This is a genomic window from Ensifer sp. ENS02 (assembly GCF_014851885.1).
Classification (GTDB): Bacteria; Pseudomonadota; Alphaproteobacteria; order Rhizobiales; family Rhizobiaceae; genus Ensifer; species Ensifer adhaerens.
Map to the genome: position 1 here is coordinate 1 of NZ_JACVAO010000009.1, position 108814 is coordinate 108814.

Below are 108814 nucleotides of genomic sequence, written 5' to 3' on the forward strand. Positions count from 1 at the left end.
GCCCCGGCCACGCCGACTACGTCAAGAACATGATCACCGGTGCAGCGCAGATGGACGGCGCGATCCTGGTTTGCTCGGCTGCTGACGGCCCGATGCCGCAGACCCGCGAGCACATCCTGCTCGCTCGCCAGGTTGGCGTTCCGGCAATCGTCGTGTTCCTCAACAAGGTCGACCAGGTTGACGACGCCGAGCTTCTCGAGCTCGTCGAACTGGAAGTTCGCGAACTTCTGTCGTCCTACGAATTCCCGGGCGACGACATTCCGATCATCAAGGGCTCGGCTCTTGCTGCTCTGGAAGATTCGGACAAGAAGATCGGCGAAGACGCGATCCGCGAGCTGATGGCAGCTGTTGACGCTTACATCCCGACGCCTGAGCGTCCGATCGACCAGCCGTTCCTGATGCCGATCGAAGACGTGTTCTCGATCTCGGGCCGTGGTACGGTTGTGACCGGTCGCGTTGAGCGCGGCATCGTCAAGGTTGGCGAAGAAGTCGAAATCGTCGGCATCCGCGACACGTCGAAGACGACGGTTACGGGCGTTGAAATGTTCCGCAAGCTGCTCGACCAGGGCCAGGCCGGCGACAACATCGGCGCGCTGATCCGTGGTGTTAACCGTGACGGCGTCGAGCGTGGCCAGATCCTGTGCAAGCCGGGTTCGGTCAAGCCGCACAAGAAGTTCATGGCTGAAGCCTACATCCTGACGAAGGAAGAAGGCGGCCGTCATACGCCGTTCTTCACCAACTACCGTCCGCAGTTCTACTTCCGCACGACGGACGTGACGGGCATCGTGACGCTGCCGGAAGGCACGGAAATGGTTATGCCGGGCGACAACGTCACCGTTGCCGTTGAGCTGATCGTTCCGATCGCGATGGAAGAAAAGCTGCGCTTCGCAATCCGCGAAGGCGGCCGTACCGTCGGCGCAGGCATCGTTGCCTCGATCGTCGAGTAATCGACTGATTTCAGATCAGTAGAGAGGCCCCGCCGGCAACGGCGGGGCCTTTTTCGTTTCGGTTGTCGCCAGGACTTCGTCGATGAAGGCGCGCTTGCCGTGGGTGTAGATATCCCAATCGCCATTGGCCTGCTCTGCGAGTTGCCGCTTCAGGGCTTCGTAGCGGCTGGCGAGTTCGGGAGCGTCACGTAGCCGATCCCTGAGCACTAGACGTGCCGCATGGGCGGCGTTGTCGTCTCCACAGAGATAGAGCCGCGTGCCATAGGCAAGCGTTGCCATAGTAAACGTCCACAGGCCGCTTGCGTGCGGGTCGCCGTGAAAGGTGTAGCCTGCGTTGCAGAGGCGAGCGCTGAGCTCCGGCAGCTCCGCTACGTCCGCTACCACCGCATCGATATCGATCTTCGGCTTCGCGGCCAGTCCGGGTATCGCTGTGCTTCCGATGTGGTGGATCTCGCGGACGAAAGGCGAGAGCAGGGCGGTGATGGAAAGCGCCCGCGCCTCAAAGAGCGACGGCCAGAGAGGATCATATTCGACCAGCGTGATGCGCGACATGCGAATCGATTCCGGTGAGGAGAGCTTCTGGCAGGATAGCGAATGCCCGCAGCGCCGCGACCATTTCTGAGTGACGAGGCAATGACTTGCCTTTTTTTTGGGGGCACTCCGGCCGGCAGGGCAGGGGATAGATGCGATTGAATGCGGATTTTTTCGGATCGGCGTTGAAAGGTGCTTGTCATCCTCCGGCAAACTGAATATGAAGCCGCTGACTTGAGGCGGCGAGACGTTGTTGAACGGGCACGCAGCCGAATAGGGGTATAGCTCAGTTGGTAGAGCGGCGGTCTCCAAAACCGCAGGTCGGGGGTTCGAGCCCCTCTGCCCCTGCCATTCCCTCCAGGCTTGCATAAGAGCTGAGGGTTCGGCAGAGTAAGTTTAAGGATCGGTTAGCCGGTCGACGAAATTCACAGAAAAGACTGATTGGCTCTTGTGGTTTTTAGAATCGGTCTTTATGTAGGGTCCAAACAGACACGCGGTGCGTGGGGCTGAATCATCGGCTTTACGCGCCGTAATGGCGTGAGCATTACATGGCATCCAAAACGAATCCGGTAACGTTTCTGCAGCAGGTTCGCTCTGAAACGTCGAAAGTGACCTGGCCCTCTCGGCGCGAGACGATGATCTCGACGCTGATGGTTTTTGTCATGGTCTTTTTTGCCGCTGCCTTCTTCTTTGCTGCGGACCAGTTGATGGGTTGGGCGATCGGCCTCATCCTCAACGTTGGCGCTTGATTGGGTGGAGGCTAGTATGGCTGCGCGCTGGTACATTGTTCACGCCTATTCGAACTTCGAAAAGAAGGTCGCTGAATCGATCGAGGAAAAGGCCAAACAGAAGGGTCTCGAGCACCTGTTCGAGAAGATTCTCGTGCCGACCGAGAAGGTTGTCGAAGTGCGTCGCGGCCGCAAGGTCGACGCCGAGCGCAAGTTCTTCCCGGGCTACGTTCTGGTTCGCGCCAACCTGACGGATGAGGCTTTCCATCTCATCAAGAACACGCCGAAGGTGACCGGTTTCCTCGGTACCGACAGCAAGCCGGTTCCGATTCCGGACCATGAAGCCGAGCGCATTCTCGGTCAGGTCCAGGATGGCGTCGAGCGTCCGAAGCCTTCGGTCTCGTTCGAGATCGGCGAGCAGGTTCGCGTCTCCGACGGTCCGTTCGCGTCGTTCAACGGCGTCGTTCAGGATGTCGACGAAGAGCGTTCGCGCCTCAAGGTCGAAGTTTCGATCTTCGGCCGCGCGACCCCGGTCGAGCTGGAATACGGTCAGGTCGAGAAGGTCTGATAAGGCCTTAAAAGGATAGGGTGGGTTTAGGCCCATTCTGGCGGAGAAATCCGCATGCGCGTGGAAGGATGCCGGCCTTAGCCGGGTCGGATGTTCCGTACCACGCAACCGCAGCCGCCGGCCATTGAGGTCGGCAAGAGCCGGGTAACTGGCATAACAGGTCCCTGGAGCGATCCGTCGCGAGGGGATTTCAGAAAGGCAGAGAGAAATGGCTAAGAAAGTTGCAGGCCAGCTCAAGCTGCAGGTGAAGGCTGGGGCGGCCAATCCGTCTCCGCCGATCGGTCCTGCGCTCGGTCAGCGTGGCATTAACATCATGGAATTCTGCAAGGCGTTCAATGCCGCCACGCAGGAAATGGAAAAGGGTATGCCGATCCCGGTCGTCATCACCTATTACCAGGACAAGTCCTTCACCTTCGTCATGAAGCAGCCGCCGGTCAGCTACTTCCTGAAGAAGGAAGCAAAGATCCAGTCCGGCTCGAAGACCCCCGGCAAGGGCGGTTCGGCTGGCAAGCTCACCAAGGCTCAGATCAAGTCGATCGCCGAAGCCAAGATGAAGGATCTCAATGCCGCCGATATCGAAGGCGCAATGGCTATGATCGAGGGCTCTGCCCGCGCTATGGGCCTGGAAGTGGTAGGCTAAGACCATGGCGAAGATTGCAAAGCGAGTACAGAAGTCCCGCGAGGGCGTTGACCCGACGAAGATCTACGGTCTCACCGAAGCCGTCTCGATGGTCAAGGAACGCGCAACTGCCAAGTTCGACGAAACCGTCGAAGTTGCGATGAACCTCGGCGTTGACCCGCGCCACGCTGACCAGATGGTCCGCGGCGTTGTCAACCTGCCGAACGGCACCGGCCGCTCGGTTCGCGTCGCCGTTTTCGCACGTGGCGCCAAGGCTGACGAAGCCAAGGCTGCTGGTGCTGACGTCGTTGGCGCAGAAGAGCTCGTCGAAATCGTCCAGGGCGGCAAGATCGATTTCGATCGCTGCATCGCCACCCCGGACATGATGCCGCTCGTCGGTCGCCTCGGTAAGGTTCTCGGCCCGCGTGGCATGATGCCGAACCCGAAGGTTGGCACGGTTACGATGGATGTCGCTGGTGCCGTCAAGGCTTCCAAGGGCGGCGCCGTTGAGTTCCGCGTCGAGAAGGCCGGTATCGTTCACGCTGGCATCGGCAAGGCGTCCTTCGACGCCAAGGCACTGGAAGAAAACATCCGTGCTTTCGCTGACGCCGTGATCAAGGCAAAGCCGACCGGCGCCAAGGGTAACTACGTCAAGCGCGTCGCGATTTCGTCGACCATGGGCCCGGGTCTCAAGATCGACCCGGCCACGCTCAGCGTCGCCTAAAGAATTTTCGGGCTTCGGCCCGGAAAAGAGTTTCCGGCCCTTCGGGGCCGGAAATCCGGATTTCGATCCGGAACTCCTGTCCGAGATTGCGGGTGGTTATACCTTAATCACTTCGGCCTGCATGAGACGGGTAAGATCTGAATTTCGCCATGACGCCGGAGGCGTCGAAATTCGGTTCGAACCTCGCTTGCCTTGTGTCAGACCCGGCTCTTCCGGGAACGCCAAGGGACAGGATCCTTAAGCGTTATCAGGGATCGAGCTCGATCTCGGGTGACAAAGGCAAACCCGATGGGGCTGCATTATTGCAACCCTGTCTACTGGAGACAGACAGTGGAAAGAGCGGAAAAACGCGAATTCGTCACGGAGCTGAACGAAGTCTTCAAGGCTTCCGGTTCGGTTGTCGTGGCCCACTATGCTGGTGTCACAGTTGCGCAGATGAACGACTTCCGTTCGAAGATGCGCGCTGCTGGCGGCACCGTCAAAGTCGCGAAAAACCGCCTGGCCAAGATCGCTCTTCAGGGCACCGAGTCGGAAGGGATGACCAATCTCTTCAAGGGTCAGACGCTGATCGCATACAGCGAAGACCCGATCACGGCTCCTAAGGTTGTCATGGATTTCGCCAAGACCAACGACAAGCTCGTTGTTCTCGGTGGCGCCATGGGCACGACCACGCTCAACGCCGAAGCAGTCAAGTCGCTTGCGACCCTGCCTTCGCTCGACGAGCTGCGCGCAAAGCTGCTGGGCCTTCTCAATGCCCCGGCAACCCGCGTCGCAACGGTTGTTCAGGCACCGGCAAGCCAGCTTGCTCGCGTGTTCTCGGCCTATGCCAAGAAGGACGAAGCCGCCTAAGGCGGATTTTCGCTGTTGTATTTAAAACCAGTTCGAACCGAACAAAAGGAAAAGTAAAATGGCTGATCTCGCAAAGATCGTTGAAGACCTCTCCTCGCTGACCGTTCTGGAAGCTGCTGAGCTTTCCAAGCTGCTCGAAGAGAAGTGGGGCGTTTCGGCTGCTGCTCCGGTAGCTGTCGCTGCTGCTGGCGGCGCTGCTGCTCCGGCTGCTGCTGAAGAAGAAAAGACCGAGTTTGACGTTATCCTCGTTGACGCTGGCGCCAACAAGATCAACGTCATCAAGGAAGTTCGCGGCATCACCGGCCTCGGCCTCAAGGAAGCCAAGGACCTGGTCGAAGGCGCTCCGAAGCCGGTTAAGGAAGCAGTTTCCAAGGCTGAAGCTGCTGACCTCAAGAAGAAGCTCGAAGACGCTGGCGCCAAGGTTGACGTCAAGTAATTCGGCTACATGCAAGGGGAGGTGGCCTTTTCAGGCCGCCTCTCTTTGACCGTTTTTAGAACATATTACCCAAAAGCCTGTCGAAAAACGGCTTTTGGGTAATGGGTTCTTCAAGAGGATGGTCTCGAACGGAAGGCAGCACAGCAATCCGCGCTGAGCGTTTTTCGTTGGTTGGACGAGATTGAACTACTCATTGATTGACGGGGTCGACTGGCCATCGGTTCCCGTCCGTTGCAGGCCCGGATGCAAGATTGACAAGGAGCGACGATGGCTCAGACCCTTTCGTTTAACGGTCGCAGGCGCGTACGCAAGTTTTTTGGTAAAATTCCAGAAGTCGCAGAAATGCCGAACCTCATCGAGGTTCAAAAGGCATCCTACGACCAGTTTCTGATGGTTGAAGAGCCCAAGGGCGGTCGCCCTGATGAAGGGCTCCAAGCTGTTTTCAAGTCCGTTTTCCCGATCAAGGACTTCTCGGGCGCATCGATGCTTGAATTCGTTTCGTACGAATTCGAGCCGCCGAAGTTCGACGTCGAAGAATGCCGTCAGCGCGATCTGACCTACGCAGCGCCGCTCAAGGTGACGCTGCGCCTCATCGTGTTCGATATCGACGAGGATACCGGCGCGAAGTCGATCAAGGACATCAAGGAACAGAACGTCTACATGGGCGACATGCCGCTCATGACCGACAACGGTACCTTCATCGTCAACGGCACCGAGCGCGTCATCGTTTCGCAGATGCACCGTTCGCCGGGCGTGTTCTTCGACCACGACAAGGGCAAGAGCCACTCGTCGGGCAAGCTGCTGTTTGCGGCCCGTGTCATTCCTTACCGCGGTTCCTGGCTCGACATCGAGTTCGATGCCAAGGATATCGTTCATGCCCGTATCGACCGTCGCCGCAAGATTCCGGTGACGTCGCTGCTGATGGCGCTCGGAATGGACGGCGAGGAAATCCTCGACACCTTCTACACGAAGTCGCTCTACCAGCGCGACGGCGAAGGCTGGCGCGTGCCGTTCCAGCCGGACGCCCTTAAGGGCCAGAAGGCCATCACCGAGATGGTCGACGCCGACACCGGCGAAGTCGTTGTCGAAGCCGGCAAGAAGCTGACCCCGCGTCTGCTGCGCCAGCTGCAGGAAAAGGGCCTGAAAGCGCTCAAGGCAACCAATGATGACCTCTACGGCAACTACCTTGCCGAAGACGTCGTCAACTACAGCACCGGCGAGATCTATCTCGAAGCCGGCGACGAAATCGACGAGAAGACCCTTCCGGTCATCCTCTCGGCTGGTTTCGACGAGATCCCGGTTCTCGACATCGACCACATCAATGTCGGCGCCTACATCCGCAACACGCTGACCGTAGACAAGAACGAGAACCGTCAGGACGCCCTGTTCGACATCTACCGCGTCATGCGTCCGGGTGAACCGCCGACCATGGATTCCGCGGAAGCCATGTTCAACACGCTGTTCTTCGATGCCGAGCGCTACGACCTTTCGGCCGTCGGTCGCGTCAAGATGAACATGCGTCTCGACCTCGAAGTTGCCGACACCGTGCGCATCCTGCGCAAGGAAGACATCCTGGCTGTCGTCAAGATGCTCGTCGAGCTGCGTGACGGCAAGGGCGAGATCGACGACATCGACAACCTCGGCAACCGCCGTGTTCGTTCGGTCGGCGAGCTCATGGAGAACCAGTACCGTCTCGGCCTGCTCCGCATGGAGCGCGCGATCAAGGAACGTATGTCTTCGATCGAAATCGACACGGTCATGCCGCAGGACCTGATCAACGCGAAGCCGGCTGCGGCCGCCGTTCGCGAGTTCTTCGGCTCCTCGCAGCTGTCGCAGTTCATGGACCAGGTGAACCCGCTTTCGGAAATCACCCACAAGCGCCGTCTTTCGGCTCTTGGCCCGGGTGGTCTGACCCGCGAGCGCGCCGGCTTCGAAGTCCGCGACGTTCACCCGACCCACTACGGCCGCATTTGCCCGATCGAAACGCCGGAAGGCCCGAACATCGGTCTGATCAACTCGCTTGCAACCTTTGCCCGCGTCAACAAGTACGGCTTCATCGAAAGCCCGTACCGCAAGATCGTTGACGGCAAGGTGACGAACGACGTCGTCTATCTCTCCGCAATGGAAGAGGCGAAGTACCACGTTGCCCAGGCAAACTCGGTTCTCGAGAACGATGGCTCGTTCGCTGAAGAGTTCGTTGTTTGCCGTCACGCCGGCGAAGTTATGCTGGCGCCGCGCGACAACATCAACCTGATGGACGTTTCGCCGAAGCAGCTCGTTTCGGTCGCAGCGGCGCTCATCCCGTTCCTCGAGAACGACGACGCCAACCGCGCACTGATGGGCTCGAACATGCAGCGTCAGGCCGTGCCGCTGCTGCGCGCCGAAGCACCGTTCGTCGGTACCGGCATGGAGCCGGTCGTTGCCCGTGACTCCGGCGCTGCTATTGCAGCCCGTCGTGGCGGTGTCGTCGACCAGGTTGACGCGACCCGTATCGTTATCCGCGCCACCGAAGACCTCGATCCGTCGAAGTCGGGCGTCGATATCTACCGTCTGCAGAAGTTCCAGCGCTCGAACCAGAACACCTGCGTCAACCAGCGCCCGCTGGTCACCGTCGGTGACATCCTGAACAAGGGCGACATCATCGCTGACGGTCCGTCGACCGACCTCGGTGACCTGGCTCTCGGCCGCAACGCGCTCGTCGCGTTCATGCCGTGGAACGGCTACAACTACGAAGACTCGATCCTGCTCTCCGAGCGGATCGTGCGCGACGACGTGTTCACCTCCATCCACATCGAAGAATTCGAAGTGATGGCGCGTGACACCAAGCTGGGTCCGGAAGAAATCACCCGCGACATTCCGAACGTTTCGGAAGAAGCGCTGCGCAACCTTGACGAAGCCGGTATCGTTTATATCGGTGCAGAGGTTCAGCCGGGTGACATCCTCGTCGGCAAGATCACGCCGAAGGGCGAAAGCCCGATGACGCCGGAAGAAAAGCTTCTGCGCGCCATCTTCGGTGAAAAGGCCTCCGACGTTCGCGACACCTCGATGCGCATGCCCCCGGGCACCTTCGGTACCGTCGTCGAAGTTCGCGTCTTCAACCGCCACGGCGTTGAGAAGGACGAGCGCGCGATGGCGATCGAGCGCGAGGAAATCGAACGCCTCGCCAAGGACCGCGACGACGAACAGGCGATCCTGGACCGCAACGTCTACGCCCGTCTCGTCGACATGCTGCGTGGCCACACGGCCGTTGCCGGTCCGAAGGGCTTCAAGAAGGGCACCGAGCTTTCGAACCTCGTCGTCAGCGAATACCCCCGCTCGCAGTGGTGGATGTTCGCCGTCGAAGACGAAAAGGCTCAGGGCGAGATCGAAGCTCTTCGCGCCCAGTACGACGAATCCAAGTCGCGCCTTGAACAGCGCTTCATGGACAAGGTCGAGAAGGTCCAGCGCGGCGACGAAATGCCTCCGGGCGTCATGAAGATGGTCAAGGTCTTCGTCGCTGTGAAGCGCAAGATCCAGCCGGGTGACAAGATGGCCGGTCGTCACGGCAACAAGGGCGTCGTGTCGCGTATCGTACCGATCGAAGACATGCCGTTCCTGGAAGACGGCACGCATGTCGACGTCGTTCTGAACCCGCTCGGCGTGCCTTCGCGCATGAACGTCGGCCAGATCCTCGAAACCCACCTTGGCTGGGCTTGCGCCGGCATGGGTCAGAAGATCGGCGCGATGCTCGACGCCTACAAGGCAGGTGCCGATATCCAGCCGCTGCGCGACACCATCGACAGCGTCATCGGGTCGGGCCCGAAGGGTGAGCCGATCAAGCAGTACGACGACGAGTCGATCGTGCGCCTGGCCGAGCAGACCCGTCGCGGCGTTTCGATCGCAACGCCGGTCTTCGACGGTGCTGTCGAAGCCGACGTCAACGAGATGCTGGAGCAGGCAGGTCTGAAGGTGACCGGTCAGTCGACGCTCTATGACGGCCGTACCGGCGATCAGTTCGACCGCCAGGTGACCGTGGGCTACATCTACATGTTGAAGCTCAACCACTTGGTCGACGACAAGATCCACGCCCGTTCGATCGGTCCGTACTCGCTCGTCACCCAGCAGCCGCTCGGTGGTAAGGCGCAGTTCGGCGGTCAGCGCTTCGGGGAAATGGAGGTCTGGGCGCTCGAAGCGTACGGCGCCGCCTACACCCTGCAGGAAATGCTGACGGTCAAGTCGGACGACGTTGCCGGTCGTACCAAGGTCTACGAAGCGATCGTCCGTGGCGACGATACCTTCGAAGCGGGCATTCCGGAGAGCTTCAACGTTCTCGTCAAGGAAATGCGCTCGCTGGGCCTTTCGGTCGAGCTCGAAAACTCGAAGGTCGACGAGGCTGGCGCGGCGCAGTTGCCCGACGCAGCCGAGTAAAGAGACCCAAGGTGCGTGCCGCTCATGCGGCGCGCACCGTTTCCGCCGGGAGACGCTGACGTCTCCGGCAGGAACGAAGCCGCAGCCAATGCGGTTTTAGCTGTTTATGGGGCAGGGGCCGGCGCCCGGGATTTGTCGGCACCCTCGCCAAGCTCAGGGCGTAAAGCCCGTAAAGGAGACAGGCATGAACCAAGAGGTCATGAATCTTTTCAATCCGCAGGTGCCTGCACAGACCTTCGATTCCATTCGGATTTCGATCGCCTCGCCGGAGAAGATTCTTTCCTGGTCTTACGGTGAGATCAAGAAGCCGGAGACGATCAACTACCGCACGTTCAAGCCGGAACGCGACGGTCTGTTCTGCGCGCGCATCTTTGGACCGATCAAGGACTACGAGTGCCTGTGCGGCAAGTACAAGCGCATGAAGTACAAGGGCATCATCTGCGAAAAGTGCGGCGTCGAAGTGACGTTGTCGCGCGTTCGCCGTGAGCGCATGGGCCACATCGAGCTAGCCGCTCCCGTTGCCCACATCTGGTTCCTGAAGTCGCTGCCGAGCCGCATTTCGACGCTGCTCGACATGACGCTGAAGGATGTCGAGCGCGTTCTGTACTTCGAAAACTACATCGTCACCGAGCCGGGTCTGACGTCGCTGAAGGAAAACCAGCTTCTCAGCGAAGAAGACTACATGCTCGCCGTCGACGAGTTCGGCGAAGACCAGTTCACCGCCATGATCGGCGCCGAAGCGATCTACGAGATGCTCGCTTCGATGAACCTGGAAAAGATCGCCGGCGACCTGCGCGCCGAGCTCGCTGAGACGACCTCGGATCTGAAGCAGAAGAAGCTGATGAAGCGGCTGAAGATCGTCGAGAACTTCATGGATTCCGGCAACCGTCCGGAATGGATGATCATGAAGGTCGTTCCGGTGATCCCCCCGGACCTGCGCCCGCTCGTGCCGCTCGACGGCGGCCGTTTCGCGACGTCGGATCTGAACGATCTCTATCGCCGCGTCATCAACCGTAACAACCGTCTGAAGCGCCTGATCGAACTGCGCGCCCCGGGCATCATCATCCGCAACGAAAAGCGCATGCTGCAGGAATCTGTCGATGCGCTGTTCGACAACGGCCGTCGTGGCCGCGTCATCACCGGCGCCAACAAGCGTCCGCTGAAGTCGCTGTCCGACATGCTCAAGGGCAAGCAGGGCCGCTTCCGTCAGAACCTGCTCGGCAAGCGCGTCGACTATTCCGGCCGTTCGGTCATCGTGACCGGCCCGGAGCTGAAGCTGCACCAGTGCGGCCTGCCGAAGAAGATGGCGCTCGAGCTGTTCAAGCCGTTCATCTACGCGCGTCTTGACGCCAAGGGCTTCTCGTCCACCGTCAAGCAGGCAAAGAAGCTCGTCGAAAAGGAAAAGCCGGAAGTCTGGGATATCCTCGACGAGGTCATCCGCGAGCACCCGGTTCTCCTGAACCGTGCGCCGACGCTGCACCGCCTGGGCATCCAGGCCTTCGAACCGACCCTGGTCGAAGGCAAGGCGATCCAGCTGCACCCGCTCGTCTGCACGGCCTTCAACGCCGACTTCGACGGTGACCAGATGGCCGTTCACGTGCCGCTGTCGCTCGAAGCTCAGCTCGAAGCCCGCGTGCTGATGATGTCGACCAACAACATTCTGCACCCGGCAAACGGCGCGCCGATCATCGTTCCGTCGCAGGACATGGTTCTCGGTCTCTATTACTTGTCGATCCTGAACCAGAACGAGCCGGGCGAAGGCATGGCGTTCTCGGACATGGGCGAGTTGCACCACGCGCTCGAAACCAAGGCCGTGACGCTGCACGCCAAGATCCGTGGCCGCTTCAAGACCGTCGACGCCGAGGGCAACCCGGTTTCGAAGATCTATGAAACCACGCCTGGCCGCATGATCATCGGCGAGCTGCTGCCGCGCAACGTCAACGTGCCGTTCGATACCTGCAACCAGGAAATGACCAAGAAGAACATCTCCAAGATGATCGACACGGTCTACCGTCATTGCGGCCAGAAGGACACGGTCATCTTCTGCGACCGCATCATGCAGCTCGGCTTCGCCCATGCCTGCCGCGCCGGCATTTCGTTCGGCAAGGACGACATGGTCATTCCGGACACCAAGGTGAAGATCGTCGGCGACACTGAAGCGCTCGTGAAGGAATACGAGCAGCAGTACAATGACGGCCTCATCACCCAGGGCGAAAAGTACAACAAGGTTGTCGACGCCTGGGGCAAGGCGACCGAAAAGGTCGCCGAAGAAATGATGGCCCGCATCAAGGCGGTCGAGTTCGACGACAATGGTCGCCAGAAGCCGATGAACTCGATCTACATGATGTCGCACTCGGGTGCTCGTGGTTCTCCGAACCAGATGCGCCAGCTGGGCGGCATGCGTGGCCTCATGGCCAAGCCGTCGGGCGAAATCATCGAGACGCCGATCATCTCGAACTTCAAGGAAGGCCTGACCGTTAACGAGTACTTCAACTCGACCCACGGTGCCCGTAAGGGTCTGGCAGACACCGCCTTGAAGACCGCGAACTCCGGTTACCTGACCCGCCGTCTCGTCGACGTCGCGCAGGATTGCATCGTCAACTCCGTCGATTGTGGCACCGACAAGGGCCTCACCATGACGGCGATCGTCGATGCCGGTCAGGTCGTGGCTTCGCTTGGCGCTCGTATTCTCGGTCGTACGGCTTTGGACGACATCGATCACCCGGTCACGGGCGCTCGCATCGTCGACGCCGGCCGGATGATCCTTGAACCGGATGTCATCGAGATCGAGAAGGCTGGTATTCAGTCGATCCGCATCCGCTCGGCGCTGACCTGCGAAATCCAGACGGGCGTTTGCGGCGTCTGCTACGGCCGCGACCTGGCTCGTGGTACGCCGGTCAACATGGGCGAAGCGGTTGGCGTTATCGCCGCACAGTCGATCGGTGAACCGGGCACCCAGCTCACCATGCGTACCTTCCACTTGGGTGGTACGGCGACCGTGGTTGACCAGTCGTTCCTGGAAGCGTCCTACGAAGGTACGGTTCAGATCAAGAACCGCAACATGCTGCGCAACTCTGACGGCGTTCTCGTCGCCATGGGTCGTAACATGGCCGTCCAGATCCTGGATGAACGTGGCGTCGAGCGGTCCTCGCAGCGCGTTGCCTACGGTTCGAAGATCCTCGTCGACGACGGCGACAAGGTGAAGCGCGGTCAGCGTCTCGCCGAATGGGACCCCTACACCCGTCCGATGATGACGGAAGTGGAAGGTACCGTTCACTTCGAAGACGTCGTCGACGGCATCTCGGTTCTGGAAGCGACCGACGAGTCCACCGGCATCACCAAGCGTCAGGTTATCGATTGGCGTTCGACGCCGCGCGGTACGGACCTGAAGCCGGCGATCGTCATCAAGGACAAGAACGGCGCAGTCATGAAGCTGTCGCGTGGTGGCGACGCCCGCTTCATGCTTTCGGTTGACGCCATTCTGTCGGTAGAACCGGGCACGAAGGTTTCGCAGGGTGACGTGCTTGCACGTTCGCCGCTCGAAAGCGCCAAGACCAAGGACATCACCGGTGGTCTGCCGCGCGTTGCCGAACTGTTCGAAGCACGTCGTCCGAAGGATCACGCCATCATCGCTGAGATCGATGGTACGATCCGATTCGGCCGCGACTACAAGAACAAGCGTCGCGTTCTGATCGAGCCGGCGGAAGACGGTGTCGAGCCGGTCGAATACCTGATCCCGAAGGGCAAGCCCTTCCATCTTCAGGATGGCGACTACATCGAAAAGGGCGACTACATCCTCGACGGCAACCCGGCGCCGCACGACATCCTGGCGATCAAGGGCGTGGAAGCACTTGCTTCCTACCTGGTCAACGAAATCCAGGAAGTCTACCGACTGCAGGGCGTTGTCATCAACGACAAGCACATCGAGGTGATCGTCCGTCAGATGCTGCAGAAGGTTGAAATCACCGACGCCGGTGACTCGACCTACATCGTCGGCGACAACGTCGACCGCATCGAGCTCGAAGACGTCAATGACGGCCTGATCGAACAGGGCAAGAAGCCGGCTTACGGCGATCCGGTCCTGCTCGGCATCACCAAGGCCTCGCTGCAGACGCCGTCGTTCATCTCGGCAGCGTCGTTCCAGGAGACCACGAAGGTCCTGACGGAAGCCGCAATCGCCGGCAAGACCGACGGCCTGCAGGGTCTGAAGGAAAACGTCATCGTCGGCCGTCTGATCCCGGCCGGTACCGGCGGCACGATGACCCAGATCCGTCGCATCGCAACCGCGCGCGACGAAATGATCCTGGAAGAGCGTCGTCGCGGCACCGGTGCAGACGTGGCAACGCCGATGCTCGCCGATCTCGCAAGCGAGAACGCGGCAGCCGAATAATGGGGGAGGGCGTGTTCGCCCTCCAACCTCACAAAAGAAGAAGCCGCCGAGAGCGATCTCGGCGGCTTCTTCTTTTGCAAATACGGTCTTGGGAGCTGGTGCGATGGGCTGTCTTGCAGCGTCTCAGCTGAAGCGGATGATTGCGACTTCGCCTTCGAGCGCACCCTGATAGGCGGACGCGTGCGGCTCTTCGCTCGGAACGTCGGTCAATGTGCCGATCTGGTCCAGGTCGGCCTCGAGAAAACCTTCTTCTGCAAGCGCGTTGAGCGCTTCGCGTACCGCGGTATCGTCGTCGGGCGCCTTCAGCATTACGTGAATGTCCACGCCGTCCTCGTCGCCGTCGGTCTCGTAGGCCTTGCCGATGATGATGAACACCATCGGCTCGTCCGGGGCATTGTCGTTGTCTGGGGTGACGGCCATTTTGTTTCCTTTCGAATGGGTTTGGTGCGACCTTAGCTTCCTTTTTGAATCAGCGCGATGGAAATGCAATGCCGCGCGGACGCTTCCGTTGAGAGCGAGTCGATCATCGTGGAAAACCCCCACAAAGTGGTTGCCGATTCCTTAATCCCGTCAGACACTCCGGGCACAGAAGGGCAGATGAGGCGGGCGCCAGGCGCCAAACCATGTGCAAAAGCCTTGTTTTTCAGGCATGCCGGGCGAACGCGTCCGGGAATATTTCTTAATTGCCCTTGACTGTTCGCCTTGAAATCAGTACACCCCGCCGCATCGGAGCCCATGTGAGGCTGGCTGGTTCGGAACGTCGCGTTCTGAAGTTCGCCTCAAACAAGGTTCGAAACGCACGCTGACGACTACAATGCTGCACGCACGACGCACGAAATAGTGCGTCCTCTGCTTTATTTGGGGCCATCTGCGGAAAAGGCGGATCGGCCCTTGTTTTGCGCATTTCATGAGGCGTTCGAAACTGCCGGCGACGGCAACGATCCGCCCGCAAGGGTAATGTGACAAGATTTTGCAAGGGATGGGTATATGCCTACCGTAAACCAGCTGATCCGTAAGCCTCGTCAGGCACAGGTAAAGCGCAACAAGGTTCCTGCTCTGCAGGAAAACCCGCAGAAGCGTGGTGTTTGCACCCGCGTTTACACGACGACCCCGAAGAAGCCGAACTCGGCTCTGCGTAAGGTTGCCAAGATTCGCCTGACGAACGGCTTCGAAGTCATCGGCTACATTCCGGGTGAAGGCCACAACCTTCAGGAACACTCGGTCGTGATGATCCGTGGCGGCCGCGTTAAGGACCTTCCGGGTGTTCGTTATCACATCATCCGCGGTGTTCTCGATACCCAGGGCGTCAAGAACCGCAAGCAGCGCCGTTCGAAGTACGGTGCGAAGCGTCCGAAGTAATTCGGTTTTGAAAATCCCGGCGCTGCGCGAGGTCCTCCGCGTGGTAGAGCGCTAAATAGTTTGAAGAGACGAGAAGTATGTCCAGACGTCATAGAGCAGAAAAGCGTGAGATCAACCCGGATCCGAAGTTCGGTGATCTGGTTGTCACGAAGTTCATGAATGCGATCATGCTGCACGGCAAGAAGTCGGTCGCTGAAACCATCGTTTACGGTGCGTTCGATGCGGTTCAGGCTAAGCTGAAGCAGGAGCCGATCGCTGTATTCCATTCCGCGCTCGACAACATCGCGCCGCACGTTGAAGTGCGTTCGCGTCGCGTTGGTGGTGCAACCTACCAGGTTCCGGTCGACGTTCGTCCGGAGCGTCGCCAGGCTCTCGCCATCCGTTGGCTGATCACGGCTGCACGCAAGCGCAACGAAACGACCATGGTTGATCGCCTCTGCGGCGAACTCATGGACGCAGCGAACAACCGTGGTAGCGCCGTGAAGAAGCGCGAAGACACGCACAAGATGGCTGATGCCAACCGTGCGTTCTCGCACTATCGCTGGTAATTCTGGCGCGAACGTCTCAAGAGGCAGTCCACTATGGCACGCGAATACAAAATCGAAGATTACCGTAACTTCGGTATCATGGCGCACATCGACGCCGGCAAGACCACGACGACCGAGCGCATTCTCTACTACACCGGCAAGTCCCACAAGATCGGCGAAGTCCACGACGGTGCCGCTACCATGGACTGGATGGAGCAGGAACAGGAACGCGGCATCACGATCACGTCTGCTGCGACGACCACCTTCTGGAAGGGTCGTGACGGCAAGGCTCGCCGCTTCAACATCATCGACACCCCCGGCCACGTTGACTTCACCATCGAAGTCGAGCGTTCGCTGCGCGTTCTCGACGGCGCCATCGCGCTGCTCGACGCCAACGCCGGTGTTGAGCCGCAGACGGAAACCGTCTGGCGTCAGGCGGAGAAGTACAACGTTCCGCGCATGATCTTCTGCAACAAGATGGACAAGACCGGCGCGGACTTCTACCGCTCGGTCGAGATGATCAAGACCCGTCTGGGCGCGATCGCCGTCGTCATGCAGCTGCCGATCGGCGCTGAAACCGAGTTCAAGGGTGTTATCGACCTGGTCGAGATGAACGCTCTCGTCTGGCGCGACGAATCGCTCGGCGCCCAGTGGGACGTCGTCGAGATTCCGGACGACATGAAGGACAAGGCCGAAGAATATCGCGAGAAGCTGATCGAGACCGTTGTCGAGATCGACGAAGCCGCGATGGAAGCCTACCTCGAAGGCAACATGCCCTCGAACGACAAGATCCGCGAACTCGTTCGCCGCGGCACCATCGACGTGAAGTTCCACCCGATGTTCTGCGGTACCGCGTTCAAGAACAAGGGCGTTCAGCCGCTTCTCGACGCGGTTGTCGACTACCTGCCGTCGCCGCTCGACATTCCGGCGATCAAGGGCATCGACGCCAAGACCGAAGCCGAGATCGAGCGTCACGCTGACGACGCCGAGCCGCTTTCGATGCTCGCGTTCAAGATCATGAACGACCCCTTCGTCGGTTCGCTGACCTTCGCACGCATCTATTCGGGCAAGCTCGAAAAGGGCTCGTCTGTCATGAACACGGTCAAGGACAAGCGCGAGCGCGTCGGCCGTATGCTGCAGATGCACTCGAACTCGCGTGAAGACATCGAAGAAGCCTTCGCAGGCGACATCGTTGCTCTTGCCGGTCTCAAGGAAACCACCACGGGTGACACGCTTTGCGATCCGCTGAAGCCGGTTATCCTCGAGCGCATGGAATTCCCGGAGCCGGTCATCCAGATCGCGATTGAGCCGAAGTCCAAGGGCGACCAGGAAAAGATGGGCCTCGCGCTCAACCGCCTGGCAGCTGAAGACCCGTCGTTCCGCGTCAAGACCGACCAGGAATCCGGCCAGACGATCATCGCTGGCATGGGCGAACTTCACCTCGACATCATCGTCGACCGTATGCGTCGCGAGTTCAAGGTTGAGGCCAACGTCGGTGCTCCGCAGGTTGCCTACCGCGAAACCATCACGCGTCAGCACGAAGAAGACTACACGCACAAGAAGCAGTCCGGTGGTACCGGTCAGTTCGCGCGCGTCAAGATCGTGTTCGAACCGAACCCGGATGGCGAAGATTTCGTCTTCGAATCCAAGATCGTCGGTGGTGCTGTTCCGAAGGAATACATCCCGGGCGTTCAGAAGGGTATCGAAAGCGTTCTGTCTTCGGGTCCGCTCGCTGGCTTCCCGATGCTCGGCGTCAAGGCGACGCTCATCGACGGTGCATTCCACGACGTCGACTCGTCGGTTCTCGCCTTCGAAATCGCATCGCGTGCTTGCTTCCGTGAAGCGGCCAAGAAGGCTGGTGCACAGCTTCTCGAGCCGATGATGAAGGTCGAAGTCGTAACGCCGGAAGACTACGTCGGCGACGTTATCGGCGACCTGAACTCCCGCCGTGGCCAGATCCAGGGCCAGGAATCGCGTGGCGTTGCCGTTGTGATCAACGCAAACGTTCCGCTGGCGAACATGTTCAAGTACGTCGACAACCTGCGCTCCATGTCTCAGGGCCGTGCGCAGTACACGATGACCTTCGATCACTACGCGCCGGTTCCGTCGAACGTCGCGCAGGAAATCCAGGCGAAGTATTCCGGTCAGAAGTGACCGGAATACCAAGACGCTGACAGAAGTTAAAAGTTTTCCCCGGTAGGGGATAGAAAACGGAGAGCCGGAAATGGCAAAGAGCAAATTTGAGCGCAACAAGCCGCACGTTAACATTGGCACGATTGGCCACGTTGACCATGGCAAGACGTCGCTGACCGCAGCGATCACGAAGTACTTCGGCGAGTTCAAGGCGTACGACCAGATCGACGCTGCTCCGGAAGAAAAGGCCCGTGGTATCACGATTTCGACGGCGCACGTTGAGTATGAGACGCCGAACCGTCACTACGCTCACGTTGACTGCCCCGGCCACGCCGACTACGTCAAGAACATGATCACCGGTGCAGCGCAGATGGACGGCGCGATCCTGGTTTGCTCGGCTGCTGACGGCCCGATGCCGCAGACCCGCGAGCACATCCTGCTCGCTCGTCAGGTTGGCGTTCCGGCAATCGTCGTGTTCCTCAACAAGGTCGACCAGGTTGACGACGCCGAGCTTCTCGAGCTCGTCGAGCTGGAAGTTCGCGAACTTCTGTCGTCCTACGAATTCCCGGGCGACGACATTCCGATCATCAAGGGCTCGGCTCTTGCTGCTCTGGAAGATTCGGACAAGAAGATTGGCGAAGACGCGATCCGCGAGCTGATGGCAGCTGTTGACGCTTACATCCCGACGCCTGAGCGTCCGATCGACCAGCCGTTCCTGATGCCGATCGAAGACGTGTTCTCGATCTCGGGCCGTGGTACGGTTGTGACCGGTCGCGTTGAGCGCGGCATCGTCAAGGTCGGCGAAGAAGTCGAAATCGTCGGCATCCGCGACACGTCGAAGACGACGGTTACGGGCGTTGAAATGTTCCGCAAGCTGCTCGACCAGGGCCAGGCCGGCGACAACATCGGCGCGCTGATCCGTGGTGTTAACCGTGACGGCGTCGAGCGTGGCCAGATCCTGTGCAAGCCGGGTTCGGTCAAGCCGCACAAGAAGTTCATGGCTGAAGCCTACATCCTGACGAAGGAAGAAGGCGGCCGTCATACGCCGTTCTTCACCAACTACCGGCCGCAGTTCTACTTCCGCACGACGGACGTGACGGGCATCGTGACGCTGCCGGAAGGCACGGAAATGGTTATGCCGGGCGACAACGTCACCGTTGCCGTTGAGCTGATCGTTCCGATCGCGATGGAAGAAAAGCTGCGCTTCGCAATCCGCGAAGGCGGCCGTACCGTCGGCGCAGGCATCGTTGCCTCGATCGTCGAGTAATCGACGAGACTGAGGGCGGGAAGACACAAGGCGCATGTGCTATGCGCCTTGGACATACCCGCCCCGAAAGATTTAGTTGGTCGCACGGCTTGCCGAAGACGACGAAATAGTGCAAATGGCGCCCACGCGTGATTTGCACGGTGCTTCGACGTTGTGCGCTCACAGAAAGACAGGCCGGCCACGGCCGCTCAAATAGGAAGGGGCAGGGGAAACCCTGTCCCTCCGATCTTTGAAAAGTTAGCGGACTGGCCGAAATTAAACGAAGTTCACTGCGTGTTTTTCCACGGAAACCGCAAGTAACCTGAACAAGGATAAGTCGTATGAACGGCCAGAACATCCGCATCCGCCTCAAGGCGTTTGATCACCGGATCCTCGACGCCTCGACGCGCGAAATCGTGTCGACTGCAAAGCGTACCGGTGCAAGCGTGCGCGGTCCCGTACCGCTGCCGACGCGCATTGAAAAGTTTACGGTCAACCGCTCGCCGCACGTCGACAAGAAGAGCCGTGAACAGTTCGAAATGCGCACCCACAAGCGCCTTCTCGATATCGTAGACCCGACCCCGCAGACCGTTGACGCGCTGATGAAGCTCGACCTGGCTGCCGGCGTCGACGTGGAAATCAAGCTTTAATAAACAAGGAAGGTACGTGGACCTCGGTCCAACGGCTTCCAAAAACGGGCGACCTCAAGATCGGATGATCTCAAGGAAACCTTAAACCAGAGATGTGAAGGGGCTTGCTCCGTCACTAACTCTCAAGAGGAATGAACCAATGCGTTCAGGTGTGATTGCACAGAAAGTGGGAATGACCCGCGTCTATAACGACGCCGGTGAGCATATCCCGGTTACAGTTTTGAAGCTGGAAAGCTGCCAGGTGGTAGCCCAGCGTACGGAAGAAAAGAACGGCTACGTTGCTGTCCAGCTCGGTGCTGGCCGCTCCAAGGTCAAGAACACGCCGAAGGCGATGCGCGGCCACTTTGCTGCTGCCAACGTCGAGCCGAAGGCGAAGCTCGTCGAGTTCCGCGTTTCCGCGGACAACCTGATCGACATCGGTGCAGAACTGACGGCGAACCATTTCGTCGCCGGTCAGCTCGTCGACGTCACCGGTACCACGATCGGTAAGGGCTTTGCCGGCGCCATCAAGCGCCACAACTTCGGCGGTCTGCGTGCAACGCACGGCGTTTCCGTATCGCACCGTTCGCATGGTTCTACCGGTTCCAACCAGGACCCGGGCCGCGTTTGGAAGGGCAAGCGCATGGCTGGTCACATGGGCCAGACGCGCGTCACCACTCAGAACCTCGAAGTCGTATCGACCGATGAAGACCGCGGTCTGATCCTGGTCAAGGGCGCTGTCCCCGGCTCCAAGGGTGCCTGGATCGTCGTTCGTGACGCCATCAAGTCGGGCACCCCGGAAGGCGCTCCGCGTCCGGCCGCTGTGCGCGCCGAAGCATCGAAGTAAGGGAGCCGAATAATGGATCTCAACGTCAAAACCCTCGAGGGCAAGGACGCAGGAAAGGTTTCTCTTTCTGACGCCATTTTCGGCCTCGAACCCCGTGAAGACATCATTGCCCGCGTCGTTCGCTGGCAGCTCGCCAAGAAGCAGCAGGGCACGCACAAGGCCAAGGGCCGCGCTGAAGTGTCCCGCACCGGCGCCAAGATGTACAAGCAGAAGGGTACGGGCCGCGCCCGCCACCACTCCGCTCGTGCTCCGCAGTTCCGCGGCGGTGGCAAGGCTCATGGCCCGGTTGTCCGCAGCCACGCCCATGACCTGCCGAAGAAGGTTCGCGCCCTCGGCCTGCGCCATGCACTCTCGGCCAAGCTGAAGGCTGAAGAGATCATCGTCATCGACGATCTCGTTGCCAAGGAAGCCAAGACGAAGGCTCTCGCCGGCGTATTCGCGTCGCTCGGCCTCACCAACGCTCTCATCATCGGCGGCGCCGAGATCGAGAACAACTTCAAGCTCGCAGCCCAGAACATCCCGAACGTGGACGTTCTGCCGGTTCAGGGCATCAACGTTTACGACATTCTGCGCCGTGGCAAGCTCGTGCTTTCCAAGGCTGCCGTGGAAGCTCTGGAGGAGCGGTTCAAATGACGGATCTTCGCCACTACGACGTGATCGTGTCCCCCTCGATCACTGAAAAGTCGACGCTGGTTTCCGAACAGAACCAGGTCGTCTTCAACGTCGCCAAGGACGCTTCGAAGCCTGAAATCAAGGCTGCAGTCGAAGCTCTGTTCGGCGTCAAGGTTACGGCCGTGAACACGCTGGTCCGCAAGGGCAAGACGAAGCGTTTCCGCGGCTTTGCCGGAAAGCAGAAGGACGTGAAGAAGGCGGTCATTACGCTCGCCGACGGTCAGTCCATCGACGTCTCCACCGGTCTCTAACGGATAGGCCCATTAGGGTAAAAACCCAAAAGGGAACAAGAAAATGGCATTGAAAAGTTTCAATCCGACGACCCCGAGCCAGCGCCAGCTGGTCATCGTTGACCGGTCCGGCCTCTACAAGGGCAAGCCGGTAAAGGCGCTGACCGAGGGCCTGTCCTCCAAGGGCGGTCGCAACAACCTCGGTCGCATCACCGTTCGCTTCCAGGGCGGCGGTCACAAGCGCACCTATCGTCTGGTGGACTTCAAGCGTCGCAAGTTCGACGTTGAAGGCACGGTCGAGCGTCTGGAATACGACCCGAACCGCACCGCGTTCATCGCGCTCGTCAACTACGCCGACGGCGAAAAGGCCTACATCCTCGCTCCGCAGCGCCTTGCTGCTGGCGACAAGGTCATCGCTTCGGAAAAGGCCGTTGACGTGAAGCCCGGCAACACGATGCCGCTGCAGTACATCCCGGTCGGCTCCATCATCCACAACGTGGAAATGAAGCCGGGCAAGGGCGGCCAGATGGCCCGCTCCGCCGGTACCTACGCACAGCTCGTTGGCCGCGACCAGGGCATGGCGATCCTTCGCCTGAACTCTGGTGAACAGCGCCTGGTGCATGGTTCCTGCCTCGCCTCGATCGGCGCCGTGTCGAACCCCGACCACGGCAACATCAATGACGGTAAGGCTGGTCGTTCGCGTTGGCGTGGCAAGAAGCCGCACGTTCGCGGTGTCGTCATGAACCCGGTTGACCACCCGCACGGCGGTGGTGAAGGCCGTACCTCGGGTGGTCGTCACCCGGTTACCCCGTGGGGCAAGCCCACGAAGGGTAAGCGTACGCGCTCGAACAAGTCGACCGACAAGTTCATCATGCGCTCGCGCCACCAGAAGAAGAAGTAAGAGAGGAAGTCTCGAATGACTCGTTCAGTATGGAAAGGTCCGTTCGTTGACGGTTATCTTCTCAAGAAGGCTGAGAAGGTCCGCGAAGGCGGTCGCAACGAAGTGATCAAGATCTGGAGCCGCCGCTCCACGATCCTTCCGCAGTTTGTCGGTCTCACCTTCGGCGTCTACAACGGCAGCAAGCACGTTCCGGTCAGCGTCAACGAAGACATGGTCGGCCACAAGTTTGGTGAATTCTCTCCGACCCGGACCTACTACGGTCACGGTGCGGACAAGAAGGCAAAGAGGAAGTAACAATGGGCAAGGCAAAAGCCGAACGCCGGCTGAAGGATAATGAGGCGCAGGCAGTTGCGCGCACGATCCGCGTCAGCCCCCAGAAGCTCAACCTGGTTGCCGCGATGATCCGCGGCAAGAAGGTCGATCGCGCTCTGGCCGAACTGGAATTCTCCCGCAAGCGCATTGCAGAGACGGTCAAGAAGACCCTTGAATCTGCCATCGCAAACGCGGAGAACAACCACGATCTCGACGTCGATTCGCTCGTCGTTGCAGAAGCTTACGTTGGCAAGTCGATTGTCATGAAGCGCTTCCACGCTCGTGGTCGCGGCCGTGCATCGCGTGTCGAAAAGCCGTTCTCGCACTTGACGATCGTCGTCCGTGAAGTGGAAGCCAAAGGGGAGGCCGCATAATGGGTCAGAAGATTAATCCGATCGGCTTCCGTCTCGGTATCAACCGGACCTGGGACAGCCGCTGGTTCGCGGACAACGCCGAGTACGGCCAGCTTCTTCACGAAGACCTGAAGATCCGCGCTTACCTGATGGAAGAACTGAAGGCTGCCGGCATCGCCAAGGTGGTAATCGAGCGTCCGCACAAGAAGTGCCGCGTCACGATCCACTCCGCTCGTCCGGGCCTGATCATCGGCAAGAAGGGCGCTGACATCGAGAAGCTCCGCAAGAAGCTTTCCGAGATGACCAGCTCCGAGACGCACCTCAACATCGTTGAAGTGCGCAAGCCGGAAGTCGACGCGACCCTCGTCGCTCAGTCGATTGCCCAGCAGCTCGAGCGCCGCGTGGCTTTCCGCCGTGCGATGAAGCGCGCTGTTCAGTCGGCCATGCGTCTTGGCGCCGAAGGCATCAAGATCACCTGCGCCGGCCGCCTCGGTGGCGCCGAAATCGCTCGTACCGAATGGTACCGCGAAGGTCGCGTTCCGCTGCACACGCTGCGTGCGGACATCGACTACGGCACGGCTGAAGCGGAAACCGCTTTCGGTATCTGCGGCATCAAGGTCTGGATCTTCAAGGGCGAAATCCTTGAGCACGATCCGATGGCTTCGGAGCGTCGCGCGATCGAAAGTGACAACCAGGGCCCGGCAGGCCGTGATCGCGACCGTGGCGATCGTGACCGCCGTCGTGAAAACGCGTAACATTCGCGTTTGGCAGCCAATATCGGAGAAGTAAAAAAATGTTGCAGCCAAAGCGTACGAAGTATCGCAAGCAGTTCAAGGGCCGCATCAAGGGCGTAGCCAAGGGCGGATCTGATCTCGCTTTCGGCGAATTCGGCCTTAAGGCTCAGGAACCCAACCGCGTGAATGCACGCGAGATCGAAGCGGCCCGCCGCGCGATCACGCGTCACATGAAGCGCGCCGGCCGCGTCTGGATCCGTGTGTTCCCTGACGTTCCGGTCACCGCCAAGCCGACGGAAGTCCGCATGGGTAAGGGTAAGGGTTCGGTCGAATACTGGGCATGCAAGGTCAAGCCCGGCCGAATGATGTTTGAGATCGATGGTGTCAGCGAAGAACTTGCCCGTGAGGCACTTCGTCTTGGCGCTGCCAAGCTCTCTGTCAAGACGCGCTTCGTGCAGCGTATCGCAGAGTAAGGAGTGAACTCATGAAAGCCGTAGATGTTCGCGCTCTCAGCGCCGATCAACTCAACGAAGAGCTCGCCAAGCTGAAGAAGGAGCAGTTCAACCTGCGCTTCCAGAAGGCAACCGGCCAGCTCGAGAAGTCTTCGCGTATCAACGAAGTCCGCAAGGACATCGCACGCGTCAAAACCATTGCCCGCCAGAAGGCGGCAGAAGCCAAGGCCTAAGGACCAGAAAATATGCCGAAACGCATTCTGCAGGGCACTGTTGTCAGCGACAAGAACGACAAGACCGTCGTCGTACGGGTCGAGCGCCGCTTTGCGCATCCGATCCTCCAGAAGACCGTCCGTCGCTCCAAGAAGTACAAGGCGCATGACGAAAACAACCAGTACAAGGTTGGTGACGTCGTTTCCATCGAGGAATGTGCGCCGATCTCGAAGGATAAGCGCTGGACGGTAGTCGCCGCCCACGCTTGATTTCAGCAGGTTTTGACGCCAAGACCCTTGCGTCTTGGGAAAATACCTGTATGAAGCACGCAATTGAAGCAGGGGAACGCTCGATTCCGGGCGTTCTTTTGCTTTGAGATGAGCACTATAAGCCGGGCGAGGGGGTTTCGACCCAACCGGCCTGGTAACAACAAGAAGGCGACCTGACATGATTCAGATGCAAACAAACCTCGACGTGGCGGATAATTCCGGCGCACGTCGTGTCATGTGCATCAAGGTGCTGGGCGGCTCCAAGCGCAAGTATGCGTCGGTCGGCGACATCATTGTCGTTTCGATCAAGGAAGCCATTCCGCGCGGCCGCGTAAAGAAGGGTGATGTCATGAAGGCTGTTGTCGTTCGCACTGCGAAGGACATCCGCCGTCCGGATGGCTCTGTCATCCGCTTTGACACCAACGCAGCCGTTCTTATCGATAACAAGAAAGAGCCGATCGGCACCCGTATCTTCGGACCGGTTCCGCGCGAACTTCGCGCCAAGAACCACATGAAGATCATCTCGCTGGCTCCAGAAGTACTCTAAGGGAGCGTTGAGAGATGCAAAAGATTCGCAAAGGCGACAAAGTCGTCGTTCTCACCGGTAAGGACAAGGGTCGTACCGGCGAAGTCGTACAGGTAATGCCGAAGGAAGACCGGGCTGTCGTGCGTGGCGTAAACATGGTGAAGCGTCACCAGCGCCAGACCCAGAGCCAGGAAGCCGGCATCATCAACAAGGAAGCCTCGATCCATCTTTCGAACATCGCGATTGCCGATCCGAAGGACGGCAAGCCGACCCGCGTCGGTTTCAAGATCGATGGCGACAAGAAGGTCCGCGTGGCCAAGCGTTCGGGAGTAGTGATCGATGGCTAAGTCCGCTTACGAGCCGCGGCTCAAGAAGGAATATGTCGAGCGTATTCGTGCGGCTATGCAGGAGAAGTTCTCCTACGCCAACGAAATGCAGATCCCGCGCCTCGACAAGATCGTCATCAACATGGGCGTTGGCGAATCGACGGGCGACTCCAAGAAGCCGACCGTTGCTGCAGCCGACCTCGCAGCGATTGCTGGTCAGAAGCCGGTAATCACCCGCGCTCGCAACTCCATCGCAGGCTTCAAGCTTCGCGAAGGTATGCCGATCGGTGCCAAGGTTACCCTGCGCGGCGTTCGGATGTTTGAGTTCCTGGATCGCCTCGTGAACATCGCGCTTCCGCGCGTTCGCGACTTCCGTGGCCTCAATCCGAAGTCCTTTGACGGACGTGGCAACTTCGCCATGGGCGTCAAGGAACACATTGTGTTCCCTGAGATCAACTACGACAAGGTTGATCAGATGTGGGGCATGGACATCATCGTTTGCACGACGGCTACTAACGACGACGAAGCTCGCGCTCTGCTCACAGAGTTCAACTTCCCGTTCCGTCAGTAATCCGTAACGACAAGCGTAAAGAAGGATAACTGTAATGGCGAAAACGAGCGCAGTTGAAAAGAACAAGCGCCGCCGCAAACTGGTTGCCTCGCAGGCTGCAAAGCGTGCCGCTCTGAAGGCGACCATCATGAACCAGTCTCTGCCGATTGAAGAGCGGTTCAAGGCAACCATCAAGCTGGCAGGCCTGCCGCGCGATGGATCCAAGACCCGCATCCGCAACCGTTGCGAAGTTACCGGCCGTCCGCGCGCCTTCTATCGTAAACTTCGTATGTCGCGTATTGCGCTTCGCGAACTGGGCAACCTCGGCAAGGTGCCGGGTATTGTCAAGTCGAGCTGGTAAGGAGACGGGCACATGGCAATGACTGATCCGCTGGGCGATATGCTCACCCGTATCCGTAACGGCGCGGCTCGCCGCAAGTCGAGCGTTTCCACGCCGGCTTCGAAGCTCCGTGCGCGTGTTCTGGATGTTCTTCAGGCTGAAGGCTACATCCGTGGTTACTCCGAAGTCGTATTCGGCAACGGCAAGGCCGAGCTGAACATCGAACTGAAGTACTACGAAGGCGCTTCCGTGATCCGTGAGATCGGACGCGTCTCCAAGCCGGGCCGCCGAGTTTATGTCTCGGTTAAGTCCATTCCGCAGGTCGCGAACGGCCTCGGCATCACCATCCTTTCGACCCCGAAGGGCGTGATGGCCGATCATCAGGCACGCGAACAGAATGTTGGTGGCGAGATCCTTTGCTCCGTCTTCTAATCGAAGACGGTAGCAAGTTCTCCATAGCGAACAGACAGGTATAAAAATGTCTCGTATCGGTAAGAAGCCCGTTCAGGTTCCGGCAGGCGTCACGGCAAGCGTTGATGGCCAGAAGGTAACGGCGAAGGGCCCGAAGGGCGAACTGTTCTTTGTTGCAAACGACGAAGTATCGGTAAAGCTCGAAGAAAATGCGGTTGTTGTACAGCCGCTCAGCCAGAGCAAGGATGCTCGTTCGAAGTGGGGCATGTCCCGCACGATGATCGAGAACATCTTCAAGGGCGTCAAGGACGGTTACGAGCGCAAGCTCGAAATCAACGGCGTTGGTTATCGTGCGTCGCTGCAGGGCAAGAACCTGCAGCTGGCGCTCGGCTTCAGCCACGACGTCGTCTACCAGACCCCGGAAGGCATCACGATTGCTGTTCCGAAGCCGACCGAAATCATCGTGTCCGGCATCAACAAGCAGCAGGTCGGCCAGGTTGCCGCGGAAATCCGCGAATACCGCGGCCCCGAGCCCTACAAGGGCAAGGGCGTCAAGTATGCCGAAGAGCGGATTGTCCGCAAAGAAGGCAAGAAGAAGTAAGGATCACGCGAAATGGCTAGCAGGAAAGATACTCTTGTGCGTCGCGCCAACCGCGTGCGCCGTCAAATCAAGGCGGTCGCCAATGGCCGTCCGCGCCTGTCGGTTCATCGCTCGTCGAAGAACATCTACGTACAGGTTATCGACGACGTGGCCGGCAAGACGCTTGCGTCTGCCTCCACGCTCGATACCGATCTGCGTTCGTCGTTGAAGACGGGCGCTGACACGGCAGCTGCTGCTGCCGTCGGCAAGCTCATCGCTGAGCGTGCCGCTAAGGCTGGCGTCAAGGACGTTGTCTTTGATCGTGGCGCCTTCATCTATCACGGCCGCATCAAGGCTTTGGCCGATGCTGCCCGTGAAGGTGGTCTGAACTTCTGATCGGTCGCCAGGCGGGCGTTGCGCCTGCCTGGCACTCTCATAGGTTTCCGGTCGCATCCGATCCATCGGACGGGGGCGACTTTTGTCAATCTGCCGATTGCACCCGGAAAAGAAAAAGGAAAAGGACAATGGCACAGGAAAGAAAGGGTTCTCGCGAAGATCGCCAGAACCGCGAAGAGCGCGACAGCGAATTTGTCGATAAGCTCGTAGCAATTAACCGCGTCGCCAAGGTGGTGAAGGGCGGTCGTCGTTTCGGTTTCGCCGCTCTCGTCGTCGTTGGCGACCAGAAGGGCCGCGTTGGCTTCGGTCATGGCAAGGCACGCGAAGTGCCGGAAGCCATCCGCAAGGCAACCGAAGCCGCAAAGCGCGACCTGATTTTCGTCCCGCTGCGTGGTGGTCGTACCCTGCATCACGACGTTCACGGCCGTCATGGCGCCGGCAAGGTGCTGCTGCGTTCGGCCAAGGCCGGTACCGGTATCATCGCTGGTGGCCCGATGCGCGCCGTCTTCGAAACGCTCGGCGTTCATGACGTCGTTGCCAAGTCGACCGGTTCGTCGAACCCCTACAACATGGTTCGCGCAACGTTCGACGCCCTCAAGAACCAGATGCACCCGAAGGACATCGCAGCTCAGCGCGGCATGAAGTACGCCACGCTCCAGGCTCGTCGTGTTTCCTCCGGCGCTGCTTCCGAAGAATAAGGGAGCTGACAGATGGCTAAGAAAGAAGTCGCAGCGAAGACCGTTACCGTCGAGCAGATCGGTAGCCCCATTCGCCGTCCGGCCGTACAGCGTCAGACGCTGATCGGTCTGGGCCTCAACAAGATGCACCGGGTTCGCACGCTGGAAGACACTCCGTCTGTCCGCGGCATGATCCGGACTGTCCAGCACCTCGTTCGCGTCGTCGACGAGAAGTGAGGGGGATAAGCTCATGAAACTGAATGAAATCAAGGACAACGAAGGCTCGACCCACAGCCGTAAGCGTCTTGGCCGTGGTATCGGCTCGGGCTCCGGCAAGACCGCCGGTCGCGGTGTGAAGGGTCAGAAGGCTCGTTCGGGCGTCGCCATCAACGGCTTCGAAGGCGGCCAGATGCCGATCTACCGTCGTCTGCCGAAGCGCGGCTTCAACAACATCTTCGCTTCGGAGTTTGTTGTCGTGTCGCTCGGCCGTATCCAGACGGCAATCGACGCCAAGAAGCTCGATGCTTCCAAGACCGTTGACGCAGCTGCCCTCAAGGCTGCCGGCGTCATCCGTCGCGAAAAGGACGGCGTCCGCGTTCTGGCCGACGGCGAACTGAAGGCGAAGGTTTCGCTCGAAGTTGCCGGTGCGTCCAAGTCGGCGATCGAGAAGATCGAAAAGGCTGGCGGCTCGATCAAGCTGCTCGCTGCGGCTGCTGAATAATATTATTGATGAACCGCCCGGGGTGCTTCACTCCGGGCGGTTTTGCTCCCATATGTGAGCCTCACGTCCGCAAGCGCGAATCGCTCGCCGCGGCGGACATAGCGGAAACCACGGTGAGGCATCCGATTGCAGACACAATCGCCTCGCGTCCGGTTTTCAAGACGAAAAGTTAGTCCTTCCGGAACGGACCGGGTGTTCCCGCTGATTCCGAGATTTGGTACGCGGAGAATTGCATGGCTTCTGCAGCGGAACAGCTCGCCTCGAACCTGAATTTCTCGACTTTCGCCAAGGCGGAAGATCTGAAGAAACGGCTCTGGTTCACGCTTGGTGCGCTTCTGGTTTACCGTCTTGGCACCTATATCCCGCTGCCCGGTCTTAACCCGGAAGCGTTTGCCCAGGCATTCCGCGGCCAGAGCGGCGGTATCCTCGGCCTCTTCAACATGTTTTCGGGCGGTGCAGTTGAGCGCATGGCGATCTTCGCGCTCGGCATCATGCCCTATATCTCTGCTTCGATTATCGTTCAGCTGATGACCTCTGTCGTTCCGGCACTGGAACAGCTGAAAAAGGAAGGCGAGCAGGGCCGCAAGATCATCAACCAGTACACCCGTTACGGCACGGTGCTTCTCGGCACGGCGCAGGCTTACGCCATCGCCGTCGGTCTCGAGAGCGGCAACGGCCTCGTCAACGATCCGGGTTGGTTCTTCCGTGTTTCGACCGTCATTTCTCTGCTTGGCGGCACCATGTTCCTGATGTGGCTCGGTGAACAGATCACCTCGCGCGGCATCGGCAACGGCATCTCGCTGATCATTTTCGCCGGTATCGTCGCACATCTGCCGACGGCTCTCGCCGGCACGCTCGAACTCGGCCGCACCGGCGCTCTGTCCACCCCGCTGATCCTCGCGATCATCGTCATGGTCGTCGGCGTCATCGCGCTCATCGTGTTCGTCGAACGTGCGCAGCGGCGGCTTCTGATCCAGTATCCGAAGCGCCAGGTCGGCAACCGCATGTTCCAGGGCGACACCTCGCACCTGCCGCTGAAGCTCAACACCGCGGGCGTCATCCCGGCGATCTTCGCCTCGTCGCTGCTGCTTCTGCCGGCAACGCTCGCAGGCTTTGCCAATACGGCGACGCTGCCGGGTTGGGCGACCACCGTGGTTGGCGCACTTGCGCACGGCAAGCCGCTCTACATGGTGCTTTACGGTGCGATGATCGCGTTCTTCGCCTTCTTCTACACCGCGATCGTGTTCAATCCGAAGGATACGGCTGACAATCTGAAGAAGCACGGCGGCTTCATTCCGGGCATTCGTCCGGGCGAGCGTACCGCGGAATATATCGATTATGTCCTGACGCGCATCACCGTGATCGGTGCGGCCTATCTGATCTTCGTCTGCATTCTGCCGGAAGTTCTGATCGCTCAGACCGGCGTGCCGTTCTACCTTGGTGGTACGTCGCTTTTGATTGTTGTCAGCGTCACCCTTGATACGGTAGCACAGATCCAGGGCCACCTCATCGCACAGCAATATGAGGGGCTGATCAAGAAGTCGAAGCTGCGCGGAGGAAAGAGGGGACGATGAGACTGATTTTTTTGGGACCGCCGGGCGCTGGCAAGGGGACACAGGCCAAGCTTCTGACGGAGAGATACGGCATTCCGCAGCTTTCCACAGGAGATATGCTGCGGGCGGCCGTCGCCCAGGCGACCGAGGTCGGCAAGCGTGCGAAGGCGGTAATGGATGCCGGTCAGCTGGTATCCGATGAGATCGTCAACGAAATCGTGTCGGATCGCATCGACCAGCCGGACTGCGCGAAGGGGTTCATCCTTGACGGTTACCCGCGCACGGTTCCGCAGGCGATTGCGCTCGGCAAGATGCTCGAGGGCAAGGGTCTGAAGCTCGATGCCGTAATCGAGCTCAAGGTCGACGAGGCAGCCCTTGTAAAGCGGATGGAGAATCGCGTAGCGGAAACCATCGCAGCCGGCGGAACCGTCCGTTCGGACGACAATCCGGAAGCCTTCAAGCGCCGGCTGACCGAGTACCGTGAAAAGACGGCGCCGCTCTCCGAGCACTACGCCGGAACGGGGCAGCTCAGAACGGTTGATGGCATGGCGGAAGTGAACACCGTCACCGCCGAGATCGAGAAGATTCTGGCTTAGACACTGGTCTTTGCCGAAAAGGAACTGCCGGGGAGTTGACTTTTCCGGCCGATTCCGCCAAAGACAGCGCCAACTCGCGACATGAGAGCGGTCGGCGCGGTCTTCAAAGAAAATGAAGTCCGGGTACGGTCGTTTTTGACGTGTCTCGAACCTCAATCAACGTGCGGCTCTTCGAGGTCGCGTAACGAAGCACCTATTGCCGGATGGCAACTGGAACGCAAGGAGAATAGACGTGGCACGTATCGCTGGCGTCAACATCCCGACGGCAAAGCGCGTAGTTATTGCGCTGACCTACATTCACGGGATCGGCCCGAAATTCGCACAGGAAATCATCGAGAAGGTCGGTATTCCGGCTGATCGTCGCGTGCATCAGCTGACGGACGCTGAAGTCCTGCAGATCCGCGAAACGATCGACCGCGACTACCAGGTCGAAGGTGACCTGCGTCGCGAGACCTCGATGAACATCAAGCGCCTGATGGACCTCGGCTGCTACCGCGGCCTGCGTCACCGTCGTGGCCTGCCGGTTCGCGGTCAGCGCACCCACACCAACGCCCGCACCCGCAAGGGTCCGGCGAAGGCGATTGCCGGTAAGAAGAAGTAATTTCCCGAAAAGGGAGATTGGGAGGCTGGTGTCAAACGCCGGCCTCCTTTTGCAGTTTGGAAGGGCGTTTGCCTGACCTTTGTTCGGCCGATCCGGCCGGGCGATATGTTCGCCGGACGATATCTCGTCCTGCGGGAAATGAAGATGCAGGGCAGGGGACGTCAAATCCTTTTCCCGGTGGAGCCGCTGGAATTACGGCGGTGCAGAGATCTAAGAAAGGGATCCTATGGCCAAGGAAGCCACCCGCGTTCGCCGTCGCGAACGCAAGAACATCACGTCTGGCGTCGCGCACGTCAATTCGTCGTTCAACAACACCATGATCACCATCACCGACGCACAGGGCAACGCGATTGCCTGGTCGTCTGCCGGTGCCAAGGGTTTCAAGGGTTCGCGTAAGTCGACCCCGTTTGCCGCACAGATCGCCGCTGAAGACTGCGCCAAGAAGGCTCAGGAACACGGCATGAAGTCGCTGGAAGTCGAAGTTTGCGGTCCGGGTTCCGGCCGTGAATCCGCACTTCGCGCGCTGCAGGCTGCGGGCTTCATGATCACCTCGATCCGCGATGTGACCCCGATCCCGCACAACGGCTGCCGCCCGCGCAAGAAGCGCCGCGTCTGATCATATGCATTCAACATGCCGGTGAGGGCGCAGACGCGCGCTCCCGGTCTTCGGGGCTCGGTTGCCACGATTGGATGGTGGCAACGAACGGAAGGCAGAAAACATGATCCAGAAGAATTGGCAGGAACTGATCAAGCCGAACAAGGTGGAGTTCGTCTCCTCCGGCCGCACCAAGGCAACGTTGGTTGCGGAACCGCTTGAACGCGGCTTCGGTCTGACGCTCGGCAACGCGCTTCGCCGCGTGCTGCTGTCGTCGCTGCGCGGTGCTGCTGTCACCGCAGTGCAGATCGACGGCGTCCTGCACGAGTTCTCCTCTATCCCGGGCGTCCGGGAAGATGTGACGGACATCGTGCTCAACATCAAGGAAATCGCCATCAAGATGGATGGCGACGACGCAAAGCGCATGGTCGTGCGCAAGCAGGGTCCGGGCGTTGTAACCGCCGGTGACATCCAGACGGTTGGCGATATCGAAATCCTCAACCCGAACCATGTGATCTGCACCCTCGACGAGGGCGCTGAGATCCGCATGGAGTTCACCGTCAACAACGGCAAGGGTTACGTGCCGGCTGATCGCAACCGTTCGGAAGATGCTCCGATCGGCCTGATCCCGGTCGACAGCCTGTACTCGCCGGTCAAGAAAGTGTCCTACAAGGTGGAAAACACCCGCGAAGGCCAGGTTCTTGACTATGACAAGCTGACGATGTCGATCGAGACGGACGGTTCCGTCACCGGTGAAGATGCGATCGCATTTGCGGCCCGCATCCTTCAGGACCAGCTGTCGGTCTTCGTCAACTTCGACGAGCCGCAGAAGGAAGCAGAGGAAGAGGCAGTTACCGAACTCGCCTTCAACCCGGCGCTTCTCAAGAAGGTCGACGAACTGGAACTTTCGGTCCGTTCGGCCAACTGCCTGAAGAACGACAACATCGTCTACATCGGCGACCTCATTCAGAAGACCGAAGCAGAAATGCTCCGCACGCCGAATTTTGGTCGCAAGTCGCTGAACGAAATCAAGGAAGTTCTCGCTTCCATGGGCCTGCACCTCGGCATGGAAGTGCCGTCCTGGCCGCCCGAGAACATCGAAGATCTCGCCAAGCGTTACGAAGACCAATACTAACCATTAGACTGCGGGCGAATGCCTGCAAGTGAAGGAGAATAGCCATGCGCCACGGTAAAGCCGGCCGCAAGCTGAATAGAACCGCCAGCCACCGCAAGGCGATGTTTGCCAACATGGCAGCTTCGCTGATCGAACACGAGCAGATCGTTACGACCCTGCCGAAGGCCAAGGAAATCCGCCCGATCGTCGAGAAGCTCGTCACGCTCGGCAAGCGCGGTGACCTGCACGCTCGCCGCCAGGCGATCTCGCAGATCCGCGACGCCGCTGTCGTTGCCAAGCTGTTCGACACGATCGCATCGCGCTACGCCACCCGCAACGGCGGCTACCTGCGCATCATGAAGGCTGGCTTCCGTCACGGCGACAACGCCGCGCTCGCCGTCATCGAATTCGTTGACCGCGACGTCTCGGCAAAGGGCGCGAAGGATCTCGCCCGCGTTGCTGCAGAAGCCGAAGCTGCTGAAGCAGCCTAAGCCGATCGAAGGCAGAAAACTGAAGCGGCCGGGTGTTCGTCACCCGGCCGCTTTTTCTTTTGGGGCTGTTGCTCAGCGTGCGTTTGACGGTGCGCTCGTTCTGTCACCGTTTCGTCGAAATGCGATCGAGGGTCGATGTCCTGGCGAGGCGAAGATGGCCTCAGGCGCTTCCGGCGGCGGTTCTGACCGGCGCATTGGCCGCCTGTCGCTTGCGCCGCAGATACGGCTTGCGCACCAGCCGCCAGACAAGCAGTGCGGCGACGAGCCCGAGATAAAGCAGCTGTTCGGCGCCGATGACCTTCACCGACATCGAAAAATGCACGGCGCCGGCGGCGGCGATCACATAGGCCAAGCGGTGAAGCGTGTTCCACCGCGTACCGAGCCTGCGGATCGACCAGTTGTTGGAGGTGAGCGCCAGCGGGATCAGCATGACGAGTGCGGCCATGCCGATGGTGATGAAGGCGCGGCGGGCGATGTCGGCCAGTATGCTCGGAAAGTTTAGCCGCTGATCGAGCAGCATGTAGGCGAGGAAGTGCATCAGCACATAGTAGAACGCCAGCAAACCCAAGGCCCGCCGATAGCGCAGCCAGTTGATGCCGAATAGGTCGCGAATCGGCGAGATCGCCAATGTCGCGACGAGGAAACGCAGCGCCCAGAGGCCGAGCAAGTGTTCGAATTCCTTGACCGGGTTTCCGGCCAGTTGGCCCGTAGCGCCGAGATAGAATGCATAGGCGGCGGGCAGCAGACCAAAGCCGTAGAGCCCCCAGACCGAGGCCGAATGGTAGCGTTTCGGGAGCGAGGGCAGGCGGGCCATGATCAATAGTTCGCTCTGAGATCCATGCCGGCATAAAGTCCGGCCACCTCGTCGGCATAGCCATTGAAGGGCAGGGTATCGCGCCGGTTGGAGCCGAAGAAGCCGCCACCGCCGATGCGGTTTTCCGTTGCCTGGCTCCAGCGTGGATGATCGACCGCCGGATTGACGTTGGCAAAGAAGCCGTACTCGTTCGGCGCCGAGAGGTTCCAGGTGGACGGTGGCTGGGTTTCCGTGAGCGAAATGCGCACAATCGACTTGATCCCCTTGAATCCGTATTTCCAGGGGGTAACCAGCCGGATCGGCGCGCCGTTCTGGTTGGGAAGCGTCTTGCCGTAGACGCCGACGGATAGCAGCGTCAGCGGGTGACGGGCCTCGTCGAGTCTCAGCCCTTCGCGATAGGGCCAGGCAAGCGGCTGGAAGAAACCGGATTGTCCCGGCATTTCCGACGGGCGCACCACGGTTTCGAACGAGACATATTTCGCGCTGCCAAGCGGCTCTACCTTGTCGAGCAGGGCCGAGAGCTGAAACCCGGTCCAGGGGATCACCATCGACCAGGCCTCGACACAGCGCATGCGGTAGACGCGTTCCTCGATCGGGAGCGCGAGCAGTTCCTCGAGCCCGAATTCCTTCGGCTTGCCGACGAGGCCATCGACTTTCACCGTCCAGGGCGTTGCCTTGAAGCTGTTCGAATTGGCAGCCGGGTCGCCCTTGCCGGTCCCGAACTCATAGAAATTGTTGTAGCTGGTGACGTCGGCCTCCGGCGTCAGGTCTTCGTCGACAGTGTATTTGCTCTTGGGCGCGCCGAGTGCGGCCGCCAGCCCCGTGCCGCTGCCCGCAAGCAGCATGCCGCCGCCGGCAGCAGCCCCGAGGAAGGTGCGGCGGTTGAAGAAGAGGGCCTCCGGGGTGATCTCGGAGGAAACGATTCGCGGCGGGCGGTAAGATGGCATGGTCTTTTCCGAAGTGATTTATGAGCCTTGTCTTCTATGAACTCACCAGACTTTCGATCACCGTGAAAGGGGTTGCGAACCACGTTTTCGTGCGTAGCGCGTGAAGCTGGCAACTTTGCATATCCTGCGCCAACATTTGCCTTTTTTCCCGCGAAATCCTATCTGAACGTAGCCGCGACGAATAGGAGAATGCTTCACATGATCGTAGGTCGAAGAGCGCTTGTTTCGCTCGTCATCGCTGTTTCTCTCGCCTGTCCGGCATTGGCCCAGGAGGCCAAGAGCGTTCCGCAGTCGCGGACCGAAATGCAGCTTTCCTTTGCGCCTCTCGTCAAGCAGACGGCAAATGCCGTCGTCAACGTCTATGCCGAGCGGGTGGTCGAGCGCCGTTCGATTTTCTCCGGTGACCCCTTCTTCGAGGAGTTCTTCGGCCAACGCATGCCGAACCGCTCGGAGAAGCAGTCTTCGCTCGGTTCCGGGGTGATCGTCGGCAAGAACGGCATCGTCGTGACCAATAACCACGTCATCGAGGGCGCTGACGATATCAAGGTGGCGCTGGCCGATGGCCGCGAGTTTCCCTGCAAGATCGTGCTCAAGGACGACCGGCTCGACCTCGCTGTTTTGAAGATCCAGTCGGACGGTCCCTTCGACATCGTGCCGCTTGGTGATTCCGATGCAGTCGAGGTCGGCGACCTCGTGCTCGCGATCGGCAACCCCTTCGGCGTCGGCCAGACGGTGACGAGTGGCATCGTTTCGGCGCTCGCGCGCAATCAGGTCTCCTCGGGTGATTTCGGCTTCTTCATCCAGACGGATGCGGCGATCAACCCGGGCAATTCCGGCGGTGGCCTTATCGACATGAACGGCCAGCTCATTGGCATCAACACCGCGATCTTCTCCAAGGGCGGCGGTTCTAACGGCGTTGGCTTTGCCATCCCGGCCAATCTGGTGAAGGTCTTCGTTGCGTCGGCCGAAGGTGGCAACGGCGCCTTCGTGCGTCCCTTCATCGGCGCCAGCTTCGAGCCGGTCACTTCGGAAGTGGCCGAAGCCCTGGGCCTCAGCCGCGCCCGCGGAGCGCTGGTGACCGCCGTCGTGGCCGGTGGCCCGGCCGAACAGGCCGGTATCAAGCCCGGCCAGGTGATCACCGCCGTCAACGGCATCGAGGTCGAACATCCCGACGCACTCGGTTATCGCCTGACGACGGTCGGCATTGGTCATGAGGCGCGCGTCACCGTATCGGAAAACGGCAAGCCGCGGGAAGTGACGATCAAGCTCGACCGGGCTCCAGAAACGTCGCCACGGGATGAACGGCTGATCGAAGGTCGTAACCCCTTCGCCGGTGCAGTCGTTGCCAACCTGTCGCCGCGCCTTGCCGACGAGCTGCGCATGTCGACCTCGCTGCAGGGCGTCGTCGTCATGCAGGTCAACCGCGGTTCGCCCGCCGCCCGCATCGGCCTCGAGCCGAAGGACATCGTGCGGTCGGTCAACGGCACGGCGATTGACACGTCGAAGACGCTGGAACAGGTAATGGCCGACGATGCCTCCTTCTGGCGTGTCGAGATCGAGCGCGACGGCCAGCTCATCCGTCAGTTCTTCCGATGAGCGACCTGTTCACCGCCCACGAGCCACCGGAAATGGCGTCGGCAAGACCGCTTGCCGACCGGCTTCGCCCGCGAACGCTTGCCGAAGTCACCGGTCAGGATCACCTGACCGGTGAGGACGGCGTGCTGTCGCGCATGATTGCTTCGGGTTCGCTCGGGTCGATGATCTTCTGGGGGCCGCCCGGAACCGGCAAGACGACCGTGGCGCGGCTGCTTTCGGGGGAGGCGGGTCTCGCCTTCGAGCAGATCTCCGCGATCTTCTCCGGTGTCGCCGATCTCAAGAAGGTGTTCGAGGCGGCGCGGGCAAGGCGCATGTCCGGCCGTCAGACGCTGCTCTTCGTCGACGAGATTCATCGCTTCAACCGGGCACAGCAGGACAGCTTCCTGCCGGTGATGGAAGACGGCACCGTCATCCTTGTCGGCGCGACGACGGAAAACCCATCCTTCGAACTCAACGCCGCTCTCCTGTCCCGAGCCCGGGTGCTGACCTTCAAGCCGCATGGCGAAGACAGCATCGAGGAACTGCTGTCGCGCGCCGAAGAGTCCGAGGCCAAGAAACTGCCGCTCGATGCGGATGCGCGCGCCAGCCTCATCCGTATGGCCGACGGCGACGGTCGCGCTGCGCTGACACTGGCGGAAGAAGTCTGGCGCGCCGCGCGCCGCGACGAGATCTTCAATGCGGCGGCACTCCAGAACATCGTCCAGCGCCGGGCGCCCGTCTATGACAAGGGCCAGGACGGCCACTACAATCTGATCTCGGCCTTGCACAAGGCGGTGCGTGGCTCTGATCCGGATGCCGCACTCTACTATCTCTGCCGCATGTTCGATGCCGGCGAGGATCCGCTTTATCTCGGGCGGCGCCTGGTGCGCATGGCGGTCGAGGACATCGGCCTTGCCGACCCGCAGGCCCTGGTGATCTGCAACGCCGCCAAGGACGCCTATGACTATCTCGGCTCGCCCGAGGGCGAACTGGCGCTTGCCGAAGCCTGCGTCTATCTCGCGACCGCGCCGAAATCGAACGGCGTCTATACCGCCTACAAGGCAGCGATGCGGGCGGCGAAGGAAAACGGCTCGCTGCTGCCGCCGAAACATATCCTCAACGCCCCGACGAAACTGATGAAGGGTGAGGGCTACGGCGACGGCTACCGCTACGACCATGACGAGCCGGATGCTTTTTCCGGCCAGGACTATTTCCCCGAGAAGATGGGGCGCAGAACCTTCTATGATCCGCCGGAGCGCGGTTTCGAGCGCGAGATCCGCAAGCGGCTGGAATGGTGGGCGAAACTCCGTCGGGAGCGCAACGCATCGTAGGGGGCAGACTTGCAGACCCCTCAGCGCCTCGCACGTTTGCATGGTTTCAACGACCGCGTGAAATGGTTTCGCTTTGCCGCGGACGCAAGGCTGATTTGCCCTTGACCGCCTTGCCGGCGAAACTGGAGTGTGAGATAGAACCCGCGTTGCAGACGGCTGCACGGTTCGCAAAGGCGATACCGAACATCCGCGGGGACGGCCTCGCTCCAAACTTTGGGAGTTTGACATGGCCTGGTTCCTTCTTCTGCTTGCCGGTATTCTCGAAATCGGCTGGGCAATTGGTCTCAAATACACGGATGGTTTTACGCGGGTGACACCGACGATCCTGACCGTCGGTTCGATGATCCTCAGCATCGCGTTGCTCGGTCTCGCCGTGCGGACCCTGCCGCTCGGTACGGCTTACGCTGTCTGGACCGGCATCGGCACCGTCGGCACCGTGATCCTCGGCATTTTCCTGTTTGCCGAACCGGCAACCTTCGTTCGCCTTGGCTGCATCGCGCTCATCGTCAGCGGTATCGCCGGCCTGAAGCTGGCCGCTTAACGCAGCGGCTATTGGCTTCCGTCACGTTAGCGCGAACAGAGCCGCTCTGACGCCGACATATTGAACAAAAAAGAAAGCGGGCTGCGCGTCGGAAGACACGCAGCCCGCTTCGCATTCCGTGGTATCCGGTGTCGTCAGCGCAGGGCGTCAAGAACCGTGGCGACCGCCTGCATTTCCTGCCAGCGGTTCTCGCGGCGGCGGAAGGCCTCCTCGTCGGTTCCCCAATGTTCGATCTGCCAGTCCTCGTCGACATGGGCGGCCGTCCAGGCTTCTTCGGCGGATATCCGGCCGGAAGCGAAGGCGAGCGCCAGCAACGCAGAGCCGGTCAGGCTCGTCACCGTGTGGACGCAGGTGAGGCCGAGCGGGGTTGCGAAGGCGCGCAGGCCTTCGGCATAGGCGGAAAGTGCTTCCTCCGGCTGCTCCTGGTGGATCACGCCTTCGGCGAGGATGAAACGGGCGCCGAGTGCCTGCTGGGCCCACTCGATCACCGGGTTCCAGATTTCGTTCTGGCGGGCGACAAGGCCTTCCGGGCTATCGGCGCGATAGCAGAGCATGTCCGTTCCGGCGAAACGCAGGATATCGTCGAAGACCGAGCGCTGGTCCTTGGCGACGCCGTCAAGTGCGGTATTGACGATACGCGTGATCGGCATCTTGCCGGGATCGATGACCTCTGCCTGCGCATCCCATTCGGCGGCGAGCATGTCGGCGAGCTTGCGCGTCGGCACGGCAAGCGGCTGCTTGGCCGGCGTGCGCACGGTGCGGCCGTCGAGCAGCACCGCGTGCGTATCGCCATCGGCCGCGGCCACGCTGACGTCCTTGTAGAAGCGCTTCGGCAGTGGCTTCAGCATCTGGATTTGCGCGCGGCGGACCGGATCCTCGTGGCTCATCGCACCGCTGAGTTCGTCGCGAATATCAGACATGATTGTGTTCCATCCATTCAATGATGTCGGCCGGCGTCCGGGCAACGAAATCCGCGCCCGCCTCGATGAGGTCGGGAACGGAAGCATAGCCCCAGGCGACGCCGATGGCGGATGCTCCAGCGGCCTTGGCCATCTGCATGTCGTAGATCGCGTCGCCGATGACGACCGTATCCTTCGCATCGATGCCGGCTTCAAAGCAGCATTCCGTCACCATGGCCGGATGCGGCTTGGAGGGGCAGTCGTCGGCGGTGCGGGACACGAAGAAGATCCGGTCGAAGCCGTGAGTCTCGGAAATATGCGTCAGGCCGCGACGCGACTTGCCGGTTACGGCGCCGATCAACAGTGCGTCGCGTGACGACAGCGTCTGCATCATGTCGGCGATACCCGGAAACAGAAGCTCCTGGAAGCCTGCCTCTGCGCGAACGTCGGCGAAGATCGACTTGTAGTGCGCCGTCATCGCCAGCGCCTGATCGTCGACATGTTCGCGGCCGAGCAGGCGCGCGATGGCAATGTCGAGGGTCAAGCCGATAATGCTCTTGGTTGCCGAGAGGGGCGGGCGCTCGAGATCGAAGGCCTCGAAGGTGCGCGCCATCACTTCATGGATCAGGCCTCCGCTATCGACCAGCGTACCGTCACAATCAAAAAGCGCCAGTTTCATCAGTCGTCCTCGCCAGGCTCGTTCTCTTCGAAGCCCAGCAGGTTCCAGCTCTGGACCATGTGCGGTGGCAGCGGCGCGGTCACGCGCAGGCGGCCACCGTCCGGGTGAGGAATATCGATATGGCGCGCGTGCAGATGCAGACGGTTCTGCATGCCGCCGGGCAGGCTCCAATTGATGTCGGCGTCGAAATATTTGGGGTCGCCGAGGATCGGGTGTCCAATGTGCAGTGCATGGACGCGAAGCTGATGGGTGCGGCCGGTATAGGGCTCCATCTCCAGCCAGGCGAGGTTCTGTGCGGCCTGTTCGCGAATACGGTAGTAGGAGATGGCGTGGTCGGCACCGTCTTCGCCGTGTTTGGCGATGCGCATACGGTCGCCATCCGGCGTCTGCTCCTTGACGAGCCAGGTGGAGATGCGGTCTTCGCGCTTGCGCGGCACGCCCTTGACCAGCGCCCAGTAGGTCTTTTTGGTGTCGCGCTCGCGGAAGGCGGCGGTCAGCTTCTGCGCTGCACCCCGGGTGCGGGCGATCACCAAGACGCCTGACGTGTCGCGGTCGAGCCGGTGGACGAGACGCGGCTTTTCGCCCTTCTGGTTGGTCCAGGCTTCAAGCATCTTGTCGATATGTCGGTTGACGCCCGAGCCGCCCTGAACGGCAAGGCCGGCAGGCTTGTTGAGCACGATAACCTTGGCGTCCTCGTGCAGCACCATGCGCGACAGCAGTTCGCCGTCGGGTGAGTTCCTGAGGTCGCGTCCGGCGATCGGCCCGGTCTTGGTTTCCTTGGGATCCACTCCGAGCGGCGGAATGCGGATCGTCTGGCCGGGCTGGATCCGCGTGTCGGATTTGGCGCGGGCACCGTCGACGCGGATCTGGCCGGAGCGCAAAAGCTTCTGCAGCGGGCCGAAGCCCAGTCCCGGAAAATGCACCTTGAACCAGCGATCCAGGCGCATGCCCGCCTCGTCACCGTCCACCTGCCTGTGTTCTATGCCTGCCATTTGAGCGAACCTGCCTTCTGTTTGGTCGCAGCGTCGCGCGTCGGTCCGAAGCCCCTGCGTTGGGATGACGCAAAGAGGAAGCTTCAGGCGCGCAAAGGCTGCCGCAATATTTTCGTTGCTGCATGACAATGCCCTCGAAGCGACAACGGTTGAAGGACAATGCAGCAATGCGCCGCGTGTCCCCTGGATACGCAGCGCCTGTAAGACGAGCCTTTAGACTATTGCGCGCATCAGAGCCAGCCCGCTGAAGACCGCGAGGATCGAAAGCGCGACACTGGCGATGACATAGACGGCCGATAGCATGACATCGCCGCGCTCGAAGAGCGTGATTGCGTCCAGCGAGAAGGCGGAAAAGGTGGTGTAACCGCCGAGAATGCCGGTAATGAGGAAGACACGCATGTCCGGCGAGGCGCCGAACTTGCGCATGATCACTTCGGCGAGCACGCCGATCAGGAACGACCCCGTTATGTTGACGCCAAACGTGCCCCAGGGAAAGCCGGACCCGAAGCGGTGAACGGCCCAGAGACCGACGAGATAACGCAGCATCGAGCCGATCGCGCCGCCGGCGCCAACAAGGAGAAGGTGGGTCATCAGTCGCTCCGGGTAGATTGACGGCGCAATTCCGCGAAAGCGGCTTTCATACGGAATTGCGCCATTCGGTGGCTAGATCAGCCGCTCGGCATGCCAGCGCAGATGATCGTCCATGAAAGTCGAGATGAAGTAGTAGGAATGGTCGTAGCGTTCATGCATGCGCAGCGTCAAATCGATGCCGGTGCCCTTGACCGCTTCCTCGAACAGCCAGGGACGCAGGCCGTTTTCAAGGAAGCTGTCCGCCTTGCCCTGATCGATCAGGAACTCGGGGAAGCGCGCACCATCCCTGACGAGCGCGCAGGCATCATATTGGCGCCAGGCGGCGCGGTCCGCGCCCAGATATTTCTCGAAGGCGCCGATCGACCAGTCGGCGGTCGAAGGCTCGACGATCGGGGCGAAGGCCGAGCAGCTCTTGAAGCGGCCCGGGTTCTTGAGCGCGATGGTCATGGCGCCGTGACCGCCCATCGAATGGCCGAAGATGCCCTGGCGGCTCATGTCCATGCGGAAGTGCTGGCTGACGAAGGCGGGCAGCTCCTCGGTGATGTAGCTATACATCTGGTAGTGCTCGGCCCAGGGCGTTTCGGTGGCATCGAGATAGAAGCCTGCGCCCTTGCCCATCTGCCAGTTCGTCAGTTCGTCGGGAACATCAGTGCCGCGCGGGCTCGTATCCGGGCAGACGACGATCAAGCCGAGCTCGGCGGCCATGCGCCGGTACTCGCCTTTCTCCATGACGTTCGCATGTGTGCAGGTGAGGCCGGAGAGATACCAGAGCACCGGCCGCGGCTCGTTGATTGCCTGTGGCGGTACGAAGACCGCGAAGGTCATCTCGCCCTTGCAGGCCCTGGAATCGTGCGAAAAGACGCCCTGCATGCCGCCGAAGGCGGTGTTTTGCGAAAGGACTTTCATGGGATGCTCCTTGGATAAAGATGCTCAGCCGGCAAGCTGCACGGCCGCATTGACGGCGGCGGCGACGAGCACGGTGTTGAAGAAAAACGATACGATGGCGTGTATCAGGTTGATGCGCCGCATGGCCGTCTTGGTGATGGCGACATCGGAGGTTTGCGCCGTCATGCCGATGACGAAGGAAAAATAGAGGAAGTCAAAGCCGCCGGGCTCGGGCGTTTCGGGAAAATCGAGTCCGCGTGCCGGTTCGGTGGTCGGACCATCGGGCGCTGGGACCCAATAGACATGGGCATAGTGCATGGCCGCCATCATGTGGATCGTTGCCCAGCCGAGCACGACGGAGGCAAAGGCGAGGCCGAGCGCCAGCGCCGAGCCGGACTTCTCGCCGTTGAGCGCGAAAAACAAGGATACGAGCGAACTTGCGGCTGCCCCGAACGTCACGAGCAGGATCACGACCTCGGGCTCGTCGGTGTTCCTGGCATGGGTCTTCAGATGCCGGCCAGTCATCATCCGCAAGCGCCGCCAGCATAGGACGAGATAGACGCAGAAGAAGGTGATCGCTGCCCCTTCAAGGGCGAAACGCTGCGCCACGAACCAGAGGACAGGCACGCTTGCGAGCGCGCACAGAATGGCAGTGTAAAACGGCCAGTGCCTGAGCTTAGTCGTCGCTGCCATGCTAGTGTCCCTGCGATTGCGGGCCCCATGGTCCCGCCCGTTGTGCGATCATTTTCTCGACTGACGCGCGAGTCGGTCAAGGGTTTCGAGGAAGGCGGATCGATCGCGCGGTGTGAAGGCGGCGTTGTAGCCCTTGCTCTCGCCGGTCTCGCGCAGGTGCTGTCCGAGATCGCGCATCGCAGACGCCATGCCGATATTGCCCTTGTCGAAGATCCGGCCGGAGGGGCCGGTGACAAGTGCGCCGGCGGCAACGCAGCGAACGGCAAGCGGCACGTCGGCGGTAACGACGATATCGCCCTCGTGCGCCCGTTCGGCGATCCAGTTGTCGGCCGCGTCGAAGCCTGCCGAGACGATGACATTGTGCACCATCGGGTCGCGCGAAGGGCGCAGGCCCGAATTGGCGACCAAGGTCACCTCGATCCCGTGGCGCTCGGCCACTCTCAGGATTTCGGCTTTCACCGGGCAGGCGTCTGCGTCGACATAGATCATTTTGAATCAACTTCTCAACGGGACTGAAAAAGGCGCCGGAAATCAATCGTCTCCGGCGCCTCCTTGAATCAAAATAGCAGCTTAGTAGAGAACGACCGAGCGGATGCTCTCGCCAGAATGCATCAGTTCGAAGCCCTTGTTGATGTCTTCGAGCGGCATCGTGTGGGTGATCATCGGGTCGATCTCGATCTTGCCCTCCATGTACCAGTCGACGATCTTCGGCACGTCGGTGCGGCCGCGCGCACCGCCAAAGGCGGTACCCATCCAGCTGCGACCGGTGACGAGCTGGAACGGCCGCGTGGAGATCTCCTGGCCGGCGCCGGCAACGCCGATGACGACCGACTTGCCCCAGCCGCGATGCGAAGCCTCGAGCGCCTGGCGCATCACCTTGGTGTTGCCGGTGCAGTCGAAGGTGTAGTCGGCGCCGCCGATCTGGTCGGCTCCGCGCTTGGTCATGTTGACGAGGTAAGGCACGATGTCGTCGCCGACCTCCTTCGGGTTGACGAAGTGGGTCATGCCGAAGCGCTCGCCCCAGGCCTTCTTGTCGTTGTTGAGGTCGACGCCGATGATCATGTCGGCGCCGGCAAGGCGCAGGCCCTGGATGACGTTGAGGCCGATGCCGCCGAGACCGAAGACGATCGCAGTCGCACCCATTTCCACCTGTGCCGTGTTGATGACGGCGCCGATGCCGGTCGTCACGCCGCAGCCGATGTAGCAGATCTTGTCGAAGGGGGCGTCCGGATTGACCTTGGCAACCGCGATCTCCGGCAGCACCGTGTAGTTGGCGAAGGTCGAGCAGCCCATGTAGTGGTGGATCTTGTCCTTGCCGATCGAGAAGCGCGAGGTGCCGTCGGGCATCAGGCCTTGGCCTTGTGTCGAGCGGATCGCGGTGCACAGGTTGGTCTTGCGCGACAGACACGATGGGCAGGAGCGGCACTCGGGCGTGTAGAGCGGGATGACGTGGTCGCCCTTCTTCACCGAGGTCACGCCCGGGCCGACGTCGACGACGATGCCGGCGCCTTCATGGCCGAGGATCGCCGGGAACAGGCCTTCCGGATCGGCGCCGGACAGGGTGAAATCGTCGGTGTGGCAGATGCCTGTGGCCTTGACCTCGATCAGCACTTCGCCGGCCCGCGGGCCTTCGAGCTGAACCGTCATGACCTCGAGCGGCTTGCCTGCCTGAACGGCAACGGCGGCGCGTACATCCATCTATTTTCTCCTTGGACTGAAATGACGTCGGGCCGCCAGAACGGCGGCCCTAAGTGGAATCGCAATAGGTTATCGAATGTTCTGTTGAACGCGATTGAGTTCCATCTCAAGAGCGGCAATCGCCTTGCCGGTCTGTTCGTGCAGCTTCTTGACGAGGGCGAGCTGCTCGCGCAGGCCGTCCTTCTCGTCGATTGCGTCGGCATCCGGCGCGCGGCCGAGCCCGGCGATCAGCCAGGCCGGGGTGACGCCGAGTACGCCTGCAAGCATGAACAGCCGGTTTGTGCGGGGTTCGGCCCGATCCCGTTCCCAGGCCGCGATGGTCTCCGTGCGCACGCCGAGTTGATCGGCCAGTTCCTTGGCGCTGAGATTTGCGGCGTCGCGCGCCCTCCAGATGCGTCCTCCCAGCGTATCACCGTCGCTGGTGTCGCGCAGGCGGGCAATCATCGTTTCGGTGGACAAGCGCATGGACATCTCCTTTGCCACGGTCACGTTCAAAGGTCCCGAACCATGGGGGCCGACGGCCGACCTTTGGATCCGGGGCGGAAGATTGTCCTGAGCTTATAGGCATTTGGGCGGCGAGGGACCACCCCGAAGCGCCAAAAACACCGTCAATTGCGGCTAGGGCGTGGATAGTTCCTTGCCCGTCGCATCTTCGGCCGTTGAAAACCAACGCGTAGGCTCTAATGTGCGGCGGCCACAGGAGCTTGCCCCATGACAGACGCCCGAACTGCGACCACCGAACACACCGACACGGTGATGCAGGGCGTCGCCATCATGCTCTTTGCCATGGTCATCCTGCCGGGCATGGACGTGATTGCGAAATACATGGCCGTCTATGAGGGCATGTCGCCGGGGCAGGTGACCTTTTACCGCTTCTTCTTCCAACTGGTGGCGACGCTACCGATGCTGCTTGGCGCCGGTGGCCTGCGGGCGCTGAGGCCAAAGCGGCCCTGGGCCAATCTGCTGCGCGGTGTACTGCTGGCGACCGCGGCCTTGTTCTTCTTCATATCGGTGAAGTACATGCCGCTTGCCGACACCTTCGCCATCTATTTCGTCGAGCCCTTCATCCTGACCTGTCTTTCGGCGGTGTTCCTCAAGGAAAGAGTGGGCTGGCGGCGCTGGCTCGCCATTGTCGTCGGTTTCGGTGGAGCGATGATCGTCATCCAGCCGAGCTTTGCCGCTTTCGGCCTGACCGCGCTGTTGCCGGTTGCCTGCGCCTTCGTCTTTGCCTGCTACCTGCTCCTCAACCGTGCTGTCGGTACCGGCGACTCGCCGCTGACGATGCAGACAATAGCCGGCATCGGCGGCACATTGACGATGGCGCTGGTGATCCTGATCGGCAACGGCATGGGCAGCGCCGATTTCGTGCCGTCGCTGCCGAAGTCGCCGCTTGGCTGGATGCTCGTGATCGTGCTTGGCGCGCTGTCCGGCTACGGCCATCTGCTGGTGGTCAAGGCGTTCCGGGCGGCACCCGTCTCGCTGCTCGCGCCGTTTCATTATTTCGAGATCGTCACGGCGACGGCGCTCGGTTATCTCATCTTCGGAGACTTTCCGTCGCTCTCCAAATGGCTTGGTATCGCCATCATCGTTGGCTCGGGCCTCTTCATCATCTGGCGTGAGCGGCAGGCTGGACGTCGAGCGGCAAGTTGAACGGGCTTACGGCGCGTCGTTCCGCGTCGGACCGAACACGGTCTCGAAGGCCTCGCGCAAGCGGATGTCCACGTCCGGCATCATCACGGGCAGGCCGAGATCGACGAGGCTGGTGACGCCATAACCGCGAATGCCGCAGGGCACGATGCCGCCGAAATGGTCGAGATCCGGGTCGACGTTGAGCGCAAAGCCATGGAAACTCACCCATTTGCGCAGGCGGATGCCGATCGCGGCGATCTTGTCTTCCGACATGGAGCCGTCGGGCAGGGCAGGCTTTTCCGGGCGCCGCACCCAGACACCGACCCGGTCTTCACGCCGCTCGCCCCGAACGTTCATCGAATCGAGCGTGGAGATGACGACGCTTTCGAGTGCCGCGACGAAAGCGCGTACGTCCTGCTTCCTGCGCTTGAGGTCGAGCATGACGTAAACGACGCGCTGGCCCGGGCCGTGATAGGTGTATTCGCCGCCGCGGCCGGTGGCAAAGACCGGAAAACGGTCGGGCATGACGAGATCGGCGGCGTCGGCACTGGTGCCGGCCGTATAGAGCGGCGGATGCTCGACGAGCCAGACCAGTTCATCTGCGGTGCCGGCGGCAATCGCCGCGGCTTCCTGCTCCATCAGCTCGACGGCCTGCGGATAATCGACCAGTTCGGAGGCAATCCGCCAGCGAACCGGGGGTGATTCCGGAGGGGCAAACATGTCCTGGCTCAGATTTTCACGCTGCATTCGCTCGGCATTCCTGTTTTTTAGAGCCTGTACATGGGATGGTGCGAGGCAAGAGTCCAGCGTTTCCGGGGCTCCTTGGGCGGGCTGTTGAAATAGTTTCATTTCCCGTCAAAATTCTGTCGTGATCCCCTTGTGCCCCCCAGGGGCTTTTGCTACATGCAGCCCCGTCGACGCAAGTCGGCCCTACCACGATGCGGTCGTGGCGGAATTGGTAGACGCGCAGCGTTGAGGTCGCTGTGGGGCAACCCGTGGAAGTTCGAGTCTTCTCGACCGCACCAAAAAAACCCGGCTTCGGCCGGGTTTTTTGTTTTTTATCCTGGTGTTAGCCAATTAGGCCTTCTGCCCGGGCGCAACCGGCGCATCCCTTTGTCTTCCAGTCCATATCATGCGTTCGAATAGGGGGGCGGCCGTCGCTCATCTTGCGCGCGAATGCCGAACGAATTGCCGACGATCCCGTCGTGGCGAGAGCGAGCCTCGAAAGGCGTCGGGGAGGTTCGTTCGCTGGTCTGAAATGCGCGCGCTGAACGCCGTCTTTTCGCGCCGCACTGTGAATGCCCTCCCGTCCGTCGCCATCGTTTAATTTGTCCACAGCCATCCCTTGTGCACTCAAGGGGCTTTTGCTACATGCAGCCGCGCCGACGCAAGTCGGCCCTACCACGATGCGGTCGTGGCGGAATTGGTAGACGCGCAGCGTTGAGGTCGCTGTGGGGCAACCCGTGGAAGTTCGAGTCTTCTCGACCGCACCAAATACCCGGCTTCGGCCGGGTTTTTTGTTTCAAATCCATGTTTAGCTTCCCCGTTCTGGCGCGCCCTGATCGGCGGCATCGTGATGCCTTCTGGCAATCCGAGTCTCGCTCGTTTCGCGCTGAGTTGGCCGACGGCACTCTTTTTCCACAGCCGTTAGAAAATGGCTTGGGCCGCCCTTTGATGTTAAGATTTGCGCGGCGGTTCAACGTGAAGGGTGGCACGACCGCCACGCGTGTCGAAGCCTTGGCTGTGCGGGAGGTTCCTTTGTCCGGCGATCTCAAGACTGCTGCCGATGCAATCCTCAATGCCGCGGTCGCTTCCGCCGATGGCGTGCCAGGCGTTGTCGCAATCGCCACGGATCGCCATGGCAATTTTTACGCGGGCGCCACCGGAAAGCGCTCTTTGGCTGGCGCGACGGATATGACCATGGACAGCGTCTTTGCGATCTTCTCGATGACGAAGGCGATCACGGCGACGGCCTGCCTGCAATTGATCGAGGAGGGCAAGCTCGATCTCGACGCTCCCGCCAGGCAATACGCGCCCGAAATCGGCACGCTGCAGGTGATCGAAGGGTTTGACCTCGCCGGGAATCCGAAACTCCGCCCGCCCAAACGGGACATCACCACGCGCATGCTGCTCCTGCACACGGCCGGTTTTGGCTACGATTTTTTCAACGAGACCTATGCCCGGTTGGCGCGGCAACATGGACAGCCGAGCGTGATCACCGCCTCCCATGCATCCATCCGGACGCCTTTGCTCTTCGATCCCGGCGACGACTGGGAATATGGGAGCAGCCTGGACTGGGCCGGGCAGGTCGTGGAGGGCATCACCGGCAAGCGGCTTGGCGCTGTGATGGCGGAACGCATCCTCCAGCCGCTTGGTATGGAGGACACCGGCTTTGCAATGACCGCATCCATGACATCCCGCGTGGTTACCTTGCACCAAAGGGACGATGCCGGACGTTTGTCGCCGTTGCCTGATTTCAGGCTCCCGCAGGCCCCGGAGGTCCAGATGGGCGGGCACGGTCTCTATTCGACGGCCGTCGACTACGCCAAATTTATCCGCATGTGGCTCAACGACGGGATGTCACCCGGCGGTCGGGTGCTGAAGGCCGAAACCGTCGAAATGGCGGCAAGGAACGGCCTCGGAGAAAGGAAGATCAAGAAGCTCCCGGGGGTAATAAGAAGCCTGTCGCACGACGCCGAATTTTTCCCCGGCATGCCGAAGTCCTGGGGGATAAGCTTCATGATCAACGATGAAGCAGCACCGACGGGGCGGCCAGCCGGTGCGTTAGCCTGGGCGGGGCTTGCGAACCTCTACTACTGGATAGACCGCCAAAACGGTCTCGGTGGCCTGTGGGCGACACAAATACTGCCCTTTGCCGATCCCGCTTCGTTCGGGAGCTATCTCGATTTCGAAACGGCGGTGTACGCGGCTCGAAATACATAGCGGCGACGGGCGACAGAGGTCGCTGCGCCCGTACGCCCTGATCCGTGTCAGTTGTTGCCGGCAGGTCCGCTCTGGTCCATGCGGCGGCGGACGAGCTTGTAGGTGCGGTCGGGCTGAACCTCGTAGGTCTCGTAGACCATCTGGCCTTCATACATGAAGCGGTTCTGGATCATGGCGCCCGGTGCGGCCTGTGTCTTCCTGTTGGCCGCGTTCTCGCCATAGGTCAGGCTCTGGGGCAGGGGCTCGAGATCTTGCTGGGCGCTGTTGCAGCCGGCGAGCGCGAGGAGGCCGATGAGGGCGAGATAGGTCGGTTTCATGGTTCGGTCCTTGGTGACTATGACGTGATGTTGCGAGCAGGGAATCGGTGCGCTAGCCGCGCGCCTGCTCCCTGGTCAGCTTTTCGAACTTCTTGATGGCGCGGTCGCGCTTCAGTCGCGAGAGCCGTTGTGTCCAGAAGATGCCGTCGAGCTGGTCGATTTCGTGCTGCAGGCAGGTGGCCATGAAGCCATCGGCTTCCTCGTCGATCGTCTCGCCGCCAAGTGTCTGGTAGCGGACGCGAACGGCGCGGGGGCGCTCGACCTCTTCCAGGATGCCCGGCATCGAGACGCTGCCTTCCGTATGGGTCGCCTTCTCGTCGCTATACCAGATGACCTCCGGATTGACGAAGGTCCTGGCGCCGCTTTCGCGGTCGAGCTCGATCACCGTCACGCGCTCCAGGATGCCGATATGCGGCGCGGTAATACCGACGCCGGGGGCGCCCCGCATCGTGTCGACAAGGTCCGCGGCCAGCGCCTCTAATGCCGCGTCGAAGAGGGTGATCGTCTCCGCCTTCCGCGTCAGCAGCGGGTTGGGAAAGCGGACAATGGGGCGAATGGCCATCAGATCTTCCTTGGCGGCGCCAAATGGGTGTTGCGCCTCCGATATCTCGACTGAAGTGCTAGCCGATCGCGCGGTCGATGTCGACTGTGTCGAGAAGCAGCCGGTTTTTCATGTATTTGCAACAGCTTGAATAAATCTGTTGTTGCGGCGCGCCCGGTGGTATCTGTGCTGTGGACCTCGGCAGGGCTTTGCGCTAGCAGGCTGTAAGGCCAGAATTCCCGCCCATGGCGGCGGATGAGGGTGAGGCAAACGTCAGTGGACGCATTCTTTCCGGCTCGCGAGGCGGACGGCCGGGAAGCAGCAAATCGTTTCGAGGGCGCGCATGAGCAATACTGGCGACGAAGACCGCGGCTCAGAAGACGTCAAGGCCTTTGACGGCTCGGACATTTATGCCGACGACGGTTCTATCCGCTCTGATATTCTCATGCATGTCGGCGCGGCAATCGCCGACCGCGATACCATCTATCTGCGCCAGCACGTTGCCGGCCTGCACTCGTCGGAAATGGGTGACCTGCTCGAGGCGATCCAGCCCGATCAGCGCCTGGCGCTGGTTTCGCTGCTCGGCAAGGAATTCGACCTTTCGGCACTGACGGAGGTCGACGAAGCGATCCGTCTCGATATCGTCGAGCACATGCCGAACGAACAGATCGCCGAGGCCATCGGCGAGATGGATTCGGACGATGCGGTCTACATTCTGGAAGACCTGGACCAGGAAGACCAGGACGAGATCCTGGCGAAGCTGCCGTTTACCGAACGGGTTCGCCTGCGCCGCTCGCTGGATTACCCCGAAAGCACGGCCGGCCGGCGCATGCAGACCGAGTTCGTGGCGGTGCCGCCATTCTGGACTGTCGGCCAGACGATCGACTATATGCGCGAAGACGAGGACCTGCCGGAGAGTTTCACGCAGATCTTCGTGATCGACCCGACCTTCAAGCTGCTCGGCGCCATGGACCTCGACCGCATCCTCCGAACCAAGCGTTCGGTCAAGGTCGATGCGATCATGCACGACACCAGCCATGCCATTCCGGCCGAGATGGACCAGGAAGAGGCGGCCCAGCTATTCGAGCAATACGACCTTCTTTCTGCGGCCGTCGTCGATGACAATGGCAGGCTTGTGGGCGTGCTCACCATCGATGACGTCGTCGACGTCATTCAGGAAGAAGCCGAGGAAGACTTGCTGCGCCTGAGCGGCGTCGGCGACGAAGAGCTTTCGGACTCCGTCGGGGAGGCATCGCGCTCGCGCGTGCCCTGGCTGTTCATCAATTCGATGACCGCCTGCATCTCCGCTTCGGTCATCGGCCTCTTCGACGCGACGATCCAGCAGATCGTGGCTCTCGCCATCCTGATGCCGATCGTTGCGGGCATGGGCGGCAATGCCGGTTCGCAGACGATGACCGTTACCGTGCGCGCGCTCGCAACACGGGGTCTCGACATTCACAACGCGCCGCGCATCATCCGGCGTGAAGCCGGCGTTGGGCTGCTCAACGGCATGATCTTCGGCACGCTGATCGGGCTTCTTGCCGGTCTCTGGTTTCAGGACCCGAACATCGGCGGCATCATCGCAACTGCGATGCTGATCAACATGATGGCTGCGGCCCTTGGCGGCATCCTCGTGCCGCTCTGCCTCGATCGCTTCGGCGCCGACCCGGCGGTCTCTTCCGCCGTCTTCGTGACGGCCATTACCGATATCACCGGCTTCTTCAGCTTTCTCGGCATCGCCACCTGGTGGTTCCACGTCACGTAACGTGGCGCGTTGTTTGACTTTTACGTCAAGGTCAACGATAGTGCATGCCCAGGAACACATGGAATGGCAGCGTGGATAAATACTATAGCATCACCGAATTGACGCGGGAATTCGGCATTTCCACGCGAACGCTGCGTTTCTATGAGGACGAGGGCCTCATCCATCCGGAGCGCCGTGGTCGCACGCGCCTGTTCCGGCCGGCCGACCGGCGGCTCATTCAGGAGATTCTGCGAGGGCGCCGCATCGGCTTCACCATCGCCGAGATCCGTGAAATCATTCAGGTCTACAAGGACCCGCCCGGCGAGCTCGGCCAGCTTCAGCTGCTGATGTCGCGCGTCGAGGAAAAGCGCGAAGAGCTGCGCCAGAAGCGCAAGGACATCGACGATACGCTGACGGAACTCGACAATGTCGAGGAAGCGTGCCTGACGCGTTTGGCCGAAATCGGCGTCGGCACCTGAAGGGTCGCTGGCTTATGTCTGGAAAATTCGAAGGGTAGCGTTCGCGCTGCCCTTTTTGGTACGCGTTTCCCTGCCGGCGCTCAGATCCAACGGCTCGTATGCCGGCAGTAGCGCTCGAATTCGAAACCGAAGCGCGACAGCAGGTGCCGCTCTTCACTGCGGATGGCAAAGAGCGTCGTCAGCATCACGGCTGCGATCGCCATGATGAAGAACCACGGATTGAGCGTCGCCAGCCCAAAGCCGATCATCATCAAGGTGTAGCCGAGATAGATCGGATTGCGCGTGAAGCGGAACGGACCGTAGGTGACCAGGCATGTGGCCGATCGGTAGGGCATGACCGCCGTATGCCGATCGAGCAGCGTTTTGACGGCCCAGAGGGCCAGCCAGATCGCGACGATAATCAGGGCGCCGCCGCTGATCCAGGGAAACCAGCCGTGGCCATGTGCCACCGGAATGGGAAAGTGTCGCGCCAGTAGAAGCGCCGCAAGAGTGGCGACCCCGTAGAGAAGGGCCGGCCACGGGAAGTTCAGCGGCTTGGCACGATAGGCATTCATGTCCTAGTCCCCTGATTGCACGTTCATTGTGCATTGCTGCGCGATTCGCGCAATGCGTTCATCGCTGCTGACGTTGATCTCTCCCCTGTTCAGGCTGTCGAACAGGTTCTGTTCCACCAGACGGTCGAGGGTACAGCCGCAGAAGCTGTCGCACGGCACGGCAGGATTTCCCTGGTTGCAGGCCGCAACGCAATTGCTGCGGTAGGCTTCCTTGGGATCCGGCAGTGTCGGCGGAGAGATCAGCGAGAAGAGATAGACCAGTCCGATGAGCACGGGCTGGTGAATGAGGTATATGGCCAGACTGTGACGGCTGCCGAAGACGAGGGGCGTCATCCACAGCCGTCCCTTGCCATCTGTGGAGGGCCGGCTTGCAAGCGCGGATACCAGCCGCGCGTGGAAGAGCTTGGCGGCACCAAGGCCGAGCAGAAACGGACCGAGCCACGGCAAAAGCGGCACGTAGTCGTTGGACCGTGGCAGCGTCTCGGACAGACCGACCCACCAGAGCCAGGGCGCATCGAAGATCGGCGAGCGCAGATAGAAGGGTGCCGCGATGGCCGCGGCGGCTGCGGCGAACGAAACGACGGCAGGAAGCCTGAGGAATATCAGGCCGATCAGGCTTGCCGCGGCGATCGCGTGCAGGATGCCGAAGAAGATGAAGGTGTCCGGGAAGGCAAAATAGGTGGCAATCGTGATCAGCGCTGCGGCGCCGGCGATCTTGGCGAAACGGCGCAGGAACGCATTGATGCGGATCGTCGGCCATTGTCCGAGCACGAGGCTGTAGCCGGCAAGAAACAGGAAGCTGCTGGCAATTAGCCGCGCAAAAATCTTCCAGCCGCCGGTGCCGGCCGTGCCTGCTGCGACATAGCCGAAGAACTCGAGGTCCCAGACGAAGTGATAGGTCGCCATGGCAAGCAGCGCCACGCCGCGCGCGACATCGACGAAGGCGAGCCGCCTGCCTGTCGGTTTCGCTGGGGTCTCTGCTGCCGGTGCGGTCACATGGATATCGGACATGGGCATTCGCCATCCTGTTGGCGTGAGGAAGAGTGGCAGGCCTGGCTTGTGCCAGGCACGCGTCCTTGATTGCTGATGGAACGCCGCGGCTGCGATCCGCAGCCGTCCGGCGCGCCGGTTGCGCGGATTGTCAGGGTGTTGCGTCCTTGAGGAGCGCGGAACGCGCTTCCGAGAAGAACTGTCTGCGGGTCAAGACGAAGATGACGAAGACGGTGAGCGCCACGAACACATAGGGGCTGATGAACCAGCCGAGATAGCCGATCGAAAGAAAGATCGCCCGGAGACCGGCGTTGAAGTGCTTGGCGGCAAGCACGTTCATGCGGATCGCCCGTTCGGCCGCCTTTTCCGCCGCATGTCGATCCCGCTGCATGTCGGCGGTCATCGGGATGCCACCCATCAGGATCGAGCAATAGTTGAACAGCCGGTAGGACCAGCCGAACTTGAAGAAGGAGTAGCCGAAGAGGCAGGTGAGGCCGCCGACCTTCAGCTCGAACGCCGTGCGCCCGCCATGGAAGACATAGGGCATGTCGGCAAAGATCATCTGCGCCTGTTCGGTCGCGCCGAGCAGTGCGAAGCAGCCGCCGAGCGCGAAGATGGTCGTTGAAGCGAAGAAAGCGGTGCCGGCCTGGAGCCCCGCGATGATCTGCGTATCGATCATCTTCAGGTCGCGGTTGAGCGAATTGCGGATCCAGCGGCCGCGATGCTCGTTCATGAGGCGCGTAAGACTCACGCGTTTGAAGCCGCGCGTGCCATCGGTCGCCCAGCTGAAACCCGCCCAAAGCAGGATAAACACGACAAGCGCTATGTAATCTTCGAAGGTCATACACGTGTTTTTGGCATGGCTTTTGGAAATTGCAAGGTGGCCGGTGCGGCGTCGGAATCCGCGACGCGTCAACTACTGTGATGAAATTGCGGCGGAATTTCTTCCCGGCCGTACCGACCATTTGTGCGGTTTTCACCAAGATCCTGTGTTCGGTCGCACGGGCTTGACACCTTTCCGCCACATTCCCCCATTGCGCATTTACGCTTTCTTCAATATGCATGGCCCCAGACGCGGGCGCCCACTGTGCTGCCCGCGGCCGTTGAGAGTGTTTTCGGAGACATCATGGACAATACAATTCAGAAGTCTTGCTGGGGCGTAACTGCACGCGCCGTGGCTGGTTTCGCTGGCGTTCTTGTTCTTGCTTATCTTTTCGGCGGCCTTTGATATCTAGTATCTAGAAAAGTCCACTGATTGACGGCGCGGCTTCCCAAAAGCCGCGCCGTTTTTGATTCCAGGCAACCAGTGGCGCTACCCGGAGCCCTTGCGGGAGGTCAATGTCGCACGGACGGGATCGAATGTCGGTTGACCGCCTGACGGCCTGCTATGGGATCGCTTAGGCTTCGTTCCTATATCTGCTTGCGGATCTCCTTAAATCGGCACCGATCAAGGCGTAAAATCCACCAGCAAATAAGACGGTATCACGCCGGTTCGCATAGACTTCGAAGCGTGGTATCGAGGCAATCGTTAATGCGGTGCCGGGCGATCATGCCCGTGCGTCGCGGGTCAGTCTCCGGGGCAGGCAGCTTATGTTTCTTTCCGTCTTCGACGTGTTCAAGATTGGTATCGGGCCTTCGAGCTCGCATACGATGGGGCCGATGTCGGCCGCCAATCGCTTTCTCGATCTCATCCTTTCCGACGACTGGCCACGTCCGTCCCATGCCTCCGTTGCGGCAATCAAGGTGAGCCTGCACGGTTCGCTCGCCCACACCGGCATCGGCCACGGAACGGGCAGGGCGGTGATCCTCGGACTCGTTGGCGAACGCCCGGATCTCGTCGATCCGGATCGCATGGATGCTCTCATCGATGAGGTCGAACGCACGGGCCGCATTACACCGCCGGGCCATCCGTCCTACGAATTCCAGCCGAAGACCGATCTGGTCTTCGACAAGAAGGTGCCGTTGCCCGGCCATGCTAACGGCATGTCGTTTTCTGCCTTCGACCGCGACGGCCGGCTGCTGTTGAAGCGGATCTACTACTCGATCGGCGGCGGCTTCGTCGTGACCGACACGGAACTTGAGGCCATGCGCGCCTCGAAGAACAAGGCGACGGGCGTCAAGGTGCCGTTCCCGTTCTCCTCGGCCCAGGAAATGCTGGACATGTCTGCGCGCTCCGGCTTGACGATTGCGCAGATGAAGCGGGCGAACGAAGAGGCGACGATGTCGCCGGACGAACTGAACGCCGGGCTCGACCGAATCTGGGGCGCCATGAGCAATTGCATCGACCGGGGCTTGAGCCAGGACGGCATCATGCCCGGCGGCTTGAAGGTTCGCCGCCGCGCCCGCTCGATCCACGACAAGCTGCAGGAAGAGTGGCGTTCCAACAAGGCCAATCCGCTGCTTGCCAACGATTGGCTGAGCGTCTACGCAATGGCGGTCAACGAGGAAAATGCCGCCGGCGGCCGCGTCGTCACTTCGCCCACCAACGGTGCCGCAGGCGTGGTGCCGGCGACGATCCGCTATTACATGCATTTCCATGACGACGCCGACCAGGAAGGCATTCGCGACTATCTGCTGACGGCTGCCGCGATCGGCGGCATCATCAAGCACAACGCCTCGATTTCCGGCGCTGAGGTCGGCTGTCAGGGCGAGGTCGGCTCGGCGTCCGCGATGGCGGCGGCGGGCCTTGCTGCCGTTATGGGCGGTACCCCCGAGCAGATCGAAAATGCCGCCGAGATTGCACTCGAACATCACCTCGGCATGACCTGCGATCCTGTGGCCGGCCTCGTGCAGGTGCCCTGCATCGAGCGCAATGCGCTTGGCGCGGTCAAGGCGGTGACGGCCGCTTCTCTGGCGCTCAAAGGTGACGGCAAGCATTTCGTGCCGCTCGACGCCTGCATCGAGACGATGCGGCAGACGGGCGTCGACATGAACGAGAAGTACAAGGAAACATCGACTGGCGGTCTTGCGGTCAACGTTGTCGAATGTTGAGGCTTGCAAGCCTCTCGAAGCCCAGACGCCGGTATATCGACCGGACGTATTGCGGTGATTGTGGATGAACGACGTCTGGCCGCTTGACCGCAACGGCCGGACGGGTGTTCAAAAAAAGCCATGTCTCTACATCTCATAAAGCTTTGCGTCGGAGCGGAATCGATCGAGGACCTGCGCGAATGGGTTTCGCGCAAGGCGATGGCGGCCATGGCCGCCGGCCTCGAGCCGCATTCGTTCCACACGACGCGCATGGTGCCCAAACGCGTGGAGGAGTTGCTGGAAGGCGGCTCGCTCTACTGGGTGATCAAGGGCAGCGTGCAGGCACGCCAGCCGCTCATCGGCATCGAGACCTTTACCGACGGCGAAGGTATCGGCCGTTGTAATCTGCTGCTGGGCCCGGAAGTGATCGAAACCGAACTGCAGCCGCGTCGCGCGTTTCAGGGATGGCGTTACCTGACCGACAAGGACGCCCCGCGCGACCTGGCGTCGCTATCGGGCGGTGGCTCCGAGATGCCGCTCGAACTGCGGCGCGAACTGGCCGAACTCGGGCTTCTCTAGAAGTCCTATGCCGCGGGCATTTTGCTGAGCTCTTGGCAATCGAGCGGCAACCAACGCGTCCTTGAAGGTGTCGCCCGCCTTCGCACTCTTCTGCGCGCGCGAAACGGCCCTACCGAGGCCGCACCATCATCCAGCCAGAAAGCAAAAAGGCGGCCGTGGCCGCCTTCCGGACTGTGAATGTTCAGGTGATCCGCATCTTCAGCGGATGGCGCCGGTTTGGCGCCGTCACGTGAAGGTGGATGCCGGCGCGCGGCTGGGTCGAGCGCCAGGCTCGAGCTCCGTGCGTCAAAAGCATGCCGACGAGATCGCGTGTCTTGGCCTTCGATCGATTGAGGCCGAGATCGGCGATGCGCATGGCCGCCTCGTGCAGGGGGTGCAGATTGATGCGCGACGGTTTAGCCCGTCGCCCCGGCAGCGGGGTGACACCCGGAACGTTCTCGTTCATTGCCATGTTTAACCTCGTTACGCTGTACAAATCCGAGGAAGGCGGCCGGAAAACAAACACATCCGGCCGCCAAATTTCGTCGTTACTGCTGGCTGGCCCAGCAGGAGATGCCTTTCTTCTTCAAGGCCTTGCAGGCGTTGACTGCCGAATTCTGGTCATCGAAGCCGCCGAAGCGGGCGCGGTAGACCTGGCCGAAGGCGACGGTGAACGGCTGCGCGTTGCGCAGTGCCTTGCCGCCCTTGTCCTTGGCGTTGCCGAGCAGCGTCATGGCCTGATCCTTGTCCGGAGTGGCACCGATCTGGATCACCCAGCCCTGCGGCTGCGCCGGCATCGGCTCGGCCTTTGCGACTTCAGCAGGCTCTGCCTTGGCAACAGCCTCTGCCTTCTTCGGCACGGAATTGGTGATCTGGGTGTCGACCATCGCTGCGGTCGCAGGCTGGCGAAGCTTCAGGCTCTGCGCGTCGAGCGTGTTGGGAACGATTTTCGGAGAAAGGACAGGGTTGTCCGATGCACGCTTGTTGCCGGCATAGGCCATCTGCACGCTGCTGGCGCTTTCGCCGTTGTAGCGGAAATCCGGAACGGGACCGGTGTTGGGCAAGTCATGGCCAGTGGCGACGGCTGCGACGACCGGCGTCTCGGCAACGGGCGCTGCGGCTGCAACCTGGGTCTCTTCGGCCGGAACGGGGGTCGGCTTCGTCTCGGCAATCAGGTTGCCGTTGCCGCGACGCGATGCGTCCGGCATGTACTTCGCGACCAGGCGGCGCATCTGTGCATCGCGGCTGGCGCCCGAGGTGCCGCCCATGACGACGGCGACGATGCTGCGGCCGTCGAGCTGGGCCGAGGTCACGAGGTTGAAGCCGGAAGCGCGCGTGTAGCCGGTCTTGATGCCGTCGACGCCGCGCACATTGCCGAGCAGGCGGTTGTGGTTGCCGATGGTCTGCTTGCCGAAGCGGAAGCTGCGCGTGGAGAAGTAGTCGTAATACTGCGGGAAATGCTGGCGAAGCGCGAGCCCGAGGCGGGCCTGGTCGCGTGCGGTCGTGCGCTGTTCCGGATTTGGCAGGCCGTTGGCGTTGCGGTACGTCGTGCGCGTCATGCCGAGCGCGCGCGCCTTGTTCGTCATCATGCGGGCGAAGCGTTGCTCGGAGCCGCCGAGATACTCGCCAAGTGCCGTGGAGGCATCGTTGGCCGACCGTGTAACGAGCGAAAGGATCGCCTGTTCGACGGTGATCGACTGGCCGGCGCGCACGCCGAGCTTCGACGGGGGTTCCGCGGACGCATTTTTCGAGAAGGGAATCTGCGTGGACTTGCTGATCCGACCGGCTTCGAGCGCCTCGAAGGTGAGGTAGAGCGTCATCATCTTGGTGAGAGACGCCGGATAGCGCAGTTCGTCGGCATCCTCGCCATAGAGGATCTTGCCGGTCTTGGCATCGACGACGATGCCCGAATATTTGGGATTGGCGTAGGTCGACGCCGCAAAGCCGGGCAACACAAAGGCGACCGAGGCAATGGTGCCTGCCAGGACGACCCGCTTTACCATCTTTGAAAGAGCGCCGAACGGGCGCTTCGCGAGATCAAAAAAACCGGTTTGGGACACTACGCTGCTCTTTATTCTCATGTCATGGGGTTGTCCGGACGCCGCCTCCGGGAACGACCGTTCTCGAGACAGTATCGGCATAGCGTTACCAATCGGTTTATGATGAATGATTGGTTTCCGGAATCGGACGCATTCGTACAAAGACAATTCCGGTGTAGCGCAATGATGCGGTGCCTGCCTGCACCACATCAGTTGGACGAAATCAGGGCACGATTCGGCTTTTGATGAAAGCTGTAATCGCGTTGTCGATTTCCTTCCATTGCGGCAACAGTTTATTGGCGAAGCGGTAGAGCACGACGAGGTCCTTGCCGGCATGAATGTCGCGCTGGCAGTCGGCGCTGGTCGATATGGTTTGCGCATCGGATTTCAGACAGCGCACCACGTAGGGCGCCTGGCCTGTCCGCTCCGCAGTATAAAAGACTTCGCCTGCGTAGCTGGAGGCAGCTTTGGTCGCATGTAAAAGCAGTCCGTTCGGCCCGGGGGATGGAGTGCCGTCGAAGACCTGCTTGTAGATCGGCTCCACCCGACCCGACATGTCGCGGGACATCGTGCTTTGCGAAATCTGCAGGAAGATCAGATTTTCAGGCGCGTCGACGTCGTTGAAGAGGTCGCGATTTTCGTCGCTGTAACCTTCAAGGCCGGGCCATGTCAGGTAGACATCGACACGCCCGACGATCGAGGTGGCACGTTGGGCCTCGAAGCGGATCATGTTCGCCGGCAGCCGCAGATGATCCTGTCCGATGAAGATATCGTAGGGCTCCCTGCTGGCGGTGTGACCGGCCAGCGCCAGGTTTTCGCCGAACCATCTTCCCGCGAACGCGATTGCCGCCGTCAGGGCTGCGAGCACAACAACGACCGCCGTCACCCGGTAGATGAAGCGGGCCGACAGCAGCGGCCGGAGTTCCGGTTCGTCTATCCCGTTTGGAGCGTTGCTCATGGTGGCCGTCCCGTCGCGTTGGCCGCGCCCAAGTCGAGTGTCGAGCCCCTGGTTGGCGGCGGACCGAAGTGTGGCGGACGCCGCTTGCCCGACGCTGGTCGAAGACGGTTAACTTTCGATGAATGCCCTATGCCTGCGTGCGTCCGGGGAGGCAAGGCCGCAAAAAAACGGCCGGTTCCGAGGGACACGGAACCGGCCGAGGCTCGGTCTGGACGGGGAAAGTGGACTGACCGAGGCCCGTTGGGAGACGTCCGCCGGGTGGCGGCTCGCCTGTGTTTCAGATCTTACTGCGTGCGAACGCTACCGACGGCAACGGTGCGGCCGTCCTGAAGCTTGACCCAGCGGCCGGAATGCTCGGTCGATTGGCGCTTGAGGTAGGTGTATTCGGTATCCGACCACAGCAGCACCTTGTTGCGCATGTTGTCGAGGATGAAGTCGCCGCGGTCGGTACGAACGGTGAGGACGGCATGGCCGTCGCCATTCGGCTGCAGCACGACGGTGATCAGCAGGTCGGATGCGGAGAAGCCGTTTTCGATCAGCTTGCGGCGTTTCAGGAGGACGTAGTCTTCACAATCGCCGACGGTTTCCGGATAGGACCACTTCTCTTCGACGCCATGGATTTCCATGTCGGTCATCGGAGTGATCGCCTGGTTGACGTCGTAGTTGATCTCGAGAATTTTCTGCCAGCCTTCGCGGGTCAGCACCATCGGGCCGCCATCCTTGCCGTTGGAGGTGCACTCCGACGCATAGATCTTGCAGAACTCGTAGTGGCCGATCGGCGGGTTGGTGGAGCCGGTCACGACCATGTTGGCCGGAAGCGCCTGAGCCGTGCCGAAAAGGCCGCCGGTGAAAAGGACCGCAACCGCGATCAGCTTGGTGATTGTCTTGAGCATGATTGTCTCCCCGTTATGGTTCGACAATGGCACAGACGTTTTTATCGCTCGCGAACTTGCGAGCTAAAAACAAGTACAAATGAAAGTCGTATAAGAATAAAACAAGAATAGAACTTTATTTGTATTTGAATCGAATTTGAATCAAATTTTATCGATTTTAGCTCCGCCCGCTCGTGGAGGTGTAATTTGTTAAGCATTTAACCCGCTGTATTTGTTTGGGTATGCGGGAAACGAGCGACTGGGCGGTGCAAAAACTGCGGCGCGGCCACGGCAGGAGATGCGTCTTTGCAGCGTCTGTACTTGCCACTTCAGGAGAGTTTTGACTTGAAATATGCGTTTTCGCTTGAATTCCACCGGAAAAATATTTGCGGACGACGAGAGCATTTTGATCGCGGCGCCGGACTTGTCTCGAAATGATCCAGGCGCGGATGCGGCGCGCTTCTGCTCGCGAATACCGCTCCGGTTGCCGCCGATCATCGTGTGTCTACGGGCTCGGGGACGTAGGGCCTAAGCGAGCACGCCTTTAGCGCGTTCCCTCGGGCGTAGCCGAGCGGAGCGATGTGGGAGCGGGGGTTCTTTGCCGCACAAAAGAAGCACGAAGACGGTTTTATGTCTGAAGGACAGTTCGGGAGATGGTCGGGCTAGGAGCGTTGCTCAATGCAAGGCGGGTAGCCGAAGGACGGCGCAGGCGCGCCGTTAGAGGAATTCGGTCAGTGCCTCACGGGACTGGATGCCCAAGAACTCGATGGCGCAGCCTTCCTGGAAGTGACGGACGATCCGGCCCTTCATATTTCCCAGGAGGATGGCGGTTCCGATCGGCGGGCGGTTCTCGATGTCGACGGCAGCACCGGACAGCGAAAGGTCGATGATGCGGCACGGGAACTTCTCGCCGGTGTCGAGCGTCAATTCGGTTACCGTTTTGCGCGGCGCAAGGCGATCGTGGCGGCGGTCTTCGGGCAGGCCGAGCTCATGCTTATTGGCGATCCAGGTGAGTTGGGCCGCGAGCTTCTCGCGCTTGCGCTCGGTCGCGTTGAGCTGGATGACGAAAGCGCCATCGGCGATGCGAGACACCGTGCCTTCGAGGCGACCGACGTGATCGACATAGGCGATGATGCGTTCGCCCGCGCGCGGCTGGGCCGGCGAGGAAAGCAGGACGTCGCCGGGCGACATGTCGATGGCGGTGCACTCGAACTCGTCATGATTGGCAAGCATCAGCCGCCCCGCCAGATTCACGGAAACGCGCTGGAACGCACCTTCGTGGTGCGGTTTCGGAGCGGTATTCTGTGCGTGCTGAAACGAGAACATGATGACTCTGTGGCGACATAGCTTGGCTGGCGGAGCTTAGCCTTTTCAAGTTAATAGAAGGTTCGTCCTCCGGTTGGTCCCTGACATCATCTCGGGACAGTCGGCGCGATCAATCGCGGCGCCCGCCCTCGAGGATGCGGAGGTGCCCGAACTGGCGGAATTCGCGCGAAAATGCGCCGGCGGCAGGCGATTTCGCAAAGGCTTCGCTCTGTCGCTGGGTTTCCTCGTCGCGAAACACAGCAGTCCGATCAGGGTCAAGAACCTTCATGCCCGTCGCATCGAGACATTCGATTGAGGTTGCATGCAACCAATACGGGCGGGAAAGAGGTGAGAGGGCGCCAAGGACCCGGTCACTTTCTCCTTTGCTGGAGGCAAGCGGCAAAAGCAGGGTTTCGATATCGACTTCCCGCGCGTCGGCGGTACGGCCCTTGGCCGAAAGCACGAGCGGCACACGGTGCGTCATGACCTGGCCGGTGATGCGCTGCGTTTTCGCCGCCTGGCTGCCGAGCCAGAGCATGCCGAATTGCCGCCCGCGCAGCTCCTGCCCGAAGAGGGCGCACACCTGGGTTCCCGCCAGGCGAAACGAGATGCCGGCATTGCGGTCGCGCTCGAGAATGAACAGGTTCGGCAGCAGCGTTTTGATGTCGGAAGGTTCAAGCTCGTCGCGGCGCGGAAGCTCGCGTTTCCCGCGAATGGTGTTCCAGTATCGGAAAAGCTCCGTCGTCGTATTGCTGCGCATCGCTTCTTTCATTCCATTCCTGCGGCCCGTTGTGTCCCGGTTCGAGACATCTTCGGCCATGCATTTCGGTTCTGAGGATTAAGGAGCGAAAATCGTGCCAGCCGGAAATTAAGGTTAACAAACGGTTTCCGTTGCAGTGCGCCGCCGCAACTGGCAGGGGAGGACATCACTTTACGAAGCGTTGTCTTCGGCACTTGAACTGGAGCTCGGATCTGAGCTTGGCGACCGTTCAGTTTTTGCTGGACGGTCTTTTTTTGTTTGCTTATGGCTGGTCGCCCCAACTCCAGTCCTAATTCCGGTGATGCCATGCCATCGCCGCGATCGCACAGGAATGTGTGGGCCGCATTGAGAGGAGAACACAGCAACCATGGAGCGAGATCAGACGGCGACGCCACCGGAAGCAGAGCGCGACAGCGCCGCGAGCCCGGCGCGCGAGCCGGCCTTCAATCTGCCGGCGGGGCTGACCTTCATCCTGCTGTTTCTGATCGCAATCCATGTTCTGCGAACCTACGTGCTGCCGCCGGCGATCGATCAGGAGATCATCTTCAACTTCGCCTTTCTCCCGGCCCGCTACGATCACCCATTGGCCGAGCAGGGGCTTGCCTGGCTGTGGAGCCCCGTCACCTATTCCTTCCTGCATGGAAGCTGGGAGCATCTGATCTTCAACATCTTCTGGATGGTGGCCTTTGGTGCGCCGGTCGTGCGGCGGATCGGCATGGGGCGTCTCGCCGTGTTCTGGTGCCTGTCGGCGGCGGCCGCAGTCGCGCTGCATACGGCGTTTCACTGGGGGGAAATGATCGTCGTCGTCGGCGCTTCCGGCGTGGTGTCCGGATTCATGGGGGCTGCCGCGCGCTTCGTCTTTTCGCCGAGCGGACGCATCAGCCGGCAGTTTGCCCATCTCAATCGCCGGCTCGACGTCGGTGAGGCTCTGGCCAACCGCTCGGTTGTGGTCTTCGCCGGTATCTGGTTCCTGACCAATTTCCTGATCGGCCTTGGCATGTTTACCCCTGGCGGAGCGGGCAGCGTGGCCTGGGAAGCGCATATCGGCGGCTTCCTCTTCGGCTTTCTGCTCTTCAGCCTTTTCGATCCGCGTGACTGACGGAGCGAAAGATCGGCGGACGGCGCTTGTGAGCGCTTGATTTCCCCAGGGCGCTGGCGCACCATTTGTTACGGTCGCCCGTGATCGAAAGACTGGGCGACCCGTGTAGGCCGGGAATCGAATGCCATCCGCGTCTGAGGAGCACGCGAGACGGCTTTCGCAAGCGGCCAGGGTACAGGTTCCATCGCCCGACCGTACCGCACGTGAGATGGCTGGACCTATCCCTGCCGACCCGGTGTTGTCGCAACGGGAGATGTGCGCATGTCAGTAAAAGCCATACTCGATGAAAAGGGCCGGAATGTCGTAACGGTCGGCCCTCAGATGACAGTCCAACAGGCTGCCATCCTCTTGCGTGACAATCATATCGGTGCGGTCGTCATCCTCGACGCGGACGATCAGATCGCAGGCATCCTCACCGAGCGCGACATCGTCGCAGCGATTGCCAAGCAGGGTTCGACCTGTCTCGAAAGGCCGGTGGCAGCGGTCATGTGGCAGAATGTCTATTGCTGCACCGAGGATATGTCGGTTCAGACCCTGATGGAAATGATGAGCAAGCTCAGGGCCCGTCACCTGCCGGTCGAAAGGAACGGCCAGCTTGCCGGCATCGTCTCGATCGGTGACGTGATCAAGCATCACATCCGCGCCATCGAGCACGAGACCGAACAGATCAAGGCCTATATCGCCGGCTGAGAGAAAAGGGCGGCATTGCGCCGCCCTCTTAATCCCCCTGGGAGCCGCGAAGCACCCGTGTGTTCAGGATGCACCCTGGGCGACCGGTAAGTGCGCCGCCGCGTATCGCGGCTTTCATGCCGCGCACGGCACGCTCCGTCAGCGAACGAGCACTTCCTGCATGCGGCGAATTTCAACCAGCCTCGCTTTTGCCTCGTGGTAGCCGCGATCGATTGCTTCGCCCGCGCGATGGAATTCCGAAAGACCGATGTCGTTGAGTTTCGGGTGCAGCGCCAGGTCCGGCGGGTCGCCGGCAAGCCGGGCGCGGGAAATCCGGTCCTGGATGATGTTGAAGGCCTGGACCATGACGCTGGTCATGCCGAGGCGCGACTGGTGCGGCGCTTCCTTGGCGGGCGCATCCAGGGATTCAGCGCCGGCGCTGTGTTTGACGACGGCCGAGCGGCCATAGAGATCGTAGTTGAGGTTCACCGCGACGACGAGTTGCTGCTCATGGGCGCGACACACCGAAACCGGAACCGGATTGACGAGCGCGCCATCGATCAGCAAGCGTCCATTCGCCTTAATCGGCTCGAAGATGCCGGGCAGGGCGTAGGAGGCCCGGATCGCGGTGATCAGCGATCCCTTTTCAAGCCACACCTCGTGGCCGCTGTGAACTTCCGTTGCAACAGCAATGAACGGCCTGTCGAGGCCTTCGATGCTGAGGCCTTCCAGATGCTCCTGCATGCGCTTGGTGAGCCGCAGGCCGCCGAAAAGGCCGCCGCCGCCGATGGCGAAATCAAGCAGGCCGGCGATCCGGCGTACGGTGAGGGAGCGGGCGAAGGCTTCGAGTTCGTCGAGCTTGCCGGCAAGATAGCAGCCACCGACGAGCGCGCCGATCGAGGTGCCGGCGATCATGCCGACTTCGATGCCTTCTTCGTCGAGCGCGCGCAGCACGCCGATATGGGCCCAGCCGCGCGCGGCACCGCCGCCAAGCGCGATTGCGATCTTCGGTTTTTGCGGAGGTGGCGCCGGTTCAGGTGGCGTTGTCGAAATCGATGTTCCGTCCGGTCCGGACAGATCCGTAATCTGATTGTTACGCGTAAACGTCCAATTCAACATCCGGCACCTCCAACACCGCCGAATACTCCGCAGCGCGACACGTCGATGAGAATGCGCGAAGGTCGCTGTGGCAATTCATCGCTGACTAAACTTCCAGGGGTCGGGATTGATCCTGGAGAGAGGCAATTTCATGCGCGCGTCCTGGGGAGGCTCCGCCAAGCCGGCGCCGGTGCTGGCCTTGTCCGCTTCATTGCTGAAAGACTGGCACCTTTGTCTAAGGTATATCACCGATCCCACCGACGATTGCGGCACGACCGATAAACATTGGATACAGTTTGCAATACAGTTTGGAACGAGATCGTTCCGATTGCGCCGCATCCCTGCTTAAGGATTAGGCGCCCGGTTGGTTTCCAAAATATAAATATAGCATGCACCCGCGCCAAAAAGATGCGCGATGCTTAATTTTTATCATAGATCTCGGCGGGGTCGAAGTGCCTGTGGTCGTCGGTGATTTTGACCGAGGCCTTGCCGTCTTCGGTGCCGACGGTGCGGTAGAAACAGGAGCGGCGGCCGGTATGGCAGGTCGCGTCGTGGCCGGCGACGGAAACCTTCAGCCAGATCGCATCCTGGTCGCAATCGGTGCGGATTTCCTTGACTGTCTGCAGGTTCCCGGAGCTTTCGCCCTTCTTCCAGAGGCTCTTGCGCGAGCGGCTGTAGTAGTGGGCCACGCCGGTCTCGATCGTCAGGGCCAGGGCCTCCGCGTTCATGTGGGCGACCATCAGCAACTCGCCGTCCCTGACGTCGGTGACGACGGCGGTGATCAGCCCCTTTTCATCAAAACGGGGAGTGAAGGCCGGACCGGTTTCCAGTTCGGCCTTGTCTGAGGAGGGAGCGTCGAAGGTGAGCGTCATGGAAAGGCTCCGTCTGTCGGAGCCTTACTTGAAGCCCCTGATCATCGTCATGAACCGCGCCTGCTCGGCCGGTTCCGTCTGGAAGGTACCCGTAAATGTGGTCGTCAGCGTTGTCGAGCCTTGCTTCTGCACGCCGCGCATCGCCATGCACATATGCTCGGCTTCGATCATCACGGCAACGCCACGCGGGGCGAGCGATTCGTCGATCGCCCTGGCGATCTGCGCCGTCATCGATTCCTGCGTCTGCAGTCGGCGGCCGTAAATATCGACCACGCGGGCGATCTTCGACAGGCCGAGCACGCGCCCGTTCGGCAGGTAGGCGACATGTGCCTTGCCGATGATAGGCACCATGTGGTGCTCGCAATGCGAATAGAACGGGATGTCCTTGACGAGCACCATATCGTCGTAGCCGGCAACCTCCTCGAAGGTGCGGCCAAGCACGTCTTCGGCAGCCAGATCGTAACCGCTGAAAAGCTCGCGGTAGGACTTGGCCACGCGCGCGGGGGTATCCAAAAGCCCCTCGCGCTGCGGGTCTTCGCCAGCCCAGCGCAAAAGAACGCGCACCGCTTCCTCGGCCTCCTTCTGGGTGGGGCGGCCGCTCGCATCGTCGAGCACAGGAAAATTCTTCACTATGGCATCCATAATGGCCTCTTTTAGCAATACGGGATTGCTTGACGTTTTATCTTTCGGACAACTCGCCACTGGCCATTCGCCTAACCCTGCAGGCTTGGGTTCCGTTGGCGGGCTCCGGGGCTTTCCGGTCCTGGCTTAGCAGTGCACTGGACCTTCCGGCACGGTTTCCCAAACAACAGGCGACATTGTTCCTCTTGCGGAACTGTCGCCCCAACACAACATAGCATATAGTATGGTGCCACAGAGATGAAAGAGGCGGAGCGTGTCGCGTCGTGCTTTTTTCCCGTCTACCGGAGAAAATCATGCGTCGATCACTCAAAACCGCGAAAAATCAGTCGGATCGCGTCAAATGATGGATGACATCTACAACAGCCGAATTCTCGAATTCGCCGGCAACATTCCCCGTATCGGGACGCTCGGCGATGCCGATGCGGACGCGACGGCGCATTCCAAGCTGTGCGGCTCCAAGGTGCATATCTGGCTGAAGATGGATGGCGACGTCGTCACCGATTTTGCCCATGACGTCAAAGCCTGCGCGCTCGGCCAGGCGTCGTCCTCGATCATGGCGCGCCATGTCGTCGGCGCCGGGGCTGAGGAGATCCGCCAGGCGCGCGAGGACATGCTGGCTATGTTGAAGGCGGACGGTGAGGGGCCTTCGGGCCGTTTCGAGGATATGCGCTTCCTGCGTCCGGTGAAGGACTACAAGGCGCGCCACGCATCGACCATGCTAACCTTCGATGCGGTCGTCGATGCCATCGAGCAGATCGAGGCCAGGCGACTGCTCGCGGCCGTCTGAGATGTGCGGGGAACCGAATTGCCGGCACGCTGCGCACGACAAGGCAGCGCCAGCGGTCCGTGGCCGAAACTGGTCGGGCCCCTTTCGCAAGACCCCCGGGCGGCTCTTAGGCATGGCGCTCATCCGCGCCTATCAGCTCACGCTTTCGAGCTTTATCGGCAATTCGTGCCGACACCTGCCGACCTGTTCGGAATATGGCTATGAGGCGATTGCGCGCCATGGCTTCTGGGCCGGAGGCTGGATGACGCTGTTTCGCGTGGCGCGCTGCGGGCCGGGCGGAACGCATGGTTTCGATCCGGTGCCGGAGCGGCTTGAACCGCGCCTCGTATGGTATGCGCCGTGGCGCTTTTGGCGGCCGCGGCCGAAGATTGGATGACCGCCATGCCCATGCCGATGGAGTATCGTCAGGCTTCCTTAGACTTCGAGCGCTTCCTTCTCGATGCCCGCGACGTGGCAGGGCTGCAGACGACGAACCAGGCCTATACGATGGTCCAGGCGGTACTGCAGACGTTTCGGCGCCGGCTCGATATCGAGGATGCCATTTTGTTTGCCGACATCCTGCCGCCTGTCATCCGGGCGATCTTCGTTGCCGAGTGGGACCTTGAAGAGCCGCGGCTCCCGTTTTCGGGTCGCATCGCCATGACCCGCGAGGTACAGGCGCTGCGCCCGGATCACAATATTTCCCCGGACAGCGCCATTGCAGACGTCGCTGGCGCCTTGCGTCGCAACATCGACGAGGCGAAACTCGACCGGGTGCTCGCCCGGCTGCCGGCGGGCGCAGCGGATTTCTGGCGCGCCTGACAAGGGGAATGATGAACAGCTACGTCGCCTTGCTTTACAGCATCGTTCTCGGGCCTGGCCGCCGGGTCGTCATGGCTGACCTCAAGAAGATGGCGGAAGGGCTCGGCTATCAAGCGCCGCGGACGTTGGTCGCAACGGGCAATCTGGTGTTTCAGACCGGACAAACGTCCACTCGGGACCTCGAAATGCCGCTTGAAAAGGCCTTTGCCGAGACGTTTGGCCGGCACGTCGACATTCTTGTCCGGTCGGGCGCCGATTGGCAGACGCTTGCCGCAGCCAATCCCTTCCATGAGGAGGGCGAGGCGGACGCGACGCAGGTTCATGTCCGGGTGATGCGCGAACCTTTGACGGAAGCGGCGCTCGAAGGGCTTCGGCGCTACTGCACCGCCGGCGAGCGACTGGCGATCGTCGATGGCGATCTCTGGGTGCATTTCCCGGGCAAGGCGAGCGAATCGAAGCTGCTCGGCGCCATGACCACCAAGCGGCTGGGCATCGGGACGTTCCGCAACTGGAACACCGTGAAGGGGCTTTGCGAGATGCTGCGCAGCTAGCGTCCGCCGCAGCCTTTGCCTTTACTCACTTTCGAAAACCCTTTATCAGGCTACGGCGTGTTTCCGCGGGTCGTCCTCCGGCTCGGGGAAAAACACGCAGCAATCCAAAGCACTACAGCGATCTCTGCGCGTCTGACGGATGCGACGCTGTATCGTCAATTCACCGGCCTTGCCGGTCAACCATACCACCCGCATTCGTTGGCGGGACTGGATAGGAGATCACTATGTCGAATCCTGTTTCCCTCACATTTCCTGATGGCTCGGTGCGCGAATATCCCTTCGGCACGACCGGCCGCGACGTGGCAGAATCGATTTCGAAGTCGCTCGCCAAGAAGGCGGTTGCGATCGCGCTCGACGACGAGCTGCGCGATCTGTCCGATCCGGTGACCAATGGTCGCCTCGAAATCGTCGTTCGTGACGACAAGCGCTCGCTCGAACTGATCCGCCACGATGCCGCGCACGTGATGGCGGAGGCCGTTCAGGAACTGTGGCCGGGAACGCAGGTGACCATCGGCCCGGTCATCGACAACGGCTTCTATTACGACTTTGCCCGCAACGAGCCCTTCACGCCCGACGACCTGCCGCTCATTGAAAAGCGGATGAAGGAGATCATCGCCCGCAACAAGCCTTTCACTAAGGAAGTCTGGTCGCGCGATAAGGCCCGCCAGGTTTTTGCCGACAAGGGCGAGGCCTACAAGGTCGAACTCGTCGACGCGATCCCCGAAGGGCAGGATCTCAAGATCTACTATCAGGGCGACTGGTTCGATCTTTGCCGCGGCCCGCACATGGCCTCGACCGGCCAGATCGGCACCGCCTTCAAGCTGATGAAGGTGGCCGGCGCCTATTGGCGCGGCGACAGCAACAACGCGATGCTGACCCGCATTTACGGCACCGCCTGGCACACCCAGGAAGAGCTCGACCAGTACCTGCACGTGCTCGCTGAAGCCGAAAAGCGCGACCACCGTCGCCTCGGCCGCGAAATGGACCTGTTCCATTTCCAGGAAGAAGGCCCGGGCGTCGTCTTCTGGCATGGCAAGGGCTGGCGCATGTTCCAGACGCTGGTTGCCTATATGCGTCGCCGGCTCGCCAACACCTATCAGGAAGTCAACGCGCCGCAGGTGCTCGACAAGTCGCTCTGGGAAACCTCGGGTCACTGGGGCTGGTACCGGGACAACATGTTCAAGGTGACCGTTGCCGGTGACGAGACCGACGACGAGCGCATCTTTGCGCTGAAGCCGATGAACTGCCCGGGCCATATCCAGATCTTCAAGCATGGCCTGAAGTCCTATCGCGAACTGCCGGTGCGCCTCGCCGAGTTCGGCAACGTTCATCGCTACGAGCCGTCGGGCGCCCTGCACGGGCTGATGCGCGTGCGCGGCTTCACCCAGGACGACGCGCATGTCTTCTGCACTGACGAGCAGATGGCGGAAGAATGCCTGCGCATCAACGACCTCATCCTCTCGGTCTACGAGGACTTCGGCTTCAAGGAAGTCGTGGTCAAGCTCTCCACCCGTCCGGACAAACGCGTCGGTTCCGATGAGCTCTGGGATCGCGCTGAAAGCGTGATGACGGACGTCTTGAAGACGATCGAGGCGCAGTCGGAAGGCCGAATCAAGACCGGCATTCTGCCGGGCGAGGGCGCCTTCTACGGTCCGAAGTTCGAGTACACCCTGAAGGACGCGATCGGTCGCGAATGGCAGTGCGGCACGACCCAGGTCGACTTCAACCTGCCGGAGCGTTTCGGTGCCTTCTACATCGACAAGGAATCCGAAAAGCGCCAGCCGGTGATGATCCACCGCGCGATCTGCGGCTCGATGGAACGCTTCCTCGGCATCCTGATCGAGAACTTCGCCGGCCACATGCCGCTCTGGGTTTCGCCGCTGCAGGTCGTTGTCGCGACGATCACTTCGGAAGCCGACGACTACGGTCGCGAGGTTGCCGAACTCCTGCGTGATGCAGGGCTGACTGTAGAGACCGACTTCCGCAACGAGAAGATCAACTACAAGGTCCGCGAACATTCGGTCACGAAGGTTCCGGTCATCGTGGTCTGCGGCAAGCGCGAAGCCGAAGAGCGCTCGGTCAACATCCGCCGTCTGGGCTCGCAGGCCCAGACCGCCATGTCGCTCGACGAGGCGATTGCATCGCTTGCGCTCGAAGCCATGGCGCCGGATCTCAAGCGCAAGGCAGAAAAGAAAGCTCGGGGTTGAGACCCCGAGCATTTGCTTTGTCAGCAAACTGTCATATTAGCGGAATATCCGGATAAGATCGTATCCATCGGAGATTTCCGTGCAGTTCAAAGAGCTGTCCTACGCCAATGAGAACGACCGGCGCCTGAAGCGCTGGTTCATTCGCTCCATGGAAGGCCTGTCGGGCCGCAACCGCTATGCCAAGCTTTATACGCGCTGGCGGTCCGACATCGTCGGCAAGAGCGAGCGCGTCTTCGGGGAGATGTTGCAGCTCATCGATGTGACGCTGCAGACAAAAGGCGAGTGGCCGCCGCGGAACCTGCCCGATACGCCGATCGTCATCATCGCCAATCATCCTTTCGGCATCGGCGACGGCATCGCCGTGCTGGCGCTTGCCGAACAGCTCGGCCGTCCCTTCCGCGTCCTCATCAACAACGAACTGCTGAAGGTGCCGGAAATGGCGCCTTACTCGCTGCCGGTATCGTTCGAAGAGACGAAGGAGGCGCTAGCGGTCAACATGGCGACGCGCCATGAGGCGCTGCGACTGCTCAAGGAAGGCGTGACCATCGTCATCTTCCCCGCCGGCGGCGTGGCGACCGCGCCGAAGGGTTTCGGCCGGGCCGAGGACCTGCCGTGGAAGATCTTTCCGGCAAAGCTCATTCAGGCGGCGCGGGCGAGCGTGATCCCGATCTACTTCGAAGGGCAGAACGGCCCGTTCTTCCATCTGGCGAGCAAGATTTCACTGACGCTGAGACTGTCGCTCTTGATCCGCGAATTCCGGCGTCTGTCGGGAACGACGATCGCGGCGCGCATCGGCGGCGTTCTCACGCCCGAGGATCTCGGTGCCTGTGGCGATCGCAAGGACCTTTTGGCGCGCATCTATGAAGCGGTCTTTTCCATGGCGCCGCCGCGTCGGCGGTTCATGCGACGGGCAGGCTGACGTAAGGTCAACTCGTCACGTCGAAGCTCAGTCCTGTGCTTCCGACACAACGCTCGCATTGGTGTTCGCATTGTTGCCGCCGCTGCTGAGCAGCACTTCCACGTCCATGTTGACGCCGGCCTTCACGGTGAAGTCGCGCTCGTAGATCTTGTCCTTGTAGCGCGCCACGGCGGAATAGCTGCCTTCGAGCAGGACCTGCGTCGGGAAGGCGCCATTGGCTTCGCTCACCGTGTCGCCGGCGGAGGTGAGGATCGTCCAGGCGGTGTTGGCGATGGCTTCGCCGCCCGGTTCCGAAACCAGCTTGAGCGTGAGCTTGGCGGCGCGGTGCTGCATGGTTGCTTCGGTCAGCTTGCCCGCTTCGACCTGGATGTCTGCCGCGGTCGAGGCGTTGGTCGTGCCGCCATAGCTGGAGGTCACGTGATAGGTTCCGGCACCCAGCCGGACCACCGTGTTCGGCTTGACGTCCTCGACAATGAGCGCCCGTTCGCCGTCGCTCTTGGTGTCGGCGGAATAGACGTCGAAGCTGAGTTCGGCCGGTGGGATGCGCACGTCGCTGCCGGAGACCGCATTGAGCTTCATGCCGCCGGCATCGAGCACCAGCACCTGCTTGTCGAGCGCGCCTTGCTCCGGCACGCGGACCTTGCGCGTGGCCGAGGCGCGTCCGAAGGAGACATTGACGAAATATTCGCCCGGTACCAGATTGAACGCTGTCGAGCCGCCTTCCGACGTTGCGAGAAGCGGCAGCTTGCCGTCGCTTCCGGGGATCGGGCTGAACACACGCCAGGTGAGCCCAGCTTCGACCGGTCCGCCTTTTTCGGTCAGCAGCGCCTCGAGCTTGATATCCTTCAGCGTGCCGTCCGCCAGCGGATCCGATGTCATCGGGCTGAAGCCCGTCAGCTTCGGCATCTTGCGCGGGCCGGCGATCGAGGGGAAACTTTCAAACGCCTGGGTCGCATCCTCTGCGAACACATTTCCCGTAGCGGTGCCGGCGACAAGGATCGCAAGACCGGTCTGAAGGAAAATACGAGAGAGTGCACGCATGAGAACAGTTGACTTCCTGACTGAGTGACTCCACTTGGGACGCCGGTATGGCATTTTCGTGGCTGCCTGTGGGGCGGCAAATTAGTGGAATTCATCTGACATGAAAACCGAAATTAAGCTCGTCGACTACCTGACGTCCCGTCGCTCCATCCCCGCTTTCCAGATGGGAGGTCCCGGTCCCGGCAAGGCCGAGGTCGAGGAAATGCTGAAGCTTGCTTCGCGCGTGCCGGACCACGGCAAACTCGCGCCCTGGCGCTTCATCGTCTATCGCGGCGAGGAGAGGGTACGCATCAGCGCCAAGCTGAAGGCAATGGCGCTTGAGCTGAAGCCGGATCTGTCGGAAGAGATGATCAAGGTGGAGGAAACCCGCCTGTCGCGTGCGCCTGTGGTCGTCGCCGTCGTCAGCACCGCCGCGCCGCATTTCAAGATCCCGGAATGGGAACAGGTCATGTCCGCTGGTGCCGTCTGCCTCAACCTGCTGATGGCCGCCAACGCCCTCGGTTACGCATCCAACTGGCTGACCGAGTGGTATGCTTTCGACGAGCGCGCCTATCCGCTGCTGGGCGTGAAGCCGGGCGAGAAAATTGCTGGCTTCATCCATATCGGTACCGCCATGGTGCCACCGACGGAGCGGCCGCGGCCGGAGCTGGCCGAGATCGTCACCTGGGTTGGCGAGGAAGCCTGATGTTTTACGATACGACCTCGAACAGTCACGGTCTGCCGCATGATCCTTTCAAGGCGATTGTTTCGCCGCGGCCGATCGGTTGGATTGGCACGCGGTCGGCCGAGGGCGCGCTGAACCTCGCGCCCTATTCCTTCTTCAATGCCATCAGCGACCGGCCGAAGCTCGTGATGTTTTCATCGAGCGGCTATAAGGATTCGGTTCGCAACATCGAGGCAACCGGCGAGTTCACGGCGAGCTTCGCCAGCCGTGACCTGGCGGCCGCCATCAACAAGACGTCGATCCCGGCGCCGCATGGCGAGAGCGAATTCGAGATCGCCGGATTGACGCCGGTCGACGGCGCGCTGGTTGGGGCGCCGTTCGTCGGTGAAGCCTATGCCGCGCTCGAATGCCGGATGACCGAGATGTTCCAGCCAAAGGATCTGGATGGTGCATTGTCCGACAACTATGTCGTCATCGGCCAGGTCGTCGGCATCCACATTCGCGAAGGCGCGATCCGCGATGGCCGTTTCGACATGGCGACGGTCAAGCCGCTCGCCCGCCTCGGCTACATGGACTATTGCGACGGCGGCGACGTCTTCCAGATGACCCGCCCGACGCGCTGACGGTTACCGCGCCGGCTCGGCGTCATAGGCTGCCGGCGATGACTGCTTGCTCGGGCGAGCGGCAGACGACCGAAGCGAATCCGTCGTTCCTGCTTTGTGAAAGCGCCCAGCGTGTGGCTGCCGCATCGGCGGTGGGCGGCAGCACCTCATAGGCGCGGATGCCGGCCTCGTGGGCCCTTAGCACCACATTGGCGCGACCCGCGAGCACGGGCGCGGCCACGCCCTGATGCGCGGCACTCGCCGGCTCCTTGCAGCCGACTGCCTTTGCCAGCGCCGGGCCGTTGAAGATCAACCCCTCCAGTCGTTGCGAACATCCCGCCAGCGTGTGCGGCGACAGCAGGCCTTCTGGCGATGCGCCGTATTCGGCGTAAATACGGGTGCGATCAGTTGGAAGGCCAATCTTCGCCTCGGCAACCCGCAGCATCACGTCGAGCTTCTGTATGTCCGCGCGGCCGCGGCATCCGGTAAGCACGACACCATCGATGCCGCCATCAAGCAGCCGGTGTACGTCGTCTTCATGGAGCAGCCCGACCGGTTCCACGCAGGCGAGCAGCGCGAGATCTCGTCCTTCCATCCGGGCGAGGCCAAGACGCGTTTCGTGGCCGCAGCCGGCAGTCAGGATCAGCCCAGCCAATGTGTTGAGAACGCTCACGTCCAGGCTAAGCGCGTCGGCGTCCGCAAACAGCAGCGGCCTTATGGTTTGGAGGCGGTTAACAGACATGGTGAACCAATCTTAAACCTTTGCTCGCTAGGCTCAGAACATCGGTGGCATTGGCGTGGTCTAGTGGGGCGTAGGTGATCATACAAGCATTTCTTCGCTGGGTGGAAACGGCGAGAACAGGCGAACGCATTCGCGCCGCCAGCGCGCTCGGCCGCGCCTATGTCGAGGCGCAACTGAATGGCCTCGATCGTCGCGCCGCCGAGATGGCGATGACCTTTCTGCTGGACGATCCATCGCCGAAAGTGCGCCTTGCCTTGGCCGAAGTCCTTTGCAATTGCTCGTCCGTGCCGCGCGCCATCATTCTTGGTCTTGCCGGGGACCAGCCTGAAATTGCCTATCTCGTCGTTTCGCATTCTCCCGTCCTGACCGACGACGACCTGGTCGACCTCGCGGCTCGGGGAACGCTGGAGACCCGCGCGCTGATCGCGGCGCGCAGTTTCGTTTCGCGCGGGGTCGCCGCTGCGATCGCCGAAATCGGCGACGAAGACGAAATGCTGATCCTGCTGGAAAACCCCGGCGCTCTTCTGTCGCGCCGTTCGCTGAAGCGCATTGCCGAGCGTCTTGGCCATTCGGCTTCGGTTCGTGACCTGCTTCTTGCGCGCGACGACCTGCCGAGTGCCGCCCGCCACGCGCTTGTCGAAGAAGTCGGTGCAGCACTTGCCGCCTTCGGCCTCGTACAGGTGACGATTGGAGAAGGTCGCGTGCAGCGGGTCACCCGTGAAGCCTGCGATATCGCTGCCGTCGGCATGGTTGGAACGACAGCCGTCGAGGAGCTGCCGGACCTCGTCACGCATCTGCGCGAGACCGGCCGCCTGACGCCCGCCTTCCTGCTGCATGCGCTCGTGACCGGCCGTGCAGAGTTTTTCTCGGCCGCAATCGTCGACCTCTCCGGCGTCAACGAAAAACGCGTGCGCTCCATCCTGTCCGGTGGGCGCGTCCACTCGATCCGTGCCCTGTTCGAAAGCGCCGGGCTCGGCCGCGACGTCAGCGAGACGTTTGCGACAGCGGTCCTCCTGTGGCGTCAGGACGGGCCGGGTTCAATCGGCGGCCACGCGACGGTCTCGGCAGAACTGCTCGTGCGCCTGCGACGTGGACGGGCAACATCGCCGACCGACGCAGCGATGATCGATCTGCTCGAGCGCCTGGCATTTGCCGAGGAGCGCCAGTCGGCCCGTGACTACGCGGAACTTGCCGCACGCCAGGCCGCCTGATCGCGACCCGTTTTAGCGAGGAATGGACCCATGAACGCGAGGACCGCGACCGTTGCCGTGACCGGAATCGGCGGTTTTGTCGGACGGCACGTCGCGCTCGCCTTGCTGCGCGAAGGTTATGCTGTGCACGGCACGGTTCGCGCGCTCGGGCGCGCCGAGGAGATCGAGCGATCCATTCGCGCGGCCGGTGGTACGGATGCCGCGCGTCTGACGTTTGGAGAGGCGGATCTCCTGGAGGAGCGGGGCTGGGCTGAGGCCTTTGCCGAGGTTTCCTACGTCGTCCACACCGCCTCGCCATTTCCGGCTCGCTTGCCTGCCAATGAAGATGACCTGATCGGGCCGGCCCGTGACGGCACGCTGCGTGTGCTCAGGGCAGCCCATGCGGCCGGTGCCAAACGCGTCGTGCTCACGTCGTCGGTCGCCGCGGTAATCTACGGGGCAGGGCGCGCGCCGTTTACGGAGGACGATTGGACCGATCCGCAGTCATCGCTTGCGACACCCTACTACCGCTCCAAGACCTTCGCCGAACGCGCGGCCTGGGACTATGCGGCTGACAGCGGCCTGGAGCTTGTGGTCATCAATCCCGGAATGGTCCTCGGGCCGGTTCTTGGCCATGAGATCGGCACATCCGTCGCCGTGGTGCGCAACCTGCTCAAGGGGAACTATCCCGCTTTGCCGAAGTTCGCCGTGCCGGTTGTCGACGTCCGCGACGTGGCGGATGCGCATGTGCAGGCCTTAAGCGTCGCCGCAGCGGCAGGCGAGCGTTTCCTGATTGCGGGAGAGGCGCTTTCCCTTGCGGATATCACGGCCATCCTCCGGCGCAGGTTCCCTGAACATGCGGGCAGGCTTCCGAGGTTCGTGCTGCCCAATTGGCTGGCAGGGCTTGCCGCCTCCTTCGATGCGGGCCTGCGCTTCATCGTGCGCGAACTCGGGCATGACTCCCGCATTTCCAACGAAAAGGCGCGCCGTGTTCTCGGGTGGCAGCCGCGCTCTGCCGAAGAGGCCGTCGTGGCCTCGGCGAACAGCCTGATTTCGGCCGGCCTCGTCTGAGGCGTGCTTGGCGCGTCAGTCGGTAAAGCGGCGCGCGACCCAGGAATAGCCATCTTCGACATAGCGCACCGGCTTCGTGACGATGGTCTTCAGCTTCTCCCGATCGGGGATGGCGCCCGACAGGAAAGCCAGCGTGCGTTTCGGCAACCCTTGCGCGGGTTCCGGCTCCGCTGCCGGAACGGGCAGCGCCTGGTTCTGCTGGGCGCCGGGTGGCGGCGTGGGGATTTCGGCGACGCTGGGCGCCGAGCTCTCGCATACCGCAACGACGACCGGATAGTTCGCATTGGAAAACTTCGGCAGTTGCGCGTTCGAATCCGTGTCGCACTGCGCGATCGATGGCCAGCTCCCGTTGACCGTCGAGATGTACTGGCATTGGCTGACGTCGTGGTCGCAGCCGAGAATGGTCATGACTATCAGCGCCGCTTGCATCGCATTCCCATCGTCTTTGCAGGTTGTGGTGGATCAACCTATGCCTGCATGATTCTCCTCGAAATAGGGCGATGTTGCCGGCAGCGCGGAACAAATTGTTTCAACCTGTTAGGCGGATTGATGGTGAGGCATGCGAGCCTGCGCCATTTGACGTATTGGTCCGGCCGACGTGCAGCGGTAGCTTGGCGCAAAACCACGCCTGAATGAAAAGGACGACCCGATTGCCTGCCGTAATCATAGCCCAGGAGACGCCGCGCCAAGCTGACGTTCTGCGTCTCCTGGAACTCTCTGACGCCTACGCCGCCTCGCTCTACCCCGCCGAGAGCAATCACATGGTCGATCTGTCGAACCTGGAAAAGCCGGAGGTATCGTTCTTCGTCGCACGGCGTGACGGCGATACCGTCGGCTGCTGCGCCCTGGTCGATGCCGGTGACGGGACGGCGGAGATCAAGCGCATGTTCGTCGATCCCGAGGCGAGGGGGCTGAGGGTCGGCAAGTTGTTGCTGCAGGCGCTGGAGGTGCGCGCGGCGCAACTCGGATTGGCGGCAATCCGCCTCGAAACAGGCATCTATCAGCCCGAAGCGATCGGCCTTTACAAGGCGGCCGGCTACGTCGAGTGCCCGCCGTTCGGGGAGTATCAGCCGGATCCGCTGAGCCTCTTCATGGAGAAGCCCGTTCACGTTGCGTAAGCTCGAGCAGCCTTCAAACCCTGAATACAGAAACGGCGGCCTGTGAGCCGCCGTTTCTGTATGGATTATTGTGATCCTGCTTGCCGGCAGAAAGCCGGCTCAGATGTCCAGGTTGTCCGCAAAGACAGCGCGCTCCTGGATGAAGCGGAAGCGGGCATCCGCCTTCGTGCCCATCAGGTTGTCGACCGCTTCGCGCGTGCCCTCGAAATCGACATCGTCGATCTCGACCTTGAGCAGCGTGCGGAATTTCGGATCCATCGTCGTTTCCTTGAGCTGCGCCGGCAGCATCTCGCCGAGACCTTTGAAGCGGCCGATCTCGACCTTGCCGCGACCGGCAAACTCGGTGCGCATCAGCTCCTCGCGGTGCGCGTCATCCCGTGCATAGAGCGTCCTTGCGCCCTGGCTGATGCGATAGAGCGGCGGCACGGCGAGATAGAGGTGACCGCCGCGGATCAGTTCGGGCATCTCCTGGTAGAAGAAGGTGATCAGCAGCGAGGCGATATGCGCGCCGTCGACGTCGGCGTCGGTCATGACGACGATGCGCTCGTAGCGCAGATCCTCTTCCCGGTACTTGCTGCGGGTGCCGCAGCCAAGCGCCTGGATGAGGTCGGCAATCTGCTGGTTGGCGCCGAGCTTTTCGCGACCGGCGCTCGCCACGTTGAGGATCTTGCCGCGCAAGGGCAGGATCGCCTGGTTGGCGCGGTTGCGCGCCTGCTTCGCCGAGCCGCCTGCTGAGTCCCCTTCGACGATGAAGAGTTCGGCGCCTTCAGCGGTGTTCTGCGAGCAGTCGGCAAGCTTGCCGGGCAGGCGCAGCTTGCGCACGGCCGTCTTGCGGTTGACTTCCTTTTCCTTGCGCCGGCGCACGCGCTCCTCGGCGCGCTCGACCACCCAGTCGAGCAGCTTGTCGGCCTCGGCCGGATTGTCGGTAAGGTAATGGTCGAAGGGATCGCGCAGCGCATTTTCGACGATGCGTTGTGCTTCGACTGTCGCTAGCTTGTCCTTGGTCTGGCCGACGAATTCCGGTTCGCGGATGAACACGGACAGCATTCCGGCGGCCGAGATCATCACGTCATCGGTGGTGATGAGCGCTGCACGCTTGTTCTGCTTCAGCTCGGCATAGTTCTTCAGTCCCTTGGTCAGCGCGATGCGGAAGCCCGCCTCGTGTGTACCACCCTCAGGCGTCGGAATGGTGTTGCAGTAGGAATGAACCTGCTGGTCGCCGCCATACCAGGTGACCGCCCATTCGAGCGAACCGTGACCGTTGGCCTTCTCCGATTTGCCGGCGAAGATCTCGCGGGTAACGGTGAATTCCTTGCCGAGCGTCGCCGCCAGGTAGTCCTTCAGGCCGCCCGGGAAGTGGAAGACGGCCTTGTCCGGGATCTCCGAACCTTCCTGCAGCAATGACGGATCGCAGGACCAGCGGATCTCGACGCCACCGAAGAGATAGGCTTTCGAGCGCGCCATGCGGAAAAGCCGGCCGGGCTCGAAATGCGCATGCGGTCCGAAAATATCCGGGTCCGGATGGAAGCGGACGCGCGTGCCGCGGCGATTGTGCACGTCGCCGAGTTCCTCGAGCCCGCCCTGCGGAATGCCGCGGGAGAAGCGCTGGCGATAGAGCTTGCGATTGCGGGCGACCTCGACTTCGAGCGCGTCGGAGAGCGCGTTGACGACGGAAACGCCGACGCCGTGCAGGCCGCCCGAGGTCTCGTAGGCCTTGCCATCGAACTTGCCGCCGGCATGGAGCACCGTCATGACGACTTCGAGCGTCGACTTGCCGGGGAATTTCGGATGGTTTTCGACCGGGATGCCGCGGCCGTTGTCGGTGACTGTCAGGAACCCGTCCGCGTCGAGATGGACCTCGATGAAGTTCGCATGGCCGGCGACCGCTTCGTCCATCGAGTTGTCGATGACTTCGGCAAAGAGATGGTGCAGCGCCTTCTCGTCGGTGCCGCCGATATACATGCCCGGGCGACGACGGACCGGCTCAAGGCCCTCGAGCACCTCGATCGCCGACGCATCGTAATCGCTGCCATCGCTGCCTTTCGGGGCAGGGCGCGGCTCTTCGCGCGCGATGGGGGCTGCAGCCACGGCCGGCTTGGCGCTCGGCTGTACGGCCTTCGGTTGCTCGGGCATTGAGAAGAGGTCGCTGTTGTCGTCCATGGGGCCGTTCGGATCGTTCCTGTCGTTCGGGAATGCCAGAGGCCATAGCAAGCCCCAGGCTCTGCCGCCATCCCCCGGCGGTCGAATCACCTGAATTCTGCCAGACTCTCACAGGATACGCGAACAAAAGGAGAATTTCTGGCGCCGGCCGCCGATGATTTTTCGCACGAACGGCCGTGTTTCGGGCCAAGTGTTGCTTTGCGGTGCGGCCAATGGCAAGGCTTGCGGCGAAAGAGGGAGCCCGTCATTTGGCCGTGTCCACAGTTGTTTTTCCGTTTCGTGCCTGCCTGTTCGCCCTGGCCTTGGCAATTGCCGCCTCGCCGGCAGAGGCGCAGACGCTCAAGCCCTACAAGGACGATCTGTTCTCCTATGCCAAGGTGCTCGACCAGGAGGATGGTGGTGACGACCTGACGGTCGACTACCAGGAACTGCGGGATATCAACGAACGCGACGAAATCCCGGAACGCCGGGTGAAGCGCGCCTATGTGTCGCTTGGCGTGAAGAACGAGCAGGTCAATGAAACGCTCGATATTGGTGGCCGCGCGCTCGACGTGACCCGTGTCGGCCCCGATCGCAGCGCCGGCTTCTCGGTCATCTTCATCCATGGCCGCGGCGGCGACCGTCGGCTCGGTGCCAACGACTTTTCCTTCGGTGGAAACTTCAACCGGCTGAAGAACCTCGCCGCCGCAAATGGCGGCGTCTATTACGCCCCGAGCGTCCGGTCCTTCGATACGGCAGGTGCCGCCGATATCGCGGGCCTGGTTCGATACGCGTCCGAACGTTCCGGAGGCCGTCCGGTCGTGCTCGCCTGCGCCTCGATGGGAAGCTTCATCTGCTGGGGTGTCGCGCGCGACGCCTCCGCCGTCGCAGCACTCTCCGGCATGATGGTCATGGGCGGCGTCAGTGATCCGGACTTCACGAAAAGTGCCGCCTACAAGGCGAAGCTGCCGATGTTCTTCAGCCATGGCAGCCGTGACAGCGTCTATCCCGCGGAAGGCCAGAAGGCGCTCTATCGCTCTCTCAAGGCCAAGGGCTATCCGACGCGCTTCGTGCTTTTCGAAACCGGCTCGCACGGAACGCCGGTGCGCATGACCGACTGGCGCGATGCGCTGAACTGGATCGGCAACCGCTAATGCATGTCGCGCAAAAGTGTGCAGCGGTTTTGCGGCAGCGACATGCATCAAAACAAGAGCCTAAGGCCTGGTGCGTGAAGCTTCGTTCACGCGACAGGCGATAGGCGTCACCTTGCTGCTGCGGATTTGTTAACCAGCCCGCCAATTTGCGAGCGAAACAAAGGCCTGCGTTTCCACTCTGGAAAGTTGAAGTCCTGATGATACCGGCAACTATGGCTGGGATGGACTTCATGGACGCGCGCACCGAGACACGGCACATTCCGCTGTGTGTGGATCTTGACGGCACTTTGCTGGCCGCCGACACCCTGTGGGAAGGGGCGGCGATCATCCTGCTGCGCAATCCGCTGATGCTGTTTCCGATGCTGGGCTGGCTGGCAAAAGGTAAGGCACGCCTGAAGCACGAAGTGGCCCTTAGATCCGGCCGCCGTGCGGAAGACTGGCCTTATCGGCAGGCCGTCATCGACCGGCTCATGGAGGAAAAGAAGAGCGGGCGAGAACTCGTGCTCGTGACCGGCGCAGCACCGTCCGTTGCAAACGACATTGCCGCCCATGTCGGCATGTTCTCCTCGGTCATGCATTCGACCGACGCGCTCAACCTGACGAGCAGCAACAAGCGCCGGGCGCTGGTAGAGCGGTACGGCGACGGCGCCTTCGACTACATGGGCAACAGCCGTGACGATATCGCCGTCTTTGAGGTGGCACGCCGCGCGATCGTGGTCTCGCCCGATGCGGCCGCGGAAAGATGGCGTCGCAACCATGATGCCGAACGGCTCGATACCGGCAAGGTCAGCGCGCTTGCGCCGCTGAAGTCGATCCGCGTGCATCAATGGGCGAAGAACGTGCTCATCGGCGTGCCGATGATCCTCAACCACGAGGTGCTGCACTTCGATGCGATCGTCAGCGTCATCATCGCCTTCTTTGCCTTCAGCTTCCTCGCATCCGCCGTCTACGTCATCAACGATCTTTCGGACCTTGCCAACGATCGCCGCCATGCGAAGAAACGTTACCGGCCGCTCGCGAGCGGCCAGATGTCCGTGCCGACAGCGCTGGTGCTTGCAGGCTGCCTCATCATCGCGTCCGTGGCGCTGACCCTTCTGTTGCCCTGGAAGTTTGCCGGGGTGCTCGCCTTCTACGCCTGCGCGACGACGGCCTATACCTTCGTGCTGAAGCGCAAGCTGCTCGTCGACGTGTTCACGCTCGCCGGCCTCTACACCACACGCATCGTCGCTGGCGCGGCCGCGACCGGCACGGAACTGTCCTTCTGGCTGGTGTCCTTTGCGATCTTCTTCTTCCTGAGCCTCGCGCTGGTGAAGCGTTACGTCGAGCTGCACGAATTCGAGGACAAGGACGGCGGCAACGTGCCGGGGCGTGGCTATCTCGCTGTCGACTTCGAGATGGTCGGCCAGGCCGGCGTTGCCTCCGCCTTCACCTCGGCCCTGGTTCTGGCGCTCTACGTGCACAGCAAGGAACTGCAGGAGATGTACACCACGCCCTGGGCGTTGTGGCCGCTCTGCCCGCTGGTGCTCTATATGTTGCTGCGCATCTGGATGCTTGCGCGCCGCGGCATGCTGCATGAGGATCCGGTCGTCTTCATCATGCGCGACTGGCGCAGCCAACTGACCATGCTGATCGGCGCGCTGCTGATCCTATTTGGAGCCATCGGGCCGCAATGACCCTGCAAGACCATGAAAGCTGGGGCCGCATCGACAATCGCGTGCGGCCTGGAATTTCGCCTGACGACTATGAAGACCGGCTCGGCAGCCTTGAGGCCGAAGGCTATCTGCCTTTCGGCAACGGACGCAGCTACGGCGACAGCTGCCACAACGATCGCGGTACTCTGATCGAAAGCAACCTTCACGGCCGGATACTCGCCTTCGATCCCGGCACCGGCATGATGACCTGCGAGGCGGGGGTGACGCTGCGCCAGGTGCTGGAACGGGCGATCGAGCATCGTTTCTTCCTGCCGGTGACGCCTGGCACGGCTTTTGTCACCGTTGGCGGCGCGGTCGCCAACGACGTGCACGGCAAGAACCATCACGCGCGCGGCACCTTCGGCAATCACGTGACGCGTTTCACGCTGCTGCGCTCGACCGGCGAACGGCTGACCTGCTCGCCGGTCGAAAACCCGGAACTCTACGCCGCGACCATCGGCGGTATGGGGCTGACCGGACTGATCCTCACCGTCGATATCCGGTTGATGAAGGTGCCGTCGCCGCATGTGCAGCAGCACGCGATCCGTTTCGAGAACCTGGACCAATATTTTGCCCTCGTCGACGGCGTCGATGCCGAGCATGAATACTCCGTCGCCTGGATCGACCAGCTCGCAAAGGGATCTCGAATGGGCAGGGGCGTGCTGCTCGCCGGCGATCATGCCGACGGTTCCTGCGAACTGCCCGACATCCCCAAGGGATTGAAGCTGTCCGTGCCGTTTTCGCCGCCGTTCAACCTCCTCAACCAGGCAACGCTCAAAGGCTTCAACGAGTATTACTTCCGCAAGGTGAAGCCGGGCGAGACGGTGACGACCGTTCCCTGGACGTCCTATTTCTATCCGCTGGATGCGATCGGCGCCTGGAACCGGCTCTATGGCCCGCGCGGGCTCTACCAGCATCAGAGCGTCTATCCCGCGGAAAACGCACCGGAGATCACGGCCAAGCTCATGGAAACCGCCCGCCAGGCCGGCCATGCGTCGTTTCTGACGATCCTGAAGCGTTTCGGCGACATCGGCTCCCGGGGCATCCTGTCCTTCCCGCGTCCCGGTTTTACTTTGACGCTGGACTTCGCCAATCAAGGTGAACGGACAGTAAAGCTGCTCGATGATCTCGATCGCATCGTAATCGAGGCCGGCGGTGCGATCAATCCGTACAAGGATGCTCGCATGAGCCCGCAAGTCTTTGAAAAATCTTTTCCTTTCTGGAGGAAGATCGAAACGTTGCGCGACCCTGCGCTGGTTTCGAACTTCTGGAAACGCACGGCTCTGGCTTTGCCAGAATGAGAATGCAGACAATTTTATTCAATTAAATGCGCAAACTTCACGGAATATCCGTCTCTTGCCCGTAAGTAGATTTTCGGGACTGGGAGTAAAACTATGAAATATATTCCATTCATTCTCTTTACCGTGCTCACCAACGCCGCCGCTCAGCTGATGCTGAAGCAGGGCATGATGACGCTCGGACCGATTTCGATGACTGCCGAAACCGCGATCGTCCGGCTGTTTCAGATCGTCTTCAACCCATGGGTCTTTGCCGGTCTTGCGACCTTCGTCATCTCGATGGCGTCGCATCTTTATGTGCTGTCGAAGGTCGAGCTTTCCTTTGCCTATCCGTTCCTGAGCCTCGCTTACGTTCTCGTTGCGGTCTTCGCCTATTTCGTCTTTCGCGAAGACCTCAATGCCTGGCGTATCGCCGGCATCGCGCTGATCTGCGCCGGAACCGTTCTTATCGCCCAGTCGGGCATCTCATCCAGCGCCGACGAGAAATCGGCTGATGCCGCCGGGGTGAGCACCGCAGAATTCGGGAGCAAGTCATGAAACACATCATCTTTGGTGGCGACGGCTTCGTTGGTCGTCATTTGGCGGAACGCCTCGTCAAGGAAGGCGAGGACGTCGTTGTCGCCGATATCGTCAAGTCCGACCTGCCGCACTACGGCCGCGTCCGCTTCGTCCATTGCGACGTCACCGATCTGGAAGCCGTCCAAAAGGTCGGCATCGGCGCCGACGACATGATCTACAACATGGCGGCCAAGATGCTGTCGCCGTTGCAGGTCCGCGCCAAGCGCTGGGAGTTCTTCTGGCCCGTCAATTATTACGGTGCCGAAAACATCATGAAGGGGATGGATACCGCCGGCGCATCACGCCTGGTGCAGTTCACCACCGACATGATCTATGGCCACACCGTCCAGTCGCCGCAAACCGAGACCCATCCGGCAAAGCCGCTCGGCGAATATGGCAAGTCGAAATGGGCAACCGAGCAGCTGGCCATGCAGTGGCGCAAGCAGGGCATGAACATTTCGATCTTCCGCCCGCGCCTGATCATCGGTCCCGGCCGTCTCGGCATCCTCGAGAAATTGTTCAAGCTGATCGACCTGAACCTGCCGGTGCCGATGATCGGCTCGGGCAAGGTGCCCTACCAGTTCATCTCGGTCTTCGATTGCGCCGAAGCTGCGCGCCTTGCCTGGAAGGGCGGCGTGCCGAACGAAGCCTACAACCTCGGCTCCGACAATCCGCCGTCCGTGCGCGACCTGCTCGGCAACCTGATCAAGCACGCCGGTTCGAAGTCGTTCCTGCTGCCGACACCGGCCTTTGCGGTGAAGCAGACGCTGGCTTTCTTCGACCTGATCAACAAGCCGATCATGGATCCGGAGCAGTATCTGATCGCCGACGAAATGTGCGTGCGCGAGACCGGCAAGCTGAAGCGCGAGCTCGGCTGGCGCGCGGAATACAACGATGGCGACATGCTGATTGCCGCCTATGACGAATATCGGGCCAAGAAGATGGGCGCCGCAGTTCCTGCAGCTGCCGCCGTGCCGGCCGAATGAGGGGAGACACCATGCTGGACAGACCGAACCGTGTCGCCGTTGCCGCGCCGTCGCTCGACGGCGGCGTTGCCAGGCCCGATCTCATCACCGTCGAACAGGCGAAAGCCATGTCGATCGGCGACATCACCACGGCGTTCAAGGAACACCTGAACCCGGGCCAGCTTCACTTCATGAAGCTGCTCGGCTTCCACAAGGTGAAGATCGAGAGCGCCGAGGGCATGTTCTACACCGACCAGAACGGCCGCCAGATCCTCGATTTCTTCGGCGGATTCGGCTCGCTCGCCTTCGGCCACAACCATCCGCGCATTCTGGAAGCCCGACAGAAATTCCAGGACGAAAAGCGCCACGAGATCGCGATCGCCTTCATGTCGCAATATGCAGCGGCGCTGGCGAAGAACATCGCGGCCTGCTCGCCGGGTGATCTCGACATGGTGTTCCTCGGCTCTTCCGGTTCGGAGGCCATGGAGGCTGCCGTCAAGCTTGCCGAACGTGCCGCTGGCCCGAAGCGGCCGAAGGTCGTCTATGCGGAGAATTCCTTCCACGGCAAGACCAAGGGCGTGCTCGCCATCACCGATGGCCAGCTTTACCGCGCCGACTTCAAGATCACGGACAACACCGTGCGCGTGCCCTTTGCCGATATCGACGCGGTGGAGAATGCCTTCAAGTCCGACCCGGAAATCGGCGTCATCGTGCTCGAAACCATCCAGGGCGGCGGCGGCATCATCCAGGCACCGGCGGAGTACTGGCAGAAGCTGCGTGCGCTCTGCGACAAATACGGCGTGCTCTGGGTCGCCGACGAAGTGCAGTGCGGCTATGGCCGCTCCGGCCGCTTCTATGCCTTCGAGCATTACGGCGTCGTGCCTGACGTGACGGCGCTCGCCAAGTCGCTCGGCGCCGGCAAGGCCGCCGTCGGCGCAATGATTGCCCGTCGTGAGGTCTACATGAAGGCTTACGGCACGCCGAAGACCGCCATGATCCATGCGATGGCCACGTTCGGCGGCATGGGCGAGGCCTGCGTCACGGCGATTGAAGGCATCAATGTGCTTTACGACGAGCACCTGATCGACCGCGCCGCCGACAGCGGCGACTATCTGCTCGAGCGTCTGCAGGCGCTGAAAGAGAAGTATCCGAAGATCATCAAGGACGTCCGCGGCAAGGGCTTGATGGTCGGCCTGGAATTCCAGGACTTCAGCCAGACGCTGCCGATGGTGCTGCGTCCTGTTGTCTCGATGCTCGACGACAAGCTCAAAGGCTCGCTCTCCGGCTTCATCGGCGCGCTGCTCCTGCGTGACTACGACGTGCTGGTGGCCTTCACCGAATACAATCGCAACGTCATCCGGCTCGAACCGCCGCTGATCTGCGAGCGCGCCCATGTCGACCAGTTCATCGCCGCCCTCGACGACCTGCTCGGCCGCGGCATCGTGCGGATCGTCAAGGATTTCGTCGGCAGCCAGATCGGTTGATCGAGAAGCCTATCGACTTGCAAAGGGCAGGGGCGTTCAGCGCCTCTGCCCTTTGATGTTCATGTCGAACTCGACGACGTTGGAATAGATCGGCGTGCCGACATCCATGCCGTAGGGTGATCGGTGGATATTGCCGCGGATGTTGAAGGCGATAGAGCCGCGGTTCCAGTCAAGCAGCGTTACCGAGAAGCGCTCCTTTCGCGACGTGCCGCGCGCCGTCAGCGTTCCCTCGACCGCGGCCGTGTCCGGTCCGGTCTGTTTCACGGTCGTCGAATGGAATGTGACGGTGCTGAAGTTTGCGGTATCGAAGACGGCGCTCGACTTCAGGAAGTCCTCGATCCGCCTTTCTCCGGTTTTCACGCTCTCCGGGTAAAGCGTGAATTCGACCGTCGAATGGCCGACATCGTTTCGGTCGATGCGGAAGTTGCCGGAAAACTTGGCGAAATCGCCGACAATTCCGCCTCCGCCCGCTTGCGCAACGGTGAAATGGATACGTGAAGCCGGCGTGATCCCGTAGTTGCCGGCAGCATCGGCAAGGTCCGGCGCGGCTGCCGTGGCGGGCGACGGAATGCTCCCGAGCGCCAGCAGCAGCGTGAAGGCAATGGCCTTTGTTGGTGATTGCGAGTGCAGTGTCATGGTTTCTTCCTTCCGGCGATAACCGGATCCGAACCAGCCGCTTGGGAGGAAGCGCGTTGGCGTGATCCGGTCTGAAGCATGCGGACGAGGACGTCGTCGCGGCGTGCGAAGTGATGGTAGAGGGCGGCCAGGACGTGAAGCGCGACGAAGCAGAGCAGGAGGTAGGCGAGCGTCATATGGACGAGCGTCCAGAGGTCTTCGGCCGCTTCCGATTTCGCCATCGGCAGGTGGGGGATGACGATCCAGTTGAAATAGAAGCTCGGTATGTTCAGCGTTGATGTCGAGGCCACCGCCCAGCCGGCAAGCGGAACGGCGAGCGCGAGGAGGATGAGCACCACATGGGTGGCGCTGGCTGCACGGCGCTCGAGCGCGTTGAGGCCGGCGGGCGGACGCGGACGAACCTCGACCAGGTGCCAGAGCGCGCGGATTGTCGCCAGACCGAGCGCGGTGAAACCGAGCGACTTGTGCCATTGGTAAAGCGAAAACTGCAGCGCCGCATCGACGGGCGTTCGCCGCATGATGAAGCCGAGGCTGAGTAGGGTGAGGATCAATGCCGCAATCGCCCAGTGAAGGACGATGGTGATCCACCCAAATCCGGCTTTGTCGTTGCGCAGCATGTTCGACCCCATGGTCGCTCGCCCGGCCGCTATTGGCTCGGCGACTGCGGTAAGACTCATGAGTTCGTGCTTTTATTCGCCTAGAATACCATAAAATTGCACTGAGATCTTGTTGATCTCGGCAAGCTATGGTCCATTTGCTGGTGGAGGGGACACGGAGGGGTTGTTCCTGGGAGCATGTGGACTGGCGTACATGACAAAGAAGAAAACGACACCAATGAACCCGCACGAGCGGGAAGCCTACGAACACGGCCGCGCGGGCATCCGGCTTGGAACCGAAGGCAACTATGGCGAAGCGGTCGACGCCTGGCGTCTGGCATCCAACATAGCCGATGTCCACCTCGCTTTCACGGACATGTATTATTGGGTCAAGAGCGGCTACGGCGCCGCCCTTTGCGATGCCGGGCACCATCGGGAGAGCATTGCCGTCTCCCTGCTTGCCCGTGAGTGGACGCTCGCGCGGCGCCAGCCGCTCTCGTCGCTTTCGATCGCGCGCGCTTATCTGGCGCTCGGCGAAGGCGAGGCGGCAGCACCCTATCTCCGCGAGGTTCACGCCCTGATCGGCGACGCGATCTTCGAGCAGTTCGACGAGGACGCTGAAGCCGACGTTCACGCGGCGATCGCCGGCTTGGAGAACGGCGGCAATCAGCCGACGGCCGGCCGCCCGAAGTGAAGGCAGGCGTATAGCCTAGTAACAGCGGTGCCGGAATCTGGCGAGATACCGGCAGTTCTGACTTTGGCGTTTTCTCGCCATGATTTTATTTTATCCGCCGATTGCCCCTTTAACGGGTGATTCGAGGTCCGCCGTTCTGGTTCGGGCCCTTTTTTAACATTTTGATTTTTCTAAGGAGTTTCCCATGAGTGAAACCGTATTGCCGTCCGATGCCGAAATCACCCTTCGGCGCATATCAGCCTTGACCGTCTGCGACGTCTGCGAACTCAGCGAGACGCTGAGCGACGAACAACGCAACATGGTGGCGGACAACGGCACCTCGATCGCCGAGGCGCATTTTTCCGAGAATGCCTGGTTCCGTGCAGTCTACGCCGATGAGACGCTCATTGGCTTCATCATGCTACACGAAGGATCCGACTGGGATGACGGCATCGATTGCCCGGGTGTCTATCTCTGGCGCTTCATGATCGCCCGGCCTTTCCAGGGCAAAGGGTATGGCAAGCAGGCGATTGCCCTTGTCGTGCGCGATCTGAAGGCGCGGGGCCTGCATGAGCTCTACACGAGTTACGGGCAGGGCCCTGGCAGCCCTGAGGGCTTTTACCAAGGCCTCGGCTTCAAGCCGACGGGCGAGTACTATGATGACGAGCTTGAGGCTGTGCTGAAATTCTAAGGGCGCCGGGATACGGGGAAAAAACCTCCCGTGTCTCTCCCAGATGTTCAAGAGTTGGAACATGAGTATTGATCTTCACGAGGCCAATCGCCTCTCGTGGAATGCCGCGACCGTCGCGCACAACAGTCACAAGGGCGACCAGGCCGCTTTCTTCCGCGCCGGCGGCTCCACGCTCTATCCGGAAGAGATCGAGTTGCTCGGCGATATCGCTGGGCTCGACGTCCTCCACCTGCAATGCAATTCCGGCCAGGATAGCCTGAGCCTGGCGCGGCGCGGCGCGAACGTGACCGGAGTCGATATCTCGGATGAGGCGATCGCCTTTGCCACACGGCTTTCGGCGGAAAGCGGCATCGCCGCCGCCTTCGAGCGGTCCGACCTGTTCGGCTGGTTCGACGACGCCCGCAAGGCCGGCCGCCGGTTCGATCGCGTATTTGCTTCCTATGGTACCATTTGCTGGCTATCGGACCTCGGTGTCTGGGCGCGTGGCATTGCCGATGTGCTGAAGCCCGGCGGGCGATTCGCCTTCGTTGAATTCCATCCCTTTGCGATGGTTTTCGATCAGGGCTGGAAGCCACACTACGACTACGCGCCCAAAGACCCGGTCGCGGAAGCGGGCGTCGGTGACTATGTCGCCGACTCGGGCGCAGGCCTTGCCCATGGCGGCTATCAGGAGGGCGTGGTGGGATTCACCAATCCGCACCCGTCCTTCGAGTTCAACTGGGGTATCGCCGATGTTGTGCAGGCGCTGATCGACGCCGGGCTCCGGATGGAAGTGCTGAAGGAATACCCCTATGCCAACGGCTGGGTGGCGTTTGAAGGCATGCGCGACCTTGGCGGCGGGCGCATGGCGCCGCCGGCGGCCATGCCGAGCCTGCCGCTGATGTATGCGATTGTGGCCGCAAAGGTCGGATCGACGGCGGAATATCGCGAGAAGGTAGGGCGTCCTTGAGCGTGATGCGCCGGGGGCGGGGCAGGGCAACCGGCCCCGCGGCCCATGAATAATCGCCGGCAGTGCTTTTATTTGCCGGCTGCATTTGCTAGGCCGCTTCCGGAGAAAAGTACCCGGAGGAAATAGCATGACGCCCGATATCCGCCCGCTCGTCGCCGGCAACTGGAAGATGAACGGAACCCGCGCTTCGCTCGATCAGATCAAGGCGATGGCCGAAGGGGTCAAGGGCGAACTCTCCGCCAAGGTCGAAACGTTGATCTGCCCGCCGGCAACGTTGCTCTACGTGGCGACGGCGCTTTGCGACGACAGCCCGCTGCTGATCGGCGCGCAGGACTGCCACCAGAAGCAGTCGGGCGCCCACACTGGCGACCTTTCCGCCGAAATGATCGCCGATTGCTTCGGCACCCACGTCATTGTCGGCCATTCCGAGCGCCGCACCGATCATGCCGAAAGCGATGCGCTGGTACGCGCAAAGACGGAAGCGGCCCATTCGGCCGAACTCGTCGCGATCGTGTGCATCGGCGAGACCGGTGATGAGCGCAAGGCCGGAAAGACGCTCGATGTTTTGAAGCGCCAGCTCGCCGAAAGCCTGCCGGATGCAGCAACCGCGGAAAACACCGTGATTGCCTATGAGCCTGTCTGGGCGATTGGCACCGGCCTGACGCCGACGGCCACGGATGTGGAGGAAGCCCACGCCTTCATGCGCAAGGAGTTGATCGCACGCTTTGCCGACGCCGGTGCCAAGATGCGCATCCTCTATGGCGGCTCGGTCAAGCCGTCCAATGCGAAGGAATTGATGGGCGTTGCCAATGTCGACGGCGCACTGATCGGTGGTGCAAGCTTGAAAGCCGAAGACTTCCTCGCCATCTACCGGGCTTATGAAGAATTGACGGCCTGATCGCCTGGGTTACCGGGCAGGGGCTTGGAATGGCGCACGGCATGGTATAAAGAGGCGCGAAAATTGCGCCCGGCCATGCCGAGTTTGCGCAGGGTTTGATTCGTGTGCCCCAAGGGCAGGACTGGAAGCTGATGCAGACCGTACTACTCGTCATCTATCTCATGGTCGTCGTCGCCCTGATCGGCGTCGTACTCATTCAGCGTTCCGAAGGCGGTGGCCTGGGCATCGGCGGCGGCTCGGGCTTCATGTCCGCGCGCGGCACGGCCAATGCGCTGACCCGCACGACGGCGATCCTTGCCGCGCTCTTCTTCGTCCTGGCGCTCGGCATGGGCATTCTCGCGCGTTACCAGCCGCAGGCGACCGACATCCTCGACCGTATCCCGGGCACCAGCTCGAACGGCGGTGGCGTTCTCAATTCGCTCGGTGGCGGCGCTCCGGCTCCGGCTGGCGGTGCGACTGGACAGCAGCCGGCCACCGGCAACGCCGCTCCGGCCGACAATGGCGTTCCCTCGACGACCGCACCGGCAACGACGGGCGAAGCCCCGGCCGGCGGCGCAACGACCCCGGCGCCCGCCGCTGGCGCCAACAGCAATACGGGATCGCAAGTTCCCAGCGGCCAATAAGGTCGCAATTCTGAAGAACCCGCCGGCGGATGTTTCATCCGCCGGTTTTGTTTTGTGTGAAATCTGCCTCCATCCCAAGACGAAAAGTTCTGGAACATGAATTTTTCGGTGGCGGAATCATTTGTTAAAAGGTATCCGGTGACTCCCATGGCGCGATATGTATTCATCACAGGCGGCGTGGTTTCCTCCCTCGGAAAAGGCATCGCTGCAGCGGCTCTCGGAGCACTGCTGCAGGCGCGTGGCTACCGGGTGAGACTGCGCAAGCTCGACCCCTATCTCAACGTTGACCCGGGCACCATGAGCCCGACCCAGCACGGTGAGGTTTTCGTAACCGACGATGGCGCGGAGACCGATCTCGATCTCGGCCACTATGAACGCTTCACAGGGCGTTCGGCGACGAAGACCGACAACATCACCACGGGCCGGATCTATAAGAACATCATCGACAAGGAACGTCGCGGCGACTATCTCGGCGCAACCGTTCAGGTGATCCCGCACGTTACCAACGAAATCAAGAACTTCGTCACCGAAGGCAACGACGACTACGACTTCGTGCTGTGCGAAATCGGCGGCACCGTCGGCGACATCGAGGCGATGCCGTTCATGGAGGCTATCCGCCAGCTCGGCAACGACCTGCCGCGTGGCACCGCTGTCTACGTCCATCTCACTCTGATGCCCTATATCCCGGCGGCCGGCGAACTGAAGACCAAGCCGACGCAGCATTCCGTCAAGGAACTGCAGGCCCTCGGCATCCACCCTGATATCCTGCTCGTTCGTGCGGACCGCGAAATTCCGGAGGCCGAGCGTCGCAAGCTCTCGCTCTTCTGTAACGTCCGCCAGTCGGCAGTCATCCAGGCGCTCGACGTTGCCTCGATCTACGACGTTCCGATCGCCTACCACAAGGAAGGCCTCGACAACGAAGTGCTGGCAGCCTTCGGCATCGAGCCGGCGCCGAAGCCGCGCATGGACGCCTGGGAACGGGTTGCCGATCGCATCCGCACGCCGGAAGGCGAAGTCACGATCGCGATCGTCGGCAAATACACCGGCCTCAAGGATGCCTACAAGTCGCTGATCGAAGCGCTTTACCATGGTGGCATCGCCAACCGGGTGAAGGTCAAGCTCGAGTGGATCGAATCGGAAGTCTTCGAGAAGGAAGACGCAGCGCCCTACCTTGAAAAGGTACACGGCATCCTCGTTCCCGGCGGTTTCGGCGAACGCGGTTCGGAGGGCAAGATCAACGCGGCGCGCTTTGCCCGCGAGCGCAAGGTGCCGTATTTCGGCATCTGCTTCGGCATGCAGATGGCCGTCGTTGAAGCTGCCCGCAACCTCGCCGGCATCGAGAAGGCGTCCTCCACCGAGTTCGGTCCGACCAAGGAACCGGTCGTTGGTCTGATGACCGAGTGGGTGAAGGGCAACGAACTCGAGAAGCGTTCCGCATCGGGTGATCTCGGTGGCACGATGCGGCTTGGCGCCTATCGCGCATCGTTGAAGGCCGACACCAAGATTGCCGAGATCTACGGTTCGACCGAGATTTTCGAGCGTCACCGCCACCGCTACGAAGTCAACGTTGACTACAAGGATCGGCTTGAGTCCTGCGGTCTGGTGTTCTCGGGCATGTCGCCTGACGGCATCCTGCCGGAGACGGTCGAGTATCCGGATCATCCGTGGTTCATCGGCGTTCAGTACCATCCGGAACTGAAGTCGCGTCCGCTAGATCCGCATCCGCTGTTTGCAAGCTTCATCGAAGCTGCACTGGAACAGTCGCGTCTCGTTTGAGGCGCACAGGAAAGACAAGCAAAAGGCCGGTCGCAAGACCGGCCTTTTTCATTTCTGCCGTTGCGCTGCGGCCGAGCTGCGACGCCTGGAGCCTCTAACTGCGACGGGCGATGTGGTAGCTATAGAGCGTTGCAATTGCGACCGGCAGCAGCAGCGCGGCGATCGTCGCTGCGGCAAGCGCTGGACCGGTGCTCATGACGAGGGCCAGCAGCGCCAGGGTGATACCGGCGCAGACCATCAGCAGGCCCGCAAGCCGGTGCGTTGCCCGCCAGTTGGCGTTATCGGCGAGCGTCCACGGCAGCCGAATGCCGGCAAGGCCGTTCGGCTGCGATTTCGGCAGGACGTTGCCGACGACGATCGACAGAAGTCCGAGGCCGAAGGCGATCACGCGCGTCATCGAGAGGTCGACGCCAAGCCCGATCAGGACGATCACAGTTTGAATGGCGGCAAAGAGCGCGAGGATCGCGGGGAGGGTGACTTCGGCGATATGCCGGCCCGCCTGAAGCTCGGCCTGTGGTGCGAACCGACCGACGGCGAACGAGAATGCGGCAAGCACGGCGACCGCCACAGGCGCCAGCGCCAGCGCCCGGTCGCGCGGCCAGAAGGCATCGGCCGTGCCGTCAACACCCCAATGGATCGGAAGCAGCGCCTCGGCGGGGATTGCGAGATAGCCGACGAGCGTCGCGGAAAAAAGTATGCCGCCAGCGACCAGCGCGATCGGGGAACGCAAAAGCAAGGTCATGGTGCTTGATCCCTTGTGCTGAGGAGGCCGCCGAGCGCCTCTTCGAGAATGGACATGTTGAGGTGGTAGATGAGGCTCGTGCCGCGCCGCTCGACCGCGACGAGCTCTGCCTCGCGCAGCTTGTTGAAATGCACGGAAAGCGTCGGCTTGGTCAGGTCGAAGTGCTCGGCGAGTTCGCCGGCGCTCATCGGCCCGGCCTTCAACAGTGTCAGGATCTGCCGCCGCACGGGATGAGAAAGCGCCTCGAAAACCCTGTTGATCCGCATCGTCTCCGCTCGCTTGTTGTCTCTATATTTAGACAAACTTCTAATTAGAGTCAAAGCGAAATAGTGCCGAACTGCGTCTCAAGCCAGGAAGCGAAAATGCCCAGCGCCGAAGGCGCCGGGCAGCATTGGTTGCGGGAATTGGCTGGTGTCCATCAGCGCGCCTCCGCCGGGCGGCGCCACTGCGGCACGCGGCCGATGGTGATGAAGCGCAGGATCCATTCGAGCGGGCCATAGGCGAAACGGGCCATCCACCAGTGGCTGATGAAGAGCTGGGCGGCAAAGATCGCAAGCGCGATCAGCACGCTTGCCAAAGGCGCGACCTGGCCGATGAGACCAAGGCCGTAACCATGGAAGATCAGGGCCGCGATCAGCGACTGCAGCAAATAGTTGGACAGCGCCATGCGGCCGGCAGGCGCCAGCAGGTTGCGCAGGCTGTGGCCGGTTTCGGATCCGAAGAGCAGCATCATGGCGCCGACATAGGCGCCGGTGAGAAGCGGGCCGGTGGCGAGCCCGATCGAAAGCGCGATGACCGCGATTGGCGATTCGGGCATCTCGACGCTGACATAGGCATAGATGACGGCGCCAGGCAGGCCGATCCAGAGACCGGTACGAACGAGGCGCTGGAACAACGCCGTGTTCTCCTCCGGCCGCGCCAAGGTCTTGCGACGCCCGGCGATCAGGCCGAGCAGGAACATCGCCAGCGCGCACGGCGCTTGCAGCAGGACGAGGATGATCCAGACTGAGTTGAGCTCCGTCAGGTGCTGACCGATGACGGCTTGCCAGTCGCCTTGGAAGGCAAGCTCGGCCGCCTCCGCGGCGGAAAGAATGGCAGACCGATCGAGTGGCACCGGATCCAGCGTGATGAGGATGCCGAGCGTGCCCCAGACCACTGCAAGGATAAGGACCTGCCATTTCGCCAGGCGGAAGAGGGCCGCATCGCTGCGGTTTCTGAGCATCAGGAGGACGATGCCAAGCACCGCGTAGGTGGTGAGAATATCGCCATGGAAAAGCAGGACCGCATGGGCAAGCCCGATCAGCCAGAGGCCAATCTGTCGGCGCAGGAGCCTGGGCACGAAGGCCTCGCCGGATTTTTCCGCCGAACGCATCTGCAGGGTGAAGCTGTAGCCGAACAGGAACGAGAAGAGCAGGTAGAATTTCATTTCGAAGAACAGGGCGATCACGAAATGCACGCTGCGATCGAGGATGCCGCCGAAGGCGGGGTCGGAAATTTCCAGCCCGTAGAAGGCGGAGGCGAAGGCCATGATGTTGACAAGGAGGATGCCGAGCAAGGCAAAGCCGCGCAATGCATCGACGTCGTCGATGCGGTCTGGGGTACTCATTCGTGTTCTCCGTTACGGGAGGCGCTATAAATTTGTGCCGTAACCGATTGAAAAAGTGTGCTTTCAGGAGGCAGCGACCATGTACCTGATCGCCGCCGATCTTGGTGCGCGCGAGCATTCGTTCATCGTCGACACTCGTGGCATTTAATAAATAGACTAATCTATCTAATAATTGGCATGGACATGCGTCAAGAGGGCCGCGCGATGTTGCTGCGGCCTCGTTCATGATGCGTGAAGAGGGTGTTTAGCCTTTGTGGGGAGCGTTTTGCCGAAGCCAGGCAATCTGGCGACGAGCGCGCAGCAGGGCCGTAAGCGCAGCCCCAGTCGAGATCGCAAGGAGCGCGATCCACAGCAGTTCGCCATCGCCGAGCCAGAGGCCTTCGAAGGCGGACACCACGGCGGCCAGCGTCATCGTCGCCATGCGGTGTTGTTTGGCCATCGGGCCGGAGAAGTCGCCCGGCGCTCCATTGGCACGGCCGAGCTCGCGCACATAGGCGGTCAGCACGCCGAAGGTGGCCGCGGCAAAACCGAGAGCCGGCACGCCGATGGCAAATCCGGCGCCGACGAAGATGAAGATGTCGGCGATGCGATCGGGAAACTCGTTCCAGAAGGGACCATCGGCCTCGCCCTTGCCACCCTCGACGGCGACCATGCCATCGAAAAGGTTGCAGAGCAGGCGCAACTGGCAGAAGAGCGCGGCGGCGATGAACAGGCTCGCCCTTACGCCGTCCTCGCTTTCGCCCGTGAGCCAGAAGGAAAGGCCGGCAAGGGCGGCCGCCAGCATGCTTGCCTGCGAGATCCGGTTTGGCGTGAGGTTCATCGATGCCAGGCGGCGCGCGGTGGCCTGCGCCCAGCGGGTGTTGCGGCTCGCGAGCGGCCTGCGGTCACCGGTCTCGGTCATGTTCGCCTCGGCTGATGGAATAGTTGTAGATGGCGGCGTAGGTGGTCGAAACCGTGAGCGGCAGCGCAATCGTTTTCAGGATCTCGGGCGTGCCGCTGGCGGCATGGATCGCGACCAGAATTGCAGATGAGCCAAGGCACGCGAAGAGCGGTGGCAGAACCAGGCGCCTGGCGCCGTTGAACCGCCTGGAAAGCGTATCGATCGCCGTCTTGAGGTAGAGGGTAAGCAGCGCCGAAAGCGTTCCCTGGACGAAGCCGGCAACAAGCGGCTTGGGCATGGGGTGATGGCGGTTGGCGAAAAGCGCCCAGCCGCCCATGGCGAAAAAGGCGAAGGCCACATGTACGACCCCGCTTGATGCCAGCCCCTTCAGTTTCGCGCTCATGTCAGCGACCACCAGTAGCGCGTCAGGTGGAAGAAGATTGGCGCGGAGAAGACGACGGAATCGAGCCGGTCGATCAGCCCGCCATGGCCTTCGATCAGATGGCCCCAGTCCTTGACGCCGCGGTCCCGCTTGATCGCCGACATGACGAGCCCGCCAAAGAATCCCATCAGAGTTATGATGAGCGACATCAACGCGGCTTGTGCCGGGGTGAACGGGGTAATCCACCAGAGCGAGGCGCCGATCAGCGTTGCGCTCGCAACGCCGCCGACGAAACCCTCGACCGTTTTCGACGGCGAAAGGGTTGGCGCGATCTTGGTTTTGCCGAAGAGCTTGCCCCAGACATATTGCAGCACGTCGCTCGACTGAACGACGATGACGAGGAAGGCGATGAGAAGCACGTTGCGTCCCTCATAGCCCGGAATCTGCAGCGTTAGCAGCGCCGGCACATGCGAGGCGCAGAAGACGCAGATCATCAGCGCCCATTGCACCTCGGAGATCCGGACCAGGAAGTCGCGGGTGTCGCCGCGAAGAACCGCGACGATCGGCATCAGCAAGAAGGCGTAGACCGGCACGAAGATCGAATAGATGCCGTATTGCTCGGCCCACAGCAGGAAGTAGTTGATCGGCAGGACGACGAAGAAGGCGCCCGCGATCGCCCAGTGGTCGCCGCGCCGCGTGTTGATGAGCGTGATGAACTCGCGCAGCGCCGCAAACGAGCAGAAGGCAAAGAGCAGGAGCACGCCGACCCGTCCGGCAACGAAGGCGATGGCGATCAGCACTACCATTGCCCACCACGCCTTGATGCGGGCGTTGAGGTTCTCGATCGAGCCGTTCGACCCGTCAGGCGACAGCTTCTGCTTGAGCATGTAGCCGACGCTTGACGCCAGCACGAGAACGCCGCCGACGCCGAAGAGCAGCTTGAGCATGTCCAGGCTGGCCGCGCTCATGCGTCGTCATCCGTCGATGAAGGCGCGAGCGAAAGCAGGGCGGTCTCGGCGCGAGCGATGAACTCTTCCTTCGTCTCCTGCGCCTTGAGGCGCATCGATTCGCCGAAATTGACGGTGCAGATGAGCGGGATCGGCACGAACTCCCCCTTGGGCATGACGCGGTTGAGATTGTTGATCCAGACGGGAACCAGCGCCACGTCCGGGCGCTTGCAGGCGAGGTGATAGAGCCCGCTCTTGAACGGCAGCAGTCGCGCTTCGGTCTGGTTGCGCGTTCCCTCGGGAAAGAGAAGGAGCGACGATCCGTCGTTGAGCACGGCCGTCATCTGCTCGACCGGGTCCTGCGTGCGCGCATCCGGGTCGCGCTCGATCAGCACCGCGTCGAAGACGTCGCGGCCGATGAAGGTCGAAAGCTTCGATTTCAGCCAGTATTCGGCACCTGCGACCGGCCGCGCGCGTTCCCTGAGCCAGGGCGGCAAGACCGCCCAGATCAGCACGAAATCGCCGTGGCTGGAGTGGTTGGCGAAATAGATGCTCTGCTTCGGCGGCAGGCCGGTCTCATGCCAGATGGCGCGCGCCGCCGTCAGCGCCCGCGCAAACATCATGATGGCGATGGAAGCCAGCTTGGCCATCATCTCGCGCATCATGTGGTTTTGTGCCCGGTTGGGAGCCGAGCCAGTGTGCCGAAGCGCCCCTTGGCGTGACTCGGCCGTGCCCGGATGCGTTTCTTGTCTTGCGACTCAATAATCAAATGCTGCCCCTCAGCCTGCTGCCCGGCATAACTCCAGGCTGCAATGACGAATTTTACGCAATTGTGACGGCTTCTCAAGCGGTTGAAATCATGCGCAACATGATAACGCGCAGACCATGCCGGATATTCGTTCGCCGACACCATGACGGAGAAACCATTGCGGCGGCACGTCGCAGCCGTTGGCCTCCGTTCGCGTTGACCATCCGCAACTTAGCCGCTAGCTTGCGGCTTCCAGTAAGGGGAGCGTCGTCCAATGCGCCAGTAATGCCCGGTGAAAACCGAATCGCCTCAACTTCGCTTGCGAAGAAGATGGACGATGGCATTGCTGCGATCCGCATCGACGGACGAACGCTAGGGCATTTCTGCCTGCGATCTCCATTCGCCTTCGTGAGCGGTCACATCAGGACAAGTTCCAGGGACCGAACATGCAAGACATTTCCTCCTCCAATCTCGATATCATCGATCACAATCGCCAGGCGTGGGACAGGCAGGCAAGCCAGGACTGCGAATGGTCCCGCCCGGTCACACGCGAGATGATCGCCGACGCCCGCAAAGGGCAGTGGCAGGCGCGGCTGACGCCCGGCGATCTGCCTGAGGGCTGGTTGCCCGACGTCAAGGGCAAGAAGATCCTCTGCCTGGCGTCCGCCGGCGGGCAGCAGGCGCCGATCCTGGCCGCCGCCGGTGCGGACGTTACGGTCTTCGACCTCTCCGAGGGACAGCTCGAACAGGATCGGCGCGTCGCCGAACGCGAAGGGCTGTCGCTTTTGACCGTGCAGGGCGACATGCGGGACCTCGCGACCTTTGCGGACGAAACCTTCGACATCGTCTTTCATCCGATCTCGAACCTCTATGTTCCCGACCTCCAGCCGGTCTGGCGGGAGTGCCACCGGGTGCTGAGGACCGGCGGTCGGCTGCTTTCGAGCTTCTACAATCCGATCGTTTTCGTCGGCGACCGCGATCCGGCCCATGCGGAAAAGGGCCTTATCCGCCCGGCTTACCGGCTCCCCTTTGCCGAGGTGGAGCATCTCGCGCCCGATGTCGTGCAGGCCAAGGTCGATCGGGGCGAGGCCCTGGTCTTCGGACACAGCCTTTCTGCGCAGATCGAGGGGCAGCTGAAGGTCGGTTTCCTGTTGGCCGGCTTTCACGAGGATTGGCAGCCGTCGGCTCGTTTCCTGATCGACAGGTTCGTGCCGACCTTCATCGCCACCTTTGCCACCAAGAGCGATCTTCATCCCTGATGCGGCAGGCCCGGCGCTCTGTTCGGGCCCGCAAGCTCGCACGCAACGAGGGCAGTCGCAGCGGCCGGAAGGCGCTGCGGTTGCCGATCCCGGCTTCCGCACCGCCTTTTTACCTCGCGTTACTGTTACGTACTCGCCAACGCATCGGTTTCGTACTTTCCTGTCGTCAGCGAAACTGGAAAGGGGTCAATCCATATGCGCTTCATCGCTTTGTTGTTCGTGCCTTTGGCGGTTGCCGTGCTGGGGCTTTCGGGTTGTGCCTCGACGTCCTCGACCAATACATCCTACACGCAGCCCCAGACGTTCGCCCCCGGTCTCGGTGCGGGGAACACGGCGAACGCCACGACGGCGCCGGGCTACTACTGACCTTCCGGCGGTTCGTCTCCCGCTGACAGGCATAATCCGCGGCGGGCGCAGCCGGCCGCGGACGGCTCACTTTTGCGGCGACGGCCCGAAGCCGGATCGCCGATCCGGCCCCTGGCGGTGACCCGGCTTGCATTCGCCGGCCAAAAGTTGCAAACAGCGGCGAACCATCAGGGAACACGCCATGAGCCTCTCCAAGCGCACCACCCGCCCGCTCGATCACCTCGTGCTGCCGGTGGATACGCTTACCCAGGCGCGGCGTCGGTTTTCCAATCTCGGCTTCACCGTCGCCGACGATGCCCGCCATCCGTTCGGCACCGAAAATGCCTGCGTCTTCTTTGCCGACGGCACCTATCTCGAACCGCTAGCCATAGCGTCCCGCGAGGAGTGCGAGGCGGCGGCACTCGACGGCAACGCCTTTGTGGCGCGTGATCAGGCGTTTCGTTTCCGCCAGGGACCGGAAGGCCTCTCGGCGCTGGTCTTCGGCACCGAGGATGCGGCGAGCGACCACATCCGTTTTCGGGCGCGGGGCATCTCCGGCGGCGATATGCTGGAGTTTTCCCGGCCGATGAAGCTGCCCGATGGCCGCGAAGGACTGGGCTCGTTCCGTCTTGCCTTTGCCGCGGACCTGCGCGCGCCGGATCTCTTTCTTTTCAACTGTCAGCGCGTTCGCGCACTCCCCACCGATCGGGCGGCGCTGGAGCGACACGACAACGGCGTGATCGGCATAAGCGAAGTGGTGCTGTCGGAAGCCAATCCGACTGATTTCCAGTATCTGCTGCAGGAAGCGGTCGATGAGCGCGAGGTTTCGGCGCATTCCTTCGGCATGGACGTCGCGACCACCAACGCCAAGATCTCGGTGCTGAACGCCGCCGGCATGGAAGCCTTCTTCGGTCGCTCGGTGCGCGGTGCCGAACGGGGCCTTCGCGGACGGGCGGTCGTCTTCCGTGTTGCCGATCTCGAGGCAACGCGGGCGCTCTTTGCCGAGAACGATATCGAATTTGCAGAAATGGGCGGGCGCCTCATTGTCCCCGAAATGCCGGGGCAAGGGGTGATCTTCGCGTTTGGAGCTTGATGATGAAAACCAATGCCAGAGTCGTTGTCGGTGAGGGCGCCCGTCAGGTCGCCTTCGCACAGACCGAGAAGTTGTCGCTGATCGCAGGCCCCTGCCAGATGGAGAGCCGTGAACACGCCTTCATGATGGCGGGTGCGCTCTCAGAACTCTGCAACAAGCTCGGCCTCGGCCTCGTCTACAAGTCCTCCTTCGACAAGGCCAACCGCACCTCGCTTTCGGGCAAGCGTGGCATCGGTCTCGACAAGGCGATGGAAATCTTCGCCGACCTGAAAAAGGAATTCGGCTTTCCGGTTCTGAGCGACGTGCACACCGAAGAGCAATGTGCTCTGGTCGCGCCGACGGTCGATATCCTGCAGATCCCGGCCTTCCTGTCGCGCCAGACCGATCTTCTGGTCGCAGCCGCCAAGACCGGCCGCGCGATCAACGTCAAGAAGGGCCAGTTCCTGGCGCCCTGGGACATGAAGAACGTGTTGGCGAAGTTCACCGAGAGCGGCAACCCCAATGTCATGCTCTGCGAGCGTGGCGCTTCCTTCGGCTACAACACGCTGGTCTCCGACATGCGCTCGCTGCCGATCATGGCTTCGCTCGGCGCGCCGGTCGTCTTTGATGCGACCCATTCGGTTCAGCAGCCGGGCGGGCAGGGCGGCTCTTCGGGCGGTCAACGAGAATTCGTCGAGACCCTGGCGCGTGCGGCCGTTGCGGTTGGCGTCGCAGGTGTGTTCGTCGAGACGCACGAAGACCCGGACAACGCACCCTCGGACGGCCCGAACATGGTGCATCTGAAGGACATGCCGCGGCTGCTCGAAAAGCTGCTGGCTTTCGACGCGATCGCCAAGGGCTGAGACCCGCGCGACGCTTCGTGAAATTTTCATGAACCGCAATGGCGCGGTTGTTTTTGCATATTGCGCGCCATTGTAATTTCGAGGCCTTGGCGTATGACAGGCCCCGACCACCCACCGTCCTCAACAGGGAAGAGATCATGACTGCAATCATCGACATCATCGGCCGAGAAATTCTGGACAGCCGCGGCAACCCGACCGTCGAGGTCGACGTGTACCTGGAAGACGGAAGCTTCGGCCGCGCGGCAGTCCCGTCGGGCGCCTCGACCGGTGCCCATGAGGCTGTTGAGCTGCGCGATGGTGGTACGCGTTACCTCGGCAAGGGCGTCGAACGTGCCGTCGAAGCCGTCAACGGCGAGATCTTCGAAGCGATCGGCGGTCTCGATGCCGAGAACCAGATCCAGATCGACAAGACCATGATCGAGCTCGACGGCACGGCGAACAAGTCGCGCCTCGGCGCCAACGCCATTCTCGGCGTTTCGCTTGCCGTTTCCAAGGCTGCCGCGGAAGCTGCCGGCCTGCCGCTCTACCGTTACGTCGGTGGCCCGAACGCCCACGTGCTCCCGGTTCCGATGATGAACATCATCAACGGTGGCGCGCACGCCGACAACCCGATCGACTTCCAGGAGTTCATGATCGTTCCGGTTGGCGCTGACACGATGCGTGATGCGGTTCGCATGGGCTCGGAAGTGTTCCACACGCTGAAGAAGCAGCTTGCAGCCGACGGCCACAACACCAATGTCGGCGACGAAGGCGGCTTCGCGCCGGGTCTCGCGTCCGCTCCGGCAGCGCTCGACTTCATCATGAAGTCGATCGAGAAGGCTGGCTACAAGCCGGGCGAAGACATGTTCATCGCGCTCGATTGCGCCGCAACCGAATTCTTCAAGGACGGCAAGTACGTGCTCGAAGGCGAAGGCCGCACGCTGGAGCCGGGTGCCATGGCTGAATACCTGGCGGAACTCGCCGCCAAGTACCCGATCTTCTCGATCGAAGACGGCATGGCCGAAGACGACTGGGACGGCTGGAAGGCTGTGACCGACCTCATCGGCAACGAGTGCCAGCTCGTCGGCGACGACCTGTTCGTCACCAACTCGGCCCGCCTGCGCGACGGCATCAAGATGGGCGTTGCCAACTCGATCCTCGTCAAGGTCAACCAGATCGGCTCGCTGTCGGAAACGCTCGACGCCGTCGAGACCGCCCACAAGGCGCGCTACACCGCCGTCATGTCGCACCGTTCGGGCGAAACCGAAGATGCGACGATCGCCGATCTCGCGGTTGCCACCAACTGCGGCCAGATCAAGACCGGCTCGCTCGCCCGTTCGGACCGGCTCGCAAAGTACAACCAGCTGATCCGCATCGAAGAGCAGCTTGGCCTGCAGGCCAAGTACGCCGGCCGTTCGATCCTGCGTGGCTGATCGCCGCCTGATTTTTGTCTGAAAACTGAGCCCGCCCACACGGCCCCGTGTGGGCGGGTTTCTATTTTCCTGCCGTTCATGGTCAACGGTCGGTTAATCAATCGACGCTAATCTGATTGCCGTACTGCGTATCAGGGCGGGAATGCATGTGGACACGGCATCATAAGAAACGGAAACTGGGTCGGCTGGTGATGCCGCTGATCGCGGTCGCCTTTCTCTCCTACTTCGGCTATCATTCCATTCACGGCGGCTATGGCCTGAAGGCGACCGAGCAATTCGATCGTCAGATCGTCGAGCGGCAGGCGCGGCTGGATAAGCTCACGAAGCAGCGAATGATCCTCGAAAAGGAGGTTCAGCTGATGAGTGATGGGTCGCTGGAACGGGACATGCTGGATGAAAAGGCTCGCCTCGCGCTGAACATGTCGCGAAGTGACGAGATCGTTATTTTCCACCGTACCGCAAATTAACCCGAATTCAGTTAATTGGAATTTGTGAAGTAAAATCAATCATTTGTACGGAATGCGAGCCATGCAAATATGGCATTGCTGTGTCTGCTTTCTTTCCCTATGGTAACCGCAAAAGGCTAACCATTGGGAGGAACGAATGGCTCCGCGAAAATCCGCGTCCGTTTCCAGCCGCAAGAGTGCCGCAAAGCCGGCGAAGAAAGACTTCAACGGCGGCACGTTCGCCGACTTCTCCAAACAGGAAGATCTGAGTGCCTACCGCGAGATGCTGCTGATCCGGCGTTTCGAGGAAAAGGCCGGCCAGCTCTATGGCATGGGCTTCATCGGCGGCTTCTGTCACCTCTACATCGGCCAGGAAGCCGTTGTCGTCGGCATGCAGATGGCGCTGAAGGAAGGCGACCAGGTCATCACCGCCTACCGTGATCATGGCCACATGCTGGCCTGCGGCATGAGCGCCCGCGGCGTCATGGCCGAACTCACCGGTCGTCGCAGCGGTCTTTCCAAGGGGAAGGGCGGCTCGATGCACATGTTCTCCAAGGAAAAGCACTTCTATGGCGGCCACGGCATCGTCGGCGCCCAGGTGTCGCTCGGCACCGGTCTTGCTTTTGCCAACCGCTATCGCGGCAACGACAATGTGTCCGTTGCCTATTTCGGTGACGGAGCTGCCAACCAGGGCCAGGTCTACGAAAGCTTCAACATGGCGCAGCTCTGGAAGCTGCCGGTGATCTACGTGATCGAGAACAACCGCTACGCCATGGGTACTTCCGTTTCGCGGGCTTCGGCACAGACCGACTTCTCGCAGCGTGGCGTCTCCTTCAACATTCCGGGCTTCCAGGTCGACGGCATGGACGTGCGCGCGGTCAAGGCCGCCGGCGACGAGGCTGTTGAGCATTGCCGCTCGGGCAAGGGTCCGATCATCCTTGAGATGCAGACCTATCGCTACCGCGGTCACTCGATGTCCGACCCGGCGAAGTACCGCTCGAAGGACGAAGTGCAGAAGATGCGCTCGGAGCATGACCCGATCGAGCAGGTG

The 108814-nt window shown here is 61.3% G+C and carries 123 protein-coding genes and 3 tRNA genes (1 of these 126 cut by a window edge); 84 read left to right on the top strand and 42 right to left on the bottom strand.

Annotation, left to right across the window (positions count from 1 at the left end; translation table 11 throughout):
* On the top strand, window positions 1-947 hold a 947-nt coding region (gene tuf / locus IB262_RS19505; RefSeq protein ID WP_192359106.1), incomplete at its 5' end, for an elongation factor Tu.
* A 15-nt stretch (window positions 948-962) separates the two neighbouring features.
* Here the strand turns inward: tuf (IB262_RS19505) and IB262_RS19510 are convergent.
* Window positions 963-1499, bottom strand: coding sequence for a GrpB family protein (locus IB262_RS19510; RefSeq protein ID WP_110819909.1), 537 nt, complete (start codon window positions 1497-1499; stop codon window positions 963-965).
* Window positions 1500-1753: 254 nt separating this feature from the next.
* Here IB262_RS19510 and IB262_RS19515 point away from each other — a divergent pair.
* The 9 genes from IB262_RS19515 to rpoC all read left to right on the top strand — a co-directional run bounded on the left by IB262_RS19515 (window position 1754) and on the right by rpoC (window position 14199).
* Window positions 1754-1829, top strand: a tRNA-Trp gene (locus IB262_RS19515).
* Between the two features lie 197 nt (window positions 1830-2026).
* Complete coding sequence (secE, locus tag IB262_RS19520) at window positions 2027-2227, top strand: preprotein translocase subunit SecE (protein WP_034795473.1); 201 nt, start codon at window positions 2027-2029, stop codon at window positions 2225-2227.
* Window positions 2228-2243: 16 nt separating this feature from the next.
* Window positions 2244-2774, top strand: coding sequence for a transcription termination/antitermination protein NusG (gene nusG, locus IB262_RS19525; RefSeq protein ID WP_034795476.1), 531 nt, complete (start codon window positions 2244-2246; stop codon window positions 2772-2774).
* A gap of 208 nt (window positions 2775-2982) precedes the next feature.
* On the top strand, window positions 2983-3414 hold the full coding sequence (gene rplK, locus IB262_RS19530; protein WP_034795479.1) for a 50S ribosomal protein L11: 432 nt from the start codon (window positions 2983-2985) through the stop codon (window positions 3412-3414).
* Between the two features lie 4 nt (window positions 3415-3418).
* Entirely contained in the window at window positions 3419-4117 is a 699-nt protein-coding gene (gene rplA / locus IB262_RS19535) for a 50S ribosomal protein L1 (RefSeq protein WP_034795482.1), read from the top strand.
* Window positions 4118-4447: 330 nt separating this feature from the next.
* The gene (rplJ, locus tag IB262_RS19540) at window positions 4448-4966 is read left to right on the top strand and encodes a 50S ribosomal protein L10 (protein WP_034795485.1); all 519 of its coding nucleotides are present in this window, start codon (window positions 4448-4450) and stop codon (window positions 4964-4966) included.
* A gap of 58 nt (window positions 4967-5024) precedes the next feature.
* Window positions 5025-5402 (top strand): 50S ribosomal protein L7/L12, encoded by a 378-nt coding sequence (rplL, locus tag IB262_RS19545; RefSeq protein ID WP_034795489.1) that lies wholly within the window; start codon window positions 5025-5027, stop codon window positions 5400-5402.
* 267 nt (window positions 5403-5669) lie between these two features.
* Window positions 5670-9809 carry a DNA-directed RNA polymerase subunit beta gene (gene rpoB, locus IB262_RS19550; RefSeq protein ID WP_034795492.1) on the top strand — a complete coding sequence of 1380 codons (4140 nt, stop codon included), beginning with the start codon at window positions 5670-5672 and terminating at the stop codon, window positions 9807-9809.
* A 184-nt stretch (window positions 9810-9993) separates the two neighbouring features.
* The gene (rpoC, locus tag IB262_RS19555) at window positions 9994-14199 is read left to right on the top strand and encodes a DNA-directed RNA polymerase subunit beta' (RefSeq protein ID WP_034795495.1); all 4206 of its coding nucleotides are present in this window, start codon (window positions 9994-9996) and stop codon (window positions 14197-14199) included.
* 123 nt (window positions 14200-14322) lie between these two features.
* Here rpoC and IB262_RS19560 read toward each other — a convergent pair whose 3' ends face one another.
* Window positions 14323-14619: a hypothetical protein gene (locus tag IB262_RS19560; RefSeq protein ID WP_034795498.1), complete on the bottom strand. Its 297-nt coding sequence runs from the start codon at window positions 14617-14619 to the stop codon at window positions 14323-14325.
* Window positions 14620-15186: 567 nt separating this feature from the next.
* On the opposite strand from IB262_RS19560, the gene rpsL reads away from it, so the two are divergent.
* From rpsL to rplQ, 31 genes are all read left to right on the top strand, one after another.
* Window positions 15187-15558: a 30S ribosomal protein S12 gene (gene rpsL / locus IB262_RS19565; RefSeq protein ID WP_003507760.1), complete on the top strand. Its 372-nt coding sequence runs from the start codon at window positions 15187-15189 to the stop codon at window positions 15556-15558.
* Between the two features lie 77 nt (window positions 15559-15635).
* Window positions 15636-16106, top strand: coding sequence for a 30S ribosomal protein S7 (gene rpsG / locus IB262_RS19570; protein WP_034795512.1), 471 nt, complete (start codon window positions 15636-15638; stop codon window positions 16104-16106).
* Between the two features lie 33 nt (window positions 16107-16139).
* Window positions 16140-18239, top strand: coding sequence for an elongation factor G (fusA, locus tag IB262_RS19575; RefSeq protein ID WP_034795515.1), 2100 nt, complete (start codon window positions 16140-16142; stop codon window positions 18237-18239).
* 70 nt (window positions 18240-18309) lie between these two features.
* Window positions 18310-19485, top strand: coding sequence for an elongation factor Tu (gene tuf, locus IB262_RS19580; protein ID WP_034795467.1), 1176 nt, complete (start codon window positions 18310-18312; stop codon window positions 19483-19485).
* Window positions 19486-19805: 320 nt separating this feature from the next.
* Window positions 19806-20114, top strand: coding sequence for a 30S ribosomal protein S10 (gene rpsJ / locus IB262_RS19585; protein ID WP_003507767.1), 309 nt, complete (start codon window positions 19806-19808; stop codon window positions 20112-20114).
* A gap of 139 nt (window positions 20115-20253) precedes the next feature.
* Window positions 20254-20940, top strand: coding sequence for a 50S ribosomal protein L3 (gene rplC / locus IB262_RS19590; protein ID WP_034795518.1), 687 nt, complete (start codon window positions 20254-20256; stop codon window positions 20938-20940).
* Between the two features lie 12 nt (window positions 20941-20952).
* Window positions 20953-21573, top strand: a complete 621-nt coding sequence (gene rplD, locus IB262_RS19595) for a 50S ribosomal protein L4 (RefSeq protein ID WP_034795521.1) — start codon at window positions 20953-20955, stop codon at window positions 21571-21573.
* Complete coding sequence (locus IB262_RS19600; protein WP_034795524.1) at window positions 21570-21863, top strand: 50S ribosomal protein L23; 294 nt, start codon at window positions 21570-21572, stop codon at window positions 21861-21863. Before rplD ends, IB262_RS19600 begins: the two co-directional genes overlap by 4 nt.
* 43 nt (window positions 21864-21906) lie before the next feature.
* On the top strand, window positions 21907-22743 hold the full coding sequence (gene rplB, locus IB262_RS19605) for a 50S ribosomal protein L2 (protein WP_034795526.1): 837 nt from the start codon (window positions 21907-21909) through the stop codon (window positions 22741-22743).
* Between the two features lie 15 nt (window positions 22744-22758).
* Window positions 22759-23037 (top strand): 30S ribosomal protein S19, encoded by a 279-nt coding sequence (rpsS, locus tag IB262_RS19610; RefSeq protein WP_018239488.1) that lies wholly within the window; start codon window positions 22759-22761, stop codon window positions 23035-23037.
* A 2-nt stretch (window positions 23038-23039) separates the two neighbouring features.
* Window positions 23040-23429, top strand: a complete 390-nt coding sequence (gene rplV / locus IB262_RS19615; protein WP_034795534.1) for a 50S ribosomal protein L22 — start codon at window positions 23040-23042, stop codon at window positions 23427-23429.
* Window positions 23429-24163 (top strand): 30S ribosomal protein S3, encoded by a 735-nt coding sequence (rpsC, locus tag IB262_RS19620; RefSeq protein ID WP_034795537.1) that lies wholly within the window; start codon window positions 23429-23431, stop codon window positions 24161-24163. The genes rplV and rpsC overlap by 1 nt, the downstream gene beginning before the upstream one ends.
* Window positions 24164-24201: 38 nt before the next feature.
* Window positions 24202-24615 carry a 50S ribosomal protein L16 gene (gene rplP, locus IB262_RS19625; RefSeq protein WP_011975175.1) on the top strand — a complete coding sequence of 138 codons (414 nt, stop codon included), beginning with the start codon at window positions 24202-24204 and terminating at the stop codon, window positions 24613-24615.
* 11 nt (window positions 24616-24626) lie between these two features.
* On the top strand, window positions 24627-24827 hold the full coding sequence (gene rpmC / locus IB262_RS19630) for a 50S ribosomal protein L29 (protein ID WP_034795543.1): 201 nt from the start codon (window positions 24627-24629) through the stop codon (window positions 24825-24827).
* A 12-nt stretch (window positions 24828-24839) separates the two neighbouring features.
* The gene (gene rpsQ, locus IB262_RS19635; protein WP_034795546.1) at window positions 24840-25076 is read left to right on the top strand and encodes a 30S ribosomal protein S17; all 237 of its coding nucleotides are present in this window, start codon (window positions 24840-24842) and stop codon (window positions 25074-25076) included.
* 178 nt (window positions 25077-25254) lie between these two features.
* Window positions 25255-25623, top strand: coding sequence for a 50S ribosomal protein L14 (gene rplN, locus IB262_RS19640; protein ID WP_034795548.1), 369 nt, complete (start codon window positions 25255-25257; stop codon window positions 25621-25623).
* A gap of 14 nt (window positions 25624-25637) precedes the next feature.
* The gene (gene rplX / locus IB262_RS19645) at window positions 25638-25949 is read left to right on the top strand and encodes a 50S ribosomal protein L24 (protein WP_025426674.1); all 312 of its coding nucleotides are present in this window, start codon (window positions 25638-25640) and stop codon (window positions 25947-25949) included.
* Window positions 25942-26499, top strand: a complete 558-nt coding sequence (gene rplE, locus IB262_RS19650; protein ID WP_034795552.1) for a 50S ribosomal protein L5 — start codon at window positions 25942-25944, stop codon at window positions 26497-26499. Before rplX ends, rplE begins: the two co-directional genes overlap by 8 nt.
* A gap of 34 nt (window positions 26500-26533) precedes the next feature.
* Window positions 26534-26839, top strand: a complete 306-nt coding sequence (gene rpsN, locus IB262_RS19655; RefSeq protein ID WP_034795562.1) for a 30S ribosomal protein S14 — start codon at window positions 26534-26536, stop codon at window positions 26837-26839.
* Window positions 26840-26851: 12 nt separating this feature from the next.
* A complete protein-coding gene (gene rpsH, locus IB262_RS19660) occupies window positions 26852-27250 on the top strand; it encodes a 30S ribosomal protein S8 (RefSeq protein WP_025426677.1) in 399 nt (132 codons plus the stop codon).
* Between the two features lie 46 nt (window positions 27251-27296).
* A complete protein-coding gene (rplF, locus tag IB262_RS19665; RefSeq protein WP_034795564.1) occupies window positions 27297-27830 on the top strand; it encodes a 50S ribosomal protein L6 in 534 nt (177 codons plus the stop codon).
* A gap of 12 nt (window positions 27831-27842) precedes the next feature.
* The gene (rplR, locus tag IB262_RS19670; protein ID WP_034795567.1) at window positions 27843-28205 is read left to right on the top strand and encodes a 50S ribosomal protein L18; all 363 of its coding nucleotides are present in this window, start codon (window positions 27843-27845) and stop codon (window positions 28203-28205) included.
* A 128-nt stretch (window positions 28206-28333) separates the two neighbouring features.
* On the top strand, window positions 28334-28903 hold the full coding sequence (rpsE, locus tag IB262_RS19675; RefSeq protein WP_034795569.1) for a 30S ribosomal protein S5: 570 nt from the start codon (window positions 28334-28336) through the stop codon (window positions 28901-28903).
* A gap of 12 nt (window positions 28904-28915) precedes the next feature.
* Window positions 28916-29119 (top strand): 50S ribosomal protein L30, encoded by a 204-nt coding sequence (gene rpmD / locus IB262_RS19680; protein ID WP_043623384.1) that lies wholly within the window; start codon window positions 28916-28918, stop codon window positions 29117-29119.
* Between the two features lie 13 nt (window positions 29120-29132).
* Window positions 29133-29603, top strand: coding sequence for a 50S ribosomal protein L15 (gene rplO, locus IB262_RS19685; RefSeq protein ID WP_034795576.1), 471 nt, complete (start codon window positions 29133-29135; stop codon window positions 29601-29603).
* A 233-nt stretch (window positions 29604-29836) separates the two neighbouring features.
* Window positions 29837-31177 carry a preprotein translocase subunit SecY gene (gene secY, locus IB262_RS19690; protein WP_034795578.1) on the top strand — a complete coding sequence of 447 codons (1341 nt, stop codon included), beginning with the start codon at window positions 29837-29839 and terminating at the stop codon, window positions 31175-31177.
* Window positions 31174-31752 (top strand): adenylate kinase, encoded by a 579-nt coding sequence (locus IB262_RS19695; RefSeq protein WP_034795582.1) that lies wholly within the window; start codon window positions 31174-31176, stop codon window positions 31750-31752. The genes secY and IB262_RS19695 overlap by 4 nt, the downstream gene beginning before the upstream one ends.
* A gap of 232 nt (window positions 31753-31984) precedes the next feature.
* Window positions 31985-32353: a 30S ribosomal protein S13 gene (gene rpsM / locus IB262_RS19700; RefSeq protein ID WP_034795586.1), complete on the top strand. Its 369-nt coding sequence runs from the start codon at window positions 31985-31987 to the stop codon at window positions 32351-32353.
* Window positions 32354-32579: 226 nt separating this feature from the next.
* Window positions 32580-32969, top strand: a complete 390-nt coding sequence (gene rpsK / locus IB262_RS19705; RefSeq protein ID WP_003536496.1) for a 30S ribosomal protein S11 — start codon at window positions 32580-32582, stop codon at window positions 32967-32969.
* Window positions 32970-33072: 103 nt separating this feature from the next.
* The gene (locus IB262_RS19710; protein ID WP_034795592.1) at window positions 33073-34083 is read left to right on the top strand and encodes a DNA-directed RNA polymerase subunit alpha; all 1011 of its coding nucleotides are present in this window, start codon (window positions 33073-33075) and stop codon (window positions 34081-34083) included.
* Window positions 34084-34127: 44 nt separating this feature from the next.
* On the top strand, window positions 34128-34553 hold the full coding sequence (gene rplQ / locus IB262_RS19715; protein ID WP_034795595.1) for a 50S ribosomal protein L17: 426 nt from the start codon (window positions 34128-34130) through the stop codon (window positions 34551-34553).
* 160 nt (window positions 34554-34713) lie between these two features.
* Here rplQ and msrQ read toward each other — a convergent pair whose 3' ends face one another.
* A complete protein-coding gene (msrQ, locus tag IB262_RS19720) occupies window positions 34714-35367 on the bottom strand; it encodes a protein-methionine-sulfoxide reductase heme-binding subunit MsrQ (RefSeq protein ID WP_112977358.1) in 654 nt (217 codons plus the stop codon).
* Window positions 35368-35369: 2 nt separating this feature from the next.
* A complete protein-coding gene (msrP, locus tag IB262_RS19725; protein WP_112977359.1) occupies window positions 35370-36314 on the bottom strand; it encodes a protein-methionine-sulfoxide reductase catalytic subunit MsrP in 945 nt (314 codons plus the stop codon).
* Between the two features lie 198 nt (window positions 36315-36512).
* On the opposite strand from msrP, the gene IB262_RS19730 reads away from it, so the two are divergent.
* The 3 genes from IB262_RS19730 (at window position 36513) to sugE (ending at window position 39761) form a co-directional block, all read left to right on the top strand.
* Window positions 36513-37910, top strand: a complete 1398-nt coding sequence (locus tag IB262_RS19730; RefSeq protein ID WP_034795616.1) for a DegQ family serine endoprotease — start codon at window positions 36513-36515, stop codon at window positions 37908-37910.
* Complete coding sequence (locus IB262_RS19735) at window positions 37907-39220, top strand: replication-associated recombination protein A (RefSeq protein ID WP_112977361.1); 1314 nt, start codon at window positions 37907-37909, stop codon at window positions 39218-39220. The genes IB262_RS19730 and IB262_RS19735 overlap by 4 nt, the downstream gene beginning before the upstream one ends.
* 226 nt (window positions 39221-39446) lie before the next feature.
* A complete protein-coding gene (gene sugE / locus IB262_RS19740) occupies window positions 39447-39761 on the top strand; it encodes a quaternary ammonium compound efflux SMR transporter SugE (protein WP_034795623.1) in 315 nt (104 codons plus the stop codon).
* Between the two features lie 134 nt (window positions 39762-39895).
* On the opposite strand, the gene IB262_RS19745 is transcribed toward sugE, so the two are convergent.
* The 9 genes from IB262_RS19745 to IB262_RS19785 all read right to left on the bottom strand — a co-directional run bounded on the left by IB262_RS19745 (window position 39896) and on the right by IB262_RS19785 (window position 46663).
* Window positions 39896-40681 (bottom strand): ATP12 family chaperone protein, encoded by a 786-nt coding sequence (locus tag IB262_RS19745; protein ID WP_034795626.1) that lies wholly within the window; start codon window positions 40679-40681, stop codon window positions 39896-39898.
* Complete coding sequence (locus IB262_RS19750) at window positions 40674-41339, bottom strand: HAD-IA family hydrolase (RefSeq protein WP_112977362.1); 666 nt, start codon at window positions 41337-41339, stop codon at window positions 40674-40676. Before IB262_RS19750 ends, IB262_RS19745 begins: the two co-directional genes overlap by 8 nt.
* Window positions 41339-42331 carry an RluA family pseudouridine synthase gene (locus IB262_RS19755; RefSeq protein WP_034795631.1) on the bottom strand — a complete coding sequence of 331 codons (993 nt, stop codon included), beginning with the start codon at window positions 42329-42331 and terminating at the stop codon, window positions 41339-41341. The genes IB262_RS19750 and IB262_RS19755 overlap by 1 nt, the downstream gene beginning before the upstream one ends.
* 213 nt (window positions 42332-42544) lie before the next feature.
* The gene (gene crcB / locus IB262_RS19760; protein ID WP_060520939.1) at window positions 42545-42922 is read right to left on the bottom strand and encodes a fluoride efflux transporter CrcB; all 378 of its coding nucleotides are present in this window, start codon (window positions 42920-42922) and stop codon (window positions 42545-42547) included.
* Between the two features lie 72 nt (window positions 42923-42994).
* Window positions 42995-43828, bottom strand: a complete 834-nt coding sequence (gene fghA, locus IB262_RS19765) for an S-formylglutathione hydrolase (protein ID WP_112977363.1) — start codon at window positions 43826-43828, stop codon at window positions 42995-42997.
* Window positions 43829-43852: 24 nt separating this feature from the next.
* A complete protein-coding gene (locus IB262_RS19770) occupies window positions 43853-44500 on the bottom strand; it encodes a DUF1345 domain-containing protein (RefSeq protein ID WP_034795640.1) in 648 nt (215 codons plus the stop codon).
* A 48-nt stretch (window positions 44501-44548) separates the two neighbouring features.
* Entirely contained in the window at window positions 44549-44989 is a 441-nt protein-coding gene (locus IB262_RS19775) for a YaiI/YqxD family protein (protein ID WP_090302256.1), read from the bottom strand.
* Between the two features lie 81 nt (window positions 44990-45070).
* Window positions 45071-46198 carry an S-(hydroxymethyl)glutathione dehydrogenase/class III alcohol dehydrogenase gene (locus IB262_RS19780; RefSeq protein WP_077961485.1) on the bottom strand — a complete coding sequence of 376 codons (1128 nt, stop codon included), beginning with the start codon at window positions 46196-46198 and terminating at the stop codon, window positions 45071-45073.
* A 69-nt stretch (window positions 46199-46267) separates the two neighbouring features.
* Window positions 46268-46663 carry a helix-turn-helix transcriptional regulator gene (locus IB262_RS19785; protein ID WP_034804375.1) on the bottom strand — a complete coding sequence of 132 codons (396 nt, stop codon included), beginning with the start codon at window positions 46661-46663 and terminating at the stop codon, window positions 46268-46270.
* Between the two features lie 246 nt (window positions 46664-46909).
* Here IB262_RS19785 and IB262_RS19790 point away from each other — a divergent pair, with 246 nt between their 5' ends.
* Entirely contained in the window at window positions 46910-47848 is a 939-nt protein-coding gene (locus IB262_RS19790) for a DMT family transporter (RefSeq protein WP_246802676.1), read from the top strand.
* A gap of 6 nt (window positions 47849-47854) precedes the next feature.
* Here IB262_RS19790 and lipB read toward each other — a convergent pair whose 3' ends face one another.
* Complete coding sequence (gene lipB, locus IB262_RS19795; protein WP_060516828.1) at window positions 47855-48574, bottom strand: lipoyl(octanoyl) transferase LipB; 720 nt, start codon at window positions 48572-48574, stop codon at window positions 47855-47857.
* A gap of 193 nt (window positions 48575-48767) precedes the next feature.
* Here lipB and IB262_RS19800 point away from each other — a divergent pair.
* From IB262_RS19800 to IB262_RS19810, 3 genes are all read left to right on the top strand, one after another.
* Window positions 48768-48852 (top strand) — tRNA-Leu (locus IB262_RS19800).
* Between the two features lie 383 nt (window positions 48853-49235).
* Window positions 49236-49320 (top strand) — tRNA-Leu (locus IB262_RS19805).
* A gap of 265 nt (window positions 49321-49585) precedes the next feature.
* A complete protein-coding gene (locus IB262_RS19810; protein ID WP_112976218.1) occupies window positions 49586-50770 on the top strand; it encodes a serine hydrolase domain-containing protein in 1185 nt (394 codons plus the stop codon).
* A 47-nt stretch (window positions 50771-50817) separates the two neighbouring features.
* Here the strand turns inward: IB262_RS19810 and IB262_RS19815 are convergent, their stop codons facing one another.
* Complete coding sequence (locus IB262_RS19815; RefSeq protein ID WP_060607338.1) at window positions 50818-51087, bottom strand: hypothetical protein; 270 nt, start codon at window positions 51085-51087, stop codon at window positions 50818-50820.
* Between the two features lie 52 nt (window positions 51088-51139).
* The gene (locus IB262_RS19820) at window positions 51140-51649 is read right to left on the bottom strand and encodes a peptide deformylase (RefSeq protein WP_112976197.1); all 510 of its coding nucleotides are present in this window, start codon (window positions 51647-51649) and stop codon (window positions 51140-51142) included.
* A gap of 322 nt (window positions 51650-51971) precedes the next feature.
* On the opposite strand from IB262_RS19820, the gene mgtE reads away from it, so the two are divergent.
* Entirely contained in the window at window positions 51972-53393 is a 1422-nt protein-coding gene (mgtE, locus tag IB262_RS19825) for a magnesium transporter (RefSeq protein ID WP_112976198.1), read from the top strand.
* A 71-nt stretch (window positions 53394-53464) separates the two neighbouring features.
* Window positions 53465-53851 carry a MerR family DNA-binding transcriptional regulator gene (locus tag IB262_RS19830; protein WP_089044566.1) on the top strand — a complete coding sequence of 129 codons (387 nt, stop codon included), beginning with the start codon at window positions 53465-53467 and terminating at the stop codon, window positions 53849-53851.
* An 80-nt stretch (window positions 53852-53931) separates the two neighbouring features.
* On the opposite strand, the gene IB262_RS19835 is transcribed toward IB262_RS19830, so the two are convergent.
* The 3 genes from IB262_RS19835 to IB262_RS19845 all read right to left on the bottom strand — a co-directional run bounded on the left by IB262_RS19835 (window position 53932) and on the right by IB262_RS19845 (window position 56239).
* Entirely contained in the window at window positions 53932-54405 is a 474-nt protein-coding gene (locus tag IB262_RS19835; RefSeq protein ID WP_060607347.1) for an isoprenylcysteine carboxylmethyltransferase family protein, read from the bottom strand.
* Between the two features lie 3 nt (window positions 54406-54408).
* Complete coding sequence (locus tag IB262_RS19840; RefSeq protein ID WP_244496863.1) at window positions 54409-55311, bottom strand: DUF1624 domain-containing protein; 903 nt, start codon at window positions 55309-55311, stop codon at window positions 54409-54411.
* A gap of 235 nt (window positions 55312-55546) precedes the next feature.
* On the bottom strand, window positions 55547-56239 hold the full coding sequence (locus tag IB262_RS19845) for a DUF599 domain-containing protein (RefSeq protein WP_034795992.1): 693 nt from the start codon (window positions 56237-56239) through the stop codon (window positions 55547-55549).
* A 746-nt stretch (window positions 56240-56985) separates the two neighbouring features.
* Here IB262_RS19845 and IB262_RS19850 point away from each other — a divergent pair.
* On the top strand, window positions 56986-58386 hold the full coding sequence (locus IB262_RS19850; protein WP_034795990.1) for an L-serine ammonia-lyase: 1401 nt from the start codon (window positions 56986-56988) through the stop codon (window positions 58384-58386).
* A gap of 120 nt (window positions 58387-58506) precedes the next feature.
* The gene (locus IB262_RS19855) at window positions 58507-58944 is read left to right on the top strand and encodes a DUF1489 family protein (protein ID WP_034795986.1); all 438 of its coding nucleotides are present in this window, start codon (window positions 58507-58509) and stop codon (window positions 58942-58944) included.
* Window positions 58945-59125: 181 nt separating this feature from the next.
* On the opposite strand, the gene IB262_RS19860 is transcribed toward IB262_RS19855, so the two are convergent.
* The 7 genes from IB262_RS19860 to IB262_RS19890 all read right to left on the bottom strand — a co-directional run bounded on the left by IB262_RS19860 (window position 59126) and on the right by IB262_RS19890 (window position 64857).
* Window positions 59126-59395 carry a hypothetical protein gene (locus tag IB262_RS19860; RefSeq protein WP_034795983.1) on the bottom strand — a complete coding sequence of 90 codons (270 nt, stop codon included), beginning with the start codon at window positions 59393-59395 and terminating at the stop codon, window positions 59126-59128.
* Between the two features lie 76 nt (window positions 59396-59471).
* Window positions 59472-61004: an SPOR domain-containing protein gene (locus IB262_RS19865; RefSeq protein WP_112976200.1), complete on the bottom strand. Its 1533-nt coding sequence runs from the start codon at window positions 61002-61004 to the stop codon at window positions 59472-59474.
* 181 nt (window positions 61005-61185) lie between these two features.
* Complete coding sequence (locus tag IB262_RS19870; RefSeq protein ID WP_089044569.1) at window positions 61186-61920, bottom strand: hypothetical protein; 735 nt, start codon at window positions 61918-61920, stop codon at window positions 61186-61188.
* A gap of 284 nt (window positions 61921-62204) precedes the next feature.
* Window positions 62205-62813 carry a transglutaminase-like cysteine peptidase gene (locus IB262_RS19875; protein ID WP_034795974.1) on the bottom strand — a complete coding sequence of 203 codons (609 nt, stop codon included), beginning with the start codon at window positions 62811-62813 and terminating at the stop codon, window positions 62205-62207.
* A 189-nt stretch (window positions 62814-63002) separates the two neighbouring features.
* Window positions 63003-63290 carry a hypothetical protein gene (locus tag IB262_RS19880; protein ID WP_162728798.1) on the bottom strand — a complete coding sequence of 96 codons (288 nt, stop codon included), beginning with the start codon at window positions 63288-63290 and terminating at the stop codon, window positions 63003-63005.
* 219 nt (window positions 63291-63509) lie between these two features.
* Window positions 63510-64118: a PilZ domain-containing protein gene (locus IB262_RS19885; protein ID WP_060607360.1), complete on the bottom strand. Its 609-nt coding sequence runs from the start codon at window positions 64116-64118 to the stop codon at window positions 63510-63512.
* 109 nt (window positions 64119-64227) lie between these two features.
* Window positions 64228-64857, bottom strand: a complete 630-nt coding sequence (locus IB262_RS19890; protein WP_112976219.1) for a PAS domain-containing protein — start codon at window positions 64855-64857, stop codon at window positions 64228-64230.
* Between the two features lie 367 nt (window positions 64858-65224).
* On the opposite strand from IB262_RS19890, the gene IB262_RS19895 reads away from it, so the two are divergent.
* The gene (locus tag IB262_RS19895; RefSeq protein WP_060516843.1) at window positions 65225-65956 is read left to right on the top strand and encodes a rhomboid family intramembrane serine protease; all 732 of its coding nucleotides are present in this window, start codon (window positions 65225-65227) and stop codon (window positions 65954-65956) included.
* Window positions 65957-66217: 261 nt separating this feature from the next.
* Complete coding sequence (locus IB262_RS19900) at window positions 66218-66646, top strand: CBS domain-containing protein (RefSeq protein ID WP_034795965.1); 429 nt, start codon at window positions 66218-66220, stop codon at window positions 66644-66646.
* 138 nt (window positions 66647-66784) lie between these two features.
* Here the strand turns inward: IB262_RS19900 and IB262_RS19905 are convergent, their stop codons facing one another.
* The 3 genes from IB262_RS19905 to folE form a co-directional block, all read right to left on the bottom strand.
* Entirely contained in the window at window positions 66785-67744 is a 960-nt protein-coding gene (locus IB262_RS19905; RefSeq protein WP_034795962.1) for a patatin-like phospholipase family protein, read from the bottom strand.
* A gap of 398 nt (window positions 67745-68142) precedes the next feature.
* Window positions 68143-68595 (bottom strand): phosphoribosyl-AMP cyclohydrolase, encoded by a 453-nt coding sequence (hisI, locus tag IB262_RS19910; protein WP_060516845.1) that lies wholly within the window; start codon window positions 68593-68595, stop codon window positions 68143-68145.
* 24 nt (window positions 68596-68619) lie between these two features.
* Window positions 68620-69237, bottom strand: coding sequence for a GTP cyclohydrolase I FolE (folE, locus tag IB262_RS19915; protein WP_034795957.1), 618 nt, complete (start codon window positions 69235-69237; stop codon window positions 68620-68622).
* Window positions 69238-69577: 340 nt separating this feature from the next.
* Here folE and IB262_RS19920 point away from each other — a divergent pair, with 340 nt between their 5' ends.
* From IB262_RS19920 to IB262_RS19945, 6 genes are all read left to right on the top strand, one after another.
* On the top strand, window positions 69578-70024 hold the full coding sequence (locus tag IB262_RS19920; RefSeq protein ID WP_034795955.1) for an iron-sulfur cluster assembly scaffold protein: 447 nt from the start codon (window positions 69578-69580) through the stop codon (window positions 70022-70024).
* Between the two features lies 1 nt (window position 70025).
* Window positions 70026-70400, top strand: a complete 375-nt coding sequence (yidD, locus tag IB262_RS19925; RefSeq protein WP_060582499.1) for a membrane protein insertion efficiency factor YidD — start codon at window positions 70026-70028, stop codon at window positions 70398-70400.
* Complete coding sequence (locus IB262_RS19930; protein WP_060582498.1) at window positions 70397-70825, top strand: DUF2267 domain-containing protein; 429 nt, start codon at window positions 70397-70399, stop codon at window positions 70823-70825. Before yidD ends, IB262_RS19930 begins: the two co-directional genes overlap by 4 nt.
* 11 nt (window positions 70826-70836) lie before the next feature.
* A complete protein-coding gene (locus tag IB262_RS19935; protein ID WP_112976220.1) occupies window positions 70837-71376 on the top strand; it encodes a DUF1697 domain-containing protein in 540 nt (179 codons plus the stop codon).
* A 224-nt stretch (window positions 71377-71600) separates the two neighbouring features.
* Window positions 71601-73583 (top strand): threonine--tRNA ligase, encoded by a 1983-nt coding sequence (thrS, locus tag IB262_RS19940; protein WP_060582497.1) that lies wholly within the window; start codon window positions 71601-71603, stop codon window positions 73581-73583.
* Window positions 73584-73662: 79 nt separating this feature from the next.
* Window positions 73663-74502, top strand: coding sequence for a lysophospholipid acyltransferase family protein (locus IB262_RS19945; RefSeq protein WP_060516850.1), 840 nt, complete (start codon window positions 73663-73665; stop codon window positions 74500-74502).
* Window positions 74503-74529: 27 nt separating this feature from the next.
* Here the strand turns inward: IB262_RS19945 and IB262_RS19950 are convergent, their stop codons facing one another.
* Window positions 74530-75543: a hypothetical protein gene (locus IB262_RS19950; protein WP_060516851.1), complete on the bottom strand. Its 1014-nt coding sequence runs from the start codon at window positions 75541-75543 to the stop codon at window positions 74530-74532.
* A gap of 100 nt (window positions 75544-75643) precedes the next feature.
* Between IB262_RS19950 and IB262_RS19955 the strand changes: the two genes are divergently transcribed.
* Window positions 75644-76228: a nitroreductase gene (locus IB262_RS19955; RefSeq protein WP_034795936.1), complete on the top strand. Its 585-nt coding sequence runs from the start codon at window positions 75644-75646 to the stop codon at window positions 76226-76228.
* Window positions 76228-76830 carry a flavin reductase family protein gene (locus tag IB262_RS19960; RefSeq protein WP_112976202.1) on the top strand — a complete coding sequence of 201 codons (603 nt, stop codon included), beginning with the start codon at window positions 76228-76230 and terminating at the stop codon, window positions 76828-76830. Before IB262_RS19955 ends, IB262_RS19960 begins: the two co-directional genes overlap by 1 nt.
* 22 nt (window positions 76831-76852) lie before the next feature.
* Here IB262_RS19960 and IB262_RS19965 read toward each other — a convergent pair whose 3' ends face one another.
* Window positions 76853-77551 carry an aldolase gene (locus IB262_RS19965; RefSeq protein ID WP_112976203.1) on the bottom strand — a complete coding sequence of 233 codons (699 nt, stop codon included), beginning with the start codon at window positions 77549-77551 and terminating at the stop codon, window positions 76853-76855.
* Window positions 77552-77625: 74 nt separating this feature from the next.
* On the opposite strand from IB262_RS19965, the gene IB262_RS19970 reads away from it, so the two are divergent.
* Complete coding sequence (locus IB262_RS19970) at window positions 77626-78762, top strand: DUF2336 domain-containing protein (protein ID WP_089044576.1); 1137 nt, start codon at window positions 77626-77628, stop codon at window positions 78760-78762.
* A 30-nt stretch (window positions 78763-78792) separates the two neighbouring features.
* A complete protein-coding gene (locus tag IB262_RS19975) occupies window positions 78793-79812 on the top strand; it encodes an aldehyde reductase (protein ID WP_192493741.1) in 1020 nt (339 codons plus the stop codon).
* Window positions 79813-79827: 15 nt separating this feature from the next.
* Here the strand turns inward: IB262_RS19975 and IB262_RS19980 are convergent, their stop codons facing one another.
* Window positions 79828-80241, bottom strand: a complete 414-nt coding sequence (locus tag IB262_RS19980; RefSeq protein WP_112976205.1) for a hypothetical protein — start codon at window positions 80239-80241, stop codon at window positions 79828-79830.
* Between the two features lie 221 nt (window positions 80242-80462).
* Between IB262_RS19980 and IB262_RS19985 the strand changes: the two genes are divergently transcribed.
* Complete coding sequence (locus tag IB262_RS19985) at window positions 80463-80930, top strand: GNAT family N-acetyltransferase (protein WP_112976206.1); 468 nt, start codon at window positions 80463-80465, stop codon at window positions 80928-80930.
* 99 nt (window positions 80931-81029) lie between these two features.
* Here IB262_RS19985 and parE read toward each other — a convergent pair whose 3' ends face one another.
* Entirely contained in the window at window positions 81030-83090 is a 2061-nt protein-coding gene (gene parE / locus IB262_RS19990; RefSeq protein WP_034795915.1) for a DNA topoisomerase IV subunit B, read from the bottom strand.
* A gap of 212 nt (window positions 83091-83302) precedes the next feature.
* Between parE and IB262_RS19995 the strand changes: the two genes are divergently transcribed.
* From IB262_RS19995 to IB262_RS20020, 6 genes are all read left to right on the top strand, one after another.
* Complete coding sequence (locus IB262_RS19995) at window positions 83303-84223, top strand: alpha/beta fold hydrolase (RefSeq protein WP_112976208.1); 921 nt, start codon at window positions 83303-83305, stop codon at window positions 84221-84223.
* Window positions 84224-84453: 230 nt separating this feature from the next.
* On the top strand, window positions 84454-85896 hold the full coding sequence (locus IB262_RS20000; RefSeq protein WP_112976221.1) for a UbiA family prenyltransferase: 1443 nt from the start codon (window positions 84454-84456) through the stop codon (window positions 85894-85896).
* Window positions 85893-87215, top strand: a complete 1323-nt coding sequence (locus IB262_RS20005) for an FAD-binding oxidoreductase (protein WP_112976209.1) — start codon at window positions 85893-85895, stop codon at window positions 87213-87215. The genes IB262_RS20000 and IB262_RS20005 overlap by 4 nt, the downstream gene beginning before the upstream one ends.
* Window positions 87216-87308: 93 nt before the next feature.
* Entirely contained in the window at window positions 87309-87749 is a 441-nt protein-coding gene (locus IB262_RS20010) for an EamA family transporter (RefSeq protein WP_034795905.1), read from the top strand.
* Complete coding sequence (locus IB262_RS20015) at window positions 87746-88756, top strand: NAD(P)-dependent oxidoreductase (protein WP_112976210.1); 1011 nt, start codon at window positions 87746-87748, stop codon at window positions 88754-88756. Before IB262_RS20010 ends, IB262_RS20015 begins: the two co-directional genes overlap by 4 nt.
* An 11-nt stretch (window positions 88757-88767) precedes the next feature.
* Window positions 88768-90219, top strand: coding sequence for an aspartate aminotransferase family protein (locus tag IB262_RS20020; RefSeq protein WP_192357244.1), 1452 nt, complete (start codon window positions 88768-88770; stop codon window positions 90217-90219).
* Between the two features lie 36 nt (window positions 90220-90255).
* Here IB262_RS20020 and IB262_RS20025 read toward each other — a convergent pair whose 3' ends face one another.
* Together IB262_RS20025 and IB262_RS20030 are read right to left on the bottom strand one after the other, a co-directional pair.
* Window positions 90256-90855, bottom strand: coding sequence for a YceI family protein (locus tag IB262_RS20025; RefSeq protein ID WP_112976212.1), 600 nt, complete (start codon window positions 90853-90855; stop codon window positions 90256-90258).
* Window positions 90852-91472, bottom strand: coding sequence for a cytochrome b (locus IB262_RS20030; protein ID WP_112976222.1), 621 nt, complete (start codon window positions 91470-91472; stop codon window positions 90852-90854). The genes IB262_RS20025 and IB262_RS20030 overlap by 4 nt, the downstream gene beginning before the upstream one ends.
* Before the next feature lie 193 nt (window positions 91473-91665).
* Here IB262_RS20030 and IB262_RS20035 point away from each other — a divergent pair, with 193 nt between their 5' ends.
* From IB262_RS20035 to IB262_RS20060, 6 genes are all read left to right on the top strand, one after another.
* Entirely contained in the window at window positions 91666-92145 is a 480-nt protein-coding gene (locus tag IB262_RS20035; protein ID WP_060539243.1) for a hypothetical protein, read from the top strand.
* A gap of 184 nt (window positions 92146-92329) precedes the next feature.
* A complete protein-coding gene (locus IB262_RS20040) occupies window positions 92330-92815 on the top strand; it encodes a GNAT family N-acetyltransferase (RefSeq protein ID WP_060582485.1) in 486 nt (161 codons plus the stop codon).
* Between the two features lie 61 nt (window positions 92816-92876).
* Window positions 92877-93764 carry a class I SAM-dependent methyltransferase gene (locus IB262_RS20045; protein ID WP_112976223.1) on the top strand — a complete coding sequence of 296 codons (888 nt, stop codon included), beginning with the start codon at window positions 92877-92879 and terminating at the stop codon, window positions 93762-93764.
* 127 nt (window positions 93765-93891) lie between these two features.
* A complete protein-coding gene (tpiA, locus tag IB262_RS20050) occupies window positions 93892-94662 on the top strand; it encodes a triose-phosphate isomerase (RefSeq protein ID WP_034795878.1) in 771 nt (256 codons plus the stop codon).
* Window positions 94663-94793: 131 nt separating this feature from the next.
* Window positions 94794-95285 (top strand): preprotein translocase subunit SecG, encoded by a 492-nt coding sequence (gene secG / locus IB262_RS20055; RefSeq protein WP_034795875.1) that lies wholly within the window; start codon window positions 94794-94796, stop codon window positions 95283-95285.
* Window positions 95286-95423: 138 nt separating this feature from the next.
* Window positions 95424-97061 carry a CTP synthase gene (locus IB262_RS20060; RefSeq protein WP_082566349.1) on the top strand — a complete coding sequence of 546 codons (1638 nt, stop codon included), beginning with the start codon at window positions 95424-95426 and terminating at the stop codon, window positions 97059-97061.
* Window positions 97062-97155: 94 nt separating this feature from the next.
* On the opposite strand, the gene IB262_RS20065 is transcribed toward IB262_RS20060, so the two are convergent.
* The 7 genes from IB262_RS20065 to IB262_RS20095 form a co-directional block, all read right to left on the bottom strand.
* Entirely contained in the window at window positions 97156-97803 is a 648-nt protein-coding gene (locus IB262_RS20065; protein WP_112976213.1) for an SdpI family protein, read from the bottom strand.
* Complete coding sequence (locus tag IB262_RS20070; RefSeq protein WP_210333276.1) at window positions 97800-98069, bottom strand: autorepressor SdpR family transcription factor; 270 nt, start codon at window positions 98067-98069, stop codon at window positions 97800-97802. Before IB262_RS20070 ends, IB262_RS20065 begins: the two co-directional genes overlap by 4 nt.
* 152 nt (window positions 98070-98221) lie before the next feature.
* A complete protein-coding gene (locus tag IB262_RS20075) occupies window positions 98222-99409 on the bottom strand; it encodes a DUF418 domain-containing protein (protein WP_112976214.1) in 1188 nt (395 codons plus the stop codon).
* A gap of 244 nt (window positions 99410-99653) precedes the next feature.
* On the bottom strand, window positions 99654-100310 hold the full coding sequence (locus IB262_RS20080) for a CDP-alcohol phosphatidyltransferase family protein (protein ID WP_034795863.1): 657 nt from the start codon (window positions 100308-100310) through the stop codon (window positions 99654-99656).
* Complete coding sequence (locus tag IB262_RS20085; RefSeq protein ID WP_112976215.1) at window positions 100294-100692, bottom strand: hypothetical protein; 399 nt, start codon at window positions 100690-100692, stop codon at window positions 100294-100296. Before IB262_RS20085 ends, IB262_RS20080 begins: the two co-directional genes overlap by 17 nt.
* Entirely contained in the window at window positions 100689-101639 is a 951-nt protein-coding gene (locus IB262_RS20090; protein WP_034795857.1) for a phosphatidate cytidylyltransferase, read from the bottom strand. The genes IB262_RS20085 and IB262_RS20090 overlap by 4 nt, the downstream gene beginning before the upstream one ends.
* The gene (locus IB262_RS20095; protein ID WP_192493742.1) at window positions 101636-102280 is read right to left on the bottom strand and encodes a lysophospholipid acyltransferase family protein; all 645 of its coding nucleotides are present in this window, start codon (window positions 102278-102280) and stop codon (window positions 101636-101638) included. The genes IB262_RS20090 and IB262_RS20095 overlap by 4 nt, the downstream gene beginning before the upstream one ends.
* 532 nt (window positions 102281-102812) lie before the next feature.
* Here IB262_RS20095 and IB262_RS20100 point away from each other — a divergent pair.
* The 7 genes from IB262_RS20100 to pdhA form a co-directional block, all read left to right on the top strand.
* Window positions 102813-103625 carry a class I SAM-dependent methyltransferase gene (locus tag IB262_RS20100; RefSeq protein WP_112976216.1) on the top strand — a complete coding sequence of 271 codons (813 nt, stop codon included), beginning with the start codon at window positions 102813-102815 and terminating at the stop codon, window positions 103623-103625.
* Window positions 103626-103820: 195 nt separating this feature from the next.
* Window positions 103821-103991, top strand: a complete 171-nt coding sequence (locus IB262_RS20105; RefSeq protein ID WP_156134117.1) for a hypothetical protein — start codon at window positions 103821-103823, stop codon at window positions 103989-103991.
* 181 nt (window positions 103992-104172) lie between these two features.
* Window positions 104173-105063 carry a VOC family protein gene (locus tag IB262_RS20110; RefSeq protein WP_162728799.1) on the top strand — a complete coding sequence of 297 codons (891 nt, stop codon included), beginning with the start codon at window positions 104173-104175 and terminating at the stop codon, window positions 105061-105063.
* Window positions 105063-105905, top strand: coding sequence for a 3-deoxy-8-phosphooctulonate synthase (gene kdsA, locus IB262_RS20115; RefSeq protein ID WP_192357245.1), 843 nt, complete (start codon window positions 105063-105065; stop codon window positions 105903-105905). The genes IB262_RS20110 and kdsA overlap by 1 nt, the downstream gene beginning before the upstream one ends.
* A gap of 137 nt (window positions 105906-106042) precedes the next feature.
* On the top strand, window positions 106043-107317 hold the full coding sequence (gene eno / locus IB262_RS20120; protein WP_112976461.1) for a phosphopyruvate hydratase: 1275 nt from the start codon (window positions 106043-106045) through the stop codon (window positions 107315-107317).
* Window positions 107318-107463: 146 nt separating this feature from the next.
* Entirely contained in the window at window positions 107464-107784 is a 321-nt protein-coding gene (locus tag IB262_RS20125; protein ID WP_112976413.1) for a septum formation initiator family protein, read from the top strand.
* A gap of 136 nt (window positions 107785-107920) precedes the next feature.
* Window positions 107921-108814: the 5' portion of a pyruvate dehydrogenase (acetyl-transferring) E1 component subunit alpha gene (gene pdhA / locus IB262_RS20130; protein WP_034795824.1), read on the top strand. The gene runs 153 nt beyond the window's last position; the window shows 894 of its 1047 coding nt (coding positions 1-894); it begins with the start codon at window positions 107921-107923; its stop codon lies beyond the right edge, outside the window.

Bases quoted from the DNA above. Each gene is read 5' to 3' on its own strand.
- IB262_RS19980 (WP_112976205.1), bottom strand. From the start codon at position 80,241: ATGCAAGCGGCGCTGATAGTCATGACCATTCTCGGCTGCGACCACGAC.
- IB262_RS19775 (WP_090302256.1), bottom strand. From the start codon at position 44,989: ATGATCTATGTCGACGCAGACGCCTGCCCGGTGAAAGCCGAAATCCTG.
- rplB (WP_034795526.1), top strand. From the start codon at position 21,907: ATGGCATTGAAAAGTTTCAATCCGACGACCCCGAGCCAGCGCCAGCTG.
- rpsG (WP_034795512.1), top strand. From the start codon at position 15,636: ATGTCCAGACGTCATAGAGCAGAAAAGCGTGAGATCAACCCGGATCCG.
- IB262_RS19880 (WP_162728798.1), bottom strand. From the start codon at position 63,290: ATGATCGGCGGCAACCGGAGCGGTATTCGCGAGCAGAAGCGCGCCGCA.
- IB262_RS20125 (WP_112976413.1), top strand. From the start codon at position 107,464: ATGTGGACACGGCATCATAAGAAACGGAAACTGGGTCGGCTGGTGATG.
- nusG (WP_034795476.1), top strand. From the start codon at position 2,244: ATGGCTGCGCGCTGGTACATTGTTCACGCCTATTCGAACTTCGAAAAG.
- rplP (WP_011975175.1), top strand. From the start codon at position 24,202: ATGTTGCAGCCAAAGCGTACGAAGTATCGCAAGCAGTTCAAGGGCCGC.
- IB262_RS20065 (WP_112976213.1), bottom strand. From the start codon at position 97,803: ATGACCTTGCTTTTGCGTTCCCCGATCGCGCTGGTCGCTGGCGGCATA.
- IB262_RS19895 (WP_060516843.1), top strand. From the start codon at position 65,225: ATGGAGCGAGATCAGACGGCGACGCCACCGGAAGCAGAGCGCGACAGC.
- rplC (WP_034795518.1), top strand. From the start codon at position 20,254: ATGCGTTCAGGTGTGATTGCACAGAAAGTGGGAATGACCCGCGTCTAT.
- IB262_RS19960 (WP_112976202.1), top strand. From the start codon at position 76,228: ATGTTTTACGATACGACCTCGAACAGTCACGGTCTGCCGCATGATCCT.
- rpsL (WP_003507760.1), top strand. From the start codon at position 15,187: ATGCCTACCGTAAACCAGCTGATCCGTAAGCCTCGTCAGGCACAGGTA.
- IB262_RS19965 (WP_112976203.1), bottom strand. From the start codon at position 77,551: ATGTCTGTTAACCGCCTCCAAACCATAAGGCCGCTGCTGTTTGCGGAC.
- mgtE (WP_112976198.1), top strand. From the start codon at position 51,972: ATGAGCAATACTGGCGACGAAGACCGCGGCTCAGAAGACGTCAAGGCC.
- IB262_RS20025 (WP_112976212.1), bottom strand. From the start codon at position 90,855: ATGACACTGCACTCGCAATCACCAACAAAGGCCATTGCCTTCACGCTG.
- IB262_RS20005 (WP_112976209.1), top strand. From the start codon at position 85,893: ATGACCCTGCAAGACCATGAAAGCTGGGGCCGCATCGACAATCGCGTG.
- rpsH (WP_025426677.1), top strand. From the start codon at position 26,852: ATGGCAATGACTGATCCGCTGGGCGATATGCTCACCCGTATCCGTAAC.
- IB262_RS19745 (WP_034795626.1), bottom strand. From the start codon at position 40,681: ATGTCTGATATTCGCGACGAACTCAGCGGTGCGATGAGCCACGAGGAT.
- IB262_RS20020 (WP_192357244.1), top strand. From the start codon at position 88,768: ATGCTGGACAGACCGAACCGTGTCGCCGTTGCCGCGCCGTCGCTCGAC.
- rplQ (WP_034795595.1), top strand. From the start codon at position 34,128: ATGCGCCACGGTAAAGCCGGCCGCAAGCTGAATAGAACCGCCAGCCAC.
- IB262_RS19875 (WP_034795974.1), bottom strand. From the start codon at position 62,813: ATGCTCAAGACAATCACCAAGCTGATCGCGGTTGCGGTCCTTTTCACC.
- rpmD (WP_043623384.1), top strand. From the start codon at position 28,916: ATGGCTAAGAAAGAAGTCGCAGCGAAGACCGTTACCGTCGAGCAGATC.
- yidD (WP_060582499.1), top strand. From the start codon at position 70,026: ATGTGCGGGGAACCGAATTGCCGGCACGCTGCGCACGACAAGGCAGCG.
- IB262_RS19815 (WP_060607338.1), bottom strand. From the start codon at position 51,087: ATGAAACCGACCTATCTCGCCCTCATCGGCCTCCTCGCGCTCGCCGGC.
- rplN (WP_034795548.1), top strand. From the start codon at position 25,255: ATGATTCAGATGCAAACAAACCTCGACGTGGCGGATAATTCCGGCGCA.
- IB262_RS19735 (WP_112977361.1), top strand. From the start codon at position 37,907: ATGAGCGACCTGTTCACCGCCCACGAGCCACCGGAAATGGCGTCGGCA.
- IB262_RS19600 (WP_034795524.1), top strand. From the start codon at position 21,570: ATGACGGATCTTCGCCACTACGACGTGATCGTGTCCCCCTCGATCACT.
- rplD (WP_034795521.1), top strand. From the start codon at position 20,953: ATGGATCTCAACGTCAAAACCCTCGAGGGCAAGGACGCAGGAAAGGTT.
- IB262_RS19835 (WP_060607347.1), bottom strand. From the start codon at position 54,405: ATGAATGCCTATCGTGCCAAGCCGCTGAACTTCCCGTGGCCGGCCCTT.
- rplF (WP_034795564.1), top strand. From the start codon at position 27,297: ATGTCTCGTATCGGTAAGAAGCCCGTTCAGGTTCCGGCAGGCGTCACG.
- tuf (WP_034795467.1), top strand. From the start codon at position 18,310: ATGGCAAAGAGCAAATTTGAGCGCAACAAGCCGCACGTTAACATTGGC.
- IB262_RS20035 (WP_060539243.1), top strand. From the start codon at position 91,666: ATGACAAAGAAGAAAACGACACCAATGAACCCGCACGAGCGGGAAGCC.
- rplV (WP_034795534.1), top strand. From the start codon at position 23,040: ATGGGCAAGGCAAAAGCCGAACGCCGGCTGAAGGATAATGAGGCGCAG.
- IB262_RS19995 (WP_112976208.1), top strand. From the start codon at position 83,303: ATGGCAAGGCTTGCGGCGAAAGAGGGAGCCCGTCATTTGGCCGTGTCC.
- IB262_RS20045 (WP_112976223.1), top strand. From the start codon at position 92,877: ATGAGTATTGATCTTCACGAGGCCAATCGCCTCTCGTGGAATGCCGCG.
- parE (WP_034795915.1), bottom strand. From the start codon at position 83,090: ATGGACGACAACAGCGACCTCTTCTCAATGCCCGAGCAACCGAAGGCC.
- secY (WP_034795578.1), top strand. From the start codon at position 29,837: ATGGCTTCTGCAGCGGAACAGCTCGCCTCGAACCTGAATTTCTCGACT.
- IB262_RS20040 (WP_060582485.1), top strand. From the start codon at position 92,330: ATGAGTGAAACCGTATTGCCGTCCGATGCCGAAATCACCCTTCGGCGC.
- IB262_RS19860 (WP_034795983.1), bottom strand. From the start codon at position 59,395: ATGGCAATGAACGAGAACGTTCCGGGTGTCACCCCGCTGCCGGGGCGA.
- IB262_RS19845 (WP_034795992.1), bottom strand. From the start codon at position 56,239: ATGACCTTCGAAGATTACATAGCGCTTGTCGTGTTTATCCTGCTTTGG.
- eno (WP_112976461.1), top strand. From the start codon at position 106,043: ATGACTGCAATCATCGACATCATCGGCCGAGAAATTCTGGACAGCCGC.
- IB262_RS19900 (WP_034795965.1), top strand. From the start codon at position 66,218: ATGTCAGTAAAAGCCATACTCGATGAAAAGGGCCGGAATGTCGTAACG.
- rplO (WP_034795576.1), top strand. From the start codon at position 29,133: ATGAAACTGAATGAAATCAAGGACAACGAAGGCTCGACCCACAGCCGT.
- IB262_RS19730 (WP_034795616.1), top strand. From the start codon at position 36,513: ATGATCGTAGGTCGAAGAGCGCTTGTTTCGCTCGTCATCGCTGTTTCT.
- IB262_RS19510 (WP_110819909.1), bottom strand. From the start codon at position 1,499: ATGTCGCGCATCACGCTGGTCGAATATGATCCTCTCTGGCCGTCGCTC.
- rplK (WP_034795479.1), top strand. From the start codon at position 2,983: ATGGCTAAGAAAGTTGCAGGCCAGCTCAAGCTGCAGGTGAAGGCTGGG.
- IB262_RS19755 (WP_034795631.1), bottom strand. From the start codon at position 42,331: ATGGCAGGCATAGAACACAGGCAGGTGGACGGTGACGAGGCGGGCATG.
- rpsQ (WP_034795546.1), top strand. From the start codon at position 24,840: ATGCCGAAACGCATTCTGCAGGGCACTGTTGTCAGCGACAAGAACGAC.
- rpsK (WP_003536496.1), top strand. From the start codon at position 32,580: ATGGCCAAGGAAGCCACCCGCGTTCGCCGTCGCGAACGCAAGAACATC.
- IB262_RS20075 (WP_112976214.1), bottom strand. From the start codon at position 99,409: ATGAGTACCCCAGACCGCATCGACGACGTCGATGCATTGCGCGGCTTT.
- IB262_RS20015 (WP_112976210.1), top strand. From the start codon at position 87,746: ATGAAACACATCATCTTTGGTGGCGACGGCTTCGTTGGTCGTCATTTG.
- rpsS (WP_018239488.1), top strand. From the start codon at position 22,759: ATGACTCGTTCAGTATGGAAAGGTCCGTTCGTTGACGGTTATCTTCTC.
- IB262_RS19780 (WP_077961485.1), bottom strand. From the start codon at position 46,198: ATGGATGTACGCGCCGCCGTTGCCGTTCAGGCAGGCAAGCCGCTCGAG.
- IB262_RS19975 (WP_192493741.1), top strand. From the start codon at position 78,793: ATGAACGCGAGGACCGCGACCGTTGCCGTGACCGGAATCGGCGGTTTT.
- thrS (WP_060582497.1), top strand. From the start codon at position 71,601: ATGTCGAATCCTGTTTCCCTCACATTTCCTGATGGCTCGGTGCGCGAA.
- IB262_RS19770 (WP_034795640.1), bottom strand. From the start codon at position 44,500: ATGGCAGCGACGACTAAGCTCAGGCACTGGCCGTTTTACACTGCCATT.
- IB262_RS19950 (WP_060516851.1), bottom strand. From the start codon at position 75,543: ATGCGTGCACTCTCTCGTATTTTCCTTCAGACCGGTCTTGCGATCCTT.
- IB262_RS19840 (WP_244496863.1), bottom strand. From the start codon at position 55,311: ATGGCGACCTATCACTTCGTCTGGGACCTCGAGTTCTTCGGCTATGTC.
- IB262_RS20090 (WP_034795857.1), bottom strand. From the start codon at position 101,639: ATGAGCGCGGCCAGCCTGGACATGCTCAAGCTGCTCTTCGGCGTCGGC.
- rplE (WP_034795552.1), top strand. From the start codon at position 25,942: ATGGCTAAGTCCGCTTACGAGCCGCGGCTCAAGAAGGAATATGTCGAG.
- IB262_RS19710 (WP_034795592.1), top strand. From the start codon at position 33,073: ATGATCCAGAAGAATTGGCAGGAACTGATCAAGCCGAACAAGGTGGAG.
- lipB (WP_060516828.1), bottom strand. From the start codon at position 48,574: ATGCAGCGTGAAAATCTGAGCCAGGACATGTTTGCCCCTCCGGAATCA.
- msrP (WP_112977359.1), bottom strand. From the start codon at position 36,314: ATGCCATCTTACCGCCCGCCGCGAATCGTTTCCTCCGAGATCACCCCG.
- rpoC (WP_034795495.1), top strand. From the start codon at position 9,994: ATGAACCAAGAGGTCATGAATCTTTTCAATCCGCAGGTGCCTGCACAG.
- sugE (WP_034795623.1), top strand. From the start codon at position 39,447: ATGGCCTGGTTCCTTCTTCTGCTTGCCGGTATTCTCGAAATCGGCTGG.
- IB262_RS19905 (WP_034795962.1), bottom strand. From the start codon at position 67,744: ATGTTGAATTGGACGTTTACGCGTAACAATCAGATTACGGATCTGTCC.
- secE (WP_034795473.1), top strand. From the start codon at position 2,027: ATGGCATCCAAAACGAATCCGGTAACGTTTCTGCAGCAGGTTCGCTCT.
- IB262_RS19865 (WP_112976200.1), bottom strand. From the start codon at position 61,004: ATGAGAATAAAGAGCAGCGTAGTGTCCCAAACCGGTTTTTTTGATCTC.
- rpsC (WP_034795537.1), top strand. From the start codon at position 23,429: ATGGGTCAGAAGATTAATCCGATCGGCTTCCGTCTCGGTATCAACCGG.
- IB262_RS20100 (WP_112976216.1), top strand. From the start codon at position 102,813: ATGCAAGACATTTCCTCCTCCAATCTCGATATCATCGATCACAATCGC.
- IB262_RS20095 (WP_192493742.1), bottom strand. From the start codon at position 102,280: ATGCGCGAGATGATGGCCAAGCTGGCTTCCATCGCCATCATGATGTTT.
- fghA (WP_112977363.1), bottom strand. From the start codon at position 43,828: ATGAAAGTCCTTTCGCAAAACACCGCCTTCGGCGGCATGCAGGGCGTC.
- IB262_RS20105 (WP_156134117.1), top strand. From the start codon at position 103,821: ATGCGCTTCATCGCTTTGTTGTTCGTGCCTTTGGCGGTTGCCGTGCTG.
- IB262_RS19955 (WP_034795936.1), top strand. From the start codon at position 75,644: ATGAAAACCGAAATTAAGCTCGTCGACTACCTGACGTCCCGTCGCTCC.
- IB262_RS19890 (WP_112976219.1), bottom strand. From the start codon at position 64,857: ATGCGCAGCAATACGACGACGGAGCTTTTCCGATACTGGAACACCATT.
- msrQ (WP_112977358.1), bottom strand. From the start codon at position 35,367: ATGGCCCGCCTGCCCTCGCTCCCGAAACGCTACCATTCGGCCTCGGTC.
- tpiA (WP_034795878.1), top strand. From the start codon at position 93,892: ATGACGCCCGATATCCGCCCGCTCGTCGCCGGCAACTGGAAGATGAAC.
- IB262_RS20000 (WP_112976221.1), top strand. From the start codon at position 84,454: ATGGACGCGCGCACCGAGACACGGCACATTCCGCTGTGTGTGGATCTT.
- IB262_RS19785 (WP_034804375.1), bottom strand. From the start codon at position 46,663: ATGCGCTTGTCCACCGAAACGATGATTGCCCGCCTGCGCGACACCAGC.
- IB262_RS20085 (WP_112976215.1), bottom strand. From the start codon at position 100,692: ATGAGCGCGAAACTGAAGGGGCTGGCATCAAGCGGGGTCGTACATGTG.
- IB262_RS19850 (WP_034795990.1), top strand. From the start codon at position 56,986: ATGTTTCTTTCCGTCTTCGACGTGTTCAAGATTGGTATCGGGCCTTCG.
- IB262_RS19920 (WP_034795955.1), top strand. From the start codon at position 69,578: ATGATGGATGACATCTACAACAGCCGAATTCTCGAATTCGCCGGCAAC.
- secG (WP_034795875.1), top strand. From the start codon at position 94,794: ATGCAGACCGTACTACTCGTCATCTATCTCATGGTCGTCGTCGCCCTG.
- IB262_RS20110 (WP_162728799.1), top strand. From the start codon at position 104,173: ATGAGCCTCTCCAAGCGCACCACCCGCCCGCTCGATCACCTCGTGCTG.
- IB262_RS20030 (WP_112976222.1), bottom strand. From the start codon at position 91,472: ATGCTGCGCAACGACAAAGCCGGATTTGGGTGGATCACCATCGTCCTT.
- IB262_RS19560 (WP_034795498.1), bottom strand. From the start codon at position 14,619: ATGGCCGTCACCCCAGACAACGACAATGCCCCGGACGAGCCGATGGTG.
- IB262_RS20080 (WP_034795863.1), bottom strand. From the start codon at position 100,310: ATGACCGAGACCGGTGACCGCAGGCCGCTCGCGAGCCGCAACACCCGC.
- fusA (WP_034795515.1), top strand. From the start codon at position 16,140: ATGGCACGCGAATACAAAATCGAAGATTACCGTAACTTCGGTATCATG.
- IB262_RS20010 (WP_034795905.1), top strand. From the start codon at position 87,309: ATGAAATATATTCCATTCATTCTCTTTACCGTGCTCACCAACGCCGCC.
- IB262_RS19750 (WP_112977362.1), bottom strand. From the start codon at position 41,339: ATGAAACTGGCGCTTTTTGATTGTGACGGTACGCTGGTCGATAGCGGA.
- IB262_RS19885 (WP_060607360.1), bottom strand. From the start codon at position 64,118: ATGTTCTCGTTTCAGCACGCACAGAATACCGCTCCGAAACCGCACCAC.
- IB262_RS20070 (WP_210333276.1), bottom strand. From the start codon at position 98,069: ATGCGGATCAACAGGGTTTTCGAGGCGCTTTCTCATCCCGTGCGGCGG.
- rpmC (WP_034795543.1), top strand. From the start codon at position 24,627: ATGAAAGCCGTAGATGTTCGCGCTCTCAGCGCCGATCAACTCAACGAA.
- rpsE (WP_034795569.1), top strand. From the start codon at position 28,334: ATGGCACAGGAAAGAAAGGGTTCTCGCGAAGATCGCCAGAACCGCGAA.
- IB262_RS19930 (WP_060582498.1), top strand. From the start codon at position 70,397: ATGACCGCCATGCCCATGCCGATGGAGTATCGTCAGGCTTCCTTAGAC.
- IB262_RS19935 (WP_112976220.1), top strand. From the start codon at position 70,837: ATGAACAGCTACGTCGCCTTGCTTTACAGCATCGTTCTCGGGCCTGGC.
- folE (WP_034795957.1), bottom strand. From the start codon at position 69,237: ATGGATGCCATAGTGAAGAATTTTCCTGTGCTCGACGATGCGAGCGGC.
- rpoB (WP_034795492.1), top strand. From the start codon at position 5,670: ATGGCTCAGACCCTTTCGTTTAACGGTCGCAGGCGCGTACGCAAGTTT.
- rpsN (WP_034795562.1), top strand. From the start codon at position 26,534: ATGGCGAAAACGAGCGCAGTTGAAAAGAACAAGCGCCGCCGCAAACTG.
- IB262_RS19820 (WP_112976197.1), bottom strand. From the start codon at position 51,649: ATGGCCATTCGCCCCATTGTCCGCTTTCCCAACCCGCTGCTGACGCGG.
- rplA (WP_034795482.1), top strand. From the start codon at position 3,419: ATGGCGAAGATTGCAAAGCGAGTACAGAAGTCCCGCGAGGGCGTTGAC.
- rpsJ (WP_003507767.1), top strand. From the start codon at position 19,806: ATGAACGGCCAGAACATCCGCATCCGCCTCAAGGCGTTTGATCACCGG.
- kdsA (WP_192357245.1), top strand. From the start codon at position 105,063: ATGATGAAAACCAATGCCAGAGTCGTTGTCGGTGAGGGCGCCCGTCAG.
- rplL (WP_034795489.1), top strand. From the start codon at position 5,025: ATGGCTGATCTCGCAAAGATCGTTGAAGACCTCTCCTCGCTGACCGTT.
- IB262_RS19695 (WP_034795582.1), top strand. From the start codon at position 31,174: ATGAGACTGATTTTTTTGGGACCGCCGGGCGCTGGCAAGGGGACACAG.
- rplR (WP_034795567.1), top strand. From the start codon at position 27,843: ATGGCTAGCAGGAAAGATACTCTTGTGCGTCGCGCCAACCGCGTGCGC.
- IB262_RS19790 (WP_246802676.1), top strand. From the start codon at position 46,910: ATGACAGACGCCCGAACTGCGACCACCGAACACACCGACACGGTGATG.
- IB262_RS19870 (WP_089044569.1), bottom strand. From the start codon at position 61,920: ATGAGCAACGCTCCAAACGGGATAGACGAACCGGAACTCCGGCCGCTG.
- IB262_RS19855 (WP_034795986.1), top strand. From the start codon at position 58,507: ATGTCTCTACATCTCATAAAGCTTTGCGTCGGAGCGGAATCGATCGAG.
- rplX (WP_025426674.1), top strand. From the start codon at position 25,638: ATGCAAAAGATTCGCAAAGGCGACAAAGTCGTCGTTCTCACCGGTAAG.
- crcB (WP_060520939.1), bottom strand. From the start codon at position 42,922: ATGACCCACCTTCTCCTTGTTGGCGCCGGCGGCGCGATCGGCTCGATG.
- hisI (WP_060516845.1), bottom strand. From the start codon at position 68,595: ATGACGCTCACCTTCGACGCTCCCTCCTCAGACAAGGCCGAACTGGAA.